This window comes from Micromonospora sp. SYSU B005 (assembly GCF_055362685.1).
Window position 1 is genome coordinate 115344 of sequence record NZ_JAXCFU010000010.1, and the last position, 115343, is coordinate 230686.

83 protein-coding genes and 3 pseudogenes (2 of these 86 cut by a window edge) are annotated in these 115343 nt (G+C 74.2%); 55 read left to right on the forward strand and 31 right to left on the reverse strand.

Going from position 1 to position 115343, the window contains the following annotated elements; genetic code table 11:
* Positions 1–9, reverse strand: the beginning of a protein-coding gene (locus SM452_RS22325) for a DM13 domain-containing protein (protein WP_355510644.1). It extends 576 nt beyond the left edge of the window; only the first 9 of its 585 coding nucleotides appear in the window; it begins with the start codon at positions 7–9; the stop codon falls past the left edge of the window.
* 101 nt (positions 10–110) lie between these two features.
* Here SM452_RS22325 and SM452_RS22330 point away from each other — a divergent pair, with 101 nt between their 5' ends.
* Positions 111–809: a response regulator transcription factor gene (locus SM452_RS22330; RefSeq protein WP_463840609.1), complete on the forward strand. Its 699-nt coding sequence runs from the start codon at positions 111–113 to the stop codon at positions 807–809.
* A gap of 8 nt (positions 810–817) precedes the next feature.
* Positions 818–1834 carry a sensor histidine kinase gene (locus SM452_RS22335; protein ID WP_262014307.1) on the forward strand — a complete coding sequence of 339 codons (1017 nt, stop codon included), beginning with the start codon at positions 818–820 and terminating at the stop codon, positions 1832–1834.
* 9 nt (positions 1835–1843) lie between these two features.
* Here the strand turns inward: SM452_RS22335 and SM452_RS22340 are convergent, their stop codons facing one another.
* Together SM452_RS22340 and SM452_RS22345 are read right to left on the reverse strand one after the other, a co-directional pair.
* Positions 1844–3481 (reverse strand): ABC-F family ATP-binding cassette domain-containing protein, encoded by a 1638-nt coding sequence (locus tag SM452_RS22340; RefSeq protein ID WP_463840610.1) that lies wholly within the window; start codon positions 3479–3481, stop codon positions 1844–1846.
* Positions 3482–3599: 118 nt separating this feature from the next.
* A complete protein-coding gene (locus tag SM452_RS22345; RefSeq protein WP_463840611.1) occupies positions 3600–5750 on the reverse strand; it encodes a hypothetical protein in 2151 nt (716 codons plus the stop codon).
* Positions 5751–5831: 81 nt separating this feature from the next.
* Here SM452_RS22345 and SM452_RS22350 point away from each other — a divergent pair, with 81 nt between their 5' ends.
* From SM452_RS22350 to SM452_RS22400, 11 genes are all read left to right on the forward strand, one after another.
* Positions 5832–6596, forward strand: a complete 765-nt coding sequence (locus tag SM452_RS22350) for a thioesterase II family protein (RefSeq protein ID WP_463840612.1) — start codon at positions 5832–5834, stop codon at positions 6594–6596.
* 212 nt (positions 6597–6808) lie between these two features.
* Entirely contained in the window at positions 6809–7762 is a 954-nt protein-coding gene (locus SM452_RS22355; RefSeq protein WP_463840613.1) for a class I SAM-dependent methyltransferase, read from the forward strand.
* Entirely contained in the window at positions 7759–10395 is a 2637-nt protein-coding gene (locus SM452_RS22360; RefSeq protein WP_463840614.1) for an amino acid adenylation domain-containing protein, read from the forward strand. Before SM452_RS22355 ends, SM452_RS22360 begins: the two co-directional genes overlap by 4 nt.
* Positions 10376–11527, forward strand: a complete 1152-nt coding sequence (locus SM452_RS22365) for a potassium transporter TrkA (protein WP_463840615.1) — start codon at positions 10376–10378, stop codon at positions 11525–11527. The genes SM452_RS22360 and SM452_RS22365 overlap by 20 nt, the downstream gene beginning before the upstream one ends.
* Positions 11524–12879, forward strand: a complete 1356-nt coding sequence (locus SM452_RS22370; protein WP_463840616.1) for a DUF6002 family protein — start codon at positions 11524–11526, stop codon at positions 12877–12879. The genes SM452_RS22365 and SM452_RS22370 overlap by 4 nt, the downstream gene beginning before the upstream one ends.
* Positions 12876–15209 (forward strand): non-ribosomal peptide synthetase, encoded by a 2334-nt coding sequence (locus SM452_RS22375; RefSeq protein ID WP_463840617.1) that lies wholly within the window; start codon positions 12876–12878, stop codon positions 15207–15209. Before SM452_RS22370 ends, SM452_RS22375 begins: the two co-directional genes overlap by 4 nt.
* Entirely contained in the window at positions 15206–16858 is a 1653-nt protein-coding gene (locus tag SM452_RS22380) for a beta-ketoacyl synthase N-terminal-like domain-containing protein (protein WP_269696710.1), read from the forward strand. The genes SM452_RS22375 and SM452_RS22380 overlap by 4 nt, the downstream gene beginning before the upstream one ends.
* Positions 16855–20367, forward strand: coding sequence for an amino acid adenylation domain-containing protein (locus SM452_RS22385; RefSeq protein WP_463840618.1), 3513 nt, complete (start codon positions 16855–16857; stop codon positions 20365–20367). The genes SM452_RS22380 and SM452_RS22385 overlap by 4 nt, the downstream gene beginning before the upstream one ends.
* Positions 20364–22679, forward strand: coding sequence for a lantibiotic dehydratase (locus SM452_RS22390; protein WP_463840619.1), 2316 nt, complete (start codon positions 20364–20366; stop codon positions 22677–22679). Before SM452_RS22385 ends, SM452_RS22390 begins: the two co-directional genes overlap by 4 nt.
* Positions 22676–27025, forward strand: coding sequence for a type I polyketide synthase (locus SM452_RS22395; RefSeq protein ID WP_463840620.1), 4350 nt, complete (start codon positions 22676–22678; stop codon positions 27023–27025). The genes SM452_RS22390 and SM452_RS22395 overlap by 4 nt, the downstream gene beginning before the upstream one ends.
* Complete coding sequence (locus SM452_RS22400) at positions 27022–32319, forward strand: non-ribosomal peptide synthetase/MFS transporter (RefSeq protein WP_463840621.1); 5298 nt, start codon at positions 27022–27024, stop codon at positions 32317–32319. Before SM452_RS22395 ends, SM452_RS22400 begins: the two co-directional genes overlap by 4 nt.
* Here the strand turns inward: SM452_RS22400 and SM452_RS22405 are convergent.
* Positions 32287–34602, reverse strand: coding sequence for a lantibiotic dehydratase (locus SM452_RS22405; protein ID WP_463840622.1), 2316 nt, complete (start codon positions 34600–34602; stop codon positions 32287–32289). The genes SM452_RS22400 and SM452_RS22405 overlap by 33 nt on opposite strands.
* Before the next feature lie 45 nt (positions 34603–34647).
* On the opposite strand from SM452_RS22405, the gene SM452_RS22410 reads away from it, so the two are divergent.
* From SM452_RS22410 to SM452_RS22435, 6 genes are all read left to right on the forward strand, one after another.
* The gene (locus tag SM452_RS22410) at positions 34648–35658 is read left to right on the forward strand and encodes a 3-oxoacyl-ACP synthase III family protein (RefSeq protein ID WP_262014285.1); all 1011 of its coding nucleotides are present in this window, start codon (positions 34648–34650) and stop codon (positions 35656–35658) included.
* On the forward strand, positions 35655–35894 hold the full coding sequence (locus SM452_RS22415) for an acyl carrier protein (protein ID WP_018786864.1): 240 nt from the start codon (positions 35655–35657) through the stop codon (positions 35892–35894). The genes SM452_RS22410 and SM452_RS22415 overlap by 4 nt, the downstream gene beginning before the upstream one ends.
* The gene (locus tag SM452_RS22420; protein ID WP_463840623.1) at positions 35891–36793 is read left to right on the forward strand and encodes a thiamine pyrophosphate-dependent dehydrogenase E1 component subunit alpha; all 903 of its coding nucleotides are present in this window, start codon (positions 35891–35893) and stop codon (positions 36791–36793) included. The genes SM452_RS22415 and SM452_RS22420 overlap by 4 nt, the downstream gene beginning before the upstream one ends.
* Positions 36790–38829: a 2-oxo acid dehydrogenase subunit E2 gene (locus SM452_RS22425; RefSeq protein WP_463840624.1), complete on the forward strand. Its 2040-nt coding sequence runs from the start codon at positions 36790–36792 to the stop codon at positions 38827–38829. Before SM452_RS22420 ends, SM452_RS22425 begins: the two co-directional genes overlap by 4 nt.
* A gap of 179 nt (positions 38830–39008) precedes the next feature.
* Complete coding sequence (locus tag SM452_RS22430; protein WP_463840669.1) at positions 39009–40232, forward strand: multidrug effflux MFS transporter; 1224 nt, start codon at positions 39009–39011, stop codon at positions 40230–40232.
* A 49-nt stretch (positions 40233–40281) separates the two neighbouring features.
* Complete coding sequence (locus tag SM452_RS22435; RefSeq protein ID WP_366624935.1) at positions 40282–40857, forward strand: P-loop NTPase family protein; 576 nt, start codon at positions 40282–40284, stop codon at positions 40855–40857.
* Here SM452_RS22435 and SM452_RS22440 read toward each other — a convergent pair whose 3' ends face one another.
* From SM452_RS22440 to SM452_RS22450, 3 genes are read right to left on the reverse strand one after another with little or no spacing between them, the layout of a single operon-like run.
* Positions 40858–41805, reverse strand: a complete 948-nt coding sequence (locus tag SM452_RS22440) for an acyltransferase domain-containing protein (RefSeq protein ID WP_463840625.1) — start codon at positions 41803–41805, stop codon at positions 40858–40860.
* 48 nt (positions 41806–41853) lie between these two features.
* Positions 41854–42165, reverse strand: a complete 312-nt coding sequence (locus SM452_RS22445) for a TraR/DksA family transcriptional regulator (protein WP_135239645.1) — start codon at positions 42163–42165, stop codon at positions 41854–41856.
* Positions 42166–42167: 2 nt separating this feature from the next.
* A complete protein-coding gene (locus tag SM452_RS22450) occupies positions 42168–43007 on the reverse strand; it encodes a rod shape-determining protein (protein WP_262014544.1) in 840 nt (279 codons plus the stop codon).
* 447 nt (positions 43008–43454) lie between these two features.
* Between SM452_RS22450 and SM452_RS22455 the strand changes: the two genes are divergently transcribed.
* Positions 43455–43685: a potassium transporter TrkA gene (locus SM452_RS22455; protein WP_135239647.1), complete on the forward strand. Its 231-nt coding sequence runs from the start codon at positions 43455–43457 to the stop codon at positions 43683–43685.
* Positions 43686–43727: 42 nt separating this feature from the next.
* On the opposite strand, the gene SM452_RS22460 is transcribed toward SM452_RS22455, so the two are convergent.
* Positions 43728–44954, reverse strand: coding sequence for a PucR family transcriptional regulator (locus SM452_RS22460; RefSeq protein ID WP_262014543.1), 1227 nt, complete (start codon positions 44952–44954; stop codon positions 43728–43730).
* Positions 44955–45048: 94 nt separating this feature from the next.
* Entirely contained in the window at positions 45049–45993 is a 945-nt protein-coding gene (locus SM452_RS22465; RefSeq protein ID WP_355510723.1) for a hypothetical protein, read from the reverse strand.
* A 192-nt stretch (positions 45994–46185) separates the two neighbouring features.
* On the opposite strand from SM452_RS22465, the gene SM452_RS22470 reads away from it, so the two are divergent.
* Genes SM452_RS22470 through mnhG form a run of 6 tightly spaced genes read left to right on the forward strand, consistent with a single transcriptional unit; the run spans position 46186 to position 52294 of the window.
* A complete protein-coding gene (locus SM452_RS22470; RefSeq protein WP_355510703.1) occupies positions 46186–49020 on the forward strand; it encodes a Na+/H+ antiporter subunit A in 2835 nt (944 codons plus the stop codon).
* Positions 49017–49484 (forward strand): Na(+)/H(+) antiporter subunit C, encoded by a 468-nt coding sequence (locus tag SM452_RS22475; protein ID WP_463840626.1) that lies wholly within the window; start codon positions 49017–49019, stop codon positions 49482–49484. The genes SM452_RS22470 and SM452_RS22475 overlap by 4 nt, the downstream gene beginning before the upstream one ends.
* Positions 49481–51052 carry a Na+/H+ antiporter subunit D gene (locus SM452_RS22480; RefSeq protein WP_262014540.1) on the forward strand — a complete coding sequence of 524 codons (1572 nt, stop codon included), beginning with the start codon at positions 49481–49483 and terminating at the stop codon, positions 51050–51052. Before SM452_RS22475 ends, SM452_RS22480 begins: the two co-directional genes overlap by 4 nt.
* Positions 51049–51648: a Na+/H+ antiporter subunit E gene (locus SM452_RS22485; RefSeq protein WP_355510706.1), complete on the forward strand. Its 600-nt coding sequence runs from the start codon at positions 51049–51051 to the stop codon at positions 51646–51648. Before SM452_RS22480 ends, SM452_RS22485 begins: the two co-directional genes overlap by 4 nt.
* Positions 51645–51908 carry a monovalent cation/H+ antiporter complex subunit F gene (locus tag SM452_RS22490; protein ID WP_135239653.1) on the forward strand — a complete coding sequence of 88 codons (264 nt, stop codon included), beginning with the start codon at positions 51645–51647 and terminating at the stop codon, positions 51906–51908. The genes SM452_RS22485 and SM452_RS22490 overlap by 4 nt, the downstream gene beginning before the upstream one ends.
* Complete coding sequence (mnhG, locus tag SM452_RS22495; RefSeq protein WP_463840627.1) at positions 51905–52294, forward strand: monovalent cation/H(+) antiporter subunit G; 390 nt, start codon at positions 51905–51907, stop codon at positions 52292–52294. Before SM452_RS22490 ends, mnhG begins: the two co-directional genes overlap by 4 nt.
* A 59-nt stretch (positions 52295–52353) precedes the next feature.
* On the opposite strand, the gene SM452_RS22500 is transcribed toward mnhG, so the two are convergent.
* Positions 52354–53151, reverse strand: coding sequence for a tetratricopeptide repeat protein (locus SM452_RS22500; protein ID WP_463840628.1), 798 nt, complete (start codon positions 53149–53151; stop codon positions 52354–52356).
* 382 nt (positions 53152–53533) lie between these two features.
* On the opposite strand from SM452_RS22500, the gene SM452_RS22505 reads away from it, so the two are divergent.
* Complete coding sequence (locus SM452_RS22505) at positions 53534–53740, forward strand: hypothetical protein (protein ID WP_463840629.1); 207 nt, start codon at positions 53534–53536, stop codon at positions 53738–53740.
* A 53-nt stretch (positions 53741–53793) separates the two neighbouring features.
* Here the strand turns inward: SM452_RS22505 and SM452_RS22510 are convergent, their stop codons facing one another.
* The 5 genes from SM452_RS22510 to SM452_RS22530 form a co-directional block, all read right to left on the reverse strand.
* Positions 53794–54417 (reverse strand): DUF397 domain-containing protein, encoded by a 624-nt coding sequence (locus SM452_RS22510; protein WP_463840630.1) that lies wholly within the window; start codon positions 54415–54417, stop codon positions 53794–53796.
* A gap of 138 nt (positions 54418–54555) precedes the next feature.
* Positions 54556–54870 carry a hypothetical protein gene (locus SM452_RS22515; protein WP_463840631.1) on the reverse strand — a complete coding sequence of 105 codons (315 nt, stop codon included), beginning with the start codon at positions 54868–54870 and terminating at the stop codon, positions 54556–54558.
* Between the two features lie 146 nt (positions 54871–55016).
* Positions 55017–55922 carry a DUF5753 domain-containing protein gene (locus SM452_RS22520; RefSeq protein ID WP_463840632.1) on the reverse strand — a complete coding sequence of 302 codons (906 nt, stop codon included), beginning with the start codon at positions 55920–55922 and terminating at the stop codon, positions 55017–55019.
* 489 nt (positions 55923–56411) lie between these two features.
* Positions 56412–58166 (reverse strand): exo-alpha-sialidase, encoded by a 1755-nt coding sequence (locus SM452_RS22525; RefSeq protein WP_463840633.1) that lies wholly within the window; start codon positions 58164–58166, stop codon positions 56412–56414.
* Positions 58167–58350: 184 nt separating this feature from the next.
* On the reverse strand, positions 58351–59082 hold the full coding sequence (locus SM452_RS22530; protein ID WP_262014532.1) for a FadR/GntR family transcriptional regulator: 732 nt from the start codon (positions 59080–59082) through the stop codon (positions 58351–58353).
* Positions 59083–59220: 138 nt separating this feature from the next.
* On the opposite strand from SM452_RS22530, the gene SM452_RS22535 reads away from it, so the two are divergent.
* From SM452_RS22535 to SM452_RS22570, 8 genes are all read left to right on the forward strand, one after another.
* Entirely contained in the window at positions 59221–60846 is a 1626-nt protein-coding gene (locus SM452_RS22535; RefSeq protein WP_463840634.1) for an ABC transporter substrate-binding protein, read from the forward strand.
* Positions 60847–60948: 102 nt separating this feature from the next.
* Positions 60949–61905 (forward strand): ABC transporter permease, encoded by a 957-nt coding sequence (locus tag SM452_RS22540; protein WP_262014530.1) that lies wholly within the window; start codon positions 60949–60951, stop codon positions 61903–61905.
* Positions 61905–63863: a dipeptide/oligopeptide/nickel ABC transporter permease/ATP-binding protein gene (locus tag SM452_RS22545; protein ID WP_355514318.1), complete on the forward strand. Its 1959-nt coding sequence runs from the start codon at positions 61905–61907 to the stop codon at positions 63861–63863. The genes SM452_RS22540 and SM452_RS22545 overlap by 1 nt, the downstream gene beginning before the upstream one ends.
* Positions 63860–64927 carry an oligopeptide/dipeptide ABC transporter ATP-binding protein gene (locus SM452_RS22550; protein ID WP_262014528.1) on the forward strand — a complete coding sequence of 356 codons (1068 nt, stop codon included), beginning with the start codon at positions 63860–63862 and terminating at the stop codon, positions 64925–64927. The genes SM452_RS22545 and SM452_RS22550 overlap by 4 nt, the downstream gene beginning before the upstream one ends.
* The gene (locus SM452_RS22555; RefSeq protein WP_262014527.1) at positions 64924–65862 is read left to right on the forward strand and encodes a dihydrodipicolinate synthase family protein; all 939 of its coding nucleotides are present in this window, start codon (positions 64924–64926) and stop codon (positions 65860–65862) included. The genes SM452_RS22550 and SM452_RS22555 overlap by 4 nt, the downstream gene beginning before the upstream one ends.
* A gap of 2 nt (positions 65863–65864) precedes the next feature.
* The gene (locus SM452_RS22560) at positions 65865–66794 is read left to right on the forward strand and encodes an ROK family protein (RefSeq protein ID WP_463840635.1); all 930 of its coding nucleotides are present in this window, start codon (positions 65865–65867) and stop codon (positions 66792–66794) included.
* Positions 66791–67480 (forward strand): N-acetylmannosamine-6-phosphate 2-epimerase, encoded by a 690-nt coding sequence (locus tag SM452_RS22565; protein ID WP_355514326.1) that lies wholly within the window; start codon positions 66791–66793, stop codon positions 67478–67480. Before SM452_RS22560 ends, SM452_RS22565 begins: the two co-directional genes overlap by 4 nt.
* Positions 67471–68442: an acetylxylan esterase gene (locus SM452_RS22570; RefSeq protein WP_463840636.1), complete on the forward strand. Its 972-nt coding sequence runs from the start codon at positions 67471–67473 to the stop codon at positions 68440–68442. The genes SM452_RS22565 and SM452_RS22570 overlap by 10 nt, the downstream gene beginning before the upstream one ends.
* Here SM452_RS22570 and SM452_RS22575 read toward each other — a convergent pair.
* From SM452_RS22575 to SM452_RS22585, 3 genes are all read right to left on the reverse strand, one after another.
* Entirely contained in the window at positions 68439–69482 is a 1044-nt protein-coding gene (locus SM452_RS22575) for a polyprenyl synthetase family protein (protein ID WP_262014523.1), read from the reverse strand. The genes SM452_RS22570 and SM452_RS22575 overlap by 4 nt on opposite strands.
* 7 nt (positions 69483–69489) lie before the next feature.
* A complete protein-coding gene (locus tag SM452_RS22580; protein WP_030501960.1) occupies positions 69490–69900 on the reverse strand; it encodes a hypothetical protein in 411 nt (136 codons plus the stop codon).
* Between the two features lie 112 nt (positions 69901–70012).
* The gene (locus tag SM452_RS22585; protein WP_463840637.1) at positions 70013–70771 is read right to left on the reverse strand and encodes an endonuclease/exonuclease/phosphatase family protein; all 759 of its coding nucleotides are present in this window, start codon (positions 70769–70771) and stop codon (positions 70013–70015) included.
* A gap of 191 nt (positions 70772–70962) precedes the next feature.
* On the opposite strand from SM452_RS22585, the gene SM452_RS22590 reads away from it, so the two are divergent.
* From SM452_RS22590 to SM452_RS22615, 6 genes are all read left to right on the forward strand, one after another.
* The gene (locus SM452_RS22590; RefSeq protein ID WP_463840638.1) at positions 70963–73713 is read left to right on the forward strand and encodes an AfsR/SARP family transcriptional regulator; all 2751 of its coding nucleotides are present in this window, start codon (positions 70963–70965) and stop codon (positions 73711–73713) included.
* Positions 73714–73802: 89 nt separating this feature from the next.
* Positions 73803–75365, forward strand: a complete 1563-nt coding sequence (locus SM452_RS22595; protein WP_463840639.1) for a phenylacetate--CoA ligase family protein — start codon at positions 73803–73805, stop codon at positions 75363–75365.
* A 3-nt stretch (positions 75366–75368) separates the two neighbouring features.
* Complete coding sequence (locus tag SM452_RS22600) at positions 75369–75809, forward strand: hypothetical protein (protein WP_013285846.1); 441 nt, start codon at positions 75369–75371, stop codon at positions 75807–75809.
* A complete protein-coding gene (locus tag SM452_RS22605; protein ID WP_463840640.1) occupies positions 75806–76888 on the forward strand; it encodes a hypothetical protein in 1083 nt (360 codons plus the stop codon). The genes SM452_RS22600 and SM452_RS22605 overlap by 4 nt, the downstream gene beginning before the upstream one ends.
* A 2-nt stretch (positions 76889–76890) precedes the next feature.
* Positions 76891–77907 carry a nitroreductase gene (locus SM452_RS22610; RefSeq protein WP_463840670.1) on the forward strand — a complete coding sequence of 339 codons (1017 nt, stop codon included), beginning with the start codon at positions 76891–76893 and terminating at the stop codon, positions 77905–77907.
* 152 nt (positions 77908–78059) lie between these two features.
* Positions 78060–80882, forward strand: a complete 2823-nt coding sequence (locus SM452_RS22615; RefSeq protein ID WP_463840641.1) for a glycosyl hydrolase family 95 catalytic domain-containing protein — start codon at positions 78060–78062, stop codon at positions 80880–80882.
* A 52-nt stretch (positions 80883–80934) separates the two neighbouring features.
* On the opposite strand, the gene SM452_RS22620 is transcribed toward SM452_RS22615, so the two are convergent.
* Entirely contained in the window at positions 80935–81648 is a 714-nt protein-coding gene (locus tag SM452_RS22620; RefSeq protein ID WP_463840642.1) for a hypothetical protein, read from the reverse strand.
* A gap of 73 nt (positions 81649–81721) precedes the next feature.
* Between SM452_RS22620 and SM452_RS22625 the strand changes: the two genes are divergently transcribed.
* Entirely contained in the window at positions 81722–82549 is an 828-nt protein-coding gene (locus SM452_RS22625) for a PIG-L family deacetylase (protein ID WP_463840643.1), read from the forward strand.
* Positions 82550–82595: 46 nt separating this feature from the next.
* Here SM452_RS22625 and SM452_RS22630 read toward each other — a convergent pair whose 3' ends face one another.
* Positions 82596–83735: a carboxylate-amine ligase gene (locus SM452_RS22630; RefSeq protein WP_355511136.1), complete on the reverse strand. Its 1140-nt coding sequence runs from the start codon at positions 83733–83735 to the stop codon at positions 82596–82598.
* Positions 83736–83882: 147 nt separating this feature from the next.
* On the opposite strand from SM452_RS22630, the gene SM452_RS22635 reads away from it, so the two are divergent.
* Positions 83883–84854 (forward strand): DUF6183 family protein, encoded by a 972-nt coding sequence (locus SM452_RS22635; protein ID WP_355511139.1) that lies wholly within the window; start codon positions 83883–83885, stop codon positions 84852–84854.
* A gap of 140 nt (positions 84855–84994) precedes the next feature.
* On the opposite strand, the gene glnA is transcribed toward SM452_RS22635, so the two are convergent.
* Positions 84995–86419 (reverse strand): type I glutamate--ammonia ligase, encoded by a 1425-nt coding sequence (gene glnA, locus SM452_RS22640; RefSeq protein WP_463840644.1) that lies wholly within the window; start codon positions 86417–86419, stop codon positions 84995–84997.
* 233 nt (positions 86420–86652) lie between these two features.
* Between glnA and SM452_RS22645 the strand changes: the two genes are divergently transcribed.
* Both SM452_RS22645 and SM452_RS22650 read left to right on the forward strand, forming a co-directional pair.
* Entirely contained in the window at positions 86653–88437 is a 1785-nt protein-coding gene (locus SM452_RS22645) for an N-acetylglutaminylglutamine amidotransferase (RefSeq protein WP_463840671.1), read from the forward strand.
* A gap of 19 nt (positions 88438–88456) precedes the next feature.
* Positions 88457–88717, forward strand: coding sequence for a YegP family protein (locus SM452_RS22650; RefSeq protein ID WP_135239679.1), 261 nt, complete (start codon positions 88457–88459; stop codon positions 88715–88717).
* Positions 88718–88806: 89 nt separating this feature from the next.
* Here the strand turns inward: SM452_RS22650 and SM452_RS22655 are convergent, their stop codons facing one another.
* Positions 88807–88977 (reverse strand): hypothetical protein, encoded by a 171-nt coding sequence (locus SM452_RS22655; RefSeq protein ID WP_262014515.1) that lies wholly within the window; start codon positions 88975–88977, stop codon positions 88807–88809.
* 256 nt (positions 88978–89233) lie between these two features.
* Here SM452_RS22655 and SM452_RS22660 point away from each other — a divergent pair, with 256 nt between their 5' ends.
* The gene (locus SM452_RS22660; RefSeq protein WP_463840645.1) at positions 89234–90649 is read left to right on the forward strand and encodes an aldehyde dehydrogenase family protein; all 1416 of its coding nucleotides are present in this window, start codon (positions 89234–89236) and stop codon (positions 90647–90649) included.
* Here the strand turns inward: SM452_RS22660 and SM452_RS22665 are convergent.
* Genes SM452_RS22665 through SM452_RS22700 form a run of 8 tightly spaced genes read right to left on the reverse strand, consistent with a single transcriptional unit; the run spans position 90646 to position 97886 of the window.
* Positions 90646–91380: a class II aldolase/adducin family protein gene (locus tag SM452_RS22665; protein ID WP_463840646.1), complete on the reverse strand. Its 735-nt coding sequence runs from the start codon at positions 91378–91380 to the stop codon at positions 90646–90648. The genes SM452_RS22660 and SM452_RS22665 overlap by 4 nt on opposite strands.
* Positions 91380–92246, reverse strand: a complete 867-nt coding sequence (locus tag SM452_RS22670; protein ID WP_262014512.1) for an acyl-CoA thioesterase — start codon at positions 92244–92246, stop codon at positions 91380–91382. The genes SM452_RS22665 and SM452_RS22670 overlap by 1 nt, the downstream gene beginning before the upstream one ends.
* Positions 92243–93106: a beta-ketoacyl synthase N-terminal-like domain-containing protein gene (locus SM452_RS22675; RefSeq protein ID WP_463840647.1), complete on the reverse strand. Its 864-nt coding sequence runs from the start codon at positions 93104–93106 to the stop codon at positions 92243–92245. The genes SM452_RS22670 and SM452_RS22675 overlap by 4 nt, the downstream gene beginning before the upstream one ends.
* A complete protein-coding gene (locus SM452_RS22680) occupies positions 93103–94209 on the reverse strand; it encodes a beta-ketoacyl synthase N-terminal-like domain-containing protein (protein ID WP_355511157.1) in 1107 nt (368 codons plus the stop codon). Before SM452_RS22680 ends, SM452_RS22675 begins: the two co-directional genes overlap by 4 nt.
* A 6-nt stretch (positions 94210–94215) precedes the next feature.
* On the reverse strand, positions 94216–94704 hold the full coding sequence (locus SM452_RS22685) for a 3-hydroxyacyl-ACP dehydratase FabZ family protein (RefSeq protein ID WP_463840648.1): 489 nt from the start codon (positions 94702–94704) through the stop codon (positions 94216–94218).
* The gene (locus tag SM452_RS22690) at positions 94701–95087 is read right to left on the reverse strand and encodes a hotdog family protein (protein ID WP_167796877.1); all 387 of its coding nucleotides are present in this window, start codon (positions 95085–95087) and stop codon (positions 94701–94703) included. The genes SM452_RS22685 and SM452_RS22690 overlap by 4 nt, the downstream gene beginning before the upstream one ends.
* A complete protein-coding gene (locus SM452_RS22695) occupies positions 95069–96325 on the reverse strand; it encodes a CaiB/BaiF CoA transferase family protein (protein WP_135239684.1) in 1257 nt (418 codons plus the stop codon). The genes SM452_RS22690 and SM452_RS22695 overlap by 19 nt, the downstream gene beginning before the upstream one ends.
* A gap of 1 nt (position 96326) precedes the next feature.
* Positions 96327–97886, reverse strand: coding sequence for an AMP-binding protein (locus tag SM452_RS22700; RefSeq protein ID WP_463840649.1), 1560 nt, complete (start codon positions 97884–97886; stop codon positions 96327–96329).
* A 136-nt stretch (positions 97887–98022) separates the two neighbouring features.
* On the opposite strand from SM452_RS22700, the gene SM452_RS22705 reads away from it, so the two are divergent.
* Positions 98023–99114, forward strand: coding sequence for an LLM class flavin-dependent oxidoreductase (locus SM452_RS22705; RefSeq protein ID WP_463840650.1), 1092 nt, complete (start codon positions 98023–98025; stop codon positions 99112–99114).
* Entirely contained in the window at positions 99111–100391 is a 1281-nt protein-coding gene (locus SM452_RS22710; RefSeq protein WP_355511170.1) for a cytochrome P450, read from the forward strand. Before SM452_RS22705 ends, SM452_RS22710 begins: the two co-directional genes overlap by 4 nt.
* A gap of 9 nt (positions 100392–100400) precedes the next feature.
* Here SM452_RS22710 and SM452_RS22715 read toward each other — a convergent pair whose 3' ends face one another.
* Entirely contained in the window at positions 100401–101603 is a 1203-nt protein-coding gene (locus tag SM452_RS22715) for a cytochrome P450 (protein ID WP_262014504.1), read from the reverse strand.
* 190 nt (positions 101604–101793) lie between these two features.
* On the opposite strand from SM452_RS22715, the gene SM452_RS22720 reads away from it, so the two are divergent.
* The 7 genes and pseudogenes from SM452_RS22720 to SM452_RS22750 form a co-directional block, all read left to right on the forward strand.
* Complete coding sequence (locus tag SM452_RS22720; protein ID WP_209310266.1) at positions 101794–102783, forward strand: ParB/RepB/Spo0J family partition protein; 990 nt, start codon at positions 101794–101796, stop codon at positions 102781–102783.
* Between the two features lie 27 nt (positions 102784–102810).
* Positions 102811–109389 carry an amino acid adenylation domain-containing protein gene (locus SM452_RS22725; protein WP_463840651.1) on the forward strand — a complete coding sequence of 2193 codons (6579 nt, stop codon included), beginning with the start codon at positions 102811–102813 and terminating at the stop codon, positions 109387–109389.
* Positions 109386–110852: pseudogene (locus SM452_RS22730) on the forward strand (condensation domain-containing protein); the annotation flags it as partial. The gene SM452_RS22725 and the pseudogene SM452_RS22730, both read left to right, overlap by 4 nt.
* Positions 110853–111053: 201 nt before the next feature.
* A pseudogene (locus SM452_RS22735) lies at positions 111054–112184 on the forward strand (amino acid adenylation domain-containing protein); the annotation flags it as partial.
* Between the two features lie 723 nt (positions 112185–112907).
* Positions 112908–113375 (forward strand): annotated as a pseudogene (locus SM452_RS22740) (class I SAM-dependent methyltransferase); the annotation flags it as partial.
* Between the two features lie 159 nt (positions 113376–113534).
* Entirely contained in the window at positions 113535–114737 is a 1203-nt protein-coding gene (locus SM452_RS22745) for a phosphopantetheine-binding protein (protein ID WP_463840672.1), read from the forward strand.
* Positions 114734–115343, forward strand: the 5' portion of a protein-coding gene (locus SM452_RS22750; protein ID WP_355511182.1) for a saccharopine dehydrogenase NADP-binding domain-containing protein. 536 nt of this gene lie beyond the right edge of the window; 610 of the gene's 1146 nt are visible here — the first part of the coding sequence; the start codon lies at positions 114734–114736; its stop codon lies beyond the right edge, outside the window. Before SM452_RS22745 ends, SM452_RS22750 begins: the two co-directional genes overlap by 4 nt.

A 115343-nucleotide genomic window follows, 5' to 3' on the forward strand; every position in this document is an offset into this window, starting at 1 on the left:
TCTGCCCATGCCCCGACGGTAGGCGCGGATCCGGCGGAAAGATCTTTCCGTCCGCTTACGGCCCGACCGCGGGCCGCCGCGCCGGGACGCCGATGGGTAGCGTCTGGCGCATGGGGCGCTACGTGCTCGTCGTCGACGACGACCGGACGGTGAGCGACGTCGTCCGGCGCTATCTGGAGCAGGACGGCTGCCGGGTCCGGCTGTCCTTCGACGGGCCGGACGCGCTCGCCGCGGCCGAGGAGGAGCCGCCCGACCTGGTGGTCCTCGACCTGATGATGCCGGGCCTCGACGGCATCGAGGTGTGCCGGCGGCTGCGGCGCCGGCTGCCCGGCCTGCCGGTCGTCATGCTCACCGCGCTCGGGGACGAGGCCGACCGGGTCGCCGGGCTGGAGGTCGGCGCGGACGACTACGTGACCAAGCCGTTCTCGCCGCGCGAACTCGTGCTGCGCATCAGGTCGGTGCTCCGGCGCGCGGCCCCGCAGGACCGGGGACCGACAGGGCTGCTGCGCGACGGCGACCTCACCGCGGACACCGGCCGCCGCGTCGCCGAGCGCGGCGGGCAGCAGCTGTCGCTGACCGTACGGGAGTTCGACCTGCTCGCGTTCCTGCTGGCGAACCCCGGACGCGCCTGGTCACGGGCCGAGCTGCTGGACCGCGTGTGGGGCTGGCGGTTCGGCGACCAGTCCACAGTCACCGTCCACGTCCGGCGGCTGCGGGAGAAGATCGAGGACCACCCGGCGCAGCCGCGCCGCATCGTCACCGTGTGGGGCGTCGGTTACCGGTACGAGCCGTCGGAGGCGTCCCGGTGAACGAACTGATGGTCATCGGGCTCTACGCCCTGCTCGCCGGCGCTGCCGTCGGCGCGCTCGGCGTCGGCGCGCTGCGGCTTGTGCGCCACCGGTCGATCCTCGCGCACATCGCGGTGCTGCTCGCGGTCACCATCGCCTCGGTGACGGCGGGCGTCACCGCCGTCGCCCAGGCCATGTTCCTGTCCGCGCACGACCTCCAGGTCGTCCTCGTCACTGTCGCCGCGTCCGCGGCGCTCAGCCTGGCCGTCGGGGTGGCGTTCGCCCGCCGCCTCGCCCAGGCGGCGGTCTGGGCCGACCAGGCCCGGCAGCGGGAACGGCAGCTGGAGGCCGGCCGCCGCGAGCTGGTCGCGTGGGTCTCCCACGACCTGCGTACGCCGCTCGCAGGGCTGCGGGCGATGGCGGAGGCGCTGGAGGACCGGGTGGTCGACGAGCCGGCGGCGGTGGCCGAGTACCACCGCCGGATCAGGGTCGAGACGGACCGGATGACACGCCTGGTCGACGACCTGTTCGAGCTGTCCCGGATCACCGCCGGTGCGCTGCGGCCCGCCCTGTCCCCGGTGCCGCTCGGCGACGTGGTCTCCGACGCGATCGCCGCCACCGCGCCGCTGGCCGCCGACCGGCGGGTGCGGGTGCTCGCCCCGGAGACCGGCTGGCCGACCGTCCGGGCCGCCGAGGCCGAACTCGCCCGCGTCGTGACGAACCTGCTCGTCAACTCGGTGCGGTACACGCCACCGGACGGCACTGTGCGCATCGACGCCGGCCGGGACGATGACGACGCGTGGCTCGCCGTCTCCGACACCTGCGGCGGCATTCCCGAGGCGGACCTGCCCCGGGTGTTCGACGTGGCGTTCCGGGGCACCCGGGCCCGTACCCCCGCACCGGCCGGCGCCGACGAGGCGGCGCCGGCCGGCGGCGGCCTGGGGCTGGCGATCGTGCGCGGACTGGTCGAGGCGCACGGCGGGCGGGTGCACGCGCACAACGTGACCGGCGGGTGCCGGTTCGTGGTCCGCCTGCCGGCGGTCTGACCGGGCCGGTCAGGCGGCGTCCGGGGGACCGGTCTCCACCAGGCGTCCGTCCGCCAGGCGCAGCCAGCGGCCCACGTCGATCGCGGCGAGGAACCGCTCGTCGTGGCTGACCACCAGCAACGCGCCCCGGTAGGCGTGCAGCGCGCTCTCCAACTGGCCGACGCTGACCAGGTCGAGGTTGTTCGTCGGCTCGTCGAGCAGCAGGAGATGCGGGGCCGGTTCGGCGCCCAGCACGCACGCGAGCGTGGCGCGCAGCCGCTCCCCGCCGGAGAGCACCCCGACCGGAAGGTGCGCGCGCGGGCCGCGGAACAGGAAGCGGGCCAGCAGGTTCATCCGCTGCGCGTCCGGGGCCTGCGGCGCGAACGCGGCCAGGTTCTCCGCCACGGTACGGTCCAGATCCAGCAGGTCCAGCCGCTGCGACAGGTACGCGATCCGGCCGTCCGCGCGGGTGATCCGGCCGCTCTCGGGCTCCAGGTCGCCGTCGATCAGCCGCAGCAGCGTGGACTTGCCCGCGCCGTTGTCGCCGAGCAGGGCGATCCGTTCCGGACCGCGGATCGTCAGGTCGACCCCGTCGGCGGCGAACAGCGACCGCTCGCCGTGCCGGACCTGCACCCCTTCGGCGGTCAGCAGCGTGCGTCCGGCCGGGACGGTGGTGGCGGGCAGCTCCACCGTGATCGTCTTCTCGTTGCGCAGCGCCCGCTCGGCCTCGTCCAGCCGTGCCCGGGCGTCGTCGACCCGCCCGGAGTGCATCTCGTTCGCCTTGCCCGCTGCCACCTGCGCGTCCCGCTTCAAGCCGCCGGCGACGATCCTCGCCAGACCCGCGTTCTTCAGGTTCCGGGAGGCGTTGCCGGCTCGCCGGGCCGCCCGTTCGCGGGCCTCCTGCAACTCCCGCTTCTCCCGCTTGAGGTCCTGTTCGGCGCTGCGGACGTTCTTCTCCGCCACCTCCTGTGCGGCCCGCACGGCCGCCTCGTACGAGGTGAAGTCGCCGCCGTGGAAGCGCATCTCACCGCGGTCGAGTTCGGCGATGCGGTCCATCCGGTCCAGCAGCGCCCGGTCGTGACTGACCAGCAGCAGGCAGCCGTGCCACTGTTCCAGCACGTCGTAGAGGCGGTGCCGGGCGCCCAGGTCGAGGTTGTTGGTCGGCTCGTCGAGCAGCAGCACGTCGGGCTGCTTGAGCAGTTGCGCCGCCAGACCGAGGGAGACCACCTGCCCGCCGCTGAGCGTGCCCAGGCGCCTGTCGAAGGCGAGGTCGCCGAGGCCGAGCCGGTCGAGTTGCGCGCGCGTGCGTTCCTCGATGTCCCAGTCGGCGCCGATCGTGGTGAAGTGCTTCTCGTCGGCGTCGCCGGCCTCGATGGCGTGCAGCGCCGCGATCAGCGGGGCGATCTCCAGGACCTCGGCCACTGTCAGGTCGGCGGCCAGCGGCAGGCTCTGCGGGAGGTAGCCCAGCACGCCGTCGACGGTCACCGACCCGGCGGCCGGGCGGTACTCGCCGGCGATCAGCTTGAGCAGCGTGCTCTTGCCGGCGCCGTTCGGCGCGACCAGACCGGTCCGGCCGCCGCCGAGGGTGAAGGAGAGGTTCTGGAAGACCGGGGTGTCGTCCGGCCAGGAGAAGGTCAGGTTCGAGCAGACGACGAAGGAATCGGACATCAGGAAGACGACCTCGAAGATGAGGGCGGGCGGACCTCAGCCGCCCGGCGGGGGACACGGTCTCGGGGTACGACGGAACGACCACGGCGCTCGCCTGCGGTCGGTCACATGTCCGGTCTCACCCGGAGATGTCGTCGTCACCCGCCATGTCTGGTCTCCCTGCCTGCCTGATCGCCACTGGATCACTCCGGTCCACCGTAGCACCGGCGGTGGTCGCCAGGCGGTCCTGGAGACGGGCGTGCCGGAACTGGTAGACCGGCCCCACCGTGCGCAGCACCGACCGGCGGTGCGCGTCGTCGAGGAATCGGTGCAGCCGCAGCGGCGCCACCCCGGTACGGCGCAGCTCGACGATGACGAGCAGGGCGCGCCAGGTCTGCGAGGACGTCACGCCGAGCAGGAAGCCGCCGACGATGCCACAGGCGATGCCACCTTCCGCCGACCCGGCGAGCCGCCCCACCAGGCCACCCAGGACGCCGAGCACGGACCCGAGCCAGAGGCCGCCGCCCACCGCGGACCACAGGTCCCGCCGCCAGGACAGCCGCGACGACACCGGGTCGTCCTCGCCCGCCGAGCCGGCCATCGCCAGGTACAGGCCCAGGGAGAGGCAACCGAGAAAACCGGTCGCGGTGAAGGCGAGGAAGACCGGGAAGGCCCGGCCGGACCCGATGCCTGTGACGTCGGCGCACGCGGCGACGAGGAGCCCGAAGAAGCCCAGGAACAACGCACCGGTGAGCCCGGCGCCGAGCACGTTCTCCATCCGCTGACGGCTGATCACCCGGCTCCACCTGATCCGGCGGAGCCGCAGCGGACGCCGGCCGATCAGCACGTCCCGGGAGAGCTTGGCGGTGAACGTGAGCACCAGCCCGAACGCCAGCCCGGCCAGGACGCCGAACGCCGGGCCCGCGAGCAACCCCGCGCTCAGTCCGGCGCCGAGGCCGGTGACGAGCACCGTCGAGACCGCGTACAGGTCCCAGGAGGTGAACGACGCCAGGTGCCACCACACCAGATCGCGGCTGCCCGCCCGGTTCATCAGGTGGGCGAGGTGACCGAGCCAGCGCGCCGCCTGCGCAGCCGTGTAGCGCGGCTCCGGTACGCCGGGCTGGACGGCGTACGCCGCGGGGAGCACCCGGTCGAGCAGGGCGTCCTCCACCGCCTCCCGGCTGTGGTAGCGGTCGAGCAGCTCCGCGGCATCGTCGTCGGTGGTCACCGTGTCCCGGAACAGGCTCAGCATCAGCGGGCTGCGCAGCGCCTGCGCGACGGGACTGTCCGGCCGGTCGCGCACCTCGTCCACCAGCCGTTGCCACCCCGGCGGCAACGGCTGGGTCCGGCTCCGGGTGACGTACGCGGCGATGTCCGTGCCGGTCAGCGGCTCCAGCTCCAGGGCGGCGGCGCCGGAGAGGTGCCGGGCGGCGGCCACCGCCTCCACCAGCTCGCGGCTGCGGGTCGTCACCACCAGCCGGAACGTGGTCTGGACGTCGAGCGCGCGCAGGGCGACCGGTCGCAGGTCCGGCGGCAGTTCGTCCAGCCCGTCCAGGAAGAGGGCGACGTGCCCGCCCGTGACGAGCCGGCGGGCCGGTTCGAGCCCGCCGAGGACATCGTGATCGGCGGCCAGCCGGGCGGCCAGCCAGTCGGCGACCGGTTGCCGGCGTGGATCCCAGCCGGACACGGTCAGCAGCACCGGCACGGGTACCCGTGCGCGTTCCTGCTCCGGCAGGCGCTGCCGGTGCTCCAGCGCGTCGATCAGCAGCAGGACGACCGCTGCCGACTTGCCCGCCCCGGGCCCGCCGAGCAGCAGGAGGCGGCCGGAGCCCAGGCCCGCGTACACCCGGAAGAGGTCGTGCAGGTCGCCGTGGGCGAGGTCGGCCGCCCGCACCGGCGGGACGGCCGGCAGGGGCGGGAACCGGACCAGGTCGCCCTCGGTCGCGGCGGCGTCCACCGGCCCGGTGACCGGCCGGTCCGACCACCGCCAGTGGACCCGGATCGGAACCGGCGCCCACAGCCCGCGCTCGGTCGCCGCGCGGCTCCACTGCGCGAGGACGGCGGCGGCCAGCTCGTCGGCCGCCCGCTGCGCCTCGGGGCCGGGGCGGCGTGTGCCCCGGTGGTTGCGCCGCCACAGCCAGCCCAGGATCGGCCCGCCGGCCGCCAGGACGGCGAGGACCGACTGCAGCAGGGTGAGCTGCCGGTCGGTGGCGTTCGGCAGCCAGGCGACCGACGCGCCGAGCCCGGCCGCGACGAGCATCGCCAGCACCGACCAGACCCCCCGCCGCATCCCGGTAGTGTGCCAGCCGACCGGCTGTCCACACAGGCCCGTTCGCCGAGCCGGGAGTGGTGCGGCCCTATGCTCCTGGCCATGTCCCAGGTGACCGCGAGCCGCTGGTTCGGGCCGGCCGGCTCCTCGTCCGGCGACGCCCAGGTGTTCGTCTTCCCGTACGCCGGTGGCGTCGCCGCCTCCTTCGCGCAGTGGCGGGAACTGGCCGCGCCGGAGCTGTCGGTGCAGGTCGCGCTGCTGCCGGGCCGGGGCGCCCGGCTGCACGAGCCGCCGCTGGACGACCTCGCGGAGCTGGTGGACGCGCTGGCGACAGCCGTCGCCGAGCGGGCGTCCGGGCCGTACCTGCTGTTCGGCCACAGCCTGGGGGCGCTGGTGGCGTTCGAGGTGACCCGGGAGCTGCGCCGCCGGGACGCGCCCGCGCCGCTGGCGTTGCTCGTCGGCGGCGCGGAGGCGCCGGGGACCCGGCTGGTACGGCGGCGCGTGCACGACCTCGACGACGCCGGTCTGATCGACGCGCTGCGCGACTTCGGGGCGACGCCGGCCGCGCTGCTGGCCGACCGCGACCTGATGGAGCTGATCCTGCCCGGGGTACGGGCCGACTTCGCGCTGTCCGAGCGGTACGCCTACCGCCAAGGGCCGCCGCTGGAGGTGCCGGTGCACGTGCTGCTCGGCGACCGGGACGAGCACGTGGACCCGGACCGGGCCGCGGGGTGGGCCCGGGAATGTGTCACCGAGCCGCGGTGGCACGTGTTTCCCGGCGGGCATTTCTTCCTTACCGACCATCTGCCGGAAATCATCGACCTAATGCGACACATCGTCGCCAGTCACACCCCTGTGGCGGAATAAGCGACAAAGAACGGGTAAGGACTCGTACCCGTGCCGGACCTTCCACAATGTCCGGTATTCGACCTGGTGAACGGCCGAGAAGCGGTGTTAAAGTCTGCCATCCGTTCGCCGAAGGGACGTCGCTGACGAGGCGGCATACTGTCGCGTGCGCCGAGGTGTCCATGAGCCGGCCGTACCTTCCGTCCCTGGTCCTGCGCGATTACCTGCATACCGTGGCGACCCTCCACCCGCAACTGCGCGAACTGCTCGACTTCGGCCGCCCCGGCGCGGACGCAGCTCTCGCGGAACTGGCCGGCACGGTCAGCGAGTTCGACACCGACTCCACCGGCCGGGGCGATTCCTACCGCCGGGCCCAGCGGGACACGCTCGTCCGCTGGACCGGCATGCGGCGGCTGCTGGACCTCGCCACCCCGGACGCCGCCGCCCCGGTCACGCTCATTCTCGACGTGCTCGGCGGCGACGGCACTGTGGCCCGCGCCGCGAGCAGCCAGTCCGCCTGCTTCGAGTCCAAACTGGCGTTCATCACCGGCGACCTGTCCGGCCACATGGTCGACAAGGCGCTCGCCCACGGCCTGCCTGCCGTCCGTCAGGCCGCGCACTTCCTGTTCCTGCGCGACGCCGCTGTGGACGCGGTGCTGCTGGCGTACGGCACGCACCACATCCCGGCGGCCCGGCGGCCGCAGGCGGTGGCCGAGGCGGCCCGGGTGGTCCGGCCCGGCGGCCGGATCGTGCTGCACGACTTCGACGAGTCCAGCCCGATGGCCGGGTTCTTCGGCGAGGTGGTGCACCCGCACGCCGCCGGCGGCCACGACTACCGGCACTTCAGCCGCGCCGAGCTTACCGGCCTGTTCACCGCGGCCGGGCTGCCGGTACGCGTCGTCGACCTGTACGACCCGCTGATCGTGCGCGCCGACAGCGCCGAGTCCGCCTCCGCGGGCATGCGCGACTACGTCGGCGACATGTACGGCGTGCGCGACTACTTCGCCACGCTCACCGATGACGAGGTGTGGGGGCTGCTGACCCGCCACTTCGACCACACCGGCTACCTGGCCGGGATCGGTCGCGACGACGTGCCGGCCCGTCCGCTGGTCTACCGGGCCGACGGGCAGTTCGTCGCCGAGGTGCCCCGGATGGCGATCGTCGCGGTCGCGACGAGGACGCGGTGACCGCTGTGACCGGCCCGCGCTACCTGACCGACCTGGTGCACCGGCCCACCGGCGCCGACGGCGACCGGCCCGCGATCGTCGGACCGGACGGCGAGGTGAGCTACTCCGCGCTGTGGGAGCGGGTCGGCGCGACGGCCGAGCTGCTGCGCCGCGCCCGCGTGCGGCCGGGTGACCTGGTGGGCCTGTACCTGCACCGGTCCGCCGACTACGTGACGTCGTTGCTCGCGACGCTGGCGGTGGGCGCGGTGGCGGTGCCGGTCGACCCCGAGCTGCCGTCGGGCCGGGCCGAGCAGATGCTCGCCGCGGCGGCGCCCCGGCTCGTCCTGTACGCCGACCGTCCGCCCGCCGTCGCCGCGCCCGCGTCCACCGGTTGGCGGGACGTGCGTACCGCGCGGGCCGGGTCGCCGGCCGACCTGACCGATCGCACCGGCTGGCTGCCGCCGGGCGAGCACGCCGCGCTGGTGCTGTTCACCTCCGGCTCCACCGGCCGGCCGAAGGGTGTCGTGCTGCACCACGCCGGGCTGGTCAACCGGCTGGCCTGGGGCCACGGCCGGTTCGGTTTCACCGCCGACGACCGGGTGCTGCACAAGGCGTCGATCGGGTTCGACGCGTCGGTACACGAGATCCTCTCCCCGCTGATCGCGGGCGGCACCGTGGTCGTCGCCGGGCCGGGCCTGCAGTTCGACAGCCTCGGGCTGGTCCGGCTGATCCAGCGGGAGGCGGTCACCACCGCGCACTTCGTACCGACCATGCTGCGGCACGTGCTCGACGAGCCGGAGTTCGCCGGCTGCGTCACGCTGCGCCGGGTGCTGTGCGGCGGCGAGGCGCTGGACATGCGGCTGGTCCGGCGGTTACGCGAGGTGCTGCCGTGCGGGCTGTTCAACGGGTACGGCCCGAGCGAGACCTCGATCAACGTGTCCTACTGGGACTGCGCCGAGCCGTACGCGGGCAGCATCGCCCCGATCGGCCGGATCATCGACGGCGTCACCGCCCACGTGCTCGACGACGACCTGCACCCGGTGCCCGAGGGCGGGACCGGCGAGCTGTGGATCGGCGGGGTCGCGGTCGGGCTGGGCTACCTGCGCGACGACGAGCGGACGGCGGAGCGCTTCCGCCCCGACCCGGCGCGGCCGGGCGCGCGGCTCTACCGCACCGGTGACCTGGTTCGGGTCGCACCGCAGGGTTTCCTGGAGTTCCGTGGCCGGGCCGACGACCAGGTCAAGATCCGGGGGGTCCGGGTGGAGCCGGGCGAGGTGGCCGCCGTGCTGCGCGAGCATCCAGCCGTGCACGACGCGGTGGTGGTGACCGTCCCGGACACCGACGACGGCCCCCGCCTGGTCGGCTACGTGGTGCCGCAGCCCCGGCAGGCCCCGGCGGTCGGCGGGCTGCCGCGGTTCCCGCTACCCAACGGCATGGCGGTCACCGCGGCGTCGCCGGACGAGGCGGTCTTCCTCTACCGGCAGATCTTCGACCAGGCCGAGTACGCGCGTTTCGGCGTCCGCGTCGGTGACGGTGCGGTCGTCCTCGACGTCGGCGCCAACATCGGACTGTTCTCGCTCTGGGCGTCCCGGCAGGCGCGCGACGTGCGGCTGGTGGCGGTCGAGCCGAACCCGGACACACTGCCGTACCTGCGCGCCAACCTCGGCCTCTACGCCGGGTCCGCGTCGGTCGTCGAGGCCGCCGTGACCGATGCGGCGGGCACCGCCGAGCTGACCTCGTTCCCCGAGCTGAGCTACCTGTCCGGCCTCGGCGCCGACCGGGCCGGCGCCGCCTCCGACCTGGTCCGGTCGCACTACCGCCACGGCGGCGGCGACGCCGACGAGACCGAACAGGCGGCGCTCCTGGCCGACGCCCGCCGCCGCCTCGCCCCGGTGGCGCACGTGGTGCCGACCGTGACGCTGTCGGACCTGCTGGACCGTTTCGGGCTGGACCGCGTCGACCTGCTGAAGGTCAACACCGAGGGCGCCGAGCTGAGCGTGCTGCGCGGGCTGCGCCCCGAGCACTGGCCCCGTATTCGCCAGGTCTGCCTGGAGGTCGAACGCAGCAGCGTGACCACCCCGCTGGTACGCGAGCTGCTGTGCGCGGCAGGGTTCGAGGTCCACGACATCGGCGACTGGAACGTCGGCGCGGACGCCGACGTCAGCTACGTCTACGCCGTACGGCCGCAGGAACCGCCACCGGCGGCGACGCCCCGGGACGAGCCCGCCGACCACCTGCTGACCACCGGGCTGCTCCAGGGCTACCTGGCCTCGGCGCTGCCGCCCGCGATGCGCCCGGACCAGATCGTCCTGGTCGACCGGCTGCCCCGCCTGCCCAACGGCAAGGTCGCGCGGCTGGAGCTGCCACCGCCACCGTCCCGGCCCGCCGGGATCGCGGCGGAACCCGGCGACGGCGCCCTCACCGACCGGCTGCGCGAGGCGTGGCGGGCCACGCTCGGCGTCGACGCGGTGCACGACGACGACACGTTCGTCGCGCTCGGCGGGCACTCGCTGACCGCGCTGCGGATGGCGCTGCGGGTACGGGAGATGGCCGGGCTGGAGGTGTCCCCGGCGAGCTGCCTGCGCGCCGGATCGTTCGCCGACTGGGTCGACCGGGTCACGGAGGCGGGACGCGATGTCAGCCCGGTCCGCTGACGCGCGGCACGTCGTCGTGGTGGGCGCCGGCCGGCTGGCCCGCTCGCTGTGCCACGCCCTGGCGGCGACGCACACCCCGGCGCCGCTGCGCGTGACGGTCCTGGCCCGCGACCCGGACGCGGCCCACGCGCTCGCCCGCGCCGCGCGGGTGCGCGCCACAGTCGCCGGCACCCCCGTCGCCGTCACCGCCCGGCCGTTCACCGCCGAACCCGGCGCCGACCCGGGGGAGGGGTACGCCGCCGACGCCGCCTCGATGGCCCGGCTCCGGCCCGACGTGCTGGTCTGCGCCGCGTCCGCGCAGTCGCCGTACGAGCGGGCGGCGGCGCCGTCGGCCTGGACGGACCTGATCGCCGCGGCCGGCTTCGGGGTGACGCTGGCGTTGCAGGCCGAGCTGGTGTCCCGGCTGGCCGCCGCGCTGGCCGGCGGCGCACCCGGCGCGACGCTCGTCAACGGGGCGTTCCCGGACGCGGTCAACCCGCTGCTCGCCGCGCTGGACCTGCCGGTGCGCTGCGGCATCGGCAACGTGGCGACGCTCGCCGTGTGCCTGGACGCCGCGCTCGGCCGTCCCGGCCCGCGCCGGCTGGCGGTGCTCGGCCATCACGCCCACCTCGCCGCGCCCGGCCCGGACGACGACGACACCGCCGAGGTACGCGCCTGGCTGGACGGCCGGCCCGTCCCGGACGTCACCGGGCTGCTCGCCGGCTACCGCGCGCTGCCCCGGCCGGAGCTGAACGCGCTCGCCGGGCACGCCGGGGCCGCCCTGGTGGCGGCGCTCGCCACCGGCGACGAGGTGACGGCGAGCCTGCCCGGGCCACTGGGACTGCCGGGCGGCTATCCGGTCCGGCTCGCCGGGGGCCGGACCGAGCTGCGGCTGCCCGCCGAGCTGCCGGTGGCGCAGGCGGTCGCCTGGAACACCGCCGCCGGGCGCCGCGACGGCGTCGAGGTCGGTGGCGGCCACGTCCGCTACCCGGAGCGCGCCCGGGCGGCACTGGCGGCGTACCGGCCCGACCTGGCCGGCGGCTGGCACGCGGGCGAGCTGCCCGAGATCGCCTGCCGGTTCACCGCCCTGCGTGACCATCTGCGAACGGTGCCGCCGGCGCCGGCCCGGAGTGTGTTGGAGGAAGCCCGATGACCGTGACCACCCCGGCCACCCGCAACATGATCACCGACTACTACGACGTCATCGCGTCGGCGGTGCGCCGGTGCGGCGCGGTCCCCGGCGACGCGCCCGGCACGCCCGGCTTCGCGCCCGGCTTCGACCTGCCCGAGCTGACCCCCGCGGTACGCGAGTTCTACGCCGCCGCCACGGTCAGCTGGTCCCCGCTGGGCCACTACGGCGGGCACGACCTGACGATGCTCGACCTGACCGCCAACCCGGGCACCCGCACCACGAAGACATTCGCCTCGATGGTGATCGTCGCCCGGGCGGTGGAGCACATCCGGCGTACCGGTGAGCGGCTGTGCATCGTCACCCCGACCTCCGGCAACAAGGGCGTCGCGCTGCGCGACTCGGTGGCCCGCGCGTACGCGGCCGGGCTGGTGACCCCGGAGCAGCTGTCCATCGTGGTGCTGGCCCCGGCGGCGACCCGGCACAAGTTCCGCCACGACGCGCTCGCCGCCGATCCCGCGACCCGTGCGGTGAACCCGCTGCTGCGGTACACCGGCGCGGACCCGGAGGGCGTGAAGGCGCTCGGCCGCGCGTTCGTCGACGAGTACGCCGCCACCGCGTACGACAAGCACGGCGTCACCCTCTGGTACACCCTCGACCTGCGCAACTACCTGGTCGCCGACGCCGCCCGGGCCGCCTTCGAGGCCGACGTGTCGCCGGCCACCGGCTCGCGCTGGCACGCGCACGCCGTGTCCAGCGCGTTCGGCCTGCTCGGCTACAACCTGGGCCGCGACGTACTGGAGGCGGCCGGCGACGCCGACCCGGCCGACCGGCCCGGTTTCCTGCTCGTGCAGCACCTCGGCACGCCGGACATGGTGCTCAGCCTGCGCCACGGTTCGTTCGAGCGGGACCACTGCCCGGCGTACACGTTCGACGAGAGCCGGGGCGTCTGGACGCAGGACGCCGACCTGCGCTTCCCGGCCGTCACCGACGACCCGGCCGAGGTGCTCGACCCGACGTTCTACACGCACCGCCCGGTGACCTCCCCGGCCATGAACGCACTCATCGAACGGCACGGCGGCGACGGCATCGTGGTGTCGCGGCGCGAGTGCGTCCGGCGCTACCCGGTCGCCCGGCAGTGGCTCGCCGACGCCGGTCTGACCCTGCCCGAGGATCCGGCCCGGCTGCGGGAGTGGTCGATCCTGATGGCGCTGACCGGCGTCTGCAACGCCGTCGACCGGGGCCTGGTCCCGGCCGGGCACGAGATCGTGGTGCACGGCACCGGCAGCTACTGCGACGACTTCCGGATCGCCGAGGCGGACGCCGAGGTGTCCACGCTCGCCGACGTGGTCGCCGCCGCCCTGGACCAGCGGTGAGCCCGTCTCCGCAGCCGCTCGGCCTGCCGCCGCGGTTCGCCGCCCGGGCGCGCGCCGCGGGCGCCGACCCGGCCGCCGTCGTCCTCACCGCCACGGCTCTGGTGGTACGCCGGTACACCGGATCCCCCGTGGTGACGCTGCGGCACGGCGGCGACCCGGTGACGCTCGACCTGACCGCCGACGCGCCGATCCGGGAGTTGTGCCGCTCGGTGCGCCCGGCGTCGCCGGACCACCCGGTCGACGCCACTGTCGAGGTGCGCCCCGGCCTGGCTGGCGTCACCGTGTCCGGGCTGCCCGCCGCGTACGCCGACGACCTCCGCGCCGACCTGGCCGACGTCCTGTCCACGCTGGACCCGGACGCCTCGTCGGCGGGGGTGCTGCCGTCGGCCCGCTACGAGCGGCGTCCGGCCCCGGACCTGTGGCGGCTGCACGGCGGCGACGGCACCGAGGCCGGCCGGGTATGCGGCGACACCATCCCGGCCGCGTTCGCCGCGGCGGTGCGGGCGTACCCGGAGCGGCCGGCGGTGCTCGCCGACGACGCGACGGTGACCTACCGGGAACTCGGTGCGGCAGTGGCCGCGACCGCCGAAGCGCTGGCCGGGCCGGGTGACGTCGCGGCGCCGGTGGCGGTGCTGTGCCGCCACGGCGTCGCCACGATCACCGGCATCCTGGCGGCGCTGGCGTCGGGGTCGCCGTACGTGCCGCTGGACCCGGCGTACCCGGCGGCCCGGCTGGCCGCGATGCTGCGCGACGCAGGCGTCCGGGCGATCGTCGCGGACCCCGGCCACGAAGAGCGGGCCGCCGCGCTCGCGGCCGACGCCGGGCTGGAGCTGCCGGTGGTGTCGTTGCGCCGGGGCGAGGCCGGCGTGCCGGTGCCGGCCGGGCCCGCGCGCCCGGACGACCCGGCGTACGTGCTCTACACCTCCGGGTCCACCGGGAAGCCGAAGGGCGTGGTGCAGAGTCACCGCAACGTGCTGTTCGGTGTCCGCAACCACGTGCGCAACTTCGCCCTCCGGCCGGACGACCGCACGAGCGTGCTCACCTCGTTCGGCTACGACATGGCGGTCACCGACACGTTCAGCGCGCTGCTGTCCGGCGCCGCCGCCGTCCCGGTCGACGTCCGCACGCACGGCCTCGGCCATCTCACCGGCGCGCTCGCCGACCGGGGCGTCACCGTCTACCACTCCACCCCCACCGTCTTCCGGTACGTGGTGGCGAGCCTCGGCGAGCACGGGCGACTGCCGTCGGTCCGCGCCGTCGTCCTCGGCGGCGAGGAGGTCACCCGGCACGACGTGACGCTGGCCCGGCGGGCGTTCGCGCCGGGCGTGGTGTTCGTCAACGGGTACGGCACCACCGAGATCAGCTTCGCCGCGCAGCACCACCTGCCGCCGGACGCCGACCCGGGGCGCGCAGTCGTGCCGATCGGGCACCCGCTGCCGGGCGTCGAGGTGGTGCTGACCGACCCGGCCGGACGTCCCGCCTGCCTCACCGGCGAGGTGGTCGTGCGGACCCCGCACGTCGCGCTCGGATATCTGGGCCTGCCGGAGCTGACCGCGGCCCGGTTCACCGAGTACGACGGGGTGCGCGCGTACCGGACCGGGGACATCGCGCGGCGGCTGCCCGACGGCACGCTCGTCTACCTGGGCCGCGGCGACCGGATGGTGAAGATCCGCGGCTACCGGGTGGAGCTGGGCGAGATCGATGCGTGCCTGGCGGCGCAGCCCGGCGTGGCCCACGCGGCGGTGGTGGCGCGGCGAGGCGCGTCCGGCGCTGGCGAGCAGGAGATCGTCGCGTACGTGGTCGCCGCCGCCGGGACTGTCGTCGAGCCGTCGGCGCTGCGGGAACGGCTGGCCGCCGTGCTGCCGGACTTCATGGTGCCCCGGGCGGTGGTGGCGGTGCCGGAGCTGCCGATCGGGCCGACCGGCAAGCTCGACCAGGCCGCCCTGCCCGACCCGGACGCCGGAGGACCGGACGCTGGAGTACCGGTCACCTCCGGGCCGCCGGCCGGGCCGGTCGAGCAGGCCATCGCGGCGGGCTGGTGCGCGGTGCTCGGACTGCCCACAGTGGATCGTCTGGTGAACTTCTTCGAGGCGGGCGGGCACTCGCTCCAGCTCGCCCTGGTGCAGGGGTACCTGGAGGAACACCTCGGCCGCCGGGTGCCGCTGGCCCGGCTGGTGGAGTTCCCGACCGTGGCGGCGCTGGCCGCGTACCTGGAGACGTCAGGGGACGCTGCGGGCGTACCGGAGGACGGCCGGCTGGCCGCGGTCGGACGCCGGATGGCCCGTCGCGCCGCCGCGCGGGCCGCGGGCGGTGGGGAGGGACGGGCGTGAGCGCGGACGAGCGGATCGCGGTGGTGGGCCTGTCCTGCCGGGTCCCCGGCGCGGACGACGCGCAGGCGCTGTGGCGCAACCTGCTGTCCGGGGTGGACTCGGTGCGCCGGACCCCGGCCGGCGAGGGCGTGCCGGGCGGACCGGACTGGGTACCGGCGTTCGGCCGGCTCGACGACCTGGAGGGTTTCGACGCGGACCTGTTCGGCTATCCCGCCGAGGCGGCGGCGCTGCTCGACCCGCAGCACCGGCTGTTCCTGGAGGTCGCCTGGCACGCCCTGGAGGACGCCGGGATCGACCCGGACCGCGACCCGGCCCAGATCGGCGTGTTCGCCGGATGCGCGCCCAACCGCTACCTGCACCACCACCTGCTCGGCAACCCCGCGCTGGCACCGGCGGCGGGCACGCTCGCCGAGGACTGGGACGATGCGCTGACCGGTTCCGGCTGCGACTACCTGCCGACGCGGACCGCGTTCGCGCTGGGGCTGTCCGGCCCGGCCGTGGCGGTCCAGACCGCCTGCTCGACAGCGCTCGTCGCGGTGTGCCAGGCCGGGCAGAGCCTGCTGGACTACCGCTGCGACGTGGCGATAGCGGGCGGCGCGGCGGTGGTGTCCACCCGGCAGGCCGGGTACCGGCTGCGGCCGGGCGGGCTGCTGGCCACCGACGGGATCTGCCGCCCGTACGACGCCGCCGCCACCGGGCAGGTGTTCGGCAACGGCGCCGGGGCGGTGGTGCTCAAGCGGCTCGCCGACGCCCGCGCCGACGGCGACCACGTGTACGCCGTGCTCGCCGGGTGGGCGGTGAACAACGACGGCGCCGACCGGCCCGGCTTCACCGTGCCGGGCGTGTCCGGGCAGGCGGCGGTGCTGGCGGAGGCGCTGGCGTCGGTGGGCTGGGACGCGGCCGACGTGGGTTACCTGGAGGGGCACGGCACCGGCACGCCGGTCGGCGACGCGATCGAGGTGGACGCGCTGGCCCGGGTACGCCGGGGCGCCCGCGCGCCGCTGCTGCTCGGCTCGGTGAAGGGCAACCTCGGCAACCTGGACGCGGCGGCAGGCGTGCTCTCGCTGATCAAGGCCGTGTACGCGGTCCGCACCGGGCAGGTGCCGGGTACCGCGCACTTCACCGCCGCGCACGGCGACATCGACCTGGCCGCAGCGGGTGCCGAAGTCGGCGCGGAGACCCGGCCGTGGACGGGGGAGCGACGCGCGGGCGTCAGCTCGTTCGGCCTCGGCGGCACCAACGCGCACGTACTCGTCGAGCCCGCGCCCGCGACGGACGAGCCGGACGCCGGGGCACCCGGCCCGGTGGTGCTGGGACTGTCCGCGGGCAGCCCGGCGGCGCTGCGGGAACTGGCCCGGCGGCTGGCCGTCCGGCTTGCCGACGGCGACCTGGCGGTGGCCGACGTGGCGCACACGCTCGCGGTGGGACGGCGGCGGCTGGCGTACCGGGACGCGGTCGCCTGCGCCGACGCGGGGGAGGCGGTGCGCCGGCTGACCGCGCTCGCGGCCGGCGACCCGGCCTCCGACGACGACGCCGCAGTTCGCGCCTGGCGCGCCGGTGACGAGCCGGCCGTCCCGCCGGGCCGGCGGGTGCCGCTGCCCGGCTACCCGTTCCGGCGGACCCGGCACTGGATCGAGGCACCGCGATGACCGTCCGCGACGATCAGCGCGACCAGCGGGTCGGTCCCGAGCTGCCCTACCCGCAGGTGTGCCTGCCCGACCTGGTCGCGGCGCACGCCCGGCGGCGTCCCGGCGCCCCGGCCGTGGTGCAGGGCGACCTGACACTCAGCTACTCCGTCCTGGTCGGCCGGGCCGCCGCGCTCGCCGCGTCGCTGCGTGCCCACGGCATCGGCGCGGACGACCTCGTCGGCGTCTGCGTGGACCGCCGCCCGGACCTGGTGGTCGCGCTGCTCGGCGTGCAGACGGCCGGCGCCGGGTACGTCCCGCTCGACCCGGCGCTGCCGGCCGGACGGCTGCGGGAACTGGCCGCCGAGGCCCGCCTGCGTGTCGTCGTGGGTACGCCCGCCGCCGAGGCGTTCACCGGACGCACCGTGCTGGACGTCCCCACCGGCACCGCGCCCTGGCAGCCGACCCCGGCGACGCTCGGCACCACCGCGTACGCGATGTTCACCTCCGGGTCGACCGGGCAGCCCAAGGGCGCGGTGATCGAACACCGGGCGCTGACCGAGAAGATCACCTCGATCGCGGAGTTCTCCGGGTTCGACACGGCGACCCGGTGCCTGGCGTTCGCCTCGATCGGGTTCGACGCGTCGGTGGCCGACATGCTCGCCCCGCTCGCCGCCGGGGGCACCGTCGTGCTCGCCGGTGACGCCGAGCGGGCCGACCCGACCCGGCTCTACCGGATCTGCGCCGAGCAGGCAGTCGACGTGGTGGTGCTGCCGCCGCCGATCCTGCCGCTGCTGGACCCGGACCGGCTCTCCGGCGTGCGGCTGGTCGTCACCGGCGGCGAGGCCACCGGCCCGGAACAGGTCGGCCGCTGGACCGCCGGCGGGCGCCGCTTCATCAGCGTGTACGGCCCGACCGAGGCGACGGTGCTGGTGACCTGGTTCGAGGGCAGCGGCGACTGGACCCGGCCCATCCCGATCGGCCGGCCCGCCGCCAACCACCGCATCCACCTGGTCGACGACGAGCTGCGCGAGGTCGGCCCGGGGGAGATCGGCGAGGTGCTCGCCGGTGGTCCCGGGCTCGGCCGCGGATACCTGTTCGACGCCGCCCGCACGGCGGAACGGTTCCTCCCGGACCCGTTCTCCGGCAAGCCGGGGGAGCGCCTCTACCGCACCGGTGACCTGGCCCGGTGGCTGCCGGACGGGAGCCTGGAGTTCCTCGGCCGGGCCGACCGGCAGGTCAAGATCCGCGGGCAGCGGATCGAGCTGGGCGAGGTCGAGGCGGTGCTGCGCCGCCACCCGGACGTCGACCTGGCCAGCGTCCAGGTCCGCGCCGGCGCCGGCGGTCAGGAACTCGTCGCGTACGTGGCGACCGGCCTGGCCCCCGCCGAGCTGCGCGACTACTGCGCCCGGCTGCTGCCGCCCGCCGCCGTACCGGCCCGGATGCTCACCATGCCCGCGTTGCCGATCACCATCAACGGCAAGATCGACACCGAGCGGCTGGCCGCGCTCGACCTGGCCGGACCGGCTCACGTGCCGTCCGGCGAGCCGCCCGCCACCGACACCGAACGCCTCGTCGCGCAGGCGTGGGCGGCGCTGCTGGACGTCCCGGCGGTCGGCCGCGACGACGACTTCTTCCACCAGGGCGGGCACTCCATCACCGCCATGCGGCTGGTCGCCGACCTGCGCGAGCGGCTGGGCCGCGACCTCGCCATCGAGGACGTGCTGGTGGGGCGGACGCCACGCGGCATCGCCGCCCGCGCCGTCGCCGCCGCCGGAACCGGCCCGGCCGACGCCGCCGTCCGGGGACGGCCACCGGCGCTGTCCCCGGCGCAGCAGCGGCTGTGGTTCCTCGACCGCTACTTCCCGGCCGCCGCGTCCGCGTACAACGTCGCGTTCGCCGAACGGATCACCGGCCCGCTCGACGTGGCGGCGCTCGCCACGGCACTCACCGCCGTCGCGGACCGTCAGCAGATCCTGCGCTGGCGCATCCCGGAGCGCGACGGCGTGCCGTACGCGGTCGCCGACCCGTCCACACCGGTGCCGCTGCCGGTACGCGACCTCGCCCCGGGCACGGATCTTGCCGGTCACCTCGCCGCGAGCGCCGCCACGCCGTTCGCGCTGGACACCGACACGCTGTGGCGGGCCGAGCTGATCCGCACCGGCGCCGACGAGCACGTGCTGGCCGTGTACGCCCACCACGCCGTGTTCGACGGCTGGTCGCAGTCGCTGTTCTACGCCGACCTGGCCGCCGCGTACCGGGCCGCGCTCGGGGACGGGCCGCCGCTGCCGCCGCTGCCCGCCACGTACGGCGACTACGTGGCCTGGCGCGCCGACCGTGCCCGGCGCCGCGCCGCCGCCGACCTCGACTGGTGGCTGGACCACCTGACCGGGGCACCGGTCGTGCTGCGGCTCCCCGGTGGACGGGACCGGCCCGCCGAACAGACGTACACCAGCGCGACGGTGCGTACCCGGCTGGACCGGGCCGCCACTGCCGCGCTCACCGACCTCGCCGCCGGGCTCGGCGCGACCCCGGCGGCCGCCGTGCTCGCCGCGTTCGCGCTGGTGCTGGCCCGGCGTACCGGCCTGTCCGACCTGGTGGTCGGCACCCCCACCGTGGACCGGCGCGCCGCCGACTTCGAACCGATGGTCGGCTTCTTCATCGAGATCGCGCCGCTGCGGCTGCGCCGGACGCCCGGGGCCGGCTTCGCCGCGCACGTCCGCGCCGCCTGGGAGGAACTGCTCGCCGCGCTCGCCCACCCGGAGGCACCTGTCGAGCGCATCGTCGGCGGTCTCGGGCTGGGCGGCCTGCTCGACCGCAGCCCGCTGGTGCAGGTGCTGTTCAACATGTACACGTTCGACGAACCCCGCCTGGACCTGGCCGGCCTGCCCGCCGAGCCGGTGCCGGTGCCCGCGCCCGGCTCACCGTTCGACCTGACGCTCTACGGCATCACCCGGGACGGGCGGCTGCGCGTGGAGATCGTCTTCAACCCGGACGTCTACGGCGAGGCCCTGATCAGCGACGTGCTCGCCGACGTCGAGCGGTTGCTGCGGGCCGGCGCCGCCGACCCGGAGCGGCCGGTGGCCGAGCTGCCCGCCTGGACCGCCGTCCCGGCCGGGACGGCCGGCGACGTGCCCCGGGCCGCCCGCGTCACCCGGGCCGCGGGTCGCGCCGGGGTGCCCGCCGCCCGCCCGGCCACCGCCACCGAGCGGCGGATCGCCGCAGTCTGGTGCGACGTGCTCGGCGTACCGGAGGTGGCCGCCACGGACAGCTTCTTCGACGTCGGCGGCGGCTCGCTCGCGGTCGCCGTCGTGCAACGGCAGCTCAACCGGCTGCTCGGCACGAGCCTGCGGGTCGTGGACCTGTTCCACCACCCGACCGTCCGCGCGCTCGCCGCGCACCTGGACAGCCTCGGTGCGTCGTCGTCCGGCGAGGACGCCGAGGACGAGGCGGTGGAACGGGCCGCGCGCCGGGGCGCGCTGCGCCGCCAGCGGGTCCAGCGCCGCCCGGTGGTGGAGGAGGAGCCGCGGTGACGTACCTCGTCCCCCTCGGCGACACCGGCTGGTCGGTGTGGCGGGACGTGCTGCTGCGCAGCGCCGGGTTCCCCGCCGACGGACTGGACCGGTTCGCCGCGCCGTACTGCGCCGACACCGCCGACCGGCACCTCACCGGCGAGCTGGACGAGACGGCGTTCACCACCGCGTACGCCACCGCCGTCCGGGCGTCGTCGGCCACGCTGTGCGGGATCGCCGCCGACCCGCTGTTCCGCGAGGCCGTCGCCTGGCAGAACCCGGAGGCGCTGGTGGCGCTGGACGGGCTGCTCCGCGACGGCCCGGACGCACCCCGCAACGTGCGCCGCCGGGGCCGGGAGAACGTCGTCGCCGGGTACTGGCAGCGCTACGTCGCCAAGTGCGAGACCATCGGCTTCTTCGGGCCGGTGTGCTGGGGCACCGTGGCACCGGGCGCGCCCGGCGTCACCGCCGTGCCCGGCCCCGGGCTGCTCCGTCACCGTGCGGTCCACCTCGAACACTGGGCGCTCGCCGCGTACGCGGACCGGCTGGCCGCCGACCCGCAGGTCCGGCAGTGGCTCGCCCCGGTCCGGGCGCCGCACGTCCACCTGGCGGGCCGGGTCGTGCACCGGCCCGCCCAGCGCCCGGAACCGGTGTCGTTGAGCGAGTCGATCGCGCTGTGCCGGTGCGACGGCACCCGCCCGGCCCGGGACGTCGTCGACGACCTGGTGCGCGACGGGCAGACCGGCGTACGCCGCGCCGAGGAGGGGTTCCTGCTGCTCGCGCAGCTCGTCGAGCGAGGGCTGCTGCGCTGGGACTTCGACCTGCCGCAGGGATTCGCCGCGCAGGACCACCTGCGGGAGCGGATCGCGGCGATCGGCGATCCGGAGTGCCGCGCGCGGGCGCTGGCCGGGCTGGACCGGCTGGCCGCCGCCCGGACCCGGGTCGCCGACGCCGCCGGTGACCCGGCCGCGCTCACCGGCGCGCTGTCCGCGCTGGACGCCGAGTTCACCGCGCTCACCGGGCTGCCGCCGCGCCGCCGGGCCGGGCAGAACTACGCCGGGCGGGCGCTGTGCCACGAGGAGACCGCACGCGACGTGGACCTCACCGTCGGCGGCGGCCTGCTCGACTCCCTGGCCCCGGCGCTGGACCTGCCGCTGCGGGCGGCGCGCTGGCTCACCGCCGAACTGGCCACGGCGTACGGCGACGCGCTGCGCGACCTGTACGACGACCTCAGTGGCGACGGGCCGGTCCGGCTCGGTGACCTGTGGTTCGTCGCGCAGGGGCCGCTGTTCGGGCCCGGTGACCGGCCGGTGGACCGGGTCGCGGCCGAGTTCGCCGCCCGTTGGGAGCGGGTGCTCGGACTGGCCGGACTGCCCGAGGGGACGGCCCGGGTGGAGTTCGGCGCGGCGGAGCTGGCGCCCCTGGTGGCCGACGAGTTCCCGGCGACCCGCCCCGGCTGGAGCGCGGGCCGGGTGCACAGCCCCGACCTGCAACTGTTCGCCGAGTCACCCGAGGCGCTGGCCGCCGGTGAGGTCGGGGCGGTGCTCGGCGAGCTGCACGCCGCGTATGCCACGTTCAACGCCGAGCTGTTCACGCACTGCCACCCCGACGTGGACCGGCTGCGGCGCGCGTACGTGGCCGACCTGGGCCCGGGACGGCTGCGCCCGCTCTACCCGGTCGACTTCCCCCGCGTCGGCGGGCGGCTGTCCGCGTCCCTGCACGGGCCGGACGACCACCGGCTCGCGTTCGCCGACGCGCCCGGCGCGCCGCGCGACCGGCTCGTGCCGGCCAACGCGGCGATCGTGTCCGAGGTGGACGGTGCGCTGGTGGCGACCGGCCCGGACGGCACGCGCTGGCCGCTGGTCGAGGTGTTCTCCGACCTGATCGCGGTGCACGCGGGCGACGCGTTCAAGCTGATGACCGACCGCCCGCACAGCCCCCGGGTGACAGTCGACCGGCTGGTGCTGGCGCGGGAGACCTGGCGCACCACTGTCGGGGCGACCGGCCTGGCCGACGCCGTCGACCAGGCGCGGCGCTACCTCGCGGTACGCCGCTGGCGGGCCGCGCTGGGCCTGCCGGAGCGGGTCTTCGTCCGGGTGGCCACCGAACTGAAGCCCACCTACGCGGACCTGACCAGCCCGCTCTACGCCAACCGGCTCTGCCTGCTGCTGCGCGCCGCCCGGCGGGCCGGCGGCGACGACGTGGCGGTGACCGTGTCGGAGCTGCTGCCCGCGCTCGGGCAGGCGTGGTTGCCCGACCGCGCGGGCCGCCGCTACGTCAGCGAACTGCGCCTGCACATCAGCGATTCGGCCGAGCCGGAGGTCATGGCGTGAACGAGACAGTGGAGCCGATCGCGATCGTCGGGCTCAGCCTGCGCGTACCGGGAGCGGCGTCGGCGGACGAGTTCTGGCGCAACCTGGTCGTCGGCGCCGAGTCGCTCACCCGGTTCACCCGCGCGGAGCTCCTTGCCCGGGGCGTCCCGGCGGAGCAGCTCGACGACCCGGCGTACGTGCCGGTGGCCGCTGTGCTCGACGGCGTGGACCGGTTCGACGCGGAGCTGTTCGGGCTGAGCCCCCGCGACGCGGAGCTGACCGACCCGCAGCAGCGGCTGTTCCTGGAACACGCGCACGCCGCGCTCACCGACGCGGGCTGCGACCCGGCCCGCTACGACGGCGAGATCGGCGTGTACGCGGGCGGCAACGCCGACCTGTACCAGTGGCTCAACGTCCGGCGGAACCCGCGGGCGCTCGCGGACGCCGGTGAGCTGCGCGTGTCGCTCGGCAACAAGCCGGACTACCTGGCCAGCACGGTCGCGTTCCGCCTCGGCCTGCGCGGCCCGGCGATGACGGTGCAGACCGCCTGCTCGTCGTCGCTCGTCGCGGTGCACCTGGCCGCCGAGGCGCTGCGCAGCGGCGAGTGCGACACGGCGCTCGCCGGCGGTGTGTGCGTGGAACTGCCGCACGGCGTCGGGTACGTCGCCGACGAGGGCTACACCTCCGCCGACGGGCACTGCCGCCCGTTCGACGCGGACGCCGACGGCACCGTCTACGGCAGCGGCGTCGGCGTGGTGGTGCTCAAGCGGCTCTCCGACGCGCTCGCCGACGGTGACGACATCCGGGCGCTGGTCATCGGCAACGCGGTGAACAACGACGGTTCGGCCAAGGCGAGCTTCACCGCGCCGAGCGTCACCGGTCAGGTGGAGGTGGTCACGCAGGCGCTCGCGGTGGCCGGCGTCGCCCCGCGTTCGGTCGGCTACGTGGAGGCGCACGGCACCGGCACCGTCCTCGGCGACTCGATCGAGCTGGCGGCGCTGAGCACGGCGTACGGGCGGCGGATCGCCGAGCGGGGCTGGTGCGGCGTCGGCTCCACGAAGGCCAACATCGGTCACCTCAGCGCGGCCGGCGGCGTGATCGGCCTGATCAAGACCGTGCTGTCGATGCGGCACCGGCTCATCCCGCCCACCGTCAACCACGACCGGCCGCACCCGGACGTCGACATCGAGGCGAGCCCGTTCTACGTGGTGTCCACGCTGACCAAGTGGGAGCCGGAGGACCAGCGACCGCTGCGGGCCGGCGTCAGCTCGCTCGGCCTCGGCGGCACCAACGCGCACCTGGTGCTCCAGGAGGCGCCGCCGCGCGTACCCCCGGAGCCGGATCACGGCGGCGGCGAGCTGCTCCAGGTGTCCGCCGCGACCCCCGACGCGCTGGCCGCCGCGTGTGCCCGGCTGGCCGAGCGGCTCACCGGCGCGCCCGAGGTGGAGCTGCGCGACGTGGCCCACACGCTGCGGGAGGGCCGGCCGGCCTACCGGCACCGGGCCGCCGTCGTCGCCGTCGACCGGGCCCGGGCGGCGGCGGCGCTCACCGACCCGAAGCGCCGGGCCGCCGGGGACGCCGCGACGCCGCCCCGGCTGGGCCTGCTCCTGCCCGGCCAGGGCGCGCAGCACCCCGGCATGGGCGCGCACCTGGCCGCGACCGAGCCGGTGTTCGCCGCCGCCGTGGACGAGTGCGCCGCGATCCTCGGCTGGGACGCGAACGAGATGATCTTCGACGCCGGACCCGGCGCGGACGAACGGCTGGCCGGACCGGCGGTGGCGCAGCCCGCGCTGTTCGCCGTCGAGTACGCGCTGGCGACGCTGTGGCGGCACTGGGGCGTCACGCCCGCCGCGATGATCGGCCACTCCGTCGGCGAACTGGTCGCCGCCACGGTGGCCGGGGTGTTCGACCTGCCGGACGCGCTGCGGCTCGCCACCGCCCGGGGCCGTCTCGTGCAGGCCGCACCGGAGGGCCGGATGCTCGCCGTGCAGCGCGGCGCCGACGAGATCACGCCACTGCTGCCCGACGGCGTGGCGGTAGCGATCAGCAACGGCCCGCACACCTGCGTGGTGGGCGGCGCGCCGGCACCGGTCGCCGCCGCCGAGGAGCTCCTGCGCGAACGCGGCATCGGCTGCACGCCGCTGCGGTCGCCGTACGCGATGCACGTGCCGCTGCTGGCGGCGGTGCGCGACGAGTTCGCGGCGCTCGTGGCGGCGGTGCCGCGCCGGGTGCCGGACCTGCCGGTGTTCTCGGCCGCGACCGCCGCGCCGTTCACCGACGAGCAGATCACCGACCCGGCATACTGGGCCGACCAGCTGTGCCGGCCGGTGCGGTTCGGCGCCACTGTGGCCGCGCTGGGGGCGACCGGCGCCGCCGACGACTGGCTGCTGCTGGAGTGCGGCCCCGGCCGGCAGCTCGCCGGGCTCGCCCGGCTCAGCCTGCCGCAGGGGGCCCGGGCGCCGCTGCGCACGCTGCCCGCGCCGGGGGAGCGGCTGACCGACAGGCAGACCGCGTACGAGGCGGCGGGCCGGCTGTGGACGGCCGGGGTGCCGGTGCGGCTGCCCGCCTCCGGCACGCCGCGCCGGGTGCCGCTGCCCGGCTACCCGTACCAGCGCGCCCGGTACTGGATCGACCCGGAACCGGTGGCCGCGCCCGCCGAACCGGCCACCGACGAGCGGTACGACGACGGCGTGGTCGAGGTGCCGGTCTGGCGCCAGATGCCCGACACCGCACCCGTCGAGGCGCCCGCCCCGCTGCTGCTGTTCGCCGCCGGTGAGCGCGGCACGGCGCTCGCGGCCCGGCTGCGCGAGCGCGGCGCGGACGTCACGGTGGTACGCCCCGGACCGGCCTTCGCGGTCCGCCCGGACGGCTACCGGCTGCGCCCGGCCGGCGTCGCCGACCACCAGCGCCTGCTCGACGAGTGCGCCGACGACGGCCGGGCCGCCCGGATCGTGCACGCGTGGGCGCTCGACGGCGACCCGGCCGGCCCGGACGCCGACGCCGTGGCGGCGGCCCAGGAACACGGGTACCTCGCGCTGCTGACGCTGCTGGAGGCGCTGCCGGCCGCCGACGTGGCGCTGGACGTGGTGACCGCCGGGACGGCCGACGTGACCGGCGCCGACCTGCTGCGCCCGGAACACGCCACGGTCGCCGGGGTGGTGCGTGCGGTGCCGCTGGAACGTCCGGGCCTGCGCTGCCACTGGGTCGACGCCGACCCGGCCGAGCCGGGTGCGGACGCGCTGGCGGACGAACTGCTCGGTGCCGAGCGGGCCGAGGCGGTCGCGCTGCGGCTGGGCGGGCGACGCTGGACGCGCGGGTTCTCGGCGGCGCCGGCGCGCCGGCGTACCGGCCCGGCACTGCGCGACGGCGGGCGCTACCTGATCACCGGCGGACTGGGCCGGATCGGCGGGGCGTTCGCCGCCGAACTGGCCCGCCGGGGCGCCCGGCTGGTGCTGGTCGGCCGGACCGCCCGGCCGGACCTGGTCGAGCCGCTGGAACGGGCCGGGGCGCAGGTCCGCCACGTGCGCGCCGACGTGACAGACGTGGCCGCGCTGCGGGCGGTACGCGCCGACATCGAGGACGACCTCGGCGGACTCGACGGCATCGTGCACGCCGCGCGGCTGCCCGACACCGGGCTGTCCACCGGGTCGCGGCCGGCCGAGGCGACCGCCGAACTGCTGCCGAAGGTCACCGGCGCGCTGGCGCTGCGCGCGGTCTTCGGCGATCTGCCGCTCGACTTCGTGCTGCTCAGCTCCTCGGTCACCGCGCTCGCCGGTGGCCTGGGCCGCGCCGACGACACGGCCGCCAACGCGTTCCTCGACGCGTACGCGCGCAGCCCGCACGGCTGGCGGGCGCCGGTGCTGTCGGTGGCCTGGGGCGCGTGGCGGGAGGAGGGCGTACCCGACCACGACGGGCTGGCCCCGGACGCGGCGGTACGCGCGGCGTGCCGGGCCCTCGCCGAGGGGCGGACCGGCTCGGTGGCGGTCGGCGCCTACACGGTGGAGGCGGTCGCCGGGCACGAGCGGCGGCTCGCCGCGGCCACGGCCGCCACCGCCTCGACGGTGACCGCCACCGACGGCGACCTGCAGGACACCGTAGCCCGGATCTGGCGCGACGTGCTGGGCGTGGCCGAGGTCGGCCCGCACGACGACTTCTTCCGGCTCGGCGGCACCTCGCTCGTGGCCGCGCAACTGGTGCTGCGGATCCGGCAGGCGGTGGGCGCCCGGCTGTCCATGCGGGTGCTGTTCGACGCGCCCACCGTCGCGGCGATGGCCGCCCGGATCGAGTCGCTGCGCGCCGCCCCGTCCGCCTCCGCACCGGCCGAGGCGCCCATCCCGCGCCTGCGCCGACCGGGACGGCCGGGATGACCGAGTCACGCCACGACGTCACGCCGGTGGACGACGTCTACACCGTTCCCGCCTCGTACGCCCAGGAGCGGGTCTGGTTCACCGCCCAGCTCAGCCCCGGGCAGCCGCTGTTCACCATGACCGACGCGGTCACCCTGCCGGCGGGCGCCGGGCCGGAGCAGGCGCTCGCCGCGCTGCGGACGGTCACCGACCGGCACGAGGCCATGCGCACCACGCTGCGCCTGCACGACGGACGGCTCTACCAGGACATCCACCCCACGGTCCCGGTGGAGCTGCCGGTCACCGACCTGTCCGCGCTGCCCGAGCCGGAGCGGGACGCCGCCCGCGCCCGGATCGTCGCCGAGTACGCAGGTCTCGACCTGCCGATGGACGCGGCCCCGCTGTGGCGGGCCCGGCTGCTGCGGCTCGACCAGCACACCTGGTGGCTGCTGTTCGCCGGGCACCACGTCGTCCTCGACGGCACCTCCCTGCTCCACCTGCGCGCCGAGCTGACCGAGCTGTGCGCCGCCGCCGTCGCGGGCCGCGCGCCGGACCTGCCCGAGCTGCCGATCCAGTACGCCGACTACGCGGCCTGGGAGCGCGACCGCCTCGACGGCCCCCGGTGGGACGAGCTGCGCGACCACTGGCGGGAGGCGCTGACCGGCCTGCCGGCAGTGCACGCGCTGACCACCGACCGGCCGCGCCCGGCGACGCTCACGTTCGACGGCGCCGACGTCCGCCGTACGCTGCCCGGCGACGTGACTGCGGCGCTGCCGGAGCTGTCCCAGCAGGCCGCCGCGACCCCGTTCATGGTGCAGCTGGCCGCCTACGTGGCGCTGCTGCACCGGCTGTCCGGAAGCGACGACGTGGTGGTCGGCATGCCGGTGGCCGGCCGCGACCGGGCCGAGCTGGAACCGCTGCTCGGCATGTTCATGAACATGCTGGTGCTGCGCGTCGACGTGTCGGGCGATCCACCGTTCCTGACTCTCGTCCGCCGGGTCCGCCGGGTCGTGCTCGACGCCTGGGACCACCAGGACATGCCGTTCCAGAAGCTCGTCGAGGAGCTTGCGGTACGACGCGACCCGGGCGTGCCGCCGCTCTACCAGCTCACGTTCCACCACCTGCCTACCGGCCGGGGCGAGGCGTTCGGCGGAGCCATGGACGACCTGTCGCTGGAGATCGCCGGGGACGAGCTGCGGCTGGAGTACCGCACCGCGCTGTTCGAGCGCGCCGCGATGGAGGCGTTCGCGGACCGTTACCTGCTGCTGTTCGCCGCCGCGGTGGCGGCGCCCCGGACCCGGGTGAGCGCGTTGCCGGTCATGCCGGACGCCGAGCACGCGGCGGTCGTGACCGGCTGGAACGCCACCGCCGCCCCGGTTCGCCGGACCACGCTGGCGGAGCTGTTCGACGCCCAGGCCCGGCGCACGCCCGACGCGGTCGCGCTGGTCGACGGCGACACCCGGATGACGTACGCGCAGTTGTCCGACGCCGCCGAGCAGGTGGCGTCGCGCCTGGTCGCGCACGGCGTGGGACCGGAGTCGGTGGTCGCGATCCACGAGCCCCGCTCCCGCCGCCTGATCGCCGGGCTGCTCGGCATCCACCGGGCCGGCGCGGCGTACCTGCCGCTGGACCCGGACCACCCGCCGCAGCGGCTCGCCTTCATGCTCGCCGACGCCGGGGCCGGGGTGCTGCTCGCCGACGAGCTGCCCGACGGGCTTACCGTCCCGGGCACCGTGCTGCCGCTGACCGCGCCGGACCGGCCGCTTACCGCCGGTGGCACTGCCGCCGGGCCGGGGAACGCGGCGTACGTGATCTACACCTCGGGCTCCACCGGGCGGCCGAAGGGCGTGGTCAACGAGCACGCCGCGATCGTCAACCGGCTCGACTGGATGCAGGACGCCTTCGCGCTCGGACCGGACGACGTGGTGCTGCACAAGACGCCGATCGGATTCGACGTGTCGGTGTGGGAGGTGTTCTGGCCGCTGCTCGTGGGCGCGCGGCTGGTGCTCGCCGCGCCGGGCGGGCACCGCGACCCGGCGTACCTGCGGGAGCTGATCGAGCGGGAGCGGATCACCACCGTCCACTTCGTGCCGTCGATGCTCGACGCGTTCCTGTCCACGGCCGACCCGGCCCGCTGCGGGTCGCTGCGGCGGATCGTGTGCAGCGGCGAGGAACTGCCCGCGGACCTGGCCCGCCGCGCCGTGGCCGCGATCCCGTCGGCGGCGCTGCACAACCTGTACGGACCCACCGAGGCGGCGATCGACGTCACCGCCTGGGCGGCCACGCCCGACGCGCTGGCCGTCGTGACCCGGGTGCCGATCGGCGGGCCGATCCGCAACGTCCGCACGTACGTGCTCGACGAGGCGATGCGCCCGGTCCCGGCCGGCGTGGCCGGGCAGCTGCACCTCGGCGGCGTGCAGGTGGCCCGCGGCTACCTGAACCGCCCCGGACTCACCGCCGCCTCGTTCGTCCCCGACCCGTTCGGCGAACCCGGCGGCCGGCTGTACGCCACCGGCGACCTGGCCCGCTGGCGTACCGACGGGACGCTGGAGTTCCTCGGCCGCATCGACGACCAGGTGAAACTGCGGGGCCTGCGGATCGAGCTGGGGGAGATCGCCGCGGTGCTGCGTGAACAGCCGGGCGTCGGCTCCGCCGCCGTCGTCGTGCGCGGCGCCACGCCCGCCGAGCAGCGCCTCGTGGCGTACCTGACGGGGGAGGCCCCGGACCCGGCGGAGCTGCGGGCGGCGCTGAAGCGGCGGCTGCCGGAGTACATGGTGCCGTCGGCGTTCGTGACGCTCGACGCGCTGCCGCTGTCCGCCAACGGCAAACTCGACACCGCCGCGCTGCCCGCACCCTCGTCCGGTGTCGCCCCCGCGCAGCGCCGACCCCCGGTGACCCCGGTCGAGCAGACGGTGGCCGCCACCTGGTGCGACGTACTGGGCGTGCCCGAGGTCGGCCTGGACGACGATTTCTTCGAGCTGGGCGGGCACTCGCTGCTGGCGATCCGGATGCTGGCGCTGCTGCGCGAGGCGTACGGGCAGGTCGACGTCGGAGTGATGGACGTGTTCGCGCACCCGACGGTGCAGGGGCTGGCCGCGCTGATCGACGCCCCGGCGGACGGGGACCGGCAGCGTCCGCTGCTGTACGAGCTGACCCGGCCGGTCCCGGCGGACCAGCGGGTGCGCTCGTACGTGTGCGTGCCGTACGGCGGCGGGCTCGCCAGCATCTACCAGCCGCTCGCGGACGCGCTGCCGGCCGGGCACACCCTGTTCTCCGTGGCGGTCCCCGGCCACGACGTCGGCGTCCGCGACACCGAGCTGCCCTTCGACGAGCTGGTCGAGCGGTGCGTGGCCGAGATCCAGGAGCGGGTGGACGGCCCGCTGGTCCTGTACGGCCACTGCGTCGGCGGCGCGCTGCTGACCGGCATCGCCCGGCGGCTGCACGAGCGGGGGCGCCCGATCGAGGCGATCTACGCCGGGGGCGTGTTCCCGACCGCCCGGCCGGACAACATGCTCGGCCGGCTCGTCGACTGGGCCGACTCGCGGGGCGCGGACCGGCGGTACGAGACGTTCCTGCGCTCGATCGGCGCGGAACTGGCCGACCTGGACCCGGCGCAGGTCGACCGGTTCGTCCACCACGTCCGCCGGGAGGCCGCCGAGGCGCAGGAGCGGTTCACCGAGTGGCTGGACGGCGAACCGGTCCGGGTGCCCGCACCGGTGATCTCCGTCGTCGGCACCCACGACGTGCTCACCGAGTACTACGAGGAGCGGTACCGCGAGTGGAGCTTCCTCGGCGAGTCGACAGCGCTCGTGGTGCTCGACGAGGCCGGGCACTACTTCGTCAAGCAGCGGGCCGAGGCGCTCGCCGAGGTGCTGACCCGCACCCATCCCCGGCTCGCCGAGCCGTCCGCCGCGCCGCGACAGCTCGCCGGTGACGGCTGGGCACTGGCGGCCACCAGCACCGATCCGGTCACCGCCGAGACCGGCGTCCAACCGGGCGTACGCCGGTTCCTGGCGATCACCGCCAGCCAGCTCATCTCGTCGACCGGGTCGGCGCTGACCCAGTGGGCGGTGCCGGTCTGGGTCTACCTGGAGACCGGGTCGATGCTGTGGTTCGGCCTGTCCGGGGTGATCGCGTACCTGCCGGCGCTGCTGACGCTGCCGGTCGCCGGCGCGGTCGCGGACCGGTTCGACAGGCGCCGGGTGCTGCTGGCGGCGTGCGCGACGGCGGTGACAGCGGAGGCGCTGCTGGCTCTGCTGCTGTGGACCGACCGGCTGGGGCTGGCGGCCGTCTACACGCTCGTGTGCGTGCTCGGCGCGGCGTCGGTGTTCCAACGCATCACCTACCTGGCCGCGATCCCGCAGGTGGTGCCGAAGCGCTACCTGGGGCACGCCAACGGCATCGCGCAGCTCGCGGTCGGGCTCAGCTCGCTCGCGGTGCCGCTGCTGGCTGCGGGCCTGCTCGCCGCGATCGGCCTGGCCGGCGTCCTGGTGATCGACATCGTGAGTTACGTGGTGGCGATCGGTGTGCTGGCCGCGGTGCGGTTCCCCGACCTGCTCGGCCGGCGGCGCAAGGAGCCGTTCCTGGCCGAGCTGATCGGCGGCGCGCGGATGACGTGGGCCGAGCCGGGCTTCCGGGCCATGCTGGGCTTCTTCTCGCTCTACAACCTGTGCCTGGCGAGCCTGCTGCTGGTGCCGCCGATGGTGCTCGCGTTCGGCACGATGGGCCAGGTCGGCACCGTGGCGTTCGCCGAGGCGCTCGGCGCCGTCCTCGGCGGACTCGCCATCGCCGTGTGGGGCGGCCCGACCCGGCGCCGGATGCCCGCGCTGATCGCCATCGCGTTCGGCGTGGCGGTCAGCCTGGTGCTCAGCGGCGTCCGCCCGAGCCTGCTGCTGGTGGCGCTCGGCAGCTTCGGCGTGGGGCTGGGCCTGGGCCTGCACAACGGCATCTACCTGTCGATCATCCAGGTGAAGGTGCCGCAGCGGTTCCACGGCCGGGTGCTGGCGATCATCCAGACGCTGACCTGGGCGACGCTGCCGCTGGGCTTCGCCGTGCTGGTGCCGCTGAGCGGGTCGCTGCTGGAACCGATGTTCGCCCCCGGCGGCGCGCTGGCCGGCAGCGTCGGCGCGCTGATCGGCACCGGTCCCGGCCGGGGACTCGGGTTCGCGTTCGTGGTGTCCGGGCTGGCCCTGGCCGTGGTGGCCCTGGGCGCCTACGGCGTACGCCGGCTGCGCCGGTTCGACACCGAGACCCCCGACGCGCCGGCGGACGCCACCGAGTGGCTACCGCACCTGCGCCGGGTCGACGATCTGTAGCCGCAGTTCCGAGGCGTACGCCCGGCCGGCCCCGTCGGTCAGCCAGGCGTCCTCCGGGCCGGGCAGCAGCTCGGTGACGGTGAGCCCGACGCCGTCGCCGCCCTTGGCGTGCGCGCCGCGCAGCAGCGTGCACAGCAGCCGGGTGTAGACGCCGCTGCTCAGGTCCACGTAGCTGGGTTTGAGTTCGGTGTCGACCCGCACGAAGACCCGCTCGGGCAGGCCGAGCGCGAGCCGCCAGCGCCGTACCGCGAGGTAGCGTTCCCGCTCGCCCTTGACCGTGTGCAGGCCGGTCTCGCCCACAGTGGTGCGCCACGTCTCGCGGACCAGCACCAGGCCGTCGACTGTGACGCGCGGCGTGCGCCCGGCGTTGCCGGCCAGCTTCCACGTGTCGAACACCTGGTAGTCGAACAGCGGCGCGAACACCTCCAGCAGCGGCCACCGCCGCCCGTCGTCGGCGTGCGCGGTCAGCGTGCCGTCGTCGTCCGGCCGCACGGTCAGGGTGGTGATCGGCACGAGGCGGTCCGGGTCGGCGCCGGGCGCGTCGACGAACCCGAGCTGGGCGTCGGCGGGCCCGTGCAGCCACTCCGCGATCCGGGCGGTGTGCCGGGGCCAGTCCACCGGCGGCAGCAGCCGGGCCCGGCCACCGGGTAGGTCGGCGCGCATCCCGTCGCGCAGCCGCTGCGGGTCCGGGTGCCCGTACGCGAAGAAGTGCGTGTCGAACGCGGCCAGGGCCACGTGCAGCTCGCCGAGCACGACGGTGAAGTCCCCGCGCAGCAGCGCCGCCTCGTCCGGGGCGGACACGTGCACGTCGGGGCTGTGGATGCGGGCGGCGGCCCAGCCGGGCGCGTCGGCGGGGAACGCGGCGGCGACCCGCTCGGTCAGGGCGGCGGCGTCGAACCGCAGCTCCCGGGCGTCCGCGTCGGCGTCGGCCAGGCCCAGCACCGTCGCCCACCGGTCCAGGAACTCGGCGGTGACGGCCGCGCCGGGCGGGTTCGCCCCGAACACCACCGCCTGCGCCAGGAACCACAGGTCGGCCAGGGGCACCTCCCCGGTGGCCGACTCCGCCGCCAGGTCGCGGTACAGGGCGGCCAGCGCGTCGGCGTACGCCGCACCGATCGCCGCGGTCAGCCACCGCGCCGACAGCAGCAGCGGTTCCAGCGGCGCGAGGCGTTCCAACAGCGCGTCACCGAACCGGATGTCCAGGTCGCGGACCGTCTCCAGATGGCACAGCGTGCGCCCCGCGTACACCTCGCCGGGCTGCTGCCGCGCGTCCCGGCCGGTCAGCTCCACGAACCGCCGGTCCAGCGCGGACATCGCCACGGACAGCGCGTCCGGGCCGTCGGCGGCCGCCACCGCGTCGCGCAGGTCACTCACCGTGGCCAGGTCGCCGAGCACCCGCTCGCGGACCGTGTCGTCGCCGATCGCGGCGAGCTGCTCGCGCAACGCGTCCTCGGCGGTGAGGTCGACCGGCAGGTCGAAGCCGATGCGCAGCACGCCGCGCCCGGCCAGGTCGTCGAGCTGCGCGTGCACGTCAGCGGCCCGGCGGAAGCCGCTCGCCGGGTCCGCGAGCAGCGCAGCGACCAGGTCGGCCACGCGCGGTCCGCGCCGCGCCAGCGTGAGCAGCGCCGCCGTCGCCACCGGGAGCGTCTGCGGTGGATGGTGCGGGTGCCGCAGCACGCGGTCCCGCAGGCTCAGGTGCGGGGCGAGCCGCACCGGCAGCCAGTCCCGCACGCCGGGCACGCGGGCGAAGGCCTCCGCGAGCGCGTCCAGGCCCCACCGCTCCAGGAACACCTTCCGGGTACGCGTCAACGCCGCGCCGGGACGCACCGTCGCGATCGGGCCGCTGCCGCCCAGCTCGGTCCAGCAGATCGGCCCGAAGAAGCCCACCGTGTCGTTCTTCAGGCAGTACCGCTGCCAGTACTTCGCGACGACCTCCTCCCGGTGCCGGCGGCGCAGGTTGCGCGGGGCGTGCGGGCCGTCGCGCCGGATCGCGTCGACGGCGAGCAGGACCGCCGGGTTCTGCCAGGTCAGCGCCGTGCGGAAGGCGTCGTCGCAGGCGATGCCGTAGACCGCCTGCCCGAGGTCGGCCGCGGCGGCGTCGAACGCCGCAGCGAACTCCGCGGCGTCGCCGTCCCCGCGCAGGTGCCGGTCGGCCGCCTCCGCGAGCGCCGGAGCGGCGAACCGGCTCATCCCGTCGGCCGGAAAACCGGCCGACCGGAGCAACGCGGAACGCCATACGTGCCAAGGGGTTCCGGGCAGGGACGTGAGATGCTCTCGGGGCATGGGGGAATGGTAAGCAGCGGCGGATCTGCGGCGGGACGGTCGAGCATGAGCTTCGGGCTGGTGTCCTTCGGTGAGGCGCTCGGCGACCCGGCGCCCGTCGCCGACGTGGTGGCGCAGTACACCGACGACGTCAACCGCGTCCTCGGCTACGGCTACCGGCGGGTGCACCGCGCCGCGCCGGACGTGGGTCTGACCGACCTCGCCGAGCGGGCCGCCCGCCGCGCCCTGGACGCCGCCACGCTGCCCGCCACGCGGGTGGACCTGCTGGTGCTCGCCGTCACCGACCTCACCGAACACCTCTACTGGGACGCCGCGGCCGACCTGGCGTACCGGCTCGGCGCGGCCGGCGCCGAAGCGGTGCTGCTCACCCAGGCGTGCACCACCGGCGTGCTCAGCCTCGACACCGTCGCCGGGAAGTTCGCCACCCACCCGGAGTACGCCACCGCGCTCGTGATCGCGGCCAACCGGACCTGCGAGGCGTACTGGAACCGGATGGACACCCAGCCGATGGTGTTCTCCGACGGCGCGGTGGCCACAGTGGCCCGGCGCGGGCATCCCCGGCTGCGCTGGCAGGTCACCGAGGCCGCCACGGACGGCCGCTACGCCGGGTTCTACCGGCTCGACGGCGGTGGCGCGGCGGCGCCGTTCGCCCCCGGCGCCGAGCCGCCGGCCGCCCGCGACGTGTGGCACGTGATGGAGTTCTTCGACTACGACCCCGAGCAGTTCGCGCAGTACGCCCGCCACCTCGACGAGCGGATGGTGCGGGTCACCGAACGCGCCTGCGAGCGGGCCGGCGTCACCGTCGCCGACCTGGCGCGGCTGATCCTGGTCGCCGACAACGAACGCGCCATGACGTCGCTCGCCGAGGCACACAAGGTGCCGCCGGAGCGGACCAACCGGGAACTGGCGGCCGAGTACGGGCATCTCGGCGCGGCGGATCAGTTGTTCGGACTGAGCCGTCTGCTCGACGCCGGTGAGCTGCACGACGGCGACCGGGTCGCGTTGATCTCGTTGGGCCGGGGCGCCCACTGGGCCTGTACGATCATCGAGGTATGAGCATGTCCAGCCGGCTGGTGCGGCTCGTCGCCGACGTGCTGGAACTGCCCGTCGACCAGGTCGACGCGCAGACCGGCCCCGCGACCACCGCCGCGTGGGTGAGCCTGCGGCACCTCCAGATCGTCGCGGCCGTCGAGGACGCGTACCGGATCTCGCTGACGCCCCGGGAGATCCGGACCGTGCGGTCGGTGGCCGACCTGCGCGCGCTGCTCGCCCAGCGGGGCGTGCCGGAGTGAGCGCCGCGCCGGCCCCGCTCGACGACGCCGACCTCGACGCCGGGCTGCTCATCCGCCGCTTCGAGGAGCACCTGCTGCGCCTGTACGCCGACGGTCACCTCGCCGGCACCACGCACACCTGCCTCGGTCAGGAGTACGTCCCGGTCGCGCTGGCCCCGCTGCTGACCGGCGACTTCGTGTTCAGCAACCACCGCGGCCACGGGCACTACCTGGCGCACTGCGGCGACCCGGAGGGGCTGCTGGCGGAACTGCTCGGCCGCGACGGCGGGGTGTGCCACGGGTACGGCGGCAGCCAGCACCTGCGCCGGGACCGGTTCCTGTCCACCGGGGTGCAGGGGGAGAGCCTGCCCGCCGCGGTCGGCGTGGGACTGCACCTCAACCGCACCGGGCAGGACGCGATCGTGGTGGCGTACATCGGTGACGGCACCTGGGGCGAGGGCGCCGTCTACGAGGCGCTGAACATGGCCGCGCTGTGGCGGGTGCCGCTGCTCGTCGTGGTCGAGCACAACCGGATCGCCCAGTCCACTCCGACCTCCGCGCAGCTCGCCGGCACCATCGCCGGCCGGGCCGCCGGCTTCGGCATCACCGTCAGCGAGTCCGACTCGCTGGACCTGACCGAGGTGCGCGCCGCCGCCGCGCCGCACGTCGAGCGGGTCCGCGCCACCCGGGCGCCGCACGTGCTGGTGCAGCACACGGTCCGGCTCGGCCCGCACAGCAAGGGCGACGACACCCGGTCCGCCGACGAACTCGACCGGCTGCGCCGCCTCGACTGGCTCCAGCGGTACGCCGAGGCGTACCCGGAGCGGTTCGCGGCCGCCGACGCGCGGGCCCGGCAGCGGGTCGCGGAGGTCTCGGCCGAGGTGCTGGCCCGGCCGCTCGCGCGCGGAGCGGCGGCGTGACGCGCGCGGAACGGGTCAGCCGTAACCTCAACCGGGCCCTGCACGCGCTGTTCGCCGCCGACGAGCGGGCCTGGCTGCTGGGGGAGGACGTGGCCGACCCGTACGGCGGGGCGTTCAAGGTGACCCAGGGACTCTCCACCGCCTATCCGGACCGGGTGCTGTCGACGCCGCTGAGCGAGAACGGCATCACCGGCGTCGCGGGTGGCCTGGCGCTGTGCGGCGACACAGTGATCGTCGAGATCATGTTCGGGGACTTCGCCGGTCTCGCCTTCGACCCGATCCTCAACCTGATCACCAAGTCGGTCGCCATGTACGGCGAGCGCACCCCGATGCGGGTGGTGATCCGCTGTCCGGTCGGCGGCGGGCGCGGCTACGGCGCGACGCACAGCCAGAGCCCGCAGAAGCACTTCATCGGGATCCCGCACCTCGCGCTGTACGAGCTGTCCCCGCTGCACGACGCGGCCGACGTGCTGGCCGCCGCGCTGCGCCGCGACGAACCGGCGATGCTCTTCGAGGACAAGATCCTCTACAGCCGGCGGCGGTACGTGGACGGCCGCGTCGACGACCGCCTCGCCTTCGAACCGCGCGGCGCGGACGGCAACTGGGCCCGCGTCCACGATCCGGACGCCACCGGCGCGCCGACGCTCGTCATCGCGCCGGGCGGGGTCGCCGACCGGGCGATCGCCGCCGCCACGCGGGCCGCCGAGCGGGGACGTACGGTCGAGGTGCTGGTCCCGGCGCGGCTCTACCCGGTGGACGTGGACGGCCTGCGCGACCTGCTCGACGGCGCGCACGGCGTGATCGTCGCCGAGGAGAGCACCGCGGGCGGCACGTGGGGGAGCGAGGTCGCGGCCCGCCTGCACGCCGAGGCGTGGCCGCTGCTGCGCGGTCCGGTCGAGCTGGTCAGCTCCGCCGACCGGGTCATCCCGTCCGCGCCGCACCTGGAACAGGCGGTGCTGCTCGGCGCCGACGCGATCCTGGACCGGATCATGCACCTGTCCGCCCCGACAACGGCGGCCGGCGACCGGGGTGGACGGACTGACGCCGGCCCGGTGGATCCGGCCGGCGTGTCTCCGGGCGTCCCGGTGGACGTACCCCGGCTCAACCCCAACGACGACAGCTACGTGCTGCTGGAATGGCTGGTCGCGGACGGCGCCACTGTCGAGGCCGATGAGCCGGTCGCGGCGGTCGAGACGTCCAAGGCGATCGAGGAACTCGCCGCGACGCAGGCCGGCGTGCTGCGCCAGGACGTGGCCGCCGGCGCCGACTGCGCCCCGGGCACGCCCATCGGCCGGATCCTGCCCGAGTCGGCCGTGCCCGCCCCGGTGGAGCCGGCGTCGGTGGAGCCGCCAGCCGTGCCTGCCCGGGTGACGCCGCCGGGACGGCCGCTGCCACCGGCGCAGCGCCGAATCGCCGACGTGGTGTCCACCTCGCACCGGGAGATCCCGGTGGCCTTCACCGCCGTCCGCGTGGACGTGACGGCGGCGCTCGCGTACGCCCGCCGCGCCGCCGACGAGACCGGCGCCACGGTCGGCCTGACCGAGGTCGTCATCGCCGCCGTGGCCGCGCTGCACGAGCGGTTCGGTGCCCTCTACGCCCGGCTCACCGGCGACGGGCTGGTGGTCGACGCGGAGGCGCCGTCGATCGGGCTCACCGTGGACGTCGGCACCGGACTGTTCCTGCCGGTGATCCGCGACGCGGCCGGACTGGACCTCGGCGACCTCGCCGACGCCGTGGTCGCGCTGCGGATGAAGGCGCTGCGCGGCCGGCTCCGCGAGGAGGACATGGCCGGCATGAACTTCCTGGTGGCGCTCAACGACACACCCGGCGTCACGGTGGCCCGGCCGGTCATCCCGCCCGGCGTCACCTGCGCCCTGTCGGTGCCCGACGTGCACCGCGAGGTCGTGCTCGACGGCGACGGCGCGGTACGCGAGCGGACGGTGGCGGACCTGGGCCTGGCCTACGACCACCGGCTGGTCAACGGGGCTCAGGCCGGGGCGTACCTGGCCGCGCTCGGCGACGCGCTGCAACGGTGAACAGGCCCGCCCGGAGCGCGTGACCTGCGTTACCTCTCGCCGAGACGGGAATGTGATCACCGGAGGCGTATTTGACTCAGGGTGTGAGTGCCGCACCCTCTCGCGCCCGGCCGCACGCCGACCGGGCCGGGACGCCCCAGAAGACCGATGCCACCTCGACGCCCACCCCGGGCGACCTGATGAGCCGGCGCCAGCGGCTCAAGCTCGTGCTGGTCCTCGGCTCGCTGATCGCCGTGGGTCCGCTGACCATCGACATGTACCTGCCCGCGCTGCCCGCCATCGTCAGCGACTTCGCGACCACGTCGGCGGCGGTCCAGTTGACGCTCACCGGCACGCTCGCCGGGCTCGCCATCGGGCAGTTGCTGATCGGGCCGCTGTCGGACGCGGTCGGGCGGCGCCGCCCGCTGATCGCCGGTCTCCTGCTGCACATCCTGGCGTCGGCGCTGTGCGTGGTCGCTCCGAACGTCGCCGTCCTCGGCGTCCTGCGCGTCGTGCAGGGCCTCGGTGTCGCCGCGACCGCCGTGGTGGCGATGGCGGTCGTGCGTGACCTGTTCAGCGGGTCGGCGTTCGCCACCATGCTGTCCCGGCTGCTGCTGGTGATGGGTGCGGCGCCGGTCCTCGCCCCGACGCTGGGCGGCGGCGTGCTGCGGTGGACCGACTGGCGCGGCGTCTTCGTGGTCCTGGCCGTCTTCGGGGTGCTGCTCGTCGCGCTGGCCACGCTCGCGCTGCCCGAGACGCTCCCACCCGCCCGGCGCCGGCGCGGCGGGGTCGTCGCGACCGTGCGGACGTACGGCGGGCTGCTGCGGGACCGGGTCTTCGTCGGGCTGGTCCTGGTCGCCGGGCTGGCCATGGCCGCGCTGTTCGCGTACGTCGCGGGGTCGTCGTTCGTCCTCCAGGACACCTACGGGCTCGACGAGCAGGAGTTCGGCCTGGCGTTCGGCGCGGGCGCGGTGGGCCTGATCGGCGCCACCCAGTACAACGTGCGGCTGCTGCGCCGCTACCCGTCGCAGTGGATCCTGGTGACCTCGCTGGCGGCGGGAACGGTGGCCGGGCTGGCCCTGGTGGTGTTCGCCGCGACCGGCTTCGGTGGGCTGCCCGCCCTGCTGGTGTCGCTGTGGCTGGTGCTGGCTGCGGCGGGCCTGGCCATGCCGAACGCCCCGGCGCTGGCGCTGTCCCGCCACGGCGAGGCGGCCGGCACCGCGTCCGCCCTGCTCGGTGCCGTGCAGTTCGGTGTGGGCGCGGTGGCCGCGCCGCTGGTGGGCGTGCTCGGCACCGGCGCGGTGGCGATGGCCCTGGTGGTGGCCGGTGGAATGGTGGCGGCGCTGGTGGTGCTGCTGGTCGTCGTCCGGCCGTCCCGGCTCGCCGGCCTGGAGGCGGCACCGGCGGTCGCTGTCGCGCACTGACCCGGCCGCCCGGATCGCGCCGGGTGCGCGCAGTGCATACGCTGCTGCCATGAGCGCCCCGGCCCGCATCCTGGTCGAGGGGATCCACGGCTCCGGCAAGTCGACGCTCGCCGCGCATCTGGCGCAGCGGTTCGGCCTGCCCTGGTATCCGGTCGACGACCTGCTGTGGGAGCCGGGCTGGGTCGAGGTGCCGGTGGCCGAGCAGCGCCGCCGGATCGAGGCGATCTGCCGGCGCGACAGGTGGATCCTCGACGGCGCGTACCACGGCTGGCGGGACGTGGTCCTCGGCCGCGCCGACCTGGTGATCGGCCTGGACTATCCGCGCGGGGTCTCGTTCCGGCGTCTGCTGCGGCGCACGCTGCGGCGTCTGACCGGCGGCGAGCTGATCTGCAACGGCAACCGGGAGACGCTGCGCAGCGTGCTGTCCCGGGACTCGATCCTGGTGTGGCACCTGACCGGGTTCGGCCGGGCACGCCGTCGCCTGCGGGCCTGGGCGGCCGACCCGGCCGGGCCGCCGGTGCTGCTGTTCGGCGACCAGGCCGCGCTCGACGACTGGCTGGCCCGCGGAGCGCCGTTGCCGCCGCATGCCGGGCCGGACCGGGGCGGCCTGCGCCCGCTGACGTGACTACATCGGGAAGCGGCCCCGGCGCCACTGCCAGTGGCGACCGGCCCGGAGGTGGTCGATCACCGCGCGCTGGAGCACGGTACGGCGCGGCAGCCGGTCCAGCGGCGTGTCCAGGGTGCGGAACACGAACCGCAGCACCTCCGTGTCGCCGTCCAGCCCGGGCAGGTCCTGGTAGGGCTCCAGCGTGAACCGCCGCTGGAACCGGACGATGTTGGAGTCCTCCGGCAGGTATTCGCGCAACTGCGGGTCGAGCAGCCAGGAACCGCAGGAGAACGCGGTGTAGCGCTCGCCGGGGAAGTGGCGCGGGAAGAACGCGCGGGCCCGCTCCAGCGACGCGTCGACCGCCTCCGGGGTCAGCGGTCCGGAGTCCGGGATGTGCAGTTCGATCGCCTCGGCGTCGCCGCGCTGGTGCTGGAGCCGGCCCAGCTCGTAGATGCCGCCGCGCGCGTGCAGCGTCAGCCAGCACTGCATGACCGGCCAGCCCTCGCCGTTCATCCGCCGGTCGACGGCGAGGTTGTTGCCCAGGTCGGCGACCGTCGCCCAGGACACGTCGTCGGGGACGCCGTGGTCGCGGTGGTAGGCCCGGACCACGTCGACGAGTGCGAGGTACGCGTAGACGTAGAGGTGCCGCCAGGCCGGACCCCGCTCGCGGGGCAGCGCCGGGCCCGGCGGCAGCCAGGCGTGGCCGCCGAGGTCGGCGCGGACCAGGGCGATCGAGCGGTCGAGCAGCCAGCGCAGCTCCGGGGTCCACAGTGGTGACCCCGGTTCCGGCCAGCCCGCGAGGATCTCGGCGGCGTCGTCGGGGCGTACCGCGAGCCGGGCCAGCAGGGCTGGTGCGTCCGCCCGGCCGGGCAGCGGCGCGGATGGCAGGTCGCCGGCGAGCCGGTGCACCCGGTCGACCTCCTCGGCGGGCACGCCGAGCCGGCCGGCGACGTCATCGACATCCATGGCGGTGACGCTACCGGCCGGCGCCTGCCCCGACAGCCCCGTGCGTGCTCAGCGGCGTTGCTGGCACGGCACGCAGAAGCGGGCCGAGGGCAGGATCTCCAGGCGGGCGGTCGGGATGTCCTGCCCGCACCGCTCGCAGACGCCGTACGTGCCCTCGGACATCCGCTTCAGCGCCTGGGCAGTGTCCGCGATGCCCTGCCGGGCGGTCTCGACGAGCCGGCGCAGCGTGTCCGGGTCGTGGCCGCCGTAGTCGGGCTGCCGCGTGTGCAGCGTCAGCTCGGTGAGCTGGTCGGTGTACTCGCCGAACTGCCGGTCCAGCAGTTCGCGCAGCGTGTCGGTGCGGTTGAGGGCGTGCGTCATGATCAGGCGCTCCTTTCCGGGCGGCGCGGGGTGTCGTGCGGGTGTCGCAGGGCCGAGATGGCGGCCATGCCGGCACCGGTCAGCGCGGCGGTACGGGGTGACGCGGCCCGGTGCACCGTTGCGCCGAGCGTGGCGACCAGGCGGGCGGTCACGTCGGGCCGGGTGGCGCCGTCACCGATGACGATCGGGCCACGGGCCAGCGCGTCGCGGACCAGGGGCCGTAGCGTCGCGTCCTGCCGCAGCTCGCGTACCAGCCGGGCGGTGGTGTCGGCGAGCATGGCGGCGGTCGTCGCGTGGTTGAGGTCCCGCGTGCCGACGTCGGCCCGGCGGGCGGCGACCACCCGGCCGTCCTCCAGCAGCGCCACCTCGGTGAGCTGGGCGCCGATGTCGGCGACCAGCAGGGTGCCGGCGGCGGCGCCGGCGCCGATGGCACCCGCCCGGACGCTGTCGAGGAACAGCAGCCGGGACGGCGCGAGCACAGCGGTGAGCACCCGGCGGGTCGCCTCCTGCTCGGCCGGCGCGGCGAGCACCGGACGGCAGGCCACGACCAGCGCCCCGACCGGGACCGGGGTGCGGTGGTCGCGCAGGATCCGCCGCAGCTCGGAGACGCAGGCCGGGCCGTCGATGATCCGGCCGCGCCGCACGACCGGGCTGCGCAGGCCGTGGCCGAGCGGGACGCTCAGCGTCCGGCCCGGTCCGAGCCAGATCCGCAGCAGGCTGCTGCCGAGGTCCACGGCGATCGGCGCCGCGTCGACGGTGACCGGCGGGCGGCTGCCGTGGGAGCGGCCGATCAGCATGCCGGTACGGGCCGGTGGGCGAATGGCGGTGACAGGGTGCGGCATACCGACCTCTTTCGGATCAGGGTGCCCAACGGGCGGTGGACGTGCGGGGAGGGGCGTGGCCGGGGCCGCGGGCGTCGGATTCACTCGACGACGCCGGCGGCCGGGGGCTCAGACGCGCTTCTGGTCGCCGCTCGCAGATCGGGACGCGAGGAGACCGGCGAACACCGGTGGCGGAGCCATCGACGTGCGGGTCATGCTCACCACCTCCTCGCTGCTCGGGTACCGCCTCGGACCTCCAGCGTCGCCGGGAACGTCACGCGCGGCACTGCGCGCCACCGGCCAACAAAGGGCGCAATGATTGCCGGTCGCCGGAACCCGGATCCGCCCATACCCCCTGGCTATGGTTGACACATGGAGAACGCGAGCTCAGCTCGAACGTCCACCGCGTCGCCGTAGCTCCGGCCGGCTCCGGCCGGTTCCCGGCGGCCGCGTGCGAAGGAGGTCCCCGTGATCATCGAACGTACGAACCTCCCCGGCATCGGGGTCCGGCACACGCTGGTCACCGAGGAGGGCCGTCGCATCGGGGTGATCGACTACCAGGTGGGCGGCCGGCGCGACGTCGTCCACGACGACCCGGACGACCCGGACCGCATGGTCACGCTCACCCTCACCCGTGACGAGGCGTCGGCCCTGGCCAACCTGCTCGGCTTCCCGGAGCTGGTCGCCGTACCGGCCTGAGCCGCCTGTCACACCGGCGGCGGGCCCGGGCCGGCGTCGGCCCTACGCCGGCAGCGGCCGGCGCGGCCAGTCCAGTGCCCGCGCGCCGAGCACGGCGGCGTGCAGCGTGAACCGGTCCCGCGCGTCGGCGGGGTCGTAGCCGCTCAACGCCCGGATCCGGGCCAGCCGGTAGGTGACGGTGCGCACCGACACGTGCAGCCGGCGGGCGGCCTCGGTCGACACCTCGCCGCAGGCGAAGTACTCGGTGAGCGTGTCCAGCAGCGGCTCGGCGCCGCCACGCGCCTGGGCCAGCGGCGTCAGCACCGCCCGTACCAGGTCGACCATGGCGGGCTGGTCGCGCAGCAGCACCCGGTAGATCAGCAGGTCGTGCGCGTCGATCACGGATGCCTCGCTGTGCAGGCGCCGCGCCGTGGTGAGCGCCTCCCGGGCCTCCTCGTACGAGCGGGCGATGCCGTAGACGCCCGGGTGCGGACGGCCCACCGCCACCTGCCACGGCCGGCCCCGCACCAGGCGGTCCAGCTCACCGTGCATCAACGCGCCGAGGTTGCCGGTCGCGCCGGCGCCGCGGCCCTGGTCGGCGGTCACGGGATCCGCGGGGGCGATCACCACGAGCAGCCCCTCCTTCGTGGCCACCAGTACGTCCCGGTCACCGAGCCGGTCGAAGATGACCCGCTCCAACGCGCTGATCGCCGCCTCGGTGTCCGGCAGCCGACGGCCGGGCGCGGCCAGCGCGACCTGGTGCACCCGGGCCAGGTCCAGGCCGAACGGCTCGGCCCGCTCCACCAGCCCGCCCAGGTCGGAGTCGCCGCGCAGCAGGTCGTCGACGAGTTCCCGGCGCAGCGACTCCTCCCGCCGGACCAGTTCCCGGCGGGCCACCGCGTACCCCTCGGCGAGGGTGGCCACCGCGGTGTCGACCACGTGCAGGACGGCGTCGGCGGCGGCGCGGACCGCCTCGCTGTCGTCGGACCGGTCCAGGTGCGGCAGTTGCCGCCAGACGCGCCGCGCCGCGGACAGGTAGAGACGTACCGCGCGGCCGGCGGAGATCCCCTGCTCGGCGGCGCGCCGGCCCAGCGCGCCGACCGCGTCGAGTTCGGCGCGGCGCGGGCGGCGGCCGGTCACCGCCGCGTCGGTCAGCAGCCGCAGGTAGTCGCCGAGCAGCTCCACCGGCACGCCACCGGCGTCGGCGCCCGCCGCGCGGGCCACCTCGGCCAGCCACTGCTCGTCCTCGCCGCCCGCGACCGGCGCCGGACGGCGGGCGCTGTCGGTCATCGCGGTCCCCCCGGGTGGGGCCGGCACCGGACGCCGGCCCATCGCATCAGCCTAGGCGGGCCGTCCGGCGACCGGCCCGCGCGCGCCGCCTGTGTCACGCCCGCGACGACGGGTCGATCACCAGCGCCGCGCCGGTGCGCGGCCCGCCCCGGGGCCCGCGGGTCAGCAGCTCCGCGGCCCGCGCCGGGTCGTCCGCGGCAGCCACCTGATCGAGTACGCGCAGCCAGTGCTCGCCGTGCGTGTCGGTGAAGCCGGTGCCGACGACGGCGATCCGGCGGCCGGTGACCGGGCCGGGTACGGCGTGCTCGCCCGGCACGGTGGACCCGATCGCCGGCCCGGCCGGCACTCCTGCGGGTTCGGCGCGGTTCCCGGCGGTGACGACGAGATCCGGTGATCCGCACCGCATCGCGCGGACCGATCCGGCGCGGTCCACCTCCACGATCGTGGCACGCAGGTGCCCCGCCGGGGCGAGGTCGCGGACCACCCGGTCGAGTGCGCCGGCCAGGTACGGCACGGTGCGCTGCGGTCCGGCGGCGGCCCGGCGGAACGCCTGCTCGATCGCCCGGCGCCCGGCGGGCGTGTCCAGCGCGGCGCCGGTGACGGTGCCGAGCAGGACGCGCAGCCCGCCACCGCGGACCGGTACGGCGGCGCCGATCTCGCCGGCCCTGCCGCAGATCGCCAGCGCGGCGCTTCCCGGCCCGGCCGGCACGGTGAACACGGCGACGTCCGGCGGCGCGGCGGCGCGCGTCACCGTAGCGGTCCGCGTCCGGCGGCGGGCCCAGGCCAGGACCGGCACCACGGCCAGGCCGGCCGCCGAGGCGAGCAGCGCCTGCGGATCACTGCGGTGGCCCGGGATCACCGGTACGACGACGGACAGCGCGACCAGCACGCCCGCCCACGCCGACACCAGTGCCGCCACCCGGGGGCGGGCCGAGACGCCGAGCAGGCCCGGCAGCAGCACCCAGCCGAGTGGCGTGCTGACCTCGGCGAGGCCCATCAGCATCGCGTTCCCGGTGGTGCCCGCCAGGGCGGCTCGCATCGGCAGCACGCCGACCACCCTATCGGGGGACCGGCCGGACGCCGACCGGTGTACCGGGCAGACCCAAACCTCACTCCTTACCCGAAACACAGCGGAGCCGACACGACACGTTCGCGTGATTCTCTCGACATACCGTCGCGCGGCCTGGCCGGTTAGGGTTGACCTACCGCAGGTCGATCTTGAGGAGTGTGTGTGCTGGTTCTGGTGGCGGTCCATGCGTTCGCAGCCGTGACCGCCCCCGTGCTGGTACGCCTCCTCGGTCGGCGGGCTCTCTACCTGCTGGCGGCCGTCCCGGCGGCGGCCCTGATCTGGGCGGTGACCCGCACCGAGCCGGTCCGCGCGGGCCGGCCCGTCGTCGAGACCGTCACCTGGGTGCCGCAGCTCGGCCTGGAACTCGCGCTGCGCATGGGCACGCTGTCCTGGCTGCTGGTGCTGCTCGTGGGTGGAGTCGGCGCCCTCGTGCTGGCCTACAGCGCGCGCTACTTCCGCTCCGACGATCCCGGCCTCGGCCGGTTCGCCGCGGTGTTCGTCGCGTTCGCCGGCGCGATGCTCGGCCTGGTCGTCTCCGACGACCTGCTGCTGCTGTACGTGTTCTGGGAACTCACCACCGTCTTCTCGTACCTGCTGATCGGCAGCGACCCGACCAAGCGGGCCAGCCGCCGCGCGGCGATGCAGGCGCTGCTGGTGACCACGCTGGGCGGCCTGGCGATGCTCGCCGGGTTCGTGATGCTCGGCCAGCACGCCGGCTCGTACCGGTGGTCGGAGATCGCCGGGAACCTGCCCGAGGGCGGCTACCTCACCGTCGCGCTGGTGCTCGTCCTGCTCGGCGTGACCAGCAAATCGGCGATCTTCCCGTTCAGCTTCTGGCTGCCGCGCGCGATGGCGGCGCCCACGCCGGTCAGCGCGTACCTGCACGCCGCCGCGATGGTCAAAGCGGGCGTGTTCCTGGCCGCGCTGATGGGCCCCGCCGTGGGCCAGACCACCGTGTGGCGCGGCGTCCTGCTGGCCGGCGGCCTGATCACGCTGTTCCTCGGCGGCTGGACGGCGCTGCGGCAGGTCGACCTGAAGCTGCTGCTGGCGTACGGCACGGTGAGCCAGCTCGGCCTGCTCATGGTGATCCTCGGCGCGGGCACCCGGGACACCGCGCTGGCCGGCGCCGCGATGCTGCTGGCGCACGCCCTGTTCAAAGCCACACTGTTCCTCGTCGTCGGCGTCGTCGACCACGTCACCGGCACCCGCGACCTGCGCGAGCTCAGCGGGCTGGGCCGGCGCGCGCCGGTGCTGGCGGCGGTCGCCGGACTCGCGGCCGCCTCGATGGCGGGCCTGCCGCCGCTGATCGGCTTCGTGGCCAAGGAGGCAGCGCTCGAGGCGTTCCTGCACGGCGGCACGACCGAACTGGTCGTGCTCGCCGGGGTGGTGGCCGGCTCGGCGCTGACCGTCGCGTACACCGCGCGGTTCCTGTGGGGCGCGTTCGCCGCCAAGCCCGGCGTCGCGGAGACCCGGCCGCACCGGATCGAGCCGGCGTTCATCGGCCCGGCGGTGGTGCTCGCCCTCGCCGGTCTCGCGGTCGGCGTGCTCGCCCCGGCGGTGGACCGGGTGCTGGCCCCGTACGCCGATCAGTTCCCGACCGCCGACCCCGGCTACCACCTGGCCCTCTGGCACGGCCTGACCCCGGCGCTGGGCCTGTCGGCGCTGGCGGTGACCGCCGGTCTCGGGCTGTTCCTGCTGCTGCACCGGCGCCGGCCGTACCTGCCGCGGCTGCCGTTCGACGGCGCCACCGGCTACGACCGGCTGGCCGGCGCGGTCGACCGCGCGGCGGTCGAGTTGACCGGCGCCACCCAGCGCGGCTCGCTGCCGTTCTACCTCGGCGTCATCCTGCTGGTGCTGGTCGTGCTGCCCGGTGGCGCGGTGCTCGCCGGCGCGCCGTGGGCCAGCCGGTTCCAGCTCTGGGACACCCCGTTGCAGGCCGTCGCCGGCGCGGTCATCGTGGTCGCGGCGCTGGTGGCCGCGCGCGCCCGCCGCCGGCTGACCGCGATGATCCTGGTCGGCGTGACCGGCTACGGCACGGCGCTGATGTTCATCCTGCACGGCGCGCCCGACCTCGCGCTCACCCAGTTCCTGGTGGAGACCGTCACGATCGTGATGTTCGTGCTGGTGCTGCGCCGCCTGCCGCGCCGGTTCTCGGCCCGCCCGATCCGCGCCACCCGGCGGTTCCGGGTCGCGCTCGGCGTCGCCGTCGGCGTGGTCACCGCCGGGATGGCGTACGTGGCGGCGGGCAGCCGGACCGCCACGCCGATCTCGGTCGGCTTCCCGGACGAGGCCGTCTCCTACGGCGGCGGCAAGAACGTCGTCAACGTGACCCTCGTCGACATCCGCGCCTGGGACACGATGGGCGAGATCGCCGTGCTGGTGGTGGCCGCCACCGGCGTGGCCAGCCTGATCTTCCGCCGCTCCCGCGCGCTGGACCTGCGCAGCGGCATCCCCGGCGCCGGCCGGCAGCAGTCGTCGCGCCCGCGCTGGCTGACCAGCGGCGCGACCTCCCGGCAGCAGTCGGTGATCCTCCAGGTGGTCACCCGCCTGCTCTTCCACGCCATCCTGCTGTTCTCGATCTACCTGCTCTTCTCCGGCCACAACGCCCCCGGTGGCGGCTTCGCCGCCGGGCTGGTCGCCGGGCTGGGACTCGCCGTGCGATACCTGGCGGGCGGGCGTACCGAACTCAACGGCGCCGCACCCGTCGACGCCGGCCTGGTGCTCGGCGCGGGCCTGTTCGTCGCGGTCGGCACCGGCGTGGCCGCGATGCTGCTGGGCGGCGAGTTCCTGCAGAGCGCGACGCTCGACTTCCACCTGCCGCTGCTGGGCCACGTGCACTTCGTGACGTCGGTCTTCTTCGACGTCGGCGTCTACCTCATCGTGGTCGGCCTCGTCCTGGACATCCTGCGCAGCCTGGGCGCCGAGATGGACCGCCAGGAGGAGGTCGACGAACAGGAGACCGAACCGGCCGGCGTACGGGAAGAGGAGCTGGTGTGAGCCCGAACATCCCCAACCTGGTCTACGTCGTGGTCATCGGCGTCCTGTTCGCCACCGGCGTCACCCTGCTGCTGGAACGCAGCCTCACCCGCGTCCTGATGGGGGTCATCCTGCTCGGCAACGGCGCCAACCTGCTGCTGCTCACCGGCGGCCGGGCCGGCGGCCCACCGATCGTCGGCACCACCGCCCAGGAGGACATGTCCGACCCGCTGCCCCAGGCGATGGTGCTGACCGCGATCGTGATCACGCTCGGCATGACCGCGTTCCTGCTCGCGCTGGCCTACCGGAGCTGGCACCTCAACGGGCACGACGAGGTGCAGGACGACGTCGAGGACCGCCGGATCATGGAGCTGGCCGACCGGGACGAGGGCCCGGGCACCTCGGACTCGGACACCGTCGACGCCGCCGACGGCGGCCCCGAGGTCCGGGTGCTCGCCGCCGGCGAGGCGGAGGCCGTCCGATGACCTGGCTCGTCCCGCTGCCGGTGGTGATGCCGCTGCTCGGCGCCGCCCTCACCCTGCTGCTCGCCCGCCGGGCCCGCGCCCAGCGGTGGGTCAGCATCATCGTGCTCACCGCCACCGTCGCGGTGGCCGCGATGCTCCTGGTCCGCTCCTCGCTGGACGGCCCGCTCGTGGTGGAGGTGGGCGGCTGGGTGGCGCCGATGGGCATCGTGCTCGTCGCCGACCAGCTGGCCGCGCTGATGCTCGTGGTGTCCGCCTCGGTCACCCTGTGCGTGCTCGTCTACTCCATCGGGCAGGGCATGGCCGACGGCAACGAGGAGACGCCGCTGTCGGTCTACCACCCGACCTATCTGGTGCTGACCGCGGGCGTCTGCAACGCCTTCCTCTCCGGCGACCTGTTCAACCTCTACGTCGGCTTCGAGATCCTCCTGGTGGCGAGCTACGTGCTGCTGACGCTGGGCAGCACCGAGACGCGGATCCGGGCCGGCACCACGTACGTCGTGGTCAGCCTGCTCTCGTCGCTGATCTTCCTGGTGGCGATCGGCCTGGTCTACTCCGCCACCGGCACGCTGAACCTGGCGCAGCTCGCCGACCGACTGGACGCGCTGCCCGACGACATCCGCATGGTGCTCCAGGGCATGCTGCTGCTCGCCTTCGGCATCAAGGCGGCGGTGTTCCCGCTGTCCGCGTGGCTGCCGGACAGCTATCCCACCGCGCCCGCGCCGGTGACGGCGGTCTTCGCCGGCCTGCTCACCAAGGTCGGCGTGTACGCGATCATCCGTACCGAGACGCTGCTGTTCCCCGGTGGCCGCACCGCCGACCTGCTCATGGTGATAGCGGCGCTGACCATGGTGGTGGGCATCCTCGGCGCGGTCGCGCAGTCGGACATCAAACGGCTGCTGTCGTTCACACTGGTCAGCCACATCGGGTACATGCTGTTCGGGGTCGGCCTGACCACCCCGCTCGGCCTGTCCGCGGCGATCTTCTACGTGGTGCACCACATCACCATCCAGACCACGCTGTTCCTCGCCGCCGGACTGGTCGAACGACGCGGCGGCAGCACCGCGCTGGACCGCCTCGGCGGCCTGGCCCGGCTGTCACCACTGCTGGCGGTGCTGTTCTTCGTGCCCGCGCTGAACCTGGCCGGCATACCACCGTTCTCCGGGTTCCTCGGCAAGCTCGGGCTGGTCCAGGCCGGCGTCGACGACGGCGGGTTCCTGGCCTGGTCGCTCGTCGCCGGGGGACTGCTCACCAGCCTGCTCACGCTCTACGCCATCGCCCGGGTGTGGAACCTCGCCTTCTGGCGGGCGCCGCACGCGGACATGCCGGAGCCCGGCGACGCCGAGCAGGCGGCCCGCACCGACGGCGCCGAGCAGCCGCACGACGGCTCGTCGCCGGCCGGTGCGGTGCTGCCCCGGCTGATGACCGTGTCCACCGCCGCGCTCGTGGTGCTCGGCCTGGCGTTGACGGTGGTGGCCGGACCGCTGTTCGACATCAGTACCGACGCCGCCGACGACCTGTTGCGCCGTGCCCCGTACGTCGAGGCCGTGTTCCCGGAGGGACCGCCGTGACCAGTCAGTCGAAAGCGCCACTGACCCGCCGTGACCGCTGGCGCAACCGGGCCATCGCGGTGACCGGCCTGGTGACCGTCTGGGTGCTGTTGTGGGGCACCTTCAGCTGGGCCAACGTGATCAGCGGACTCGTGGTCGCGGCGGTGCTGCTGGTGGTCTTCCCGCTGCCCCCTGTCACGTTCGCCGGCCGGATCCGGCCGGTACCGCTGCTGCGGTTCGTGATCCGCTTCCTGTACGACCTGGTGGTCGCGTCCGCCCAGGTGGCCTGGCTGGCCTTCCGTTCCGGGCACCCGCACTCGGCGATCATCGCGGTGCGCCTGCGGGTGAACACCGACCTCAACCTGACCCTCAACGCCGAGGCGCTGTCGCTGGTGCCGGGCAGCCTCATCCTGGAGGCCGACCGGAGTACCGGGACGCTCTACGTGCACGTCATCGGGATCCGGAGCCCCGACGAGGTGGAACGGTTCCGGCGCAGCGTGCTGGAGCTGGAGGCGCGCATCGTCGCCGCCGTCGGCTCGGCCGAGGAACGCGACCGGATCCGCCACGACGAGGCCGAACCCGCCGGTTCGGTCGAACTGGAAGGAGCACCGACGTGACCGTCGTCGCCGTGATCGTCACCGCGCTGCTCGTCGCGGCCGGTGGACTCACCCTCGTCCGCATCATCCGCGGGCCGTCCATCCTCGACCGGGCCGTCGCCACCGACGTGCTGCTCGCCGTCGCGGTCGCGGCCATCGCCACCGAGGCGGCCTACAGCCGGGACGCCACCGCGCTGCCGGTCCTCGTCGTCCTCGCCCTCGTCGGTTTCGTCGGATCGGTGAGCGTCGCCCGGTTCGCGTCCCGGAGAAGCACGAAGTGACCGCCGACGCGATCCTGGACATCGTCGCCAGCGTCTGCCTGATCGCCGGCGCGCTGCTCTGCCTCGCCGCCGGCATCGCGCTGGTCCGCTTCCCGGACGTGCTGTCGCGGATGCACGCGGCGGCCAAGCCGCAGGTGCTCGGGCTGCTGCTGGTGCTGCTCGGCTGCGCGCTGCGGCTGCGTACCGGGGTGGACATCACCACGCTGGTGCTGGTCGGCCTGTTCCAGCTCGCCACCGCCCCGGTCGCGGCGCACATGGTCGGGCGGACCGCGTACCCGCACGACGACATCCGGCGGGATCTGCTGATCACCGACGAGTTGGCCGACCACATCGACCGGATCCGCGCGGACCGGTCGAGGGAGTCCGATTCATCGGCGACGGTGTGACATCGGGCCGCGGCACGACAGTGATTTCCGCCCGGGCCGTTGGCGTAGTCAGGTCGAGATCAGCTCTGTCGGCCATCCGTCTCAGCGGGTCCACGCAGAGCGGCACGAAATTGCTCGAGTTCCAGTGCGATCTCTCGTCTCCGGTCTCGCTCGCCTGCTAGATCCAGGGCTTTCAGTAGCTTTACGGCTGTCTGGGGGTATCCGGCATGGCCGGGACTGCTCTCCGGTCGCCGCGCGGCGAGCGCCTCCTCGAACAGTTCGATCGCGCTGTCGAGCTGACCCATCTCCGCTCTGGTGGTGGCAAGGTTCTCCAGCGTCGCCAGCGTAGTCGGGTCTTCTATGCCGAACTCGCATCTGCGGGCTTCGTAGGTGCTCGACAGAATTGTGTTGGCTATCTCGTACTTCTCAAGCTGAGCCAGCACGGTGCCGAGATTGTGAGATGCCTCAAGCGTGAGCGCGTGGTGCGCGCCGAGCATCTCGTTCCGAACGACTTGGACCCGCTCGTAGAGGCGGCGCGCGGCGTTCCAAGCCGCCTTCTCCCCATCGAGACGGCTTGCCACCTCCGTCATCACCACGAGACTGGCGAGATGGGCCTCATCCGGAGCAAGACGTGACGAGAGGTTGTCGCCCGGTCGCTGACCCGGGAAAACTACCCGTCCGGGCATACCGCTGCGAACCCGCCGCCATGCGGCCACCAGCGCCTTCCGCTCCTCCTCCGTGGCACCGCAGGCGGCGGGAAAACGCTCCACGAACGACAGAGGGATATCGCGGTCACCGTTGAGGTGCCGCTCGATGCTGGACTTGGAGAGACCCTCCCCTTCCGAGGAGGTTCGGCTCTCCCGGCCGATTTGTTGCATCGACTTCCCGGATAGCTGCCAAACGTGTCGCAGCAGTTGGCGAAGCTCACCTCGAGTGGTGACCCCTGACGCCCGCTCAACGATTAATGATTCGGTGGACATCCATCCCCCAGCTGTCCCGCGCTGTCCCGCCGCTGTCCCGATGACACTAGACGGCCGGACCCTGCCCCGGGATGGCTGCACGATGTCCCAAAGACGACTCGAACCAAGGTCTCGGTGTCCCACGTCGGAGCAAGAATCGTCCCTCGACCTCCCATTTCGGCTCGCGTGTCCCGTTCTGGGAGGGGCTTTGACTCACCCGTAGCTGGATGTTCGGGACGCTGCGCATTCTGCTGCTAACGCGCTTGCCGCGCGGGAACACGTAAGAGAAGGGTGTCGATCAGTGATCGCCATTGTCGCGTACTACCTCGCGGTGATCGAACCGGAGCAGCTTCTGAGCTGGCTGCCGTCGATCACCGTGGTGCTCAAGTTCCTCACTGCGCTGGTCGGCCTGATGGCGACGGTAATGGCCCTCGCTCGACGCGTGTACCGGTGGACCCGCCTCGCGATTCGTCGGCACCGCTCCACCGTGCCGAACCGCCACGGCTGACCCACAGCCGGCGACGACGGTGCCCTGGCCTCGAAGGCCAGGGCACTTGTCGTTCATCCGTCAGTTGGCCGCCTTGCTGTTTGTTCCGGCATTCTTTGTAGAAAGCTGCGCCAAGCGGCCCTGCTGATCAGCAACTCCGGTCCATCCGGATCCTTGCTGTCCCGCACTGCCACCAATGGTCTCGTCAGTGAAACCTCCACACAGTTCCCTTGGCAGCTTTGGGAGCTCTTGCGCCAACCTGAGGGCGTAGCCGTAGCGCCCAACGGTCCTCCTTTGTCGGCGGCCGGATACCCTCGCCGTGACTGTCGCGGATGAAGATCGTCCACCGCCGCGGTTTCAGATCCTGCGGAGTAGCCGAGCCCGGGCAGCAGCCACGAGTCTAGATAAGCTTCGATGTCCGGGCTAGCCTGTGAGGCGGAGGCTTGCGCGCCGGTCCGCCGATCGGAAAGGCGAAGCATGGTGCGTACGTCCGATGTCGATCGCCGAGATGACCGGTACGGTGTCCGAGGCAGGGCGGATCGGGAGAGGAGGCGCGGTGCGGCGCAGTGGTTCTGGCGGTAAGCAAGCGTCCGCACCACCGGAGGCGGTCTGTCAGCCTGTGGTCGAGCCTGAACCCGAGTGTCATACGTCTGGCCAGGACGATCCTGTAACGGCTGCTCGCATGGCTCTCTATGCATCTGGCGCAGGAGCGATCGCGGTCGTGGCGGGCCAGGTGCTGGGCTCCGGGCTGTTTCCCAAAGACGGCGTGGCTCGGGCGGCGACGATGGTCGTCGTGATGCTGGTCCTTGGAGCTGCAGCCGGTGTGTTAGCCGACCCTATTCTGTCTTCTCTCGGGCGTGCTCACCGCGAGCGTCGTCGGTGACCTGTCGCGCCTTGCGACGGTCGCGGATGCCAGCCCACACAGCCAGCGTGACCGAGGCCGGAAAAAGCGAGAGGAAACCCCACAGCGCCCCGGTGCCGAGGGCGATCAGCGATCCGATGATGCAGCCGATGAACAGCGTGAGGACAATCGTCCTCGCCAGCATGTGGTCATCAGTGAGGATCTCGCGTACGAGGCTGTCTTTCGGGAGATGAGGGCCCGCCGGGGAGTGCGCAGAGGATGAGCGGAAGGGCAGGTCGCGGTCAGCCATCAGAACCTGCCGGAGGGCCAGCTGCGGTGGCCTCAGACCGGACGGTAAGCCGAGAGGCGCAAATCGAGCGACCGCTGTCCGCGTAGTTCATGCGCCTGACCTCCTCCGGTCTGAGTGGAACGGCTACCTGTGGGTGGGTGGCGGTACTAGAGGGCTGCGATAGCCGCGTCGAGCACACTCCCCAGATCGGCGCCTGCGTAGGCCACCGCCTGCATTCCCTCGAAGGAGGAACTCGCGGCCACGATGCGAGGCTCGTCTTCGCGGGTGGTGAGCTCGCCGAGGGCGTTCTCCTCGTAGAGAAGTGGTGGGTCGTCGACTTCGGGGAACTCCAGGAGAACGTACGAGGAGCTGCCCATGCCGGCATGAGCGCCGCTGCTGAAGGGGATAATTCTCAGGTCGACCTTCGGGTTGCTTAGTGCGGCCCTGAGGAGTTCCAGCTGTTCCCGCATGACAGTGGTTTCGCCGACCTCAGCGCCCACAGTCCGCCGGATGACCGCCTCGTCAACGATGAAGTGTGCTTTCGTAAGCGAGCCACGGTCGGTCAGGATTTGCTGTCGCGCCCTCATCACCTCGATCTTCTGGTCGATCCTTCTCTCCGCGGCGGCCTGCTCCGCCCTGGTGAGCGTAGGGAAGCGAAGGTGGTTCCTCAGCACCGCGCGTCGGTACTCGGGCGTCTGAAGGAGACCGGGAACGTAGAACGGCTCGAACGAGCGTAGCGTCTGCGCCAGCTGCTCATGCTCGACGTATTCACGGAACGCCTTCGAGTGGACCTCGCTCATCTCCGGATGGCTAGAGCGTCGTGCAATGTCGGCCATCGAGGACAGCTCGTCGACGGTCCCATCGTCCGAGAGGCCGTAGAGCTTAAGGAGGGCGAGTAGGTCGGTGTGGGAGACGCCCACTTCGCCACTCTCGATCCGCGTGACCTTCGACTGTGACCAGCGCAGGGTCGCTGCCACCTGTTGCTGGGTCAGGTCGTTCTTGCGGCGTAGCCGGATGAGGCGTCGGCTTAGCCGCTTGCGTTGGTACGCCGGGGCTTCCACCAGAGATGCCACGTAATCCCTCCATCGCTTTCTGTAGTTTCTGTCCGCTTGACTGGCAGGTCAGCTACCCGAACCTAGCGCGAATATGCAGGCGCATAACCGGTCGGCATATGCGTGTCATCTGTCACATGAAGGTTTGGAGCGGGAGCCGCGGGGTACGTGCGCGGCCTTCATTGACGGCCTGCTGTGCTGTTTCATCAACTCACTGTGAATCAGGTGTCCGCTACTTCTGGTTTCGAGTGATGCGGCCATCTATAGGCCTAATGCCGACTTTCCGGCGTTCGCAGTAGAACTGGCCGCTCAGAGCTCGACCGAATGGGCGTCCTTCACTGCTTTTGATGCTTTCGCGACAACAAGCCCGATGGTGCTCCTTAGTCGGTTCCGCTATGCATGCGGATGTTGAAGCATGGAAGAAATCGGACAGGCGCCAAAGTGGAGCCCTGACCAGCACGTTGCTGGTCAGGGCTTGCAGTGGAAGCAGGATGGAGGGAGGTGCGGCGGTCAGGCGCCCTTCACCCAGTCGAGGCTGAACCGGGCGAAGTAGATGCCGCCGGTGTTTCCCACCTCGTACAGGTTGCCGACCGTACCGTCGGCCAGGACCGCCATCGTCGAGTAACCGGCGCCGCCGGGCTTGACCAGCGCCCGCGCCGGCCAGGTCGCGCCGTCGTCGGTGGACAGCCGTACGGTGAGGTCGTTGCGTGCGGTCGGGTGCGCGTTGTTGCTGAACAGCGCCGTGCGGGTGCGTACCGGGGCGCGGTTCGCACCGACCTCGGCCGGGCGCAGGTAGGACATCTCGTCGGCGTTGCAGAGCGGGTCGGGCAGCAGGGCGCTCGCCGTCGCCGTACCGAACGTCGCCGCGCCGTCGGTGGAGGTGGCGTAGAAGCGGCTGCGGGTGGAGTTGTGCCGCATGTTCTGCACCACCGCGCCGGTGCCGCGCTCGATCGCCTTGCTCTCGTTGATGTTCCCGCCGGCGGATCCGCCGCGGCGCCAGGTCGCGCCGTTGTCGTCGCTGTAGATGTTCGCGGCGTGGCTGGTGCCCGCGGAGTCCCGGTAGGCGATCGGCTGGATCAGCCGGCCGGTGCTGGTCTGGATGCCGTGGCCGGAGGAGAAGAACACCTGCCGCCAGGTGGGATCCTTGACGGCCGGGTTCAGCTCGACCGGCGCGCTCCAGGTGGCGCCGTCGTCCCGGCTGGTGATGTAGCGCAGGTGCATGCTGTTCGGGTCGTCGCCGGTGTTCAGGCCGGAGCCGCCGGACCAGAAGCTGATGCCGGGCCGGGGGGAGTAGGTGAAGAAGCAGTAGACGACGCCGGTGGCGCGGTCGACGAGCAGGCTGGGGTCGCCGACGCCCTCGCTGGTGGTGGGCGGGGCGTGGATGACGCGGGGCTGCTCGAAGGTGCGTCCGCCGTCGGTGCTGCGGATCATCACGATCTGGATGTTGTTGGTGCCGCCGCCGAGGTCGTACGAGCCGTTGACCCGGGCGTCGGCCACGGCGATGACGGTGCCGTTGTTGCTCACGGCCAGGCCGGGGATGCGGACGGAGGCGACGGTGCCGTCGTAGCGGCCGTTCGCGCCGTTGAGGTCGCGGATCACGGTCTGCGTGGTCAGCAGCGTGGTGGTGGCGAGCTGCGGGTTGCCGGCGGCGAGGTCGCAGGAGGTGGTGCCGCGCAGCGTGGTGTCGAAGCCCGGCGCGGTGACCCGCAGCGTGTACGGGGTGCCGGCGCCGACGGTCCAGTAGTGCAGGTGGTTGCCGCCGGCGGCGACGGTGCGGGTCCACGGTGAGCCGGTGCGTCCGGGCCAGGTGACGGTGAAGTCCCGGGCCGTCGTGGTGCGGTTCTCCAGCGCGAGTTGGAGGCGGCCGTTCGTGCAGTCGAAGCCGGCCAGCGCGGACATGCCGGTGCCGCAGTGGAAGATGCCGCTGGTGGTCTCGTCCAGGCCGGTCGGGGTCGTCGTGCGCAGCGTGTACGGCGTGCCGGGGGTCAGCGTCCAGTACAGCTCGGCGCTGCCGCCGGCGGCGACCGTGCGGGTCCACGGTGAGCCGCTGCGTCCGGGCCAGGTGACGGTGTAGGTCTGCGTGGTGGTGGCGCGGTTGTCGAGGTCGAGCAGCAGCCGGCCGGCGGTGCAGTCGGCGCCGACGGTGGCTGACACACCGGCGGGGGCGGCGGCCTGGGCAGCGGTGGCGGGAAGTATGGAGAGCACGGTGAGGGCGGCCGCCGCGAGGACGGTTGCGCGGCGCGGTATGGCGCGGCGAGGGGACACGTGGTTCCTTCCGGGACGGGGGAGGGGAATCGGAGCTATCCGACGTCAGATGTCCGATGTCTGCACGCTAGGCGGGTTCCCCTCGCCCGTCAAGGATCGGTTCCGGTCGACGTCTCCCGTCCGGCCCGGGTGGTCGCCAGCGGTCCTGCCCGGGCCTCTCGCCGCGGTCTCGGCGTACGGCGGATCAGGTCTGCGCGGCGCGGGCGATGCTCGCCCGGATGGGCGCGTAGTGCTCGGCGACCGCCGAGCGCAGCGCCGCCGCGTCGGCGGCGGTGAGGGCGGCGACGATGGCCTGGTGCCGCTGGGCCGTGATGACCCGGTCCTCCGGCTCGGTCTGCAGCGTGGGCGCGACGATTGCCTGCACCTGCCAGAACGCCTCGGTGAGCTGGACCAGCAGGTCGTTGCCGAGGGGTTCCATCAGCTTCAGGTGGAACGCGCGGTCGACGTCGAGGAAGTCCTCGCCGCGGGCGGCGCGGCTGTGCATCTCGTCGGCGAGCGCGGACAGCTCCGAGCGGTGCTGCTCGTCCAGGGCGTCGATGACGGTGGTGGCCAGTCCCTGCTCCAGCGTCTGTCGGACGTCGACGACCTGGGCCAGGACGCGGTGGTCGTCCTCACCGCTGAGCAGGCCCCGGAACGTCAGGCTCTCCACCAGGGCGTTGAGGGACATGCGGCCGACGAACGTGCCGTGGCCGTGGCGTACCTCGACGATGTCGAGCGCGGAGAGGATCTTCACTGCTTCGCGGACGCTGGAGCGGCTGGCGCCGACCGCCTCGCACAGTTCCGTCTCGGTGGGCAGGAGGTTTCCCGGCTTGAGGCGGTTGCGCAGGATGTACTCCTTGATCCTGGTGGCGACCTCCTGCCGGCGAGGGCTCGGCCGCTCGGCGCCGCGTAGCGGACTGGCGTCAATGGTCGTCATCTGCCCCTTGCCCTTCGTTCCCGAATCTGACACCCTCACCCTACCGGCATCAGACGTCAGACGTCATACACCTTATGCTTCACATCCCCGAGCGCGAGCGGTCACGCGAGCGCATGAAGAGCCTATGGAGGCAGCTACGTGAGCACCACCGGTAAGCCGTCGAGGAGCCGGCGCGCACTGCGCGGCCGCGTCCGCTCCCTGACCGTCGCCTCCCTCGCGGGCGGCCTCGCGGTCGCGCTGGCGGCCTGCAGTGGCGGTCCCGCCTCGACCAACGCCGTGGGCGACGGAAAGGGGGGCACGTCCATCGAGGCCACGCTGGCCTTCACGCTCTCCAGCGGTTTCGATCCCAGCAACGCCTCCTCGGCCGTGGCGACAGCGGTCAACCAGCACGTCTTCGAGGGCCTCGTCGACCTCGACCCGATCACGCGGGAACCCTACAACGCCCTGGCCAAGAGCGACCCGACCCCCGGGGCCGACGGCCGGACCTACACCGTGACGCTGCGTGACGGGGCGAAGTTCTCCGACGGCGCCCCGGTCACCGCCGAGGACGCGGCCTGGTCCTTCACCCGCGTGCTCAAGCCCGCGGACCCGAAGGCGCCGCCGCTGATGCAGGGCTTCGTGTCGTTCCTGGACACCGTCACCGCCAAGGACGCGACGACCGTCGAGTTCACGCTGAAGTACCCGTTCGCGCTGTTCAGCGAGCGGATCTCGGTCATCAAGATCGTCCCCAAGGCGAAGACCGGTGACGCGGCCGCGGCCAAGGCGTTCGACACCGCCCCGATCGGCTCCGGCCCGTTCAAGGTGGACAGCGCGTCAAAGGAATCCGGCATCAAGCTGAGCAAGAACGCGAACTACAACGGCCCGCGCGCCGCCAAGGTCGAGACGATGACGTGGAACACCACCACCGAGGCGTCGGCCCGCGTGTCGGACCTGCAGGGCGGCCGGGTGCAGGCCATCGAGGCCGTGCCGTACCTGAACGTGGACTCGCTCAAGGACAAGTACACGATCGACGTGAAGCAGGCCTTCAACCAGGTCTTCCTCATGTTCAACAACGCCGCCGCGCCGTTCAGCGACAAGCGGGTGCGCCAGGCCCTGCACTACGCCATCGACAAGGACGCGGTCATCAAGACCGCGCTCAACGGCTACGGCAGCCCGGCGACCAGCTACCTCGACGAGGGCAACAAGGCCTACCAGAAGGCCGCCACCGTCTACGACTACAACCCGGACAAGGCCAAGGCCCTGCTCCAGGAGGCCGGCGTCACCAACCTGTCGTTCCGGCTCGACACCACCGACAGTTCGGTGGTCAAGGACGTCGCCCCGCTGGTCATCGAGCAGTGGAAGAAGATCGGCGTCAACGCCACGCTCAACACCGTGCCGTCCTCGGCCATCTACGGCGACATCGTCCCCAAGGACACCTTCCGGGTGCTCATGGCCACCGGTGACCCGAGCGTCTTCGGCGTCGACACCGACCTGCTGATGCGCTGGTACTACTTCGGCGAGACCTGGCCGGGCCAGCGCTACCGCTGGAGCGACGCCGACCGCAAGGCCATGGGCGACCTGCTGGACAAGGCCGCGCAGACCTCCGACGAGACGGCCCGCAAGGCGCTGTGGAAGCAGGCCCTGGACATGGCGGCGGACCAGGTGCCGCTGTACCCGATCCTGCACACCAAGGTCGTCACCGCGTACGACCCGGCCAAGGTGGACGGCTTCTCCGGCGCCTCCACCACCGGCCTGTACTTCCTGGGCACCGGCCGGACCGGCTGAGCCCACGCTCGGGGTTCCGGCCCCGCAGGCGTCCCGCCCGGCCCACATGACCCGTGCGGCCGGGCGGGGCGTCCCGGCGCCCCGCCACGAGAAAGAGAATCCATGCTGACCGTCCTGAACCTGGTCGCACGACGATTCCTGACGCTGATCCCCCTGGTGCTGGGCATCACGCTCTTCGTCTTCGTGATCATGCAGTTCTCCCCGATCGACCCGGCGTTGTCAGTCCTCGGTGACCAGGCCACGCCGGCGCAGGTCGAGGCGTTCCGCGCCGCCAACGGCCTGAACGACCCGCTGCCGCTGCGCTACCTGCACTTCCTCGGCGACCTCGTCCGCGGCGACCTCGGCATGACGTTCCCGCCGTCGGTCCCGGTCGCCGAGAAGATCGCCATGGCGCTGCCGCTGACCATCCAGCTCACCGCGCTCGGCGTCGTCGGCGCGCTGGTCATCGCGCTGGCGCTCGGCATCCCGGCTGCCCTGTACCGGGACCGCTGGCCCGACCAGGTCATCCGGATCGTCTCCATGGCCGGCATCGCCACGCCCTCGTTCTGGCTGGCCCTGCTGTTCATCCAGGAGTTCTCGGTCCGCCGCCCGATCTTCCCTACCGGCGGCTACGTCAACCCCGCCGACTCGGTCGGTCTGTGGTTGCAGTCGCTGGCCATGCCGGCGCTGGCGCTGGCCGTACCCGTCGGCTGCTCGCTGGCCCGCATCGTCCGGACGTCCATGGTCGAGGAACTCGACAAGGACTACGTCCGCACCGCGATCGGCGCCGGACTGCCGCCGCGCGTGGTGGTCGGCCGCAACGTGCTGCGCAACGCGCTGGTCAACCCGCTCACCGCGCTCGGCCTGCGGATCGGCTACCTCATCGGCGGCACCGTCGTCATCGAGGCGATCTTCTCGCTGCCCGGCATGGGCACCCAGATCATGAGCGCCGTCCAGCAGAACGACACCGCGCTGGCCCAGGGCACCGTCCTGACCATCGCGCTCGGCTTCGTCCTGGTGAACCTGGTCGTCGACATCCTCTACCTCTTCGCCAACCCCCGACTGCGCGGAGGCCACTGATGCGCCGGTCCCTCACCACGCGGCTGTCCCGCCCCGGCATGGCCTTCGCCCGGCTCGGTCTCGCGGCCCGGTTCGCGCTCGGTTTCGTCGCGCTCATCGTCGTGGTCGGCGTGCTCGCCCCGCTGCTGCTGCGTCACGACCCGACCCAGACCGGGCTCGGACCGGCGCTGACCGGCCCGAACGGCGACTTCTGGTTCGGCCTGGACAAGCTCGGCCGGGACGTCTTCTCCCGGCTGGTCGCCGGCACCCGGCGCTCCCTGATCGTCGGCTTCGGCGCGGCCGGTATCGCGTTGGTCCTCGGCGCGATCCTCGGCGCGATCGCCGGCAGCAGCCGCACCGCCGTCGACGAGGTCATCATGCGCTGCCTCGACGTGGTCATGGCGTTCCCGGCGATCGTGCTCTCCGCGCTGCTGATCATCTCGTTCGGCAAGAACAGCCTGCTGGTCCTCGTGATCGCGATCGGCTTCGTGTTCACCCCGTCGGTCGCGCGCATCGTCCGCGCCAACGTGCTGTCCCAGTACGGCGAGGACTACGTGGCCGCCGAGCGCATCATCGGCGCCCGGCGGCCGCACATCCTCTGGCGGCACGTCCTGCGCAACTGCGCCGCCCCGATCCTCGTCTTCGTCACCGTCATGGTGGCCGACGCGATCGTCTTCGAGGCGTCGCTGTCCTTCATCGGCGGCGGCCTCGCCCCGCAGGAGGCGGCGTCCTCGTGGGGTTCGGTGATCGCGTTCGGCAAGGAGATGGTGCAGATCGGCGGCTGGTGGGCCACGTTCTTCCCCGGTCTGCTGATCCTGCTCACCGTGCTGGCGCTCAACGTGCTCTCCGAGGGCATGTCCGACGCGTGGGCCGCCCCGGCGGCGCGCCGCGCCACGTCCACCACCAGCGGCGACGCGCTGGAGCAGGCGAAGCCCGGCACCGGCGAGGTGGTCGAGCTGCCGGGCCTCGCCGAGGCGGCGCGGCGGCTGCGCGAACGCGCCCGCCCGCTGCCGCAGGGCAAGCCGGTCCTTCAGGTCAGCGACCTGTCCATCGGCTTCGAGGGCCGCCACCGCGGCGTGGACATCGTCGACGGGCTCTCCTTCGACGTCCGCCCCGGCGAGGTCGTCGGCCTGGTGGGGGAGTCCGGCTCGGGCAAGTCGCTGAGCGTCCTGGCCGTGATGGGCCTGCTGCCGCAGGGCGCCCGGGTACGTGGCGAGATCCGCTTCCAGGACACGAACCTGCTGAAGCTGAACGCCAAGGGCCGTCGTGCCCTGATGGGGCGCGAGATCGCCATGGTCTACCAGGACGCGCTGTCGGCGCTGAACCCGGCGCTGCGCGTCGGCGCCCAGCTCGCCCAGATGATCCGCCGCGGCGGCACCCGCTCGGCCGAGGAACTCATGCGGCTGGTCGGGCTGGACCCGCAGCGCACGCTCGCCGCGTACCCGCACGAGCTGTCCGGCGGGCAGCGGCAGCGCGTGGTGATCGCCATGGCGCTGTCCCGCGACCCGAAGCTGATCATCGCGGACGAGCCGACCACCGCGCTCGACGTCACCGTGCAGGCACAGGTGATGAAGCTGCTGCTGGACCTGCGCGAGCGGCTCGGCTTCGCCCTCATCCTGGTCAGCCACGACCTCGCCCTGGTCAGCGACGTCTGCGACCGGGTCGTGGTGATGTACGGCGGGCAGATCGTGGAGACCGGCGTGACCGCCGACGTGATGGAGGCGCCCGCCCACCACTACGCCCGCGGGCTGCTCGGTTCCGTCCTGTCCCTGGAGACCGGCGCGGAACGGCTCACCCAGATCCGCGGCGTGGTCCCGTCACCCGCCGACTTCCCGAAGGGCTGCCGGTTCTCCGACCGCTGCCCGATGGCGACCGAGATCTGCCGGGACACCGCGCCCGCCCTGGAGGGCACGGACGGCCACGGGTACGCCTGCCACCACCCCGCCGTCACCGTCAGCGAGAAGGAGCCGGCCCGATGAGCGCCACCGCCGAGCACCGGCCGATCGCCGAACTGAGCGACGTGCACGTGGTGCACGCCTCGCGCGGCGGCGGCATGTTCAGCCGGGAGAAGGTCTACGCGCTCACCGGCGCCGACCTGGTCATCCGGGCCGGCGAGACGGTCGGCATCGTGGGCGAGTCCGGCTGCGGCAAGTCGACGCTGGCAAAGGTGCTCGTCGGCCTGCAACGGCCGACCGCCGGCACGGTGTCGTTCGCCGGCAAGGACGTGTGGTCGATGAGCGCCGCCGAGCGGCGCGAGCACATCGGCGCGGGCGTCGGCATGATCTTCCAGGACCCGGCCACGTCGCTGAACCGCCGGATGCCGGTACGCGACATCCTGCGCGACCCGCTCGACGTGCACCGCCGGGGCACCCGGCAGCAGCGCGAGCAGCGGGTGACCGAGCTGATGGCCCTGGTGGGCCTGCCCCGCTCGGTCGCCGACGTGCTGCCCAGCCAGCTCTCCGGCGGCCAGCGCCAGCGGGTGTCCATCGCCCGTGCGCTGGCCCTGGAACCGGGTCTCGTCATCGCCGACGAGCCGACGAGCGCGCTCGACGTGTCGGTACGGGCCCAGATCCTCAACCTGCTGCTGGACCTCAAGGACCGGCTCGGGCTGGCGATGGTGCTGGTGTCGCACGACATCCAGACCGTCAAACGGGTCAGCGACCGGGTCGTCACCATGTACCTGGGCCGCATCGTCGAGCAGACGCCAGCCGCCCTGCTGCCTGAGGGCGGCCGGCACCCGTACACCAGGGCCTTGTTCTCGGCCACGCCGGGCCTGCTCTCACCGATCGAGCCCATTCCGCTCGTCGGTCCGGTCCCGTCGGCCACCCGGCCGCCGAGCGGCTGCCCGTTCCGGACCCGCTGCTGGGCGGCCACCGACGGCTGCGCCGTGGACATGCCGGCGCCGCGCCCCGCCGAGGGTGAGGGCCACGAGTTCCGCTGCCACCACCCGGTGCCCGCCGGAACCGCGAACACCGAACTGGTCGCGCTCGCCACCTCGGCGACCGGCCGCACCACAACTGAGTCTGTCGAGGAGAACCTGTGACCACCCCAGCCCCGCGGTTCGCCGGAGTCGTGCCGCCGGCCGTGACCCCCCTGACCGATGAGGGCGAGGTCGACGTCCACTCGCTGGAACGGCTGGTCGAGTGGCTGCTCGACGCCGGCGTCGACGGCATCTTCGCGCTCGGCAGCTCCGGCGAGACGGTCTTCCTCACCGACCGGCAGCGGGACCTGGCCCTGGAGACCATCGTCAAGACCGCCGGCGGCGCCGTGCCGGTCATCGCCGGCTGTATCGAACCCACCACCCGCCGGGTCGTGGAGCGCGCCGAGGCGTCCACCCGGCTGGGCGCGGACGGCCTGGTCGTGACCGCGCCGTTCTACGCCATCGTCGGCCCGCACGAGATCGAGCGGCACTTCCGCGCGGTCGCCGCGGCGGTCGAGCTTCCCCTGCTGGCGTACGACATCCCGGTCTGCGTGCACAGCAAGCTCTCCGTCGACCTGCTGACCCGGCTCGCCGCCGACGGCGTGCTGGCGGGCGTCAAGGACTCCAGCGGCGACGACGTCGCCTTCCGCCAGCTGGCGCTCGCCGTCGCCGAACACGCGCCGGAGCGCGACTTCAGCCTGCTCACCGGCCACGAGGTGGTGGTCGACGCGATGATGCTCGCGGGCGGCTCCGGCTCGGTGCCGGGACTGGGCAACGTGGACCCGGCCGGGTACGTGCGGTTGCACCGCGCGTGCGTGGCCGGTGACTGGGCCGCGGCCCGCCGGGAGCAGGATCGCCTGACCCGGTTGTTCCGCATCGTCGACGCGGCCGACCCGGCCACCTCGGCGGGTGCCACCCGGGGCGTCGGCGCGTTCAAGACCGCACTGTCCCTGCTCGGCGTCATCGCGGGCAACGCCGTGTCGCTGCCGCTGCGGCCGCTGGACGCCGCCGAGACGGGCCGCGTGCGTACCCAGCTGGAACTGGCCGGGCTGCTCTGACCATGCCCGAGGTGAGCACGACCGGTCTGGTCGCCGCGCTCGACATCGGCGGCACCAAGACCACCGCCGCCCTGGTCACCGCCGGGGGAGAGATCGTCGGCCGGCGCACCGCGCCGACACCTGGCCGCTCCGGCGCCGCCGCGGTGCTCGACACCGCCGCCGGCCTGGTCGAGAAGCTGCGGGCGGACGCGCCGGGTGTCGTACGGGCGCTCGGCGTGGGCAGCGCCGGAGTGATCGACAGCGGCTCCGGCCTGGTGCTGTCCGCCACCGACGTGCTGACCGGGTGGACCGGCACGGACCTACGCGGCGACCTGAGCCGGCGCCTGGGCGTGCCGGTCACCGTGATCAACGACGTGCACGTCCACGCGCTGGGCGAGGCGCGTCACGGCGTCGCGGCCGGGTACGACACAGTGCTCTACGTCGCCGTAGGCACCGGCGTCGGGGCGTCGTTCGTCCTCGGCGACTCGGTGCTCGCCGGTGCGCACAGCGCCGCCGGGCACGCCGGGCACCAGCCGTCCCCGTACGCCGGAACGCTTGCCTGCACGTGCGGCGGGCGCGGGCACCTGGAGGCGATCGCCGCCGGGCCCGCGCTGGCCGCCGAGTACGTCCGGCGTACCGGCCGGCCGGTGGCCGACCTGCGGGCCGTCGCCGCGCTCGCCGCGGACGGCGACGAGACGGCCCGGGAGGTCGTCCGGCTCGGCGGCGCGGCTGTCGGCTCCGCCGTCGGCGGCCTGGTAAACGTGCTCGACCCCGCCGCAGTGGTGATCGGCGGCGGCGTCACCGGCCTCGGTGAGCCGTGGTGGCGGGCGCTGCGCGACGCGGTGCCCGCCGAGACGCTGCCCGCCCTGGCCGGCGTTCCGGTCCTCGCCTCCGCCCTCGGCCCCGACGCGCCGCTGCTCGGTGCCGCCTCGCTCGCCTGGAAGGTCTCATGAACACGCTCGTCGACCAGCTCCGTGACCGCCTGGTCGTCTCCTGCCAGGCGTACCCGGGTGAGCCCATGCGCGACCCGGACACCATGCGCCGGGTCGCGCTCGCCACCGCACGCGGCGGCGCCGCCGGCATCCGCGCGCAGGGACTGGCGGACATCGCGGCCATCCGCGCGGCGGTGGACCTGCCGCTGATCGGGCTCTGGAAGGACGGTGACGACGACGTCTTCATCACTCCGACGCTGGAGCACGCGCTCGCCGTCGCCGACGCCGGGGCGCACGTCGTCGCGCTCGACGGCACGTCCCGGCCCCGGCCCGACGGCCGGACGCTCGCCGAGACGATCGCCGCCGTGCACGAGCGCACCGGCGCGCTGGTGATGGCCGACTGCTCCACGTTCGACGAGGGCGTGGCCGCCGCCGCTGGCGGCGCCGACCTGGTCGGCACCACGCTTGCCGGTTACACCGCGTACACCACGAAGGGCGACGGGCCGGACCTGGACCTGGTCGCCCGGCTCGCCGCCGCGGTCGACGTCCCGGTGGTCGCCGAGGGCCGCATCCACACCCCGGAGCAGGCCGCGCAGGCGCTGCGGGCGGGCGCGTGGACGGTGGTGGTCGGCACCGCCATCACCCACCCGAGCACGATCACCGGCTGGTTCGCCTCCGCCGTCCGGGAGGCCGCGTCGTGCCGCTGACCGATCTCGACCTGGCCGGCTGCCTGGCGTACCGGCCGGAGCTGGACGTGCCGGCGGACCTGGACGCGTTCTGGGCGCGCACGCTCGACGGCGGCGGCGACCCGGAGGCAGCGGTCTACGAGCCGGTCGGCACCGGTTTGACCCAGATCCGGACGTACGCGGCCACGATCCCCGGTTTCGGCGGCGAGCCGGTGCACGGATGGCTGCACCTGCCGGCCGGGGCCGACGGGCCGCTGCCCTGCGTGGTCGAGTACCTCGGCTACGGCCGGGGCCGCGGCCTGCCGCACGAGAAGCTGTTCTGGGCCGCGGCGGGCTTCGCGCACCTGATCATGGACAGCCGGGGTCAGGGCTGGAGCGCCGCCACCGGTGGCACGCCCGACCCGCACCCCTACCCGGCCGGCACCGTGCCCGGCTTCCTCACCCGGGGCGTCGACGATCCGGCCGACCACTACTACCGGCGGCTGATCACCGACGCGGTGCGTTTCGCCGAGGCCGCCCGGCGGCACCCGGCCGTCGACCCGGCGCGGGTGGCGGTGACCGGCTTCAGCCAGGGCGGCGGCCTGGCCCTGGCCGCCGCCGCACTGTGCCCGGACGTCGTGGCCGTCATGCCGGACGTGCCGTTCCTGTGCGACATCCGCCGGGGCGTGCGTGTCGCCGGCCCGGACAGCCCGTACGCCGAGGTCGTCGAGTACCTCGCGCTGCACCGCGACTGCGCCGACCAGGTGTTCCGCACGTTGTCCTACCTGGACGCCGCCGTGCTCGCGCCGCGCGCCACAGCGCCCGCGCTGTTCTCGATCGCGCTGCGGGACCAGGTCTGCCCGCCGTCGACCTGCTTCGCCGCCTACCACCGCTACGGCGGCGACAAGGACGTGCGGGTGTACGAGTTCAACGACCACGAGGGCGGCGAGGCCGAGCATCAGCGCGAGCAGCTCACCTGGCTGCGCGGGATCCTGGGCGCCTAACGGGCGCGTTCCACCACGTAGTCGGTCAGCTCCAGCAGGAAACGGCCGTCCTCGGTGTCGGCGGCGGCGCCCAGCGCCCGCTCACCCTCACGCCGGGCGGCCAGCGCGAGATCCCGGGCGCTGCGCCGCGCCGACTCCACGCAGTCGTACGCGAGCAGCCGCCCGTGCAGCCAGCGCACCTCGGCGTCGGTGCGCTCCGCGCGGGTACGGCTCAGCAGGCGCACGAGCCGCTCGCGTTCCTCCGGGGTGCACCGCCGCATGAAGTCGATCAGGATCAGCGTGCGTTTGCCCTCCCACAGGTCACCGGCGATCTCCTTGCCGTACCTGGCGTAGTCGCCGGTGAGGTTGAGCGCGTCGTCCTGGATCTGGAACGCCGCGCCCAGGTACCAGCCGTAGCGGTCGAGCACGTCGACGGCGTTCTCCCGGCCGGTCGCCACGAGGATCCCGGTGCGGCACGGGTAGATGCACGTGTACCAGGACGTCTTCTTCAGGCACATCCGGTAGTAGTCGTCCGCGTCCAGGTCGCACACGTTGTCGCGGATCCAGCCGATCTCGATGGCCTGGCCCTCCAGCGAGTGGCGCATCATCAGCTCGGTCTCGGTGAACAGCCGCCAGGCGATCCCGGAGCCGAGCGCCGCCCGGTTCGCGGCCAGCCGCCGCAGCGCCAGCAGGTTGGTCATGTTGCCGACGTTCAGCGCCACGCCCACGCCGTACTCGGCGTGCAGGGTCCGCCCTCCGCGCCGCTGCTCGCTCTCGTCCTGGATGTCGTCGTGGATGAGGAAGGCGTTGTGGAACAGCTCCACCGTCACGGCGGCGTTGAGGCCCACCGCGTCGCCGCCGCCGAACGCCCGGCACGTCGCAAGGCACAACGCGGCGCGCAGTCCCTTGCCCCAGCGCCGGGGGTACTCCGCGACCAGGTCGTAGAGGTAGCGCGGGCCGCCGTCGGGCACGTCGTCGAGCAGCGCGCCGAGGGCGAGCCCGCGATAGCGCTCCAGCATCCGTTCCACGTGCCCGCCGGCCACCCCGGTGGTCGGCGCCATCGCGCGGCTACCGGTCCGTCGGCCGCTTCGGGGCCGGCGACGCCAGCCGGTCCGCGAGCCCGTTTGCGACCTCCGGGGCCAGCCGCGCCAGATTGAGTACGGTGTCCAGCGCGTCGTGCGCGTCCGACGTGTACCGCCGGATCACCTCGCCGCGCTGGTCGTCGGCCATCTTCAGCTGCCCGACCACGGTGTCGATCAGGGCGTGCCCGTCGGTGCGGACCCGGGCGACGAGTTCGTCGAACGCCTCCGGGTCCACGCGCCGGCTCTCGGTCAGTTTCTCCTCGAGCCGCCGGGCGCCGGCCAGCCCCGCCGCGAGTTCCTCCTCCAGCACCGTGGCCGCGTGGGTCACGGTCTCCGAGGTCTCCTCGGCCACCTTCTCGAAGCGCTCGTTCGCGCGCTCACGCTCCACGTTCTCCATGCGGCGGAGTCTCCACCCGGCTCCGGGCGGCAGGCTAGGCATGTGTCGCGATGGTGACTTACGGTAGCGATCGGGTGCCGGGCTCGCCCCCGTCACGAGCCCGGCACCCAGCTCATCCGGCCAGCTCGGCGGTCACCACGTCGTGGTCGGAGTGGACTGAGTCGACGGCCTGCACGCCCGGCGGCTGGATTCCTCTCAGCAACATGTAGTCGAACTTCTTGCGATGCGGGCTCGCGTCGGCGGTCGGGGTGCACAGCGGGTTCTCCTGCGCTCCGCAGTGCGGATCGGCGTCGCGGAACGTGCTCCAGACCGGCCGCAACTCCCGCCGGTGCGGCTCGGTGTTGAAGTCACCGAGTACCACGGCTCGTCGGTAGGGGCGGGTCGCGCGCAGCAGTTCGTTCACCTGGACGGCGCGGACATCAGCCTGTCCCGCCTGGGCGAGATGGGTGTTGAAGATCCGGGTGGCCTTGCCGTTCACGGTGGTGGTGACCGCCATCCAGCCGCGCGGCTCGGTGCCTCCCTGCGAGTACCTGCGATTGACGGGACTGCGGAGCGGAGTCAGCGAGAGGATCGCCTGGCCGTAGGCGTTGCCGCCCCAGAAACCGCAGTTCCATCGGTCGTTCATCACCGTTCCGTACCTAACGTAGTAGTGCAGCCCCTGCTCCCGCAGGAGTGCCACGGTCTTCTCCACCGCACCCCGGCAGGCCTCCTGAACCCCCAGCACCGCCGGCCTGTGCCGGGCGATCTCCCGGGCGTAGTCCGCGGGCTCCGCGTCGCCCGGTGCGAACAGGTTCCAGGTCATGAACCGCGTGCCGGCCGCGGCCGACGGCTCGGCGGATGCTCCTGCCGGAGACGCGGTGATCAGCAGCACGCTCGCCGACACTCCCGACAGTACGAGTCGCCACGCTCGTCTCATTCCGTACCTCAGCTTCCTTCGGCTCGCTCGTCCACAGCGGACGTTCTGCGCTCACAGTGACGGAGGCGGTACGCTCGAAACCTTGCCGGAACCTTGTATCCGCGGGTCTCGGCACACCGACGGGCGGAAATGGGGAGGTCTGCCGGGTGTCGAGGGCGTGGTTCGGTCTGCTCGGTGACCTCGAGTTCCGGATCGACGGTCGTCTGGTCCAGACCGGTCACGCCAGGCAGCGGTGCGTCCTCGCGGTGCTGCTGGCCGAGGCGAACCTCGTCGTCCGCACCGACCAGTTGCTGGAACGGGTCTGGGGCGACCGGCCCCCGCAGCGCGCCCGCAGCGCGCTGTACGCGTACCTGTCCCGGCTGCGCGGGCTCCTGGCCGGTGCTACGGACGCCCGCCTGGAGCGGCGTTCCGGCGGCTACGTGCTCGTGGCGGATCCGGCAGCGGTCGACATGCACCGGTTCCGCGAGCTGACCGGGCAGGCGCACGCGGCCGACGACGACGAGAAGGCCTCACGTCTGCTCGACGAGGCGTTGGGCCTGTGGCGTGGGGAGCCGTTCGCGCACCTGGACAGTCCCTGGCTCGACCTGGTGCGGCAGGCCCTGGAGCAGGACCGGGCGGCGGCCCAGCGGGACCGGACGGACAAGGCGCTGCGGCTGGGCCGGCACGCTGTGGTGCTGCCCGACCTGGTCCGGCGAAGCGCCGAGCATCCACTGGACGAGCAGTTGGCCGGGCAGCTCATGCTCGCCCAGTACCGCTGCGGGCAGCAGGCTGAGGCCCTCCACCGCTACCACCGGCTGCGGCGGGACCTGCGGGAGGCGCTGGGGCTGGACCCGCATCCGGACCTCCAGCAGCTCCACCGCCGCATTCTCAACGCCGACCCGTCACTGGCGCTCTCCTGGGCCACGGCCGTGCCGCGCCGCAGCGTTCCGCGGCAGCTTCCCGCACCCCCGACCCGGTTCGTGGGCCGCGCCGGGGACCTGACCCGGCTGGACACCGCCGTCCGCGGAGCCGACGCGGAGGGGCGGATGCCCGTCGCGGTGATCAGTGGCGCGGGTGGGATCGGCAAGACCTGGCTCGCGTTGCGGTGGGCCCACGACAACCGGCAGAGCTTCCCGGACGGGCAGCTCCACGTCGACCTCAACGGCTTCGACCCGGTTACCGAGCGGACACCGCCCGAGGTGGCGCTGCGTGGCTTCCTCGACGCGTTCGACGTGCCGGCCGACGCCATGCCGGCCGACCCGGACGCCCTGGCCGGGCGTTACCGCAGCCTCGTGGCGGGCCGGCGGATGCTGATCCTGCTCGACAACGCCCACACCACCGCGCAGGTCACGCCGCTGCTGCCGGGCACGGAGTCGGCAACCGTGCTGGTCACCAGTCGACGCCGGCTCCTCGGTCTGGTCACCAGCCACGGCGCCGTACCGATTCCGTTGGACCTTCTCGGTGACGGCGACGCCCGTGAGCTGCTGACCGGCCGGCTGGGTCACCCGGCGGACGCCGACCCGGCCGCCGTCACCGACATCCTGGCCCACTGCGCGGGCCTGCCGCTGGCGCTCGGCATCGCGGCGGCGCGCGCCGTCACGCACCCCGATCTCCCACTCGCGGCATTCGCCCGGCAACTGCGTGACCACGGCACCCGGCTCGACTACCTCAGCACCGACGACCTGAGCGCCGACCTGCGCGCCGTCTTCGCCGCCTCGTGCCGTGTCCTGACCTCCGGTGCGGCACGCCTGTTCGACCTGCTGGGCCTCACCGCCGGTCCGGACATCGGCCTCGCGGCGGTCGCCGGCACGGCCGGCCTGACGGCGGGCAGGTGCGTGACGTTGTTGCGCGAGCTGGTCGACGCCCACCTGCTGCTGGAACAGACCCCCGGCAGATACCAGCTGCACGACCTGGTCCGCCTCTACGCGGCCGAACGCGCCGGGTCGACGGGGGAGCGGCACGAGGCGTCACGCCGGCTGCTCGACCACTACGCGGACCTGGCCGAGGCCGCCGACCGGCGTCGCGACCCGGACGAGGCGGCGGGTTCGGGTGCGCCAGGCCACTTCGCCGTACGCGACGAGGCGGTCGCCTGGTTCCGGGTCGAGCACGACGTCCTGGTGGCGACCTGCCACCGGGCGGCGGAAACCGGGTTCGACAGGCACGCCTGCCGCCTCGCCTTCGCCCTGCGGTACCACCTGGAGGACGGCGGCCACTGGGACGAGCTGACCGCCGTGCAGCGCACCGCGCTCGCGGCGGCCCGCCGGCTGGCCGACCCGGCTGCGGAGGCACACGCCCGTCACACGCTCGCCCGGGCCGACGCCTACCTGCGCCGTACCGGCGAGGCCGAGGCCGGCTACCGCGCCGCCATCGCCCTCTTCCGGTCGGTGGACGACATGGCCGGCGAGGCGCAGGCCCGGCGGAGCCTCGGCGGCCTGTGTGCCCGGCTCGGCCGCCGGGACGAGGCGTTCGCGCACAACCGGCGCGCGTTCGACCTCTACCGGCGCGCCGGTGACGTGTCGGGCCAGGCCATGTCGTTGAACAACGCGGCCTGGTTGCACGCGATGGAGGGCGACTACGAGCAGGCCGTCGCCCACTGCGGGGAGGCGCTGGCGCTCCTCACGCCCACCGTGCACCGTCATCCCGTAGCGGCCGTGCACGACACACTCGGCTTCGTCCACCATCGCCGCGGCGACCATCGGGGGGCGGTAGCCGCCTACCGGCGGGCCGTGGACCTCAGCCACGACCTCGAGGACCGCTACGGCGAAGGCGGCTGTCTGCGACGGCTCGCCGAGACCTATCGGGACGCCGGCGACCACCAGGCCGCGCGCGAGGCGTGGCGGCGCGCACTGGTGATCTTCGAGCGGCTCGGGCACCCCGATGCCGACGAGGTCGTGGCCGAACTGACCGCGCTCGGCTGACGGCCGTCGCCCGGCTGGGTACGCGTACTCAGCGCAGTACCGTCTCGTCGCTCATGTGCCGGCGCGGCGGCGTCGACAGGATGCTTGTCATGGCCGAGACGCTGCACCGACACGCCGCTGCACGTACCGTCGACACGCCGCTGCCCGCCGAGGCCGCGCTGGCCCCCGCCGGCCGCGCGGTCGCCGCGCTGGCCCGGCTCGTCGCCCACCACCCCGCCGGCTGGCGCTGGCTGGCCCGGCGCCACCACCCGGTCCTGGACCGGCTCGCCGCCGCGAACGCGCGGTCGACCTGCGTGCGGGCCGCCCGGCGGGTGCCCGCCTACCAGGCGTTCCTGCGGGCCCGCCCGGGCGGCCCGCGCCGCCGGCTGCGGGACTTCCCGGAGACCGACAAGCGCGGGTACGTCATGGCGTACGACTCCTCCGCCCGGTGCCTCGGCGGGCGGATGCCGGAGCGGGGCGTGGTGGTCGACGAGTCGGCCGGATCGTCCGGGCGGCCGTTCAACTGGCCGCGCGGCGAGCGGGAGCTGCGGGCGGTCCATCGCGACATCGCCGGCTACACCGGACTGGCGTTCCCGATGCGCCGCCCGTTCGTCATCAACGCGTACTCGATGGGCGCCTGGGCGACCGGCACCACCACCGGCGCGGCGATGGCCCGGATCGCCACCGTGAAGAACACCGGCCCCGACCTCGGGAAGATCGTCGACACGCTGCGCGAGTTCGGTCCCGGCCACGACTACCTGGTGACCGCGTACCCACCGTTCCTCAAGCACCTGCGGGACCGGCTCGACGCCGAGGACTTCCAGTGGTCGCGGTACCGGATCTTCGCCAGCTGCGGCGGCGAGGGCATGACCGAGGCGCTGCGCGACTACCTGGAACAGCGGTTCGTGCGGGTGCGGTCGGCGTACGGGGCGTCGGACCTGACCATCGGCATCGGCGCGGAGACCCGGTTCACGGTGTGGCTGCGGCGACGGCTGCGCACCGACGCGGGACTGCGCGCGGAACTGCTCGGCCGCGGCGAGCAGCGGCTGCCGATGGTGTTCCAGTACAACCCGTTCGCCACCTACCTGGAGACCAACGAGCGGCGGGAACTGCTCTGCACCGTCACGAGCCCGCACGTGCTCCAGCCGCGGCTGCGCTACAACGTGGGCGACGAGGCGGTGCTGGTGCCGTACCGGCGGATCGTCGAGCTGGCGTACGCCGACCCGGTACGCCGCGCCGAGTTCCGTACCGCGGTGGCCGAGGAGCGGATGACGCTGCCGCTGCTGCTGCTGTTCGGCCGCAGCGACTCCACCGTGTCCTACCTGGGCGCGAACCTCTACCCGCAGGACGTCGAGTACGGCCTGTACACCGGCAACCCGTACGCCGCCGAGATCAACAGGTTCTGCCTGACGCTGCACGAGGACGCGGCGCTGGAGACCCGGCCGGTGATCCACGTCGAGCTGCGCCGCCCGCTGGACACCGCGGCCCGCGCGGCACTCGCCGACGCCTGCCGCGACGGGGTACGCGCGCACCTGACCGCGGTGTCGCGGGACTTCGCGCAGTCCCTGGTGGAGGACCCGACCGCCGGTGACCTGCGCGTCGAGCTGCACGAACCGGACGGCGGCCCGTTCGCCGACATGCAGAAGATCAAGAATGTCTACCTGGTGAGGTGAACGATGCGTACCCGTGACTTCTCCCGCGCCCCGGCCCAGGCCCGCGCCGGTGCCATGTTCATCGGCGGCACCCGGTACGCGAACCCGCTGGTGCTGCTGCGCCTGGCCCCCGACTGGATCCGGATGGTGCGGGACATGCGCCGGATGTCCGGCTACTGCTGGCACACCGTCTACTGGCAGTTCCCGCTGACGCTCGGCACGATCGCGTTCTTCACCGACCGGGACGCGCTGCTGCGCTTCGCCCGCACGCGGCACCACCGCAAGCTGATGATGTGGCTGACCGACGGGGACCGCAACGCCACCGCCGGGTTCATCCGGCTCTACACCGCCTCCCCGGACGGCTACTCAAACGGCGCGTGGCGGGCCGAGGACGGCGCGATGGGCCACATCGAGCGGTTCACGCCGCTGGGCGCGGAGACGACCGGACCGGCGGTGCGCCGGTGACCGGCCACCGGTTCGAGCGCGTGACCGGCCGGCGCGGCCTGCGCGACTTCCTCGCGCTCACCGACCGGCTGTACGCGGACGAGCCCCGGTACGTGCCGGCTCCCCGGCAGCAGATCCGCCGCTGGTGGCGCGACGGCGTGCCGATGTACGTGCTGCGTGACACCACCGGCGCCGTGGCCGGGCGGACCGCGCTGCACACCGACGCGGACCTCGACGCGAAGCTGGGCCGCCGGTGCCAGCTGTTCGGGCTCACCGAGTTCACCGCGTCCGCCGCCGGGCCGCTGTTCGACGCGATCGCCACGTACGCCACACCCGGCCGGGACCTGCTGTTCGGGCCGGTGGCGCTGCTGCCCAACCAGGCCGGTGGCGTGATCACCTCCGGGTACGCCGACCGGGGTTTCGTGGACAGCGCGTGGAACCCGCCGTACTACCCGGACGCGTACGAGGAGAACGGGTTCGCCGGGCGGTTCGTCTCCGACACCTGGATCTGCCCGGTGCCGCCGCCGGCCGGGCCGCCGCCCGCGCTCGGCATGCAGCCCGACGGCGTGCGGCTGGAGCTGCACCGGGGGAGCACCCGGCGGCTCGACGAGCAGCTCGACCTGCTGCGGGGGATGCTCAACGACTCCTTCGCCCAGCTCGGCTACTACACGCCGATCTCGGCGGCCCAGCTGCGGCGACAGACCGACGGCCTGGCGTACCTGCTGGACTCCTCGCTGCTGCTCTACCTGACCCGCGACGGGCGGCCGGTGGCGTTCGTGCTCTGCGTGCCGGACATCAGCGACTTCCTGGTCGCGGTGCGCGGCGACCTGAACCCGGTCAACCAGCTGCGGCTGCTGGCGACCCGGCGCCGGTACCGGCGGGAGGCGGTGCTGATCGTCAAGGGGGTGGTGCCGGAGTTCCAGGGGCGCGGCTACCAGCGGCTGCTGTCGGAGCACCTGCACCGCAACCTGCACGACGGCGGCTACACGGCGCTGCGCAGCACGTACGTCGGGCGGGACAACCCGGCGTCGGCGGCCCAGTACCGGCGTCTCGGCGGACGCCCGTTGCACGGCTACACGTTCTACGCCAGGGAGCGGTGACCATGGACCTCGCCGCGTTCCACGCGCTGGAGCCGCTGTGCTGGCGGGCCCCGAGCGCGCACAACACCCAGCCGTGGCGGCTGCGCTACGAGCGCTGGGCGATCACCGTCGGCTGGGATCCGGCCGACGCCCTGCCCGCGGGCGACCCGAGCGGCCGGGACCTGCGTCTGTCGCTGGGCGCGTTCGTGGAGACCTGCCTGATCGTCGCCGCCGACGCGGGGCTGCGGCTGGACTGGGCCGCCGACCACGACGAGTCCGACCGTCGGGTGGGGCGGCTGCGGCCGGGACGGCAGCCGTACCGGACGCCGTTCCGCACCGCCGACGTGTGGGACCGGCGTACCCACCGGGGCCGGTTCACCGGCGGCCTGGACGCAGACGTGGTCGCGGCGGTGGACGCGGTCGCCCGGCGGGCCGGTGGCGCGGCCCGCGTCGTGCCGGCGGCCGGACGGCTGCGCGCGCTGCTGCGCACCGCCGACCGGCACGTGTACGCCGACCCGGCGGTGGTCGCGGAGCTGCGCCGCTGGCTGCGGCTGGACCGGTCGGGCCCGCGCTACCGGACCGACGGGCTCAGTGACAGGTGCCTCGGGCTGGGCCGGGCGGCGGCCGCCGGGCTGCGGGCGGCGCTCGCGGCGTACCCGGCGTTGCGCCCGCTGGGGCTGCCCCGGCTGCTCGCCGCCGCGGGCGGTGATCCGCTGGCGCAGGGCGGCGGGGTGCTGGCGCTCGTCGCGCCGCCCGGTCTGGACGCGGCCGGGCAGGTCGAGTTCGGACGGGTGCTGATGCGGACGTGGCTGACGCTGCACACGGCCGGGCTGGCCGCGCATCCGCTCAGTCAGCTCGTCGACGTGGCCGCCACCCGGGACGCGCTCGGGACGCTGCTGGACGTCGCGCCGGAGCGGATCGTGCACGTGGCCCGCGTGGGCCGGCCGGCCGCCCCCGCACCCCGCTCGGCCCGGCGAGTGGAGCACGGATCGGATCTGTTAGCGGTAACACCCCTTGACGCGGTGTCACTTCATCCATGAGAGTCCATGTTGGCTGATGTGTCGCCCGGTCGGGAGCCCTGGGCGCGTAGTGGCAGGAACGCGGCGTCCGGGTGCGCGCGTGTGTGCTGTTAGCGATAACAGCGCCGCCGCGCACCCGGGCCCGTCTCTGATCTGCGCGGTTGGGAGCAACCATGTCCGAAGTGACACGACGAAACATCATCAAGGCCACGGCGGCGGGTGCCGGTGCCGCGCTGGTGCCGGCCGCTTGGAGCGCGACCGCGCGCGCCGGCTCGGCGGCGCCACCACAGGTGCTGGCCGCGAACGACCTGGCACTCTGGTACGACGAACCGGCCGGCACCGACTGGCTGCGCGCCCTGCCGATCGGCAACGGGCGGCTCGGCGCGATGGTGTTCGGCAACGTCGACATCGAACGGCTCCAGCTCAACGAGGACACCGTCTGGGCCGGGGGCCCGTACGACTCGGCGAACACCAGGGGCGCGGCCAACCTGGCCGAGATCCGGCGCCGTGTCTTCGCCGACCAGTGGACCTCGGCCCAGGACCTGATCAACCAGACCATGATGGGCAGCCCGGGTGGGCAGCTCGCCTACCAGACCGTCGGCGACCTCCGGCTCGCCTTCGGTTCGGCGAGCGGGGCGACGCAGTACAACCGGACGCTCGACCTGACCACGGCCACCGTCACCACCACGTATGTCCTCAACGGTGTCCGGTACCAGCGGGAGGTGTTCGCCAGCGCGCCCGACCAGGTCATAGTGCTCCGGCTGACCGCCGACCGGGCGAACGCGATCACGTTCTCCGCCACCTTCGACAGCCCGCAGCGGACCGCGGTGTCCAGCCCGGACGGCGCGACGGTCGCGCTCGACGGCATCTCCGGGTCGATGGAGGGGGTGAACGGCACGGTGCGGTTCCTCGCGCTGGCGAACGCCGCCGTCACCGGCGGCACGGTCAGCAGCTCCGGCGGCACGCTGCGGGTGTCAGGTGCCACCAGCGTGACGGTCCTGGTCTCGATCGGCACCAGCTACGTCGACTACCGCACCGTCAACGGCGACTACCAGGGCATCGCCCGCAACCGGCTCGCTGCCGCCAGGAGCGTCGACGTCGACCAGCTCCGCACCCGCCACCGCGCCGACTACCAGGCGCTGTTCGGCCGGGTCACGCTCGACCTGGGCCGCACCGCCGCCGCCGACCAGCCCACCGACGTACGGATCGCGCAGCACGCGAGCACGAACGACCCGCAGTTCGCCGCGCTGCTGTTCCAGTTCGGGCGGTACCTGCTGATCTCGTCGTCGCGGCCGGGCACCCAGCCGGCGAACCTCCAGGGCATCTGGAACGACTCGCTGACGCCGTCCTGGGACTCGAAGTACACGGTGAACGCCAATCTGCCGATGAACTACTGGCCGGCCGACACCACGAACCTGTCCGAGTGCCTCCTGCCGGTCTTCGACATGGTCAAGGACCTCACCGTGACCGGCGCGCGGGTCGCCCAGGCGCAGTACGGCGCCGGCGGCTGGGTCACCCACCACAACACCGACGCCTGGCGGGGCGCATCGGTGGTGGACGGCGCGTTCTGGGGCATGTGGCAGACCGGCGGGGCCTGGCTGAGCACGCTCATCTGGGACCACTACCTGTTCACCGGCGACAGCGGATTCCTGCAGGCCAACTACCCGGCCCTCAAGGGCGCGGCCCAGTTCTTCCTCGACACGCTGGTCGCCCACCCGACGCTCGGCTACCTGGTGACGAACCCGTCGAACTCGCCGGAGCTGGCGCACCACGCCAACGCCAGCGTCTGCGCCGGCCCGACGATGGACAACCAGATCCTGCGTGACCTGTTCGACGCCGCGGCCCGGGCGAGCGAGGTGCTCGGCGTCGACGCCACCTTCCGGTCCCAGGTGCGCACCGCCAAGGACCGGCTGCCGCCGAGCCGCGTCGGTTCCCGGGGCAACGTGCAGGAGTGGCTCGCCGACTGGGTCGAGACCGAACGCACCCACAGGCACGTCTCCCACCTGTACGGGCTGCATCCCAGCAACCAGATCACCAGGCGCGGCACCCCGGCGCTGTACGAGGCCGCCCGCAGGACGCTGGAGCTGCGGGGCGACGACGGGACCGGCTGGTCCCTCGCCTGGAAGATCAATTTCTGGGCCCGGCTGGAGGACGGCGCCCGCGCCCACAAGCTCCTGCGCGACCTGGTCCGCACCGACCGGCTCGCGCCGAACATGTTCGACCTGCACCCGCCGTTCCAGATCGACGGCAACTTCGGGGCCACCTCCGGCATCGCCGAGATGCTGCTGCACAGCCACACCGGCGAGCTGCACCTGCTGCCCGCGCTTCCCGGCGCCTGGCCCGCCGGGCAGGTCGCGGGCCTGCGCGGCCGGGGCGGCTACACGGTGGCGCTGACCTGGAGCAGCGGCCAGGCCGACGAGATCACCGTCCGCGCCGACCGCGACGGCACGCTGCGCCTGCGGTCCCGGCTGTTCACCGGGAGCTTCACCCTCGCCGACGTCACCGACGGCAGCGCACCCGCCACCACCCGCCCGGAGTCCGACGTCGTCGCGCTCACCGTCCGCGCCGGGCACACCTACCGCGCGGCCCGGCCCGGCGTGACACCCTCGCCGACGTCTACGTTGACGTCCACGCCGTCACCCACTCCGACTCCGACTCCGACGCCGACTCCGACCACCAGCTCCCCGGCGCCGTCCGGCGCGCGTGCCACGTACGCGATCACCGGCTCCTGGTCGGGCGGCTTCCAGGCCGAGGTCACGGTGACCGCCGGCGCCACCGCGATCCGCGGTTGGACGGTCTCCTGGACGTTCCCGAACGGGCAGGTGATCAACCAGATCTGGAGCGGTACGCACACCCAGGACGGCGCGAACGTGACAGTGCGCAACGTCGACTACAACGGCTCGGTGCCGGCCGGCGGCTCCACCACGTTCGGCTTCATCGGCTCGGCGGGCGGCACCAACAACCCGCCGGCGAACCTCACCTGCACGACCACCTGAGCACCGGCGCGCCCCGCCGCTGCCACCCGGCCAGGGTGGGGCGTACCGCCGGTCAGGCCAGCAGCGTCTCGCGCAGCCGGGCGCCCAGGTTCAGCTCGCCGACCACCCGGGAACCGGCCGGGTCGTACACGGCGATGCGGTGGTTGCGGCGCATCATCTCCCGCACCGCCGGCGGCAGCCGGGGCGGGTCGTCCATCGTCGCGAGCACCCGCGCGCCGGTGCCCATCAGCCGCTCCACGAGCGTCGCGCTGTCGGTGTCCACACGCACCCGGCCGAACTCCCAGCCCGCGGTGGTCAGGTCGAGCACCTCGAACAGACGCGTCACGAACGGCTGCGGGTCGGTCACCCGGTCCAGCCGGTCGGCCCGCCCGCCGACCACCGCCACGGCGGCGCTGACCTGCGCGTACGGGTGCAGCCCGCTGGGTAGCGCGCCGAGCGGCCAGCGCAGCGCGGGCCCGGCCTCCTTCCACAGGGGCCGGTAGTTGCGGCGGTGCACCAGCAGCCGCCGCCCGGTACGCCGGAACACCTCCTGCGCCTGCCCCTGGAGGTCGGCGTGCGCCTGGTCGGCGGCCTCGCAGACGATCCCGGCGGCCACCACGAGACCGTCGTCATCGGACAGCAGCCGGGTGATCGCGTCGGCCTGCTCCGGGAACCGGAGGCGGGCGTGCGCGCCGTAGGACCGCCGTACGTCCCGCAGCAGCTCCTGCTGACGTGCGGGGTCCAGTTCGACCCGTCCGCCACCGAGCAACCGCTGGAGCCAACCCATCGCGCCTCGCTTCCGTCGCCGTCTGCGGACCGGGCAATGCTAGTTCGTCGGCCGATGCTCGTATGGTGACGGGGTGACCGATCGATCCCTGACCCTGATGGCGGTGCACGCGCACCCCGACGACGAGGCGACGAGCACCGGCGGCGTCCTGGCGCGCTACGCGGCCGAGGGCGTCACCACGGTGCTCGTGACGTGCACCGACGGGGGGTGCGGCGACGGTCCCGGCGGGATCAAACCGGGCGACCCCGGGCACGACCCGCAGGCCGTGGTCGAGATGCGCCGCGCCGAGCTGGCCGCGAGCTGCGAGGCGCTGAAGGTCACCCACCTGGAGACGCTCGACTACGGCGACTCCGGGATGATGGGCTGGGCGACGAACGAGGCGCCCGGCGCGTTCTGGAACACGCCGGCGTCCGAGGCGGCCGGCCGGCTGGCCGAGCTGATCCGGCGCTACCGCCCCGACGTGGTGGTCACCTACGACGAGAACGGCTTCTACGGCCACCCGGACCACATCCAGGCCCACCGCATCACGATGGCCGCCGTCGAGCAGACCGGCATCCCGGCCAAGGTCTACTGGACCACCGTGCCGCGCAGCGCGTTCCAGCAGTTCGGCACGATCATGCGGGAGATCGGGGTGGAGTTCCCCGAGCCGGAGGCGACCGACGAGATGCCGGCGCTGGGCCTGCCGGACGACGAGATCACCACCTGGGTCGACACCAGCGGATACGGCGGGCAGAAGTTCGCCTCGCTCGCCGCGCACGCCAGCCAGGCGGAGAACATCTTCTTCCTGCGGCTGGGGCAGGAGCGGTTCACCGAGCTGATGGGCATGGAGACGTTCGTGCGCGTGCGGGACACCACCGGCGCGCCGACGCCGGAGGACGACCTGTTCGCCGGGCTGCGCTGACCGGGCGCGGGCCCGGTCCGGCGTGTCGTCGGCCGGGCCGCTCATCTCAGGCCGCGACGGTCTGCGCGGCCAGGTGCGCGAGTACCACGCGGATGTCGCCGCCGGTGTCGGCCATGACCTGACGTTGCCGGGTGGCGCCGGTGCCCTCGCGGCGCACCCGCTCCATCTGGCGGCCTACCAGGTCCAGGTCGCCGTGGCGGGTCAGCGCGGGCGTGACGATGCCGAGCATGTCGTCGACGAGGTCCCAGGCGGGCCGGGGCCGCCCGGTGCGCAGGTCGACGAGCTCGCCGTCGACGCCGTCGTGGGCGGCCCGCCAGTGCGCGGCGGCGACCAGGCAGTCCCGGATGCGGGGTGCCGGCACGCCGGCGCGGACGTCGTCGATCAGGGTGGCCACGAGCGCCCGGACCAGCCCGGCGACCAGCACCGTGTCGTCGACGGTGGGACACACGTCGCCGACCCGCACCTCCACGGTCGGGTACGACGCGGACGGGCGGGCGTACCAGTAGACCATCGCGGCGTCGAGCATGATCCCGGCGGTGATCAGGTCCGCCACCGTGGCGTCGTAGTCGGCGGCGGAGTCGAAGTGCGGTGTCGGCCCGATGCTCGGCCACCGTTCCAGCTGCATCGAGCGCCAACTCGCGTGGCCGGTGTCCCGTCCGTCGTGCAGCGGCGAATTGGTGGTGAGCGCCTGTACCACCGGCAGCCACTGACGCAGGTGGTTGCAGACCTGTACGGCGAGTTCCCGGTCCGGGACGCCGACGTGGACGTGGCAGCCGCAGACCGCCGGGTCGTGGGCCACCGGGCCGAACCGGCGGGACATGGCGTGGTAGCGCTGCTCGTCGGGCACCGTGCGGTGAGCCTCGCAGACCGGGGTGGCGCCGACAGCGACCAGCTGCGCCCCTGCCGCATCGGCCGCCCGCGCGGCCGCCCGGCGCAGCGTGACCAGGTGCTCCCGCAGCTCTCCGAGATCGGGGCTGACCGGCGTCACCATCTCGACCATGCTGTGCCGGAACTCCTGCCGGCTCTGCTCGCGGGCGGTGCCGGAGAGCGCGCCGCGTACCCGGTCGGCGACCGGCATGCTCTCGCCGGTGGCCGGGTCCAGCAGCAGGAACTCCTCTTCCACCCCGAGGGTCAGGACGGTGGGGATCTGCGGGGTGGTGGCGGTGGTGGTGGGCCGCGGCCTCACCGACGGCTCCACCGGCACGGAGCGGTCGGCGTGTCGACGTGAGGCGGAGTCATGTCTCGACGGTACGAGGGCGGGGGCCGGCCCGAGGCCGTTTCCGCCGACCACCGCCCCCGCGGGTGGCGGCACGCAGAGCGGCAGAATGACGAGGTGACCTCACGCGGTGTCTCCTACGGCGACCTCGACCTGCTTGCCGACGCTGGACGCTGGCACGACCTGCTGAGGTTCGCTGCCACAGTCGAGGCGGGGCCGGTCGACCAGCGGCGGGAGACGGCGCACGTCGTGGCATTGGAAGCGCCGGCCGGGATCGCCGCCGCCGCAGCCGAACTGTTTCCCGACGATGACAAGGGCTCCCCGGGGCCCCTGTGGGAGGTGGTAGCCCAAAACCACACGTGGCGGGAACTGACCCCACATCTGGCCGACCCACGCACGCGGCATCTGACAGCCCACACTCGCGTGCTGCACGGCGAGGATCTCCGTGCGGCCGCCGACCTCGATCCACAGCTGCTCGATGCCCCGCTGTGCCTTCTGCCGTGGGAAGCCGCAAACTGGTACAGCACCTTGGACATCCCCGAGTACGACCGGACCGGCAGTTCGGGATGCACCATCTGGGCCTGTCCGAGCCAGTTGGCCGACCCGAAGCCGCTACCTGTGACCACCGTACGGCCGGCACAGCACGCCGCGGTGGCACTCCTCGACCGCTTGTCACCGGCCACGCAGGTGTACGCGTTCCACGGAACCGCATGGGAGGCGGCCTCGATGGCGGCCACCGACCAGGCCAGGATGCCCAGGGGCCAGCGGTGGCAGGGCCTGCGGGGCCGCGAGGGATCACAGGTTCGCTTCGCCGATGTCTACCCCAGCCTGGTGCACCTGGCCACCGGTGACGGGCCTTACTCGCGCCGGACCGGACAGGCGCTCGGACGGACAGCTCTCTGGAAGGCACTCGCCGCCATGGCTGACGTGACCCCTTCGGCGGGTCCGGACAGCGTCAGCGCGCTTGTCGAACGCATGAACTGCGTCGTCTGGCAGGAGCCCGATGACGAGATCTGGTACCTGCACCTGGCGATGGAAGACCCGGCGCAGGGCACCGCATGGGTCCTCACCGGCAACGACTTCGACTGACCGGACAGCGACCGTCAGCGCCTCGGAGCGGCGGCCATGCCGGCTGTGAGCCGAGCATGACCGCCGTCCGTGAGGTCGTACCAACCCTTACCCAGGATCAGCAATGATTCTGCTGATCCAGGTCAGCGCCGTGATCGGTCTCAGCAGTCGAAGTAGAGCGCGAACTCGTGCGGAGTGGGCCGCAGCCGGACCGGGTCGACCTCGTTCGCGTTCTTCCAGTCGACCCAGGTGGAGATCAGGTCGGCGGTGAAGACGTTGCCGTCGAGCAGGTAGTCGTGGTCGGTCTCCAGCGCCGCCAGCGCCTCGGGCAGCGAACCCGGGACCTGCTTGACGTCGCCCCACTCCTCCGGGGGCAGGTCGTAGAGGTCCTTGTCGATCGGCGCCGGCGGCTCGATCTTGTTCTTGATGCCGTCGAGACCGGCCATCATCATGGCGGAGAAGGCCAGGTACGGGTTGCTGGACGGGTCGGGGACGCGGAACTCGACGCGCTTGGCCTTGGGGTTGCTGCCGGTGACCGGGATGCGGGTGCAGGCGGAGCGGTTGCGCTGCGAGTAGACCAGGTTCACCGGGGCCTCGAAGCCGGGGACGAGACGGCGGTAGGAGTTGATGGTCGGGTTGGTGAAGGCGAGCAGCGAGGGTGCGTGGTGCAGCAGGCCGCCGATGTACCAGCGGGCGGTGTCGGACAGGCCGGCGTAGCCGGTCTCGTCGTAGAACAGCGGCTCGCCGCCACGCCACAGGCTCTGGTGGGTGTGCATGCCGGAACCGTTGTCACCGAACACCGGCTTGGGCATGAACGTCGCGGTCTTGCCGTGCGCCCACGCCTCGTTCTTGATCAGGTACTTGAAGAGCTGAAGCTCGTCGGCGGAGTGCAGCAGCGTCGAGAACTTGTAGTTGATCTCGGACTGCCCACCGGTGCCCACCTCGTGGTGCGAACGCTCCACGGTGAAACCGGCGTCCACCATCCGGCGGACCATGCTGTCGCGCAGGTCGGCGTAGTGGTCCACCGGCGGCACCGGGAAGTAGCCGCCCTTGTAGGCGGTCTTGTAGCCGCGGTTGCCGCCCTCCTCGACCCGGCCGGTGTTCCAGGCGCCCTCGATCGAGTCGATGTAGTAGAACGACTGGTGCGCCGAGGTCTCGTGGCGGATCGAGTCGAAGATGTAGAACTCCGCCTCGGCCCCGAAGTACGCGGTGTCGGCGATGCCGCTGGCGGCGAGGTACGCCTCCGCCTTCTTCGCCACGTTGCGCGGGTCCCGGGAGTACGCCTCGCGGGTGAACGGGTCGTGGACGAAGAAGTTCAACGCGACGGTCTTCTGCGTGCGGAACGGGTCCACGAACGCGGTCGCCACGTCCGGCAGCAGCAGCATGTCCGACTCGTGGATCGACTGGAAACCACGGATCGACGAGCCGTCGAAGGCGAGGCCGTCGGTGAAGACGCTGTCGTCGAACGACTCGACCGGCAGGTTGAAGTGCTGCATCACGCCGGGCAGGTCACAGAAACGTACGTCGACGAACTTCACGTCCTCGTCGGTGAGGTATCGCAGGAGTTCCTCGGAATTGGCGAACACACGTCCTCCTGGCAGGCGTCGTTGATCCTGGCCACGTCCCGTGGCCGGACCGCCCGGGGACATGGCCCGTACCGCCACCGTACGACGGCGCGCCGTGCCCGGCTCGCCAACAGCCCATCCGGGTTTCCTTCGCCACAGGCCGGGTAGTCGCCGTACCCGGCGGACCGCCCGGGAGACGACGTGGCGGGAGGTTGGCATGGTGGGTGCTCCGCGACTGACCGGTGGACGCTGAGATGTGCGGGATCAGCGGTGAGGCCAGATTCGACGGGGCCACCCCCGACGCCGACGCGGTGACCCGGATGACCGCCGCCATGCGCTCACGCGGGCCGGACGGCGAGGGCGCGTGGAGTGACGGCTGGATCACCCTCGGGCACCGCCGGCTGACAGTGATCGACCTGTCCGAGGCCGGCGCCCAGCCGATGGTCCGCGACGACCTCGGCCTGGCCCTGGTCTTCAACGGCTGCGTGTACAACTACCCGGAGCTGCGCGACGAGCTGCGCGCGGCCGGGCACACCTTCCACAGCACCAGCGACACCGAGGTGATCCTGGTGGCGTACGCGCAGTGGGGGGAGCGGTTCGTCGACCACCTGGTCGGCATGTTCGCGGTGGCGCTGGTGGACCGGCGGCGGCGCCGCCTCGTGCTGGCCCGTGACCGGCTCGGCATCAAGCCGCTCTACCTCGCCGAGTCGCCCGGCCGGCTCCGGTTCGCCTCCACGCTGCCGGCGCTGCTGGCCGGCGGTGACGTCGACACCGGCATCGACCCGGTCGCGCTGCACCACTACCTGTCCTGGCACTCCATCGTGCCGGCGCCGCGCACGATCCTGCGCGGCATCCGCAAGCTGCCCCCGGCCACGGTCCGGGTGATCGAGGCCGACGGGCGCGGCCGCGAGCGCGTCTACTGGCGGCCCGAGTACCGGCGCGACCCGGCCCACGAGGGCATGGACGCCGCCGACTGGCGGGCCGCCGTCGGGGACGCGCTGCGCACCGCCGTACGCCGCCGGCTGGTCGCGGACGTGCCGGTCGGGGTGCTGCTCTCCGGTGGCCTCGACTCCAGCATGATCGTGGCGCTGCTGGACGGCGCCGGACAGCACCACCTCCAGACGTTCAGCATCGGCTTCGACAGCCGCGGCGACGAGACCGGCGACGAGTTCCACTACTCCGACCTGGTGGCCCGCACGTTCGGCACCGACCACCACCGCATCCGGCTCGCCGACGGCGACCTCGGCCCGGCCGTACGCGCCACCGTGGCAGCAATGACCGAACCGATGGGCAGCCACGACGTGGTGGCGTTCCACCTGCTCTCCGAGCAGGTCGCCCGGCACGTGAAGGTGGCGCAGTCCGGCCAGGGCGCCGACGAGGTGTTCGCCGGCTACGGCTACCACCACCGGCTTGCCGACGCGGCCCGCGAGGACGCGGCGGCCGAGTTCACCGCGGCGTTCTTCGACCGCGACCACGCCGAGCTGACCGAGGTGGTCGAACCGGCGTACGCCTGCGACGGTGACGCCAGCGGCGAGCTGGTCGCCGCGGACCTGGCCGCGCCGGGCGCGCAGACCGCCGTGGACGCGGTGCTGCGCCTGGACACCCACCTGATGCTGCCCGACGACCCGGTGAAGCGGGTGGACAGCATGAGCATGGCGTGGGGGCTGGAGGTGCGTACGCCCTTCCTCGACCAGGACCTGGTCACGCTCGCCGCGGCGTGCCCGCCGGAGCACAAGCTGGCCCAGGGCGGCAAGGGCGTGCTCAAGGAGGTGGCCCGCGAGGTGCTGCCGGCCGAGGTCATCGACCGGCCCAAGGGCTACTTCCCGGTACCGGCGCTGCGCAACGTCGACGGTCCCGTGCGAGAGTTGGTGGTCGAGGCGCTGGGTGCGCCCGAGGCGCGCCGGCGCGGGCTGTTCCGCCGGGCGTACGTCGAAGAGCTGCTGGCCGAGCCGGACCGGGCCCAGGCCGCCGCCGGCAGCAACAAGCTGTGGCAACTGGGCCTGCTGGAGCTGTGGTTGCAGACGCACGGCGTGAGCTGAGCGGGGCGGGAGGAGCACTGTGAAGTTCGTCATCGAGAGCGAGGCCGACGGCAGTGTGGGGTTCACCGTCGTCGGCGGCGACGGTCAGCTGCTCGCCACCGGGGCGCCCTGCCCGGACAAGGGCTCGGCGCTCGCCGTGGTCGGCGAGCTGATGCACGGCCTGGGCGACGCCTGCGTGGAGGACCGCACCGAGGCCGGCGCCGGGCCGGTGGCCGGCACCCGCACCGAGATCGGCGACGACATGTCGGACATCGGCCGCTCCGGCATCCCGCCGGTCTGACCGCGACACGTCCTGGCTGCGTGACGGTGATCCGCCGGTCCGACCGCGGCGCGTCCCGCCCGGCCGGCGGGCCGGGCGGGACGGTGTGCTCACTGCTCGTCGTCGAGCACGTCCGTTCGGCCGTCGCGGGTGACTGTGGGCGGCAGGTGCTCGTCCGGCTGGGGCGCCTCGGCGAGCGTGTGGTGCGGGTCGCCGTCGGGCGAGAACAGCACCCGATCGGTCTTGCGGGTCTTCTCCTGCTCCTCCTCCGGCTCCGTCACCGCGTTCTCCCTCCGCTCACCGGCGTCCCCGGCAGGCCGCCCCTCGTCCCACGCTAAGCGCCGGACGGGCGCCGGGAGCGGGTTTCCGCGCGACGGCCCCGGGCCGCCCCGACCCGAGCGACGGACGGGGGAGGGCACGGACCGGTCCGACTCTCATCATCGGCGGAGCGCCGCGGCGGGACAACGTGCACGCTGCCCGCCCCGCGCACCCGCGGATACGCTGCCAGCCGCAGGCACCAGCGACGGAGGGGCAGCCGTGGCGCTGACGATGACCGTTGACGGCCGCCCGGCCGCCGGCGCCGGAACCTTCGACGTCGTCGACCCGGCCACCGGCGCGGTGTTCACCACCGCCCCGGCCTGCCCGCCCGAACTGCTCGACCGGGCGATGGCCGCGGCGGCCGCCGCGTACCCGGGGTGGGCTCACGACGACGAGGCGCGGCGCGGCGCGCTGCGCGCCGCGGCCCGGGCGGTCCTCGGCGCCGTCACCGACCTCGCCGCGCTGGTCACCGCCGAGCAGGGCAAACCGCTGGCCGAGGCGACCACCGAGGTACGCGCCGCCGCCGCGTGGCTGCACTACTTCGCGGGCATCGGGACCGGACCACAGATCGTCGGCGGGCGACGCGACACCGCGATCGTCACCGCCCGGCCCCTCGGCGTCGTCGCCGCCGTCACGCCGTGGAACTACCCGCTCGCGCTCGCCGCCTGGAAGGTCGCCCCGGCGTTGCGGGCGGGCAACACCGTGGTGCTGAAGCCCTCCCCGCACACCCCGCTCGCCACGCTCGCCCTCGGCGAACTGCTGCGTGACCTGCTGCCACCCGGCGTGTTCAACGTGGTGACCGGGCCGGACCCGCTCGGGGCGTGGCTGTGCGCCCACCCCGTACCCAGGAAGATCACCTTCACCGGGTCGACAGCGACCGGCCGGCGGGTAGCGGCGGAGGCCGCCACCCGGCTCCGGCGGGTCACGCTCGAACTCGGCGGCAACGACGCCGCGTTGGTGCTCGACGACGCCGACCCGGCGCGGATCGCCGACGACCTGTTCTGGGCGGCCTTCGCCAACAGCGGCCAGATGTGCATGGCGGTCAAGCGGGTGTACGTGGCCCGGCCGGTGCACGACGCGCTCGTCGAGGCGCTCGCCGACCGCGCCGCCACCGTCCCGATGGGCCCCGGCACCGACCCCGGTGTCCGGCTCGGCCCGCTGACCACCCGGGCCCAGCAGGAGTACGTGGCAGGGCTCGTCCGCGCGGCCGTCGCCGGCGGCGCGACGGTGGCCGCCGGTGGTCGAGCCGCCGACGGGCCCGGTCACTTCCATCCGCCCACCGTCCTGTCCGGGGTGTCCGACACCGACCGGGTCGTCACCGAGGAGCAGTTCGGGCCGGTGCTGCCGGTGCTGGCGTTCGACGACGTCGAGGAGGCGCTCACCAGGGCCGACGCGACACCGTTCGGCCTGACCGCCTCGGTCTGGTCGGCGGACCCGGACCGGGCCGCCGCGGTGGCCGCCCGCCTGGACGTGGGCCAGGTGTCGGTGAACGCGCACGCCGCCGGGGTCCGGCCCGACCTGCCGTTCGGCGGGCGGAAGGACAGCGGCCCCGGGGTCGAGAACGGACACTGGGGACTGGCCGGGTACACCCAGCCGCACGTCCTGGTCCGGCCGCCCTCGGATGACCAGCCCTAGTCGAGCAGGTCCGGTTCGGCGTGCACGACGTCCTCGTACATCGGGCGGAAGTTCAGCCGGCCCAGCCCCGGGGTGCCGATGGTGGCCCGGGTGAGACGGGCCTCGGCGGGCGCGATCGGCACCGGCGTGCCGGCCGCCTCCGCCGCGAGCTGGATCCGGCAGCAGCGGTCCATGCTGAAGAACCACCAGGCCGCCTCGTCCACGCTGCCGCCCACGGTGAGCAGGCCGTGGTTACGCAGGATGACCGCCTTGCCGGGGCCGAGCGCCTTGGCGATCCGGTCCGCCTCGTGGCGGTCGAGGACCACCCCGGAGTAGCCGTCGTGCAGGCCGTGGTCCTCGTAGAACGCGCACGCGTCCTGGGTCAGCGGGTCGAGCAGCCGGCCCAGCGTGGCGAACGCGCGCCCGTACACGCTGTGGCTGTGCGCCGCCGCCACGACGTCCGGGCGGACCGCGTGGATGCGGCTGTGGATGGCGTAGCCGGCCGGGTTGATCGTGCCGTCGCCGTCCACGACGGTGCCGTCGGAGTCCACCAGCAGCAGGTCGCTCACGCACAGCCGGCCGAACGACCGGCCGAACGGGTTGATCCAGAACCGGTGCGGCTCGCCCGGGTCGCGGACGGTGAGGTGACCGCCGGCGCCCTCGTCGAAGCCGTACCTGTGGAACAGCCGCAACGCCGCCGCGAGGCGCTGCTTGCGGCGCAGCCGCTCCTCCGCGACGCTCCGGGCCCCCATCACGCCGTCCCGAGCAGCGCGGCGACGACCTCGTCGTCGAACTCGGCCAGCCGTCCCGCGTCCGGGCCACGGCTGATCGCGTACCCGTGCAGGATGCGGGCGTGGGCCACCGGCACCCGCTCGCCGTCACGCCGCACGGCGAAGCGGACGTCGGCGTCGAACATGGTCCCGCGCAGCACGTCGGTGACGGTGAACGTGGTCTCGATCTCCTCCTCCATCCGCGCGGCGGCGAGGACCCGCACGGACGCGCGGGACACGACCGGGATCCAGCCGCGCACGTCGAGCATCCGGCCGACGGAGATGCCGCGTGCCGCCAGGAACCGGTCCACCACCTCCTCGACCGCGCGCACGTAGCCGGAGTGCTGCACCGGCTGCGAGTACTGGCAGTAGAAGTACGGCGCCCGCCACCGCCACTCGAACGGCGTACCGGCCGCGTCGGCGACGGGTGCGGGATCGCCCGCCCGGACCTCGGCCACGACCGGCACGTCACCGGGGACCGCGACGTCGACGGCCGGACCGGTCCGGACCAGCGCCGCGCGGACCCGGCCGCGCAGCACCGGCACACCGCGCGCGGTGAGCCGTACCGCGAACTCACCGCCGCCGCGATGCCGCGCCTCGGCGGTCACCTCGTCGTCCACGTCGAGCACCGCCGGCAACTGCACCGAGGCGTCGGCGATCACCAGGCCGAGGCCGTGCTCGTGGTACAGCCGCGACGGCCCGGCGCCACGCTCGCGGAACCAGGCGAGCACCGCCTCCTCGGCCAGGTACATGAAGTGTTTGAACCCCACCCAGGTACGGATGTTGGCGCCCTCGAAGCGGGGGCGCAGCGCCACGGTGGTGGTCTCGTCCGGCAGGACCGCGGTCACCGGGTCTCCTCTCGACTGTCGGATCGGGGTGCGGACCCGGGTTCCGGCGCGGCGCGTACCGTGACCGCGCGGAACCCGTCCTCGTCGTCGCCACAGCGGACCTCCACGACCGCCGGCCCGCCGGGCGCGCGCAGGGCGTCCGCCGCCAGCGCGACCGGGACCAGGCCGTCGGCACCGTAGTGGCCGCCCTCGCCGCCGGTGCCGTGGCCGTCCGGCGGGTCACCCGGCACCGTCCGCACCGGACCGACCACCAGGTGCGGCGCGGGCACCCGGTCGAGCGGCTCCAGCACCAGGCAGGCGGCGCCGGCACGCAGCGGACCCGGGCGGCCCGGGCGGGTCGCGTGCAGCGCGACGGCGATGTCGTCGTCCGGCTCGGCGCCGACCACCACCACCCGGTCGGCCCGGCCCGCCGCCAGTAGCCGCAGCCCGGCGGCGAGCGCGTCCAGGCCGGACGTGGCGCCGGAGCAGCACATCAGGCACGGGCCGCCGAAGCCGAACCAGATCGCCACCGAGCTGGCCACCACGTTGGGGGAGGCGTTCGGCGCGGACAGCGGGGACACCGCCCGCCAGCCGTCGGCGCGGGCGGTGGTGACGATCCCGGCGACGGTGCCGACGTTGCCGAGGTTGCTGCTGGCCACCACCGCAGTGCGCGGGTCCACCCGATCCGGCGGGGTGCCGTCGCCGTCGGCCCGGCCGAGCGCCCGGTGCACCGCGCACAGGGCCAGCCGGGTCGCCGTCTCCTTGTACAGCAGTCCCTTGCGCCCGAGGACGGTCCGGGCCCGCTCCGCCGGCGGCGCGTCCGGCCCGGGCAGGTACGCGTACCAGGCGGTGAGTGCCGCCGCCGTTCCGGAGGCGGTCATCGGGCGGCCTCGACGAGCGTCACCGCGTTGACCCCGCCGAAGCCGAACGCGTTCACCTGCGCCAGCGTCGCCCGAGTCCGGGCCGGACGGTCGCGGACCAGGTCGAGGCCCTCGGCCTCGGGCAGCGGCGTGCGCAACCCGGCGATCGGCGGTACCACCCCGGCGCGCAGGCAGCGGACGGCGACGTCGAGGCCGTGCAGCGCGGCGGTGCCGGAGGTGTGCCCGATCGCGCCCTTGAGGCCGGTGACGGTGGTGGGGCCGCCCAGCGCCACGAGCGCCGCCGCCTCCGTCGGGTCGTTGAGTGCCGTGCCCGTGCCGTGCGCCACCACCAGGCCCGCGTCGGCCGGCTCCCGGGCACCCCGGGCGTACGCGTCGTCCATGGCCCGGCGCACACCCTCGGCCGACGGCGCGGTCTCGTGGTACGCGTCGCAGGACAGTCCGGTGGCGACCACCCGGGCCAGCACGCGTGGTGCCAGCCCGGCCCGGGTCACCACGAGCGCGGCGGCCCCCTCGCCCAGCAGCACGCCGGCCCGGTCCCGGTCGAAGGGGCGTACCCGGTCGGCGGGCTCGTCGGCGACCCGGCCGATCATCGCGAGCATCGACTCGGTCATCGCGTCGGTGGCCGCGACGACGACGGCGTCGGCCTCACCGAGTTCGATCATGTCCTGCGCGAGGGCGAGGACGTGCCCGCCCGCGCTGCACGCGTTCGCGACGGTGACCGCGCCGGGCACGCCGGCGTCCGCGACGGCGGACCGGAAGTGCAGCCCGCCCGCACGGAACGGCGCCCGGTCGGCCACCGCCCGCTCGACCGCGCGCAGCTCGCGCAGCCCGGTGCCGACAAGCGCCGCGACGCGGTGCCGGGCCGGGTCGAGCGCCGCGTCGGCGAGCGCCCGCCGGACGCAGTCGCGCAGCCAGCCCGCGGCGGGCCACAACTCGCCGCCGGAGCCGTCCGGGATCGGGTAGCCGTGGCGCACGTGCACGGCGGCCGGGTCGTAGCCGGACAGCGGCGCCACCCCGCACCGGCCGCCGAGCAGCGCGGCGAACGTGGCGTCGCCGTCGCCGAAGCAGGTCCGCACCGCGCTCGCCGCGATCTCCACCGGCATCGCGGCCTACCCCAGCTCCGCGAGCGCGGCGCCGGGCCGGACGGCGGCGATCAGCTCACCGATCACCGCCGTGGTCCGCCCGCCGACCGTGACGGTGCCCGACGCGACGGCGGCGCCGTCGACGACCTTGTCCAGCCGTACGTCGTGGCGCAGCACGTCCCCCGGGTACGCGGCACCGGACAGCCGCAGTTCGCGCACGCCGACGAACAGCGGCAGCAGCCCGCTGCCCGGCCCCGGCACGCCGGCGCCCGACCGCAGGAACCAGGCGAGCGCGGCGGCCTGGCCGAACGACTCCAGCAGCAGCGCCACCGGATACGCGTACGCCTCGGGCGGTGCGGTCTCGTCCAGGCCCGCGTAGCACCACTCGGCGGCGGTGACCGCCTTCTCGGCCACGATCCCGTCCGGCCGGACCTCCACCACCCGGTCCACGAGCAGCAGCGGGAACCGTTGCGGCAGCAGCCCGCGGATCGCCTCCTGCCCGACCGGCGCGCTCACCGATACCGCCCGGCGTCGAACTGCGCCTCCAGGCGGGCGCACTGCTCCCCGTCGCCCCGGTGGCAGCGGGCGCGGGCGGTGAGCGGTCCGGTCGCCGGGTCACCTGTCACCTCGACCCGCATGGTGAACTCGCCCGGCGCCAGCACGGGCGCGGTGAACCGGGCCGAGCGCAGCACGGTCAGGCGCGCGCCGTCCACCCCGGCGCAGACGGCGCGCAGCAGCGTGTCGACAAGGAACACCCCGGGCAGGATCGGCCGGCCGGGGAAGTGACCGGACAGGTACGGGCCGTCCGGCTCGACGACGGTGCGGGTGCGGATGCGCACCCCGTGACCGGAGCGTTCGATCTCGATGCTGTCGAACGGGCTCAGTGGGGGCGGGTACACGCCGGGGCCTCCTGTCGGTCGGTGGCGCCGCACGCGCGCAGCCGCGCGAGCTCCGCCCGGTCGACGCCGGCCTCGGTGAGCAGCGCCTCGGTGTCCGCGCCGACGGCCGGCGCGCCGTGCCGCACCCGGGTCGGTGTCCGGGAGAACTTGGCGGCCGGGCCGGTCAGCGGGCCCGTGGTGCCGTTGCACAGCGGGACGGTCTGCACCATGTCGCGCTCCCGGACGTGCGGGTCGGCGGCGGCGTCGGCGAAGTCGCGTACCGGCTCGGCCGGGATGCCCGCGGCGGCGAGCCCGGCCGCCGCCTCGGCGACGGTCCGCGCCTCGCACCACGCACCGACCAGCGCGTTGACCTCGTCGCGGCGGGCACGGCGCTCCTCGTTCGTGGCGAAGCCCGGGGCCCGGGCCAGCTCCGGCCGGTCCATCGCCGCGGCGAGCGAGCGCCAGTGCTTGTCGAGCGCGACCGCCAGGTAGAGCCAGCCGTCCCGGCAGCGGTACGTGCCGGCCGGCACGACGAAGTCGGCCTGGTCGCCCCAGCGGCGCAGCGGCACGCCGGTCGCGCCGAGCGTCAGGTAGCCGCCGCTGTTGGCGAGCAACGCGTCCAGCAGTGACACGTCGACGTGCTGGCCCTCGCCGGTGCGGTCGCGGTGGCGCAGCGCGGCCAGCGCGCCGATCGCGCCGTGCAGCCCGGCCAGATCGTCGGCGAGGAAGGACGGGGCCTTCATCGGTGTGCCGTCCGGCTCGCCGTTGAGGCCCATCCAGCCCGCCGCTGCCTGCGCGATCGGGTCGAAACCGGCGTCGGTGGCGCGCGGGCCGTACTGGCCCCAGCCGGAGATGGAGACGAAGACGATGTCGGGATTGACGCGCCGGCACTGCGCGTAGCCGACGCCCCATCCGTCGAGCGTGCCCGGCCGGTAGTTCTCCACCACCACGTCGGCGGTGACCACCAGCCGCAGGAACGCCTCCCGGGCCGGTTCCCTGCGTAGGTCCAGCGACACGCTGCGCTTGTTGCGGTGCACCGTCTCCCGGAACCAGGACAGTCCGGTGCCGGGGATGTCCGGCGGCATCCGGCCCTCCCGGTTGCCGGGCATCTCGATCCGGATCACCTCGCAGCCCAGGTCTGCCAGGACCGCGCCGGTCATCGGCCCGGCCCACACCTTGCTGATCTCCAGCACGCGTACGCCGTGCAGCGGCCCGTCCACGTCGTGACGTGCTTCGCGGTAGAAACCGGCCTTGTCCATCTCACCGCCAGCTGTCTGGTATCTGCGATCGGTGTGCCGAGCTGCGGTGCAGCGCCTGCCGCCGCACCTTCCCGGAGTCCTCCCGGGGCAGCGCGGTGGACAGCTCGTAGGAGCGCGGCACCTTGAACCCGGCCAGTTCGCGGCGGCAGTGCCGGTCCAGCGCGGTGGTCAGGTCGTCGGTGAGCGCGTGGGTGTCCACCTCGACCACGGCCCGGACCTGCTGCCCGAACTCCTCGTCCGGCACGCCGAAGACGACCGCGTCGCGGACCGCGGGGTGGCGCAGCAGGACGGCCTCGACCTCGGCCGGGTACACGTTCACCCCGCCGGACAGGATCATGTCGTCGGCGCGGCCGGTCAGGTAGAGGTAGCCGGCGGCGTCCAGGTAGCCGCGGTCGCCGTAGGTGAAGCTGCCGTCGGCGCGGTGCGCGGCCCGGGTCTTCTCCGGTGCGTCGCGATACTCGAAGCCGTCCGGGCGGCGCAGGTAGACCCGGCCCTCGTGCCCGGCCGGCAGCGGCATGTCGTCGGTGCCGACCACCACGATCTCGGTGCGCGGCAGCGGCCGGCCGACGCTGCCCGGGTGCGCCAGCCAGTCCTCGGCGTGGATGATCGTGGCGATCCCCGCCTCGGTGGCCGCGTAGTACTCGCTGAGCACCGGGCCCCACCAGGCGATCATCTGCCGTTTCACGTCCACCGGGCAGGGCGCCGCCCCGTGCCAGACGCGCCGCAGCGTGGCGCCGCCGAACGCGGCCCGTACCGCGGGGTCCAGCCGCAGCAGCCGCACGAACTGGGTCGGCACCAGGTGCGTCATGGTGACGCCCTCGTCGTCGATCAGCCGCAGCGTCGCGGCCGGGTCGAACCGGGGCCGGGTGACCAGCCGGAACCCGCGGATCAGCGGCAGCAGCGAGAAGAACAGCTGGCCGGAGTGGTACCAGGGGCCGCACAGCAGGTTCACCCCGTCCGCCGGCATGCCCAGCACCGTGCACAGCCGGTTCAGGCGTCCGCGCAGCCGGGGCAGCGGCTCGCCCTGGCGGAACAGCCGGCTGACCACCGCCTTCGGCGCTCCCGTGGTGCCGGAGGTGTAGAGGCCGGTGGCGCCGCTGCCCGTCTCCGGCGGCTCGGCGGCGTCGGCGTGCGCGAGCAGCGGCTCGGCGGCGGCGAACCCGTCCACCGGCTCGTCGCCGAGCACGACGCGCAGTCCGGGGCGGCGGTCGTTGCGCTGCCACGCGTTCCGGGCCGCCGGGAGGCGCTCGGTGTCGGTGACCAGCGCCCGGCAGTCGGAGTCGGAGAGCAGATACGCGACCTCGGCGCCGGTGAGGTGCCAGTTCATCGGCACGATCACCAGACCGGCGTGCAGGCAGGCGAGCAGCAGCTCGAACACCTCGTGCCGGTTCCCGGCGAGCACGCCGACCCGGTCGCCCGGGCGCAGCCCCTCCCGGTGCAGCAGGTCGCACCAGCGATTCACCCGCTGGTCGAGGTCCCGCCAGCTCAGCGCCGCGTAGCCGTCGTCGAGCGCGACCGCGTCCGGCGCGGCGGCCACCATCGGGTGCAGCAGCTGCGCCATCGCGGATCCTCCTCGCCCGGGCGGTGCCACCCGGCCCGTCGGTGACCCCAGCAACGTAGGTTTCGGCCGCCTCCTTTGTCGACTCTCGTATGTGTGGAGTCGTAACGTGTGCCCGGCCCGGTGAAGGGACGATCGGATGACACTGCACCTGCACTGGTTCCTGCCGTCGCACAGCGACGGGCGGGACATCGGCTGGCGTCCGCGGGGTGCCGGCGCGCGGCGCACGGTACGCCGGGAGCCCGACCTCGCCTACCTCGCCCAGGTCGCGCTCGCCGCGGAGCGGCTCGGCTTCGAGGGCATGCTGATCCCGGTCGGGATGTTCTGCGAGGACCCCTGGCTGGTCTCGGCCGCGCTGGCCGGGCGCACCGAGCGGATCCGGTTCATGATCGCGCTGCGGCCCGGTCTGATGTCGCCGACGCTGGTGGCGCAGATGGTGGCCACGTTCCAGCGTCTGTCCGGGGACCGGCTCATGCTCAACGTCGTGGTCGGCGGCGACCCGGACGAGCAGCGCCGCTACGGTGACTGGCTGGACCACGGCCAGCGCTACGAACGCGCCGACGAGTTCCTCACCATCCTGCGCGGGGCGTGGACCGGCGAGCCGGTGGACTTCGAGGGGGCGCACCACCGGGTCCGGGCCGCTCTGGTGACGCGCCCGCCGCGGACCGCGCCGACGGTGTTCGTGGGCGGCTCGTCGGCCGGCGCGCAGGACACCGCGCTGCGCCACGGCGACGTCTATCTGGCCTGGGGGGAGTCGCCGCCGGAGCTGGGCGCGTTGCTCAGCGAGGTACGCGAACGCGCCGGCGGCAAACTCTCCTGCGGCACCCGCTTCCACGTGATCACCCGGGACACGCCGGAGCAGGCGTGGGCCGAGGCGGACCGGCTGACCGCCGGGATGGACCCGCGGACGGTGGCCGCAGCCCAGGAGCGGTTCCGCCGCAGCGAGTCCGAGGGACAGCGCCGGATGGCCCGGATGAGCGCCGGCGCCGAGGGCCGGCTGGAGGTGTACCCGAACGTCTGGGCCGGGTACGGCCTGCTCCGGCCGGGCGCCGGGGCGGCCCTGGTCGGCAGCCACGAGCAGGTCGCCGACCGGATCGCCGAGCTGCACGCGCTGGGCGTGGAGCACCTGTTGCTGTCCGGCCAGCCGCACCTGGAGGAGGCGTACTGGTTCGGCGAGGGCGTGCTGCCGCTGCTGCGTGAGCGCGGCATCCTGGCGGAGGCCCACGGATGACGGCGGCGGTGAGCCCTGACGCGTCGCCGGAACTGCTCGCCGACCCGGCCACGTACGTCTCCGGACCGCCGTGGCGGGAGTTCGCCAGGCGGCGGACCGAGGCGCCGGTGGCCTGGGTACGGGAGCCGGCGCTGCGCCGCCGGTCCGGGCGCGCGGGCGACGGACCGGCGGGCGAGGTGCTGCACCGCGGCGACGGATACTGGGCGGTGACCCGGTACGCCAGCGTGGTGCGGGCCTCCCGCGACCCGGCGTTGTTCTCCTCGGCCACCCGCGGGCCGTTCCTCGCCGACCCGAAGACCCGGGGCGACCTCCAGCGCACCCGCCAGCTGCTGTCCGGCATGGACCCGCCCGGGCACACCCGCCTGCGCCGGGTGCTGACCGCCGCGTTCACGCCGCGCACGGTCCGGGCGCTGCAGGACTCCATCGACGCGCACGCCGCCCGGATCGTGGCGGCGGCGGCCGGCCGAGGTGAGGTCGACGCGGTACGCGACCTGGCCGCCGAGCTGCCCCTGGTGGTCCTCGCCGACCTGCTCGGCATGCCGCCGCAGGACCGGAACCTGATGTTCTCCTGGAGCAACCACCTGGTCGGCTTCGACGATCCGGAGTTCGGTGGCGGCGACGTCCGGACGTTCAAGCGGGCCATGGCGGACGCGTTCGGGTACGCGGCCGACGCCGCCGCCGCGCGCCGCCGCGACCCGGGCGACGACCTGACGAGCGTGCTGGCGACCGCCGAGGTGGACGGCCGGCCGCTGACCGAGCCGGAGCTGTGCGGCCTGTGGCTGCTGCTCGTGGTGGCCGGCAACGAGACCACCCGTCATCTGGTCTCCGGCGCGCTGGAGCTGGCCGCGGACGACCCGGCCGTCCGGGACGCGCTGGCCGACCCGGACCGGGTGCCGGTGGCGGTGGAGGAGCTGCTGCGCTGGATCACGCCGATCATGCAGTTCCGCCGGACCGCCACCGCCGACACCGAACTGGACGGCCAGCCGATCCGGGCCGGTGACAAGGTGGTCCTGTACTACGCGTCGGCCAACCGGGACGAGGCGGTGTTCGCCGACGCGGACCGCCTGCGGCTGGACCGGGCGCCGAACCCCCATCTGGCCTTCGGCGTGGGCCCGCACTTCTGCCTGGGCGCGCACCTGGCCCGGGCCGAGGCGGTGGCGCTGCTGCGGGCGCTGCGCCCGCACCTGCCGCATCTTCGCCGCGTCGGCCCGACACAGCGGCTGGCCTCGAACTTCATGAACGGGATCAAGTCGTTGCCGGTGCGCCTGGTCCGGTAGCGGGGGTGTTCAACCGGGGAACGCGCCCAGTCGAACACGCGCCGGCAGGTGGTCGTATCCCCGGAAGCTCATGTGCAGGCGGCGGACCGGGACGCCGGCCGGCTCGAAGCCGGCCAGGCCGCGGGCGATCCGGTCGAACACCGCCGCCCCCTCCAGCCGGGCGAGCGTGGCGCCGAGGCAGAAGTGCGGGCCGGCGCTGAAGGAGACGTGCGGGTTCGGGGTACGGGCGATGTCCAGCTCGTCCGGGCGGGCGAACCGCCTGCCGTCCCGGTTGGCGGCGGCGAGCAGCAGCACGACCAGCCGGTTGGCGTTGATCCGCCGTCCGGACAGCTCGATCGGGGCGCGGGTCAGCCGGGCGGTGGCCTGGATCGGTGCGTCGAAGCGCAGGAACTCCTCGACCGCGCTCGGCACCAGCTCCGGCTCGGCCCGCAACCGGGCCAGCACGTCCGGGCGGGACAGCAGGGCGGCGCAGCCGGTGGCGATGAGGTTGGTGGTCGTGTCGAAGCCGGCGAAGAACAGGAAGATCACGTTGTCCACCAGCGCCTCGGCGGTGATCGCGCCGCCCGGGTCGGCGGTGGCGAGCAGACCGGCCAGCGGATCGTCGTCGCGACCCCGGCGCTCGCGCTCGGCCAGCAGCTCCCGCACGTAGGCGCGCAGCCAGGTCACCGCGGCGGCGGTGGCGTCCCGGTCGCCCTCCACCCGGATGCCTGCGCCGAAGGCCCGGGCCAGCGTCATCGCGTACGGGCGTACCAGGTCGCGGTCGGCGACGGGGATGCCGAGCAGCTCGGCGGCGACGGTCACCGGCAGCGGCGCGGCCAGCCCGGTGACCAGGTCGGCGTCCCCGTCCATCGCGGTGAACAGCTCGCCGACCAGCTCGTCGACGCGGCCGCGCAGCCCGGCCACGGCCCGGGGCGCGAGCAGCCGGGACATCGCCCGGCGCAGCACGGTGTGCACGGGGGCGTCCCGGTTGAGCACTGTGGCCCGGAAGAAGCCGGTGACCGCGTCGGGCTCGCCCGAGGCCTGGTACACGACGTCGGGGAACTCGTGGCCGACGCGCGGGTCGGCCAGCAGCGCGGTGACGTCGGCGTGCCCGGTGACCGCCCACACGCCGGGACCGGCGGGCACGACCGGCCCGGCCTCCCGCAGTGCCGCGTAGGCGGGGTAGGGGTCGTCCAGTCCGGCGATCGCGGTCGCGTCGTATCGCACTCGCACGACGGGATCGTAGCGCCGGTGGGACGCTTGAAAGCGAGATAGTGCAGCGACGGCGATCACTGACCTGTCGCGATCCCGGCACGTCCGGGGCGTGTGCTCGGCTTCCCCGTCTGATTAGGATTCGCGTATCACGGCTCTTGCGACGCGACGAGAGACGTAAAAGCTAGATACGACATCCCCTGGAGGCGGCGTGACCAAGGGAGCAGCCATGACGGTGGTGGCGGACCTCGACGAGGAGCCGGCGGGGGCGACCGAGGGCGGGCCGGTGCAACTGCTGCCGATCGCCTGCCTGCGCGCGGCCGACTCGCCCCGGCTGGCCGGCGAGGACGACCTGCACGCGCAGACACTTGCCGAGACGGACGCGCCACTGCCGCCGATCCTGGTCCACCGCGGCACCATGCGCGTGATCGACGGCATGCACCGGCTGCGCGCCGCGGTCCTGCGCGGCGAGACGCAGATCGCCGCCCGCCTGTTCGACGGCACCGTCGAGGCGGCGTTCGTGCTCGCGGTGCAGGCCAACGTCACCCACGGACTGCCGCTGTCGCTCGCCGACCGCGAGGCGGCGGCCCAGCGGATCCTCCGGTCGCACCCGCACTGGTCCGACCGGGCGGTGGCGACCGCGGCCGGGCTCGCGGCGAAGACCGTGGCGAGCATCCGCCGGCAGGACATCGGGGCCCCCGACGTGCACGCCCGGCTCGGCCGCGACGGCCGGCTGCGCCCGGTCAACAGCGCCGAGGGCCGCCGCATCGCCAGCGAGCTGATCAGCCGCAAACCGGAGGCGTCGCTGCGCGAGATCGCCAAGACCGCCGGCATCTCCCCGGCCACCGCGCGGGACGTACGCGAGCGGATGAAGCGCGGCGACGACCCGCTGCCGCTGCGTCAGCGCGGGGGTGAGCCGCGTCCGGCCCGGGCCGGCCTGAGCCGCCGGCCACCGATGCGGGAGCGCTCGGTCAACCTGCAGAACCTGCGGCACGACCCGTCCGTCCGGTTCACCGAGTCCGGCCGTGCACTGCTGCGCTGGCTCGACAGCCAGGCCACCGGGCCGCAAGGCTACGCGGAGCTGATCGGCACCATCCCGGCGCACTGCACGTACGTGGTCGCCGACATCGCGCGCAGCATCGCCGAGGAGTGGCTCGAGTTCGCGGACCAGCTCAGGCAGCGGGCGAACGAGGCGGCCTGACGTCGCCACCGGTGGGATTGGGGACAAATGGATACGCAGCACGAGCTGACGCTCGACCGGGTCCGCGCCGACATCGGTGCCGCGGTCGGCGACACCGACGCGCTCGACGCCTCGGACGGCGACCTCATCGCCTGCGGCCTCGACTCGCTGAAGGTGATGCGGCTGGCCAGCCGGTGGCGGGCGGCCGGAGTGGACGTCAAGTACGCCGAACTCATGGAACGGCCGACGCTCGCGGGCTGGATGGACCTGCTCACCGCACGCCAGGCGCCCGCACCCGCCACCGCCGCTCCCGCCGCCGCGTCCGGTGCCCCGGCGGACGACCCCGGAGGGCCGTTCGACCTCGCCCCGATGCAGTACGCCTACTGGGTCGGCCGGCACGAACAGCTCGTGCTGGGCGGCGTGGCCACCCACTTCTACGCCGAGTTCGACGGCGCCGCGATCGACACCGCCCGGCTCGACGCCGCCACCCGGGCGCTCATCGCCCGCCACGACATGCTGCGCGTGACGATCCTCGACGACGGCCGGCAGCGGGTCGCCGACTCCTCGCCGTGGTCCGGCGCCACCGTCCACGACCTGCGCGACCTCGACGGGCCGGCGGTCACCGCGCGGCTGGCGGAGATCCGCGACCGCCTCTCGCACCGGCGCTTCGACATCGCCCGGGGCGAGGTCTTCGACCTGGGCGTCTCGGTGCTGCCCGGCGGCGCCAGCCGGCTGCACCTCAACATCGACATGATCGTCGCGGACGCGCTGAGCTTCCGGATCATCCTCAACGACCTGGCCGAGCTGTACGCCGACCCGGACGCCGCGCTGCCGCCGATCCGCTACAGCTACCGCCGGTACCTCGCCGAGCGCCGCGCCGCACCGGCCCGGGGACGGGAGGCGGCCGTCGCCTACTGGCGCGAACGCCTGCCGGAGATGCCCGCCGCGCCGCAGGTGCCGCTGGCGACCGCGCCCGAGCGCCTGGCGGTCCACCGGGTGGTCCGGCGCTTCCACCGTCTCGACGCGGCCTGGCGCGAACGCCTCGACGAGCGGGCCCGGACGCACGGTGTCACGTCGTCGATGGTGTTCGCCGCCGCCTTCACCGAGGTGCTGTCCGCGTGGAGCGCCGAGCCCGACTTCCTGCTCAACGTGCCGCTGTTCGACCGGGATCCGCTGCACCCGGACGTGGCGCACCTGGTCGGCGACTTCACCAACCTGCTGATCGTGGCCGTGCACACCGGGGAGGGCACCTTCCTCGACGCCTGCCGCCGGCTGCAGGACCGCGTCCGCGCCGACGCCCTGCACAGCGACTTCTCCGGCCTGGAGGTGCTGCGCGCGCTCTCCGCCGAACGCGGCGCGCAGGCGCTCGCGCCGGTGGTGTTCACCAGCGCGCTCGGCCTCGGCGAGCTGTTCAGCCGCAAGGTACGCGACTGCTTCGGCGACGCCGGCTGGAACATCTCCCAGGCCCCGCAGGTCTGGCTGGACCACCAGGTCACCGAGGACGACGGCGGGCTGCTGCTCAACTGGGACGCCGTCGACGGCCTGATCCCCGCCGACGTGCTCGACGACATGTTCGCCGCGTACCTATGGCTGCTCGACCGGATCGTCACCGACCCGGTGGCCTGGACCGAGCCGGTGCCGAGCCTGCTGCCGGAGGCCGCCGCCCGCCGCCGGGCGGCGCTGAACGACACCGCCGGCCCGCAGCGACGGACCACGCTCACCGAGGGGTTCCTGGCGCACGCCGCCGCCGAACCGGACCGGATCGCGCTCGTCGCCGCCGGGGGCGGGGTGCGCTACGGCGACCTCGCCGAGCGGGCCCGGCGGATCGCCGGCCGGCTCGTCGCCGCCGGGCTGGACCCGGGCGACACGGTCGCGGTGACCCTGCCGAAGGGGCCGGCGCAGATCGAGGCGGTGCTCGGCGTGCTGTGCGCCGGCGGCGTCTTCGCCCCGGTCGGCGTCGACCTGCCGCCGGTGCGCCGCGCCGCGATCCACCGGGCCGCCGGGGTGCGGATCGTGCTCACCGACACGGCCACCCGGGACCAGCCGATCTGGAGTCACGGGCTGCCGGTGCTCGCCGTCGAGGAGGCCGCCGACGCGCCGCCGCTCGCCGAACTCCGGCCGGCCGGGCCCGACGACCTGGCGTACGTCATCCACACGTCCGGCTCGACGGGCGGCCCGAAGTGCGTGGAGATGACGCACCGGGCGGCGATGAACACCATCGAGGACATCGGCGACAGGTGGGGCATCGGCCCGGACGACCGGGGGCTCGCGCTGTCGGCGCTGGACCACGACTGGTCGGTGTACGACATCTTCGCGTTCCTCACCGCCGGCGCCGCGCTGGTCTGCGTCGACGACACCGCCCGCCGCGACGCCGAGCACTGGCTCGACCTGGTCCGCCGCCACCGCGTCACGGTGTGGACGTCGGTACCGGCGCTGCTGGACATGCTGCTCGTGGCGGCCGAGGGCGAGGCGGCGGAGCAGGCCGGCGACCTGCCGTTGCGGCTGGCCCTCGTCGGCGGCGACTGGGTGGGGCTCGACCTGTACGACCGGCTCACCGCGCGGGCGCCCGGCGCCCGCCTGGTCGCGCTCGGCGGCGCCACCGAGGTCGGCATCCACTCGACCTGGCACGAGGTGACCGAGGTGCCGGCGCGCTGGCGGTCGGTGCCGTACGGCGCCCCGCTGCGTAACCAGCTCACCCGCGTGGCCGACGGGCTCGGCCGGGACCGGCCCGACCTCGTGCCCGGCGAGCTGTGGCTCGGCGGCGTCGGTGTCGGGCCGGGCTACCGGGGCGACCCGGAACGCACCGCCGCGCGGTTCGTCGAGCGGGACGGGCAGCGTTGGTACCGCACCGGTGACCTGGCCCGCTTCCACCCCGACGGGCGCCTGGAGTTCCTCGGCCGCCTCGACGGCCAGGTGAAGATCCTGGGACACCGGCTCGACCTCGGCGACGTGGAGGCGGCGCTGCGCGAGCACCCGGGCGTGGCCCGCGCGGTCGCGCTGACCGTACCCGGCGAGGCCGGACCGCGGCTGGTCGCCGCCGTGACCCCGGCGGCCGGCGTGCCCATCGACGCGCAGACGCTGCGGGCGTACGCCGGGGAGCGGCTGCCGCCGTACATGGTGCCGCACCGCGTCGACGTGCTGGACGCGCTACCGCTCACCGCGAACGCGAAGATCGACCGGACCGCGCTCGCCGCCCGGTTCACCGACGACACCCGGCCCGCAGCCGAGGCGCCGGGCCGGCTGACCGGTCCGGCCGAACTCGCCGTCGCGGCCGTCTGGGCCGACCTGCTCGGCCGGCCCACCGTCGGCCCCGACGACAGCTTCTTCGCCCTCGGCGGCAACAGCCTGCTCGCCACCCGCCTGGTCACCGCCGTGCGGGCGGCCGGTTTCCCGGGCGCGCGCCTGTCCACGCTGTTCGCCGCGCCGACGCTCCGGGCGTTCGTGGACCGGCTCGGCGAGGCGTCCGCGCCGGTCGCCCCGGCCGCACCCGCCACTGCCGTGCCGGTCGCGGCCCACCCCGAGCGACGGTACGAGCCGTTCGACGCCACCGAGGTCCAGCGCGCCTACTGGCTGGGCCGGCGTCCCGAGTTCACCCTCGGCGGCGTCGGCTCGCACTGGTACTGGGAGTTCGAGGGCGAGCAGGTCGACCTGGAGCGGTTCGAGGAGGCGTTCAACCGCGTCGTCGCCCGGCACGACATGCTGCGCGCCGTCTTCGACGACGACGCCCGGCAGCGGGTGCTGCCCGAGGTGCCGCGCTACCGGATAACGGTCACCGACGCCGACGGTGACGCGTACCCGGTCGCGGTCGAGCGGATGCGCGACGACCTCGCCCACCTGGTGCACGACCCGGCCGCCTGGCCGATGTTCGCGGTCCGCGCGGTCCGCTCGGCGGACCGCACCCGCATCGGCCTCAGCCTCGACTTCCTGGTCCTCGACGCGCTCAGCATCATGATCGTGCTGGCCGACCTGGCCGAGCTGTACGTCGACCCGGCGGCCGCCCTGCCCGAACTGGGGATCACCTTCCGCGACTGCGTGGTGGCCGGGGATCCCGACCCGCAGCGCCGCGAGGCCGCCCGGCGCTACTGGGTCGATCGGCTGCCGCACCTGCCGCCCGGCCCGCGGCTCCCGCTGGCCCGCGACCCCCGCCAGGTCGACCGGCCCCGCTTCACCCGGCGGGAGGGACGCCTGAACGACCAGGCGTGGTCGCGCCTGGTCGCGCGGGCCGCCGAGCACGGCGTGACCCCGTCCACCGTGGTCGCCGCCGCGTTCGCGGCCGTCCTCGGGCGGTGGAGCGCCACGCCGGACTTCACGCTGAACCTCACGCTGTTCGACCGGCCCGCCACCCACCCCGACATCCCCCGCATCGTCGGTGACTTCACCTCGCTGCTGCTGGTCGCGAACACGCCCGAACCGGGGGAGAGCTTCGCCGCCGCCGTCCGCCGGCTCCAGGGCCGCGTCTGGGCCGACATCGAGCACAGCTCCTTCTCCGGCATCGCGGTCCTGCAGGAACTGGCCCGGCACACCGGCTCGGCGGAGGTCGCCATGCCTGTGGTGTTCACCAGCACCATCGGCGTCAGCGCCGCCACCGATCGCCCGTTCGGCCTGACCACCCCGTTCGGCCGGTACGTCACCGGCCTGTCCCAGACCCCGCAGGTGTGGCTCGACCACCAGGTCACCGAGCACGAGGGCGGGCTGCTGTTCAACTGGGACGCGGTCGAGGAGCTGTTCGCGCCGGGCGTGCTCGACGCGATGTTCGACGCGTACCGCGCGTTGCTGCGCCACCTCGCCACCGCCGGCTGGGACCGGCCCGCGCCGGTGCCGCTGCCGGCCGGGCAGGCGCAGGTGCGGGCCCGGGTCAACGACACCGGCGCACCGGTCACCGACCGGCTGCTGCACGCCGGGTTCGCCGCCGTCGCCCGCGACGACCCCGGCCGTACCGCACTGGCCTGGGGCGACGGCGCGACGCTGAGCTACGGCGAACTCGCCCGGCGGGCCCGCCGCGTCGCCGGCGCGCTCGTCGCCGCCGGCGTGCGGCCCGGCGACAACGTGGCCGTCTCCCTGCCCCGGGGACCGGACCAGGTCGCCGCGGTGCTCGGCGTCCTGCACGCCGGCGCCGCGTACGTCCCGGTCGCCGCCGACCAGCCCGAGCTGCGCCGGGAGCGGATCCACCGGGGCGCCGGGATCCGGGTCGCGCTCACCGGGTCGGCGGTGCCCGACGGCGTGACCGCGCTGCCGATGGCGCGGGCGCTGGCCGCCGCCGAACTCGCCGAACCGGTCACCGTCACACCCGACCAGCCCGCGTACGTCATCTTCACCTCCGGCTCCACCGGCGAGCCCAAGGGCGTGGTGACCGCGCACGGCGCCGCCTGGAACACGGTCGACGACATCAGCACGCGCTTCGGCGTCGGCCCCGGCGACCGGGTGCTGGCGGTCAGCGCCCTCGACTTCGACCTGTCCGTCTACGACCTGTTCGGCGTCCTCGCGGCAGGCGGGACCGTGGTGCTCACCGCCGAGGACGAGCGCGCCGACCCGGCCGCCTGGCTGCGCCTGGCCGACACCCACCGGGTCACCGTCTGGAACTCGGCCCCGGCGCTGCTGGACATGCTGCTCACCATGGCGGGCGACCGGCCGCCGCTGCCGCTGCGCCTGGCCATGGTCTCCGGCGACTGGGTCGGGCTGGACCTGCGGCGGCGCCTCGACGCGGTGACCGCCGGCTGCCGGCTGATCGCCCTCGGCGGCGCCACCGAGGCGGCCATCTGGTCCAACGCGTTCGAGGTGACCGAGGTGCCCCCGGAGTGGACGTCGGTCCCGTACGGCTTCCCGCTGCGCGGCCAGCGCTACCGGGTCGCCGACCCGGCCGGCGCGGACCGCCCCGACTGGGTGCCGGGTGAGCTGTGGATCGGCGGGGCGGGCGTCGCGCTCGGCTACCACGGCGACGAACGCCGCACCGCCCAGCGTTTCGTCCGCCACGACGGCGGCCGCTGGTATCGCACCGGTGACCTGGGCCGCTACTGGCCGGACGGCACACTGGAGTTCCTCGGCCGCGCCGACCACCAGGTGAAGATCCGCGGCCATCGGGTCGAACTGGGCGAGGTCGAGGCGGCCCTGGAGAGCCACCCGGCGGTGACCCGGGCGGTGGCCGTGGCCCCCGGGGGACGGCAGCGCCGGCTGCTCGCGGCGGTGGTCGCACCCGGCGGCGTCGATCCCGGCGATCTGCGCGCGCACCTGGCCCGCCGGCTGCCCGAGCACATGGTGCCGACCCGCGTCGAACACCTCGCCGAGCTGCCGCTGACCGGCAACGGCAAGGTCGACCGGGCACGCGTCGAGGCGATCGTCGACCGGCCCGACCACACCGGCGGGGAACGGATCAGCGACCCGGTCGAGGAGGCGGTGGCGCAGCTCTGGACCGACCTGCTCGGCCAGCCGGTCACCGGCCGCCGGGAGAGCTTCTTCGCGCTCGGCGGCAACAGCCTGCTCGCCACCCGGCTGGTGGCCGCGTCCCGGGCCCGGTTCGGGGTCGAGCTGTCGCTGCGCCAACTGCTCACCGCGCCGACGGTCGCCGAGCAGGCCGCCCTCGTCGCCGCCCAGTCCACCGTGGAACTCGCCGTCGAGGAGGGTGTGCTGTGACCGCAGCGCTGCGTGCCGACGCCGCCGCGATCCTGGCCGAGCTGGAGGCCGCCGGCGTCCGGCTGTGGGCCGAGGACGCCCGGCTGCGTTTCCGCGCGCCGCAGGGCGTGCTGACCGAGGAACGGCGGGCCCGGCTGCTCGCCGCCAAACCCGAGCTGCTCGCGTACCTCGCCGAGGCCGAGTCGGGACGCATCGAGCCCGAACCGGCGGCCCGCCACGAGCCGTTCCCGCTCACCGACATCCAGGCCGCGTACCTGATGGGCCGGCGCACCGTGTTCGCGTACGGCGGGGTCGGCTGTCACGCCTACGGCGAGGTGCGGCTGCGCGACCTGGACCCGGAGCGGGTCCGCGACGCCTGGCAGGCGCTGGTGGACCGGCACGACATGCTGCGGGCGGTGATCGACGCGAACGGCTCGCAGCGCGTCCTGGCCGAGGTGCCGCCGGTCCGGGTCGCCGCCACCGACCTGCGCGGGCGCCCCGCCGAGGAGGTCGAGGCGCACGTCGCGGCCGTCCGGGCCGCCATGGACCACCGGGTCTACGAACCGCACGAGTGGCCGCTGTTCGACCTGGCGGTGACCCGCGCCGACGACGGCGCGCTGCTGCACGTCTCGATCGACTTCCTGATCGCCGACTTCGTCAGCATCCAGCTGCTGCTCACCGAGTTCCAGGAGCACTACACCGACCCGGATCTGGTCCGGCCGCCGCTCGACGTCACGTTCCGCGACTACCTGGCCGCCGAGCGGCGGCTGCGCGGCACCCGCCGCTACGAGCGGGACCAGGCGTACTGGTTCGACCGGATCGACACCCTGCCGGCCGCGCCGGACCTGCCGGTCCTCGGCGACCAGTCCGCCGGCGACCCGGTCCGGTTCCGGCGCCACGAGCTGCGTCTCGACGGCGCCGGGTACGCCGCGCTGCGCGAGGCCGCCGCCGCGCAGGGGCTCAGCCCGACCGCCGCCGTCCTCACCGCGTACGCCGAGGTGATCGGCCGGTGGAGCCGGCGGCGGCGGTTCGTGCTGAACCTGACCATGCTCAACCGGCTGCCGCTGCACCCGCAGGTGGACCGGCTGGTCGGCGACTTCACCTCGGCCGTGCTGCTGGAGGTCGACGGCGCCGAGGGGACCACGCTCGCCGAACGCGGTGGCGCCCTGCAACGCCGGCTCTGGCAGGACCTCGACCACCGGCTGGTCGGCGGCGTCACGGTGCTGCGGGAGCTGGCCCGCCGCCGGGGCGCCGACGCCGCGCTCATGCCCGTGGTGTTCACCAGCGCGCTCGGTCTCGGCGACACCACCGCGCCCGGGCCGGAGGCGGGAGAGACCGGCTACGGCATCAGCCAGACCCCGCAGGTGTGGATCGACTGCCAGGCGCTGGAACGCGGCGACGGCCTCGAACTGCACTGGGACGTCCGGCAGGGGGTGTTCCCGGACGGTGTCGCGGAGGACATGTTCGCCGCGTTCGGCGACCTGGTACGGCGGCTGGCCGGCGACGCGCCGCCCTGGTCGCAGCCGTCCCCGGTGGACCTGCCGGAACGGCAGCGCCGCCGCCGCGCCGAGGTCAACGACACCGCGGCGCCGCTGTCCGGGCGGCTGCTGCACAGCGGCGTGGTCGAGCAGTGCCGGCGCACCCCGGACCGCCCGGCGGTGCTGTCCGGGGAGCGCACGCTCACGTACGGCGAGCTGCTCGGCCGGGCCGGCGCGGTGGCGGCGGCGCTGCGCGAGCGCGGCTGCGTGCCCGGCGACATCGTCGCCATCGTCATGCACACCGGCTGGGAGCAGCCGGTCGCGGCGCTCGGCGCGCTGCTGGCCGGCGGCGTCTACCTGCCGATCGACACCCGCAGCCCAAGGGCGCGCCGCGACGCGCTGCTGTCCGGCGCCGGCGCGCGGCACGTCCTGGCCACCGCCGCCACCGCCGACGGTCTCGACGCTCCGATCCTGGTCGAGCGGCTGGACCCGGTCGAGCCCGACGAGCGGCTGCTGACGCCCGCCGCCGGCCCGGCGGACCTGGCCTACGTCATCTACACGTCCGGCTCGACCGGCACGCCCAAGGGCGTGATGATCGACCACCGGGGCGCGGTCAACACCGTCGAGGACGTCAACGCCCGCTTCGGCGTCGGGCCGGACGACCGGGTGCTGGCCCTGGCCAGCCTCGCCTTCGACCTGTCCGTGTACGACCTGTTCGGCCCGCTGGCCGTCGGCGGCGCGCTGGTGCTGCCCGACCACGACCGGCGCGCCGACCCGTCGCACTGGGTCGACACGATGCTGCTGCACAGCGTCACGCTGTGGAACTCGGTCCCGGCGCAGATGCAGATGCTCGCCGACTACCTGACCGTGGAGGCCGGCGTCGACCTGCCGTCGCTGCGGCTGGCGCTGCTCAGCGGCGACTGGATCCCGGTCACCCTGCCGGACCAGATCCGCGGTCGGCTGCCCGGGCTGCGGCTGGTCAGTCTCGGCGGCGCGACGGAGGCGTCGATCTGGTCGATCCACCACCCGATCGAGGCGGTCCCGCCGCACTGGCGCAGCATCCCGTACGGCACGCCGCTGACCAACCAGACGTTCCACGTGCTCGACGAGGCCGGCCGCGACTGCCCCGACTGGACGGTGGGGGAGCTGTACATCGGCGGCGTGGGCGTCGCGGCCGGCTACCTCGGCGACCCGGAGCAGACCGCCCGCCGGTTCAGCGTGCACGAGCCCGGCGGCGAGCGCCGGTACCGCACCGGCGACCTCGGCCGCTACCGGCCCGACGGCGTCATCGAGTTCCTCGGCCGGGAGGACGACCAGGTCAAGATCCGCGGCCACCGGATCGAACTGGCCGAGGTCGAGGCGGCGATGCAGTCGCATCCGGCGGTCGGTGCCGCCGTCGCGTTCGTGGAGGGGGAGCCGCCGCTGGACCGGCGCCTCGCCGCCGTGGTCGAGACCGCACACCGGGAGCCGGACCGGGAGGCCGCCGTCCGCGACACCGCCCGGCTCCTCGACGGCGCCCGGCGCCGGCTCGCCGAGGTACGCCGGGAGATGGACGCCGACGCGGCAGTCGCGTTCGCCCGCGAACTGGACCGCACCGCGCTGCTGGCGATGGTGACCACGCTGCGCGGCGCGGGCCTGTTCCACACCGCCGGGTCGGCGCACACGCTGCCGGAGGTGCTCGACGCCGCCCGCGTCGCCCCGAAGCACCACCGGCTGGTCCGGCGCTGGGTCAAGGGCCTGATCGCGGGCGGCATGATGCGCCGCGACGGCGACCGGCTCACCGGCGTACCGCCGGTCACCGCCGACAACGTGGCGGCGGCCTGGGCGCGGGTCGACGAACTGCTGCCCGGTGGCGGGCACCGGCCCGAACTCGTCGAGTACTTCCGCGCGGCCACCACCCGGCTCCCCGAGCTGCTGCGCGACGACGCCGACCCGATCCAGTTGCTGTTCCCCGAGGGGCGGCTGGACATCCAGGAGTCGGCCTACCAGGGCAACTTCCTCAGCGACACGGTCAACCGGCTGGTCGTCGAGGCGATGTGCACGCTCGCCGCCGACTTCCCGGCCGGGCGGCCGATGCAGGTGCTGGAGGTGGGGGCCGGGGTGGGCGGCACCAGCATCGACCTGATCCCGGCGCTCGCCGCCCACCCGGTGCGCTACCTGTTCACCGACGTCTCCACCTTCTTCCTCAACGCCGCGCAGGAACGCTTCGCCGCATACCCCTGGGTCGGCTACGGCATCTACGACCTGAACGCCGACTACCGGGCGCAGGGCCTGGAGTCCAACGCGTTCGACGTGATCCTCTGCGCCAACGTGCTGCACTACGCCCGCCACGCCGGCCGGGCCCTGGCACGGTTCAGGGAGATGCTGCGCCCCGGCGGCTGGCTGGTCTTCATCGAGACGACCCGGGACAACTACCAGATCCTCACCTCGATGGAGTTCCTGTTCGACGCCACCGCCGGCGACTTCGAGGACGTACGGGCCGGACAGGACGAGACGTTCATCTCCCGGCCGCAGTGGCAGACGCTGCTCACCGAGGCCGGCGCCTCCACTGTGGTCTGCCTGTCCGACGAGGACGAGGCCCTGGACCGGATCGGCATGCACGTGTTCGCGGTGCGGTTCAAGGCCGACCGCGTGCCGGTCACCCCGGCCGAGATCACCGCGCACCTGGGCGAGCGGCTGCCCGGCTACATGGTGCCGGGCACGATCGGGGTGGTCGACGCGCTGCCGCTGACCGGCAACGGCAAGGTCGACCGGGCCGCCCTGCCGGCGCTGCTGCGGGCACCGGAGCTGGGCGGGGCCGCGCCGGTGTCGGCGGAGCCGTCCGGCGAGGTCGAGATCGCGCTGGCGAAGGCGTGGGCGGAGGTGCTGGGCGTGCCCACCGTCGGCCGCGACCACACCATCTTCCAGCTCGGCGGCGACTCGCTGCTGGCGGCGCAGCTCGTCGCCCGGATCCGCGAGTCGGTGCCGGCGGCCGCCGACGCCTTCTTCGACCAGATGCTGCGCGACCTGCTGGAGGGGTGCACGCTCGCCGAACTCGCGGCCGGTCTCGGCGCCGGTTCCGCCGCCGAGCCCCGGTCCGGTGGTGAGACCGGGCCGGACGGGCCGGTGGCACTGGTCGGCCTGGACGGTCCGGGGCCGGACGTGCTCGTGCACGACGGCACCGGCGGGCTCCCCCCGGTCGCCGGTGACCTCGCCGCCACCGGGTCCGGCCTGGTGGTGACCGCGCCGCAGACGTACCTCGGCCTGGACCCGGCGGTGCTCGTCGACTGGCACGCCTCCGCCTGCGCCGACGCGCTGGCCGGGACCGCGCCGCTCGCGCTGGCCGGGCGGGACTTCGGCGCCCTGCTCGCGGTCGAGGTGGCCCGGCGCCGACTGGAGCAGGGCGGCGAGATCAGCCGGCTGGTCGCCGTCGTCACCGAGCCGTTCACCCCGGACCTGCGCGACGACCTGCTCGTCGAGTACGCCTTCACCAGGGCCCTCGGCGTGGCGCCGCCGGACGTCGGGCTGCCCGCCGAGGCGGACCTGGCACGTGCCGTCGAGGCGGCCGGTGGCGGCGTGCTGCCGCCGGGACGGCTCACCTATCCGCCGGCCGGGCAGGAGGCCCCCGGCGTGACCGACGTGCTGCTGCGGCAGGCCGAACGCCCGGCCGCCGAGCGGCTCGCCGCGATCGCCGCGCGGGCCGGGCTGACCGGGGGCGAGACCGAGCGGCGGTACGAGATGTTCCGGCACAGCCTCGACGCGGCGGCCCGGCACCGCGCCGAGCCGTACGCCGGGGACGTCACGCTGGTGCTCGCGTTCGACAGTGGGCTCTGGCCGGCGGCGGCGGAGGCGATCCCGGCCCGCTGGCGCGACCTGTGCCTCGGCGCGGTCGACGTGCGGTGGTCGCGGTGACCGCCGGCCCGGTCGCCGTGGTCGGCGGGTACGGCGCGGTGGGCAGCGCCGCCGCCGCCCGGCTGCACCGCGACGGCGTCGGCCCGCTGCGCGTCGGCGGCCGGAACCCCGACCGGGCCGCGGCGCTGGTCCGCGACCGGCTCGGCGGCGCCGGGGAGGCGGTCGCTGTCGACGTGTACGACAGGGACTCGCTGGCCCGCTTCTGCGCCGGCTGCCGGCTCGTCGTCTGCGCGGGCGGCGCGTCGCACCAGGTGCTCGACCGGGTGGCGGTGGCCGCTCTGGCCGCCGGCGCGGACTACGTGGACGCCGGCGGGGACGAGCCGTTGTACGACCGTCTCGCCGGCCGCGACCTCGCCGCGCAGGGCCGGATCGCGCTCGTCACCGCCGGGATGATGCCGGGACTCAGCGGGCTGCTGCCCCGCTGGCTGGCGGCGCGGGGCGTGACCCGGCCCCGGCGCCTGGTCGCCCACCTCGGCGTGATGGACCGGCTCACCCCGGCCGGCGCGGTCGACTACCTGCTCAGCCTGCACGACCGCGAGCGGGAGTCGCGCGCCGTGTGGATCGGCGGCCGGCCGGTCGCCCGCGCCGCCGAACCACAGGTGGACG

Bases quoted from the DNA above. Each gene is read 5' to 3' on its own strand.
- SM452_RS22330 (WP_463840609.1), top strand. From the start codon at position 111: ATGGGGCGCTACGTGCTCGTCGTCGACGACGACCGGACGGTGAGCGAC.
- SM452_RS22335 (WP_262014307.1), top strand. From the start codon at position 818: ATGGTCATCGGGCTCTACGCCCTGCTCGCCGGCGCTGCCGTCGGCGCG.
- SM452_RS22340 (WP_463840610.1), bottom strand. From the start codon at position 3,481: ATGTCCGATTCCTTCGTCGTCTGCTCGAACCTGACCTTCTCCTGGCCG.
- SM452_RS22345 (WP_463840611.1), bottom strand. From the start codon at position 5,750: ATGCGGCGGGGGGTCTGGTCGGTGCTGGCGATGCTCGTCGCGGCCGGG.
- SM452_RS22350 (WP_463840612.1), top strand. From the start codon at position 5,832: ATGTCCCAGGTGACCGCGAGCCGCTGGTTCGGGCCGGCCGGCTCCTCG.
- SM452_RS22365 (WP_463840615.1), top strand. From the start codon at position 10,376: ATGTCAGCCCGGTCCGCTGACGCGCGGCACGTCGTCGTGGTGGGCGCC.
- SM452_RS22370 (WP_463840616.1), top strand. From the start codon at position 11,524: ATGACCGTGACCACCCCGGCCACCCGCAACATGATCACCGACTACTAC.
- SM452_RS22385 (WP_463840618.1), top strand. From the start codon at position 16,855: ATGACCGTCCGCGACGATCAGCGCGACCAGCGGGTCGGTCCCGAGCTG.
- SM452_RS22400 (WP_463840621.1), top strand. From the start codon at position 27,022: ATGACCGAGTCACGCCACGACGTCACGCCGGTGGACGACGTCTACACC.
- SM452_RS22405 (WP_463840622.1), bottom strand. From the start codon at position 34,602: ATGCCCCGAGAGCATCTCACGTCCCTGCCCGGAACCCCTTGGCACGTA.
- SM452_RS22410 (WP_262014285.1), top strand. From the start codon at position 34,648: ATGAGCTTCGGGCTGGTGTCCTTCGGTGAGGCGCTCGGCGACCCGGCG.
- SM452_RS22415 (WP_018786864.1), top strand. From the start codon at position 35,655: ATGAGCATGTCCAGCCGGCTGGTGCGGCTCGTCGCCGACGTGCTGGAA.
- SM452_RS22430 (WP_463840669.1), top strand. From the start codon at position 39,009: ATGAGCCGGCGCCAGCGGCTCAAGCTCGTGCTGGTCCTCGGCTCGCTG.
- SM452_RS22435 (WP_366624935.1), top strand. From the start codon at position 40,282: ATGAGCGCCCCGGCCCGCATCCTGGTCGAGGGGATCCACGGCTCCGGC.
- SM452_RS22440 (WP_463840625.1), bottom strand. From the start codon at position 41,805: ATGGATGTCGATGACGTCGCCGGCCGGCTCGGCGTGCCCGCCGAGGAG.
- SM452_RS22445 (WP_135239645.1), bottom strand. From the start codon at position 42,165: ATGACGCACGCCCTCAACCGCACCGACACGCTGCGCGAACTGCTGGAC.
- SM452_RS22450 (WP_262014544.1), bottom strand. From the start codon at position 43,007: ATGCCGCACCCTGTCACCGCCATTCGCCCACCGGCCCGTACCGGCATG.
- SM452_RS22460 (WP_262014543.1), bottom strand. From the start codon at position 44,954: ATGACCGACAGCGCCCGCCGTCCGGCGCCGGTCGCGGGCGGCGAGGAC.
- SM452_RS22465 (WP_355510723.1), bottom strand. From the start codon at position 45,993: ATGCGAGCCGCCCTGGCGGGCACCACCGGGAACGCGATGCTGATGGGC.
- SM452_RS22480 (WP_262014540.1), top strand. From the start codon at position 49,481: ATGACCTGGCTCGTCCCGCTGCCGGTGGTGATGCCGCTGCTCGGCGCC.
- SM452_RS22500 (WP_463840628.1), bottom strand. From the start codon at position 53,151: ATGCAACAAATCGGCCGGGAGAGCCGAACCTCCTCGGAAGGGGAGGGT.
- SM452_RS22510 (WP_463840630.1), bottom strand. From the start codon at position 54,417: ATGCATAGAGAGCCATGCGAGCAGCCGTTACAGGATCGTCCTGGCCAG.
- SM452_RS22515 (WP_463840631.1), bottom strand. From the start codon at position 54,870: ATGGCTGACCGCGACCTGCCCTTCCGCTCATCCTCTGCGCACTCCCCG.
- SM452_RS22530 (WP_262014532.1), bottom strand. From the start codon at position 59,082: ATGACGACCATTGACGCCAGTCCGCTACGCGGCGCCGAGCGGCCGAGC.
- SM452_RS22540 (WP_262014530.1), top strand. From the start codon at position 60,949: ATGCTGACCGTCCTGAACCTGGTCGCACGACGATTCCTGACGCTGATC.
- SM452_RS22545 (WP_355514318.1), top strand. From the start codon at position 61,905: ATGCGCCGGTCCCTCACCACGCGGCTGTCCCGCCCCGGCATGGCCTTC.
- SM452_RS22550 (WP_262014528.1), top strand. From the start codon at position 63,860: ATGAGCGCCACCGCCGAGCACCGGCCGATCGCCGAACTGAGCGACGTG.
- SM452_RS22560 (WP_463840635.1), top strand. From the start codon at position 65,865: ATGCCCGAGGTGAGCACGACCGGTCTGGTCGCCGCGCTCGACATCGGC.
- SM452_RS22565 (WP_355514326.1), top strand. From the start codon at position 66,791: ATGAACACGCTCGTCGACCAGCTCCGTGACCGCCTGGTCGTCTCCTGC.
- SM452_RS22575 (WP_262014523.1), bottom strand. From the start codon at position 69,482: ATGGCGCCGACCACCGGGGTGGCCGGCGGGCACGTGGAACGGATGCTG.
- SM452_RS22580 (WP_030501960.1), bottom strand. From the start codon at position 69,900: ATGGAGAACGTGGAGCGTGAGCGCGCGAACGAGCGCTTCGAGAAGGTG.
- SM452_RS22595 (WP_463840639.1), top strand. From the start codon at position 73,803: ATGGCCGAGACGCTGCACCGACACGCCGCTGCACGTACCGTCGACACG.
- SM452_RS22600 (WP_013285846.1), top strand. From the start codon at position 75,369: ATGCGTACCCGTGACTTCTCCCGCGCCCCGGCCCAGGCCCGCGCCGGT.
- SM452_RS22610 (WP_463840670.1), top strand. From the start codon at position 76,891: ATGGACCTCGCCGCGTTCCACGCGCTGGAGCCGCTGTGCTGGCGGGCC.
- SM452_RS22615 (WP_463840641.1), top strand. From the start codon at position 78,060: ATGTCCGAAGTGACACGACGAAACATCATCAAGGCCACGGCGGCGGGT.
- SM452_RS22620 (WP_463840642.1), bottom strand. From the start codon at position 81,648: ATGGGTTGGCTCCAGCGGTTGCTCGGTGGCGGACGGGTCGAACTGGAC.
- SM452_RS22645 (WP_463840671.1), top strand. From the start codon at position 86,653: ATGTGCGGGATCAGCGGTGAGGCCAGATTCGACGGGGCCACCCCCGAC.
- SM452_RS22665 (WP_463840646.1), bottom strand. From the start codon at position 91,380: ATGGGGGCCCGGAGCGTCGCGGAGGAGCGGCTGCGCCGCAAGCAGCGC.
- SM452_RS22675 (WP_463840647.1), bottom strand. From the start codon at position 93,106: ATGACCGCCTCCGGAACGGCGGCGGCACTCACCGCCTGGTACGCGTAC.
- SM452_RS22680 (WP_355511157.1), bottom strand. From the start codon at position 94,209: ATGCCGGTGGAGATCGCGGCGAGCGCGGTGCGGACCTGCTTCGGCGAC.
- SM452_RS22695 (WP_135239684.1), bottom strand. From the start codon at position 96,325: ATGGACAAGGCCGGTTTCTACCGCGAAGCACGTCACGACGTGGACGGG.
- SM452_RS22700 (WP_463840649.1), bottom strand. From the start codon at position 97,886: ATGGCGCAGCTGCTGCACCCGATGGTGGCCGCCGCGCCGGACGCGGTC.
- SM452_RS22705 (WP_463840650.1), top strand. From the start codon at position 98,023: ATGACACTGCACCTGCACTGGTTCCTGCCGTCGCACAGCGACGGGCGG.
- SM452_RS22710 (WP_355511170.1), top strand. From the start codon at position 99,111: ATGACGGCGGCGGTGAGCCCTGACGCGTCGCCGGAACTGCTCGCCGAC.
- SM452_RS22725 (WP_463840651.1), top strand. From the start codon at position 102,811: ATGGATACGCAGCACGAGCTGACGCTCGACCGGGTCCGCGCCGACATC.
- SM452_RS22745 (WP_463840672.1), top strand. From the start codon at position 113,535: ATGGTGCCGGGCACGATCGGGGTGGTCGACGCGCTGCCGCTGACCGGC.